This is a genomic window from Frondihabitans australicus, assembly GCF_003634555.1.
Classification (GTDB): Bacteria; Actinomycetota; Actinomycetes; order Actinomycetales; family Microbacteriaceae; genus Frondihabitans; species Frondihabitans australicus.
Map to the genome: position 1 here is coordinate 1,649,492 of NZ_RBKS01000001.1, position 115,343 is coordinate 1,764,834.

The 115,343-nt window shown below is 69.7% G+C and carries 101 protein-coding genes, 1 tRNA gene, 3 rRNA genes and 1 pseudogene (2 of these 106 running past the window's edge); 26 read left to right on the forward strand and 80 right to left on the reverse strand.

Annotated features, from left to right (window positions below):
* Positions 1-2,177: the 3' portion of a glycosyl hydrolase gene (locus C8E83_RS07645; protein ID WP_121369176.1), read on the forward strand. It extends 496 nt beyond the left edge of the window; 2,177 of the gene's 2,673 nt are visible here — the last part of the coding sequence; its start codon lies beyond the left edge, outside the window; the stop codon is at positions 2,175-2,177.
* A gap of 59 nt (positions 2,178-2,236) precedes the next feature.
* Here the strand turns inward: C8E83_RS07645 and C8E83_RS07650 are convergent, their stop codons facing one another.
* A complete protein-coding gene (locus C8E83_RS07650; RefSeq protein ID WP_147430110.1) occupies positions 2,237-4,882 on the reverse strand; it encodes a hypothetical protein in 2,646 nt (881 codons plus the stop codon).
* 221 nt (positions 4,883-5,103) lie between these two features.
* A tRNA-Pro gene (locus tag C8E83_RS07655) sits at positions 5,104-5,180 on the reverse strand.
* Positions 5,181-5,462: 282 nt separating this feature from the next.
* Here C8E83_RS07655 and C8E83_RS07660 point away from each other — a divergent pair.
* Positions 5,463-5,873 carry a hypothetical protein gene (locus tag C8E83_RS07660; RefSeq protein WP_121369178.1) on the forward strand — a complete coding sequence of 137 codons (411 nt, stop codon included), beginning with the start codon at positions 5,463-5,465 and terminating at the stop codon, positions 5,871-5,873.
* A gap of 92 nt (positions 5,874-5,965) precedes the next feature.
* On the opposite strand, the gene C8E83_RS07665 is transcribed toward C8E83_RS07660, so the two are convergent.
* A complete protein-coding gene (locus C8E83_RS07665; protein WP_121369179.1) occupies positions 5,966-7,915 on the reverse strand; it encodes a primary-amine oxidase in 1,950 nt (649 codons plus the stop codon).
* 64 nt (positions 7,916-7,979) lie between these two features.
* Here C8E83_RS07665 and C8E83_RS07670 point away from each other — a divergent pair, with 64 nt between their 5' ends.
* Complete coding sequence (locus tag C8E83_RS07670; protein WP_121369180.1) at positions 7,980-8,741, forward strand: dienelactone hydrolase family protein; 762 nt, start codon at positions 7,980-7,982, stop codon at positions 8,739-8,741.
* Between the two features lie 91 nt (positions 8,742-8,832).
* Here the strand turns inward: C8E83_RS07670 and C8E83_RS07675 are convergent, their stop codons facing one another.
* On the reverse strand, positions 8,833-10,071 hold the full coding sequence (locus C8E83_RS07675) for an MFS transporter (RefSeq protein ID WP_121369181.1): 1,239 nt from the start codon (positions 10,069-10,071) through the stop codon (positions 8,833-8,835).
* A 54-nt stretch (positions 10,072-10,125) separates the two neighbouring features.
* Between C8E83_RS07675 and C8E83_RS07680 the strand changes: the two genes are divergently transcribed.
* Positions 10,126-10,602, forward strand: coding sequence for a winged helix-turn-helix transcriptional regulator (locus C8E83_RS07680; protein WP_121369182.1), 477 nt, complete (start codon positions 10,126-10,128; stop codon positions 10,600-10,602).
* 30 nt (positions 10,603-10,632) lie between these two features.
* Here C8E83_RS07680 and C8E83_RS07685 read toward each other — a convergent pair whose 3' ends face one another.
* From C8E83_RS07685 to C8E83_RS07735, 11 genes and pseudogenes are all read right to left on the reverse strand, one after another.
* Entirely contained in the window at positions 10,633-11,154 is a 522-nt protein-coding gene (locus C8E83_RS07685) for a hypothetical protein (RefSeq protein WP_121369183.1), read from the reverse strand.
* Between the two features lie 30 nt (positions 11,155-11,184).
* Positions 11,185-12,654 carry a ribosome biogenesis GTPase Der gene (der, locus tag C8E83_RS07690; protein WP_425454776.1) on the reverse strand — a complete coding sequence of 490 codons (1,470 nt, stop codon included), beginning with the start codon at positions 12,652-12,654 and terminating at the stop codon, positions 11,185-11,187.
* A gap of 91 nt (positions 12,655-12,745) precedes the next feature.
* Positions 12,746-13,555, reverse strand: coding sequence for a (d)CMP kinase (gene cmk / locus C8E83_RS07695; RefSeq protein ID WP_121369185.1), 810 nt, complete (start codon positions 13,553-13,555; stop codon positions 12,746-12,748).
* Between the two features lie 42 nt (positions 13,556-13,597).
* Positions 13,598-14,686: a prephenate dehydrogenase gene (locus C8E83_RS07700; protein ID WP_121369186.1), complete on the reverse strand. Its 1,089-nt coding sequence runs from the start codon at positions 14,684-14,686 to the stop codon at positions 13,598-13,600.
* A 422-nt stretch (positions 14,687-15,108) separates the two neighbouring features.
* Positions 15,109-15,888, reverse strand: a pseudogene (locus C8E83_RS19845) (pseudouridine synthase); the annotation flags it as partial.
* Positions 15,875-16,492: an SMC-Scp complex subunit ScpB gene (gene scpB, locus C8E83_RS07710; protein ID WP_121369188.1), complete on the reverse strand. Its 618-nt coding sequence runs from the start codon at positions 16,490-16,492 to the stop codon at positions 15,875-15,877. The pseudogene C8E83_RS19845 and the gene scpB, both read right to left, overlap by 14 nt.
* Positions 16,482-17,336, reverse strand: a complete 855-nt coding sequence (locus C8E83_RS07715; RefSeq protein WP_425454757.1) for a segregation and condensation protein A — start codon at positions 17,334-17,336, stop codon at positions 16,482-16,484. Before C8E83_RS07715 ends, scpB begins: the two co-directional genes overlap by 11 nt.
* Positions 17,320-18,207, reverse strand: a complete 888-nt coding sequence (locus C8E83_RS07720; protein ID WP_121369189.1) for a ParA family protein — start codon at positions 18,205-18,207, stop codon at positions 17,320-17,322. Before C8E83_RS07720 ends, C8E83_RS07715 begins: the two co-directional genes overlap by 17 nt.
* A 1-nt stretch (position 18,208) precedes the next feature.
* On the reverse strand, positions 18,209-19,201 hold the full coding sequence (xerD, locus tag C8E83_RS07725; protein ID WP_121369190.1) for a site-specific tyrosine recombinase XerD: 993 nt from the start codon (positions 19,199-19,201) through the stop codon (positions 18,209-18,211).
* Between the two features lie 42 nt (positions 19,202-19,243).
* Positions 19,244-19,834, reverse strand: a complete 591-nt coding sequence (locus C8E83_RS07730) for an NUDIX domain-containing protein (RefSeq protein ID WP_245981486.1) — start codon at positions 19,832-19,834, stop codon at positions 19,244-19,246.
* 4 nt (positions 19,835-19,838) lie between these two features.
* Complete coding sequence (locus C8E83_RS07735; RefSeq protein ID WP_121369191.1) at positions 19,839-21,503, reverse strand: CTP synthase; 1,665 nt, start codon at positions 21,501-21,503, stop codon at positions 19,839-19,841.
* 214 nt (positions 21,504-21,717) lie between these two features.
* On the opposite strand from C8E83_RS07735, the gene C8E83_RS07740 reads away from it, so the two are divergent.
* From C8E83_RS07740 to C8E83_RS07760, 5 genes are all read left to right on the forward strand, one after another.
* On the forward strand, positions 21,718-22,767 hold the full coding sequence (locus C8E83_RS07740) for a LacI family DNA-binding transcriptional regulator (protein ID WP_170159871.1): 1,050 nt from the start codon (positions 21,718-21,720) through the stop codon (positions 22,765-22,767).
* Positions 22,768-22,888: 121 nt separating this feature from the next.
* Entirely contained in the window at positions 22,889-25,006 is a 2,118-nt protein-coding gene (locus tag C8E83_RS07745; RefSeq protein WP_121369193.1) for a beta-galactosidase, read from the forward strand.
* A gap of 42 nt (positions 25,007-25,048) precedes the next feature.
* Positions 25,049-26,404 (forward strand): extracellular solute-binding protein, encoded by a 1,356-nt coding sequence (locus C8E83_RS07750; protein WP_245981488.1) that lies wholly within the window; start codon positions 25,049-25,051, stop codon positions 26,402-26,404.
* Between the two features lie 74 nt (positions 26,405-26,478).
* A complete protein-coding gene (locus C8E83_RS07755; protein ID WP_121369195.1) occupies positions 26,479-27,438 on the forward strand; it encodes a carbohydrate ABC transporter permease in 960 nt (319 codons plus the stop codon).
* Positions 27,435-28,376 carry a carbohydrate ABC transporter permease gene (locus C8E83_RS07760; protein WP_121369196.1) on the forward strand — a complete coding sequence of 314 codons (942 nt, stop codon included), beginning with the start codon at positions 27,435-27,437 and terminating at the stop codon, positions 28,374-28,376. The genes C8E83_RS07755 and C8E83_RS07760 overlap by 4 nt, the downstream gene beginning before the upstream one ends.
* Positions 28,377-28,394: 18 nt before the next feature.
* On the opposite strand, the gene recN is transcribed toward C8E83_RS07760, so the two are convergent.
* From recN to infC, 25 genes are all read right to left on the reverse strand, one after another.
* Positions 28,395-30,095, reverse strand: a complete 1,701-nt coding sequence (recN, locus tag C8E83_RS07765) for a DNA repair protein RecN (protein ID WP_121369197.1) — start codon at positions 30,093-30,095, stop codon at positions 28,395-28,397.
* Positions 30,092-30,991, reverse strand: coding sequence for an NAD kinase (locus C8E83_RS07770; RefSeq protein ID WP_245981491.1), 900 nt, complete (start codon positions 30,989-30,991; stop codon positions 30,092-30,094). Before C8E83_RS07770 ends, recN begins: the two co-directional genes overlap by 4 nt.
* 36 nt (positions 30,992-31,027) lie before the next feature.
* Complete coding sequence (locus tag C8E83_RS07775; protein WP_342768911.1) at positions 31,028-31,807, reverse strand: TlyA family RNA methyltransferase; 780 nt, start codon at positions 31,805-31,807, stop codon at positions 31,028-31,030.
* Between the two features lie 26 nt (positions 31,808-31,833).
* Positions 31,834-32,004, reverse strand: coding sequence for a hypothetical protein (locus tag C8E83_RS19425; protein WP_170159872.1), 171 nt, complete (start codon positions 32,002-32,004; stop codon positions 31,834-31,836).
* A gap of 62 nt (positions 32,005-32,066) precedes the next feature.
* Positions 32,067-33,110 carry an HAD-IIA family hydrolase gene (locus tag C8E83_RS07780; protein WP_121369200.1) on the reverse strand — a complete coding sequence of 348 codons (1,044 nt, stop codon included), beginning with the start codon at positions 33,108-33,110 and terminating at the stop codon, positions 32,067-32,069.
* Positions 33,064-33,888 (reverse strand): hypothetical protein, encoded by an 825-nt coding sequence (locus C8E83_RS19850; RefSeq protein ID WP_245981493.1) that lies wholly within the window; start codon positions 33,886-33,888, stop codon positions 33,064-33,066. Before C8E83_RS19850 ends, C8E83_RS07780 begins: the two co-directional genes overlap by 47 nt.
* An 11-nt stretch (positions 33,889-33,899) precedes the next feature.
* Positions 33,900-34,466, reverse strand: coding sequence for a hypothetical protein (locus tag C8E83_RS19855; protein WP_245981494.1), 567 nt, complete (start codon positions 34,464-34,466; stop codon positions 33,900-33,902).
* A 455-nt stretch (positions 34,467-34,921) separates the two neighbouring features.
* Positions 34,922-35,038 (reverse strand): 5S ribosomal RNA (rrf, locus tag C8E83_RS07790).
* A 202-nt stretch (positions 35,039-35,240) separates the two neighbouring features.
* Positions 35,241-38,369: ribosomal RNA gene (locus tag C8E83_RS07795) — 23S ribosomal RNA — on the reverse strand.
* Between the two features lie 482 nt (positions 38,370-38,851).
* Positions 38,852-40,372: ribosomal RNA gene (locus tag C8E83_RS07800) — 16S ribosomal RNA — on the reverse strand.
* Together the 16S, 23S and 5S rRNA genes form the textbook arrangement of a ribosomal RNA operon.
* A 583-nt stretch (positions 40,373-40,955) precedes the next feature.
* Entirely contained in the window at positions 40,956-42,269 is a 1,314-nt protein-coding gene (tyrS, locus tag C8E83_RS07805) for a tyrosine--tRNA ligase (protein WP_245981496.1), read from the reverse strand.
* Positions 42,270-42,279: 10 nt separating this feature from the next.
* Positions 42,280-42,888, reverse strand: a complete 609-nt coding sequence (locus C8E83_RS07810) for a DNA-3-methyladenine glycosylase (RefSeq protein ID WP_121369202.1) — start codon at positions 42,886-42,888, stop codon at positions 42,280-42,282.
* A gap of 22 nt (positions 42,889-42,910) precedes the next feature.
* Positions 42,911-43,051: a hypothetical protein gene (locus C8E83_RS19430; RefSeq protein ID WP_170159873.1), complete on the reverse strand. Its 141-nt coding sequence runs from the start codon at positions 43,049-43,051 to the stop codon at positions 42,911-42,913.
* Between the two features lie 2 nt (positions 43,052-43,053).
* Positions 43,054-44,520 (reverse strand): argininosuccinate lyase, encoded by a 1,467-nt coding sequence (argH, locus tag C8E83_RS07815; protein ID WP_121371800.1) that lies wholly within the window; start codon positions 44,518-44,520, stop codon positions 43,054-43,056.
* A 2-nt stretch (positions 44,521-44,522) separates the two neighbouring features.
* The gene (gene argF / locus C8E83_RS07820; RefSeq protein WP_121369203.1) at positions 44,523-45,449 is read right to left on the reverse strand and encodes an ornithine carbamoyltransferase; all 927 of its coding nucleotides are present in this window, start codon (positions 45,447-45,449) and stop codon (positions 44,523-44,525) included.
* On the reverse strand, positions 45,446-46,651 hold the full coding sequence (locus C8E83_RS07825) for an acetylornithine transaminase (RefSeq protein WP_121369204.1): 1,206 nt from the start codon (positions 46,649-46,651) through the stop codon (positions 45,446-45,448). Before C8E83_RS07825 ends, argF begins: the two co-directional genes overlap by 4 nt.
* Positions 46,648-47,595 (reverse strand): acetylglutamate kinase, encoded by a 948-nt coding sequence (argB, locus tag C8E83_RS07830; RefSeq protein WP_121369205.1) that lies wholly within the window; start codon positions 47,593-47,595, stop codon positions 46,648-46,650. Before argB ends, C8E83_RS07825 begins: the two co-directional genes overlap by 4 nt.
* Positions 47,596-47,602: 7 nt before the next feature.
* A complete protein-coding gene (gene argJ, locus C8E83_RS07835) occupies positions 47,603-48,760 on the reverse strand; it encodes a bifunctional glutamate N-acetyltransferase/amino-acid acetyltransferase ArgJ (protein WP_121369206.1) in 1,158 nt (385 codons plus the stop codon).
* On the reverse strand, positions 48,757-49,803 hold the full coding sequence (gene argC, locus C8E83_RS07840; RefSeq protein WP_121369207.1) for an N-acetyl-gamma-glutamyl-phosphate reductase: 1,047 nt from the start codon (positions 49,801-49,803) through the stop codon (positions 48,757-48,759). The genes argJ and argC overlap by 4 nt, the downstream gene beginning before the upstream one ends.
* A 64-nt stretch (positions 49,804-49,867) precedes the next feature.
* Positions 49,868-52,384: a phenylalanine--tRNA ligase subunit beta gene (gene pheT / locus C8E83_RS07845; protein ID WP_121369208.1), complete on the reverse strand. Its 2,517-nt coding sequence runs from the start codon at positions 52,382-52,384 to the stop codon at positions 49,868-49,870.
* Positions 52,384-53,424 carry a phenylalanine--tRNA ligase subunit alpha gene (gene pheS, locus C8E83_RS07850; RefSeq protein ID WP_121369209.1) on the reverse strand — a complete coding sequence of 347 codons (1,041 nt, stop codon included), beginning with the start codon at positions 53,422-53,424 and terminating at the stop codon, positions 52,384-52,386. Before pheS ends, pheT begins: the two co-directional genes overlap by 1 nt.
* A 91-nt stretch (positions 53,425-53,515) precedes the next feature.
* Entirely contained in the window at positions 53,516-54,322 is an 807-nt protein-coding gene (locus tag C8E83_RS07855) for a TrmH family RNA methyltransferase (protein ID WP_121371801.1), read from the reverse strand.
* An 80-nt stretch (positions 54,323-54,402) separates the two neighbouring features.
* Positions 54,403-54,792, reverse strand: a complete 390-nt coding sequence (gene rplT, locus C8E83_RS07860; protein ID WP_121369210.1) for a 50S ribosomal protein L20 — start codon at positions 54,790-54,792, stop codon at positions 54,403-54,405.
* A 33-nt stretch (positions 54,793-54,825) separates the two neighbouring features.
* Positions 54,826-55,020, reverse strand: a complete 195-nt coding sequence (rpmI, locus tag C8E83_RS07865) for a 50S ribosomal protein L35 (RefSeq protein WP_121369211.1) — start codon at positions 55,018-55,020, stop codon at positions 54,826-54,828.
* 63 nt (positions 55,021-55,083) lie between these two features.
* Positions 55,084-55,725, reverse strand: coding sequence for a translation initiation factor IF-3 (infC, locus tag C8E83_RS07870; RefSeq protein ID WP_121369212.1), 642 nt, complete (start codon positions 55,723-55,725; stop codon positions 55,084-55,086).
* 241 nt (positions 55,726-55,966) lie between these two features.
* Between infC and C8E83_RS07875 the strand changes: the two genes are divergently transcribed.
* Entirely contained in the window at positions 55,967-56,362 is a 396-nt protein-coding gene (locus C8E83_RS07875; RefSeq protein WP_245981498.1) for a DUF1844 domain-containing protein, read from the forward strand.
* A gap of 64 nt (positions 56,363-56,426) precedes the next feature.
* Here C8E83_RS07875 and C8E83_RS07880 read toward each other — a convergent pair whose 3' ends face one another.
* From C8E83_RS07880 to C8E83_RS07905, 6 genes are all read right to left on the reverse strand, one after another.
* Entirely contained in the window at positions 56,427-57,236 is an 810-nt protein-coding gene (locus C8E83_RS07880; protein WP_121369213.1) for an SseB family protein, read from the reverse strand.
* Positions 57,236-57,976 carry a bifunctional 1-(5-phosphoribosyl)-5-((5-phosphoribosylamino)methylideneamino)imidazole-4-carboxamide isomerase/phosphoribosylanthranilate isomerase PriA gene (priA, locus tag C8E83_RS07885; RefSeq protein WP_121369214.1) on the reverse strand — a complete coding sequence of 247 codons (741 nt, stop codon included), beginning with the start codon at positions 57,974-57,976 and terminating at the stop codon, positions 57,236-57,238. Before priA ends, C8E83_RS07880 begins: the two co-directional genes overlap by 1 nt.
* A 151-nt stretch (positions 57,977-58,127) precedes the next feature.
* Positions 58,128-58,769, reverse strand: a complete 642-nt coding sequence (hisH, locus tag C8E83_RS07890; RefSeq protein WP_121369215.1) for an imidazole glycerol phosphate synthase subunit HisH — start codon at positions 58,767-58,769, stop codon at positions 58,128-58,130.
* A complete protein-coding gene (gene hisB / locus C8E83_RS07895; protein WP_121369216.1) occupies positions 58,766-59,419 on the reverse strand; it encodes an imidazoleglycerol-phosphate dehydratase HisB in 654 nt (217 codons plus the stop codon). The genes hisH and hisB overlap by 4 nt, the downstream gene beginning before the upstream one ends.
* Positions 59,416-60,501 (reverse strand): histidinol-phosphate transaminase, encoded by a 1,086-nt coding sequence (locus tag C8E83_RS07900; RefSeq protein WP_121369217.1) that lies wholly within the window; start codon positions 60,499-60,501, stop codon positions 59,416-59,418. Before C8E83_RS07900 ends, hisB begins: the two co-directional genes overlap by 4 nt.
* 414 nt (positions 60,502-60,915) lie before the next feature.
* Complete coding sequence (locus C8E83_RS07905; protein WP_121369218.1) at positions 60,916-61,362, reverse strand: LysM peptidoglycan-binding domain-containing protein; 447 nt, start codon at positions 61,360-61,362, stop codon at positions 60,916-60,918.
* A gap of 245 nt (positions 61,363-61,607) precedes the next feature.
* Between C8E83_RS07905 and lexA the strand changes: the two genes are divergently transcribed.
* The gene (gene lexA, locus C8E83_RS07910) at positions 61,608-62,279 is read left to right on the forward strand and encodes a transcriptional repressor LexA (RefSeq protein ID WP_121369219.1); all 672 of its coding nucleotides are present in this window, start codon (positions 61,608-61,610) and stop codon (positions 62,277-62,279) included.
* A 293-nt stretch (positions 62,280-62,572) separates the two neighbouring features.
* Here lexA and C8E83_RS07915 read toward each other — a convergent pair whose 3' ends face one another.
* Both C8E83_RS07915 and hflX read right to left on the reverse strand, forming a co-directional pair.
* Entirely contained in the window at positions 62,573-64,366 is a 1,794-nt protein-coding gene (locus C8E83_RS07915; protein WP_121369220.1) for a TIGR03767 family metallophosphoesterase, read from the reverse strand.
* Positions 64,320-65,864, reverse strand: coding sequence for a GTPase HflX (hflX, locus tag C8E83_RS07920; protein ID WP_121369221.1), 1,545 nt, complete (start codon positions 65,862-65,864; stop codon positions 64,320-64,322). The genes C8E83_RS07915 and hflX overlap by 47 nt, the downstream gene beginning before the upstream one ends.
* Positions 65,865-65,905: 41 nt before the next feature.
* Here hflX and C8E83_RS07925 point away from each other — a divergent pair, with 41 nt between their 5' ends.
* Positions 65,906-66,514, forward strand: a complete 609-nt coding sequence (locus C8E83_RS07925; protein ID WP_121369222.1) for a class I SAM-dependent methyltransferase — start codon at positions 65,906-65,908, stop codon at positions 66,512-66,514.
* A gap of 57 nt (positions 66,515-66,571) precedes the next feature.
* Here the strand turns inward: C8E83_RS07925 and dapF are convergent, their stop codons facing one another.
* The 12 genes from dapF to dapA form a co-directional block, all read right to left on the reverse strand.
* Positions 66,572-67,480 (reverse strand): diaminopimelate epimerase, encoded by a 909-nt coding sequence (gene dapF / locus C8E83_RS07930; protein WP_121369223.1) that lies wholly within the window; start codon positions 67,478-67,480, stop codon positions 66,572-66,574.
* Positions 67,477-68,379: a tRNA (adenosine(37)-N6)-dimethylallyltransferase MiaA gene (gene miaA, locus C8E83_RS07935; protein ID WP_245981499.1), complete on the reverse strand. Its 903-nt coding sequence runs from the start codon at positions 68,377-68,379 to the stop codon at positions 67,477-67,479. The genes dapF and miaA overlap by 4 nt, the downstream gene beginning before the upstream one ends.
* A gap of 17 nt (positions 68,380-68,396) precedes the next feature.
* The gene (miaB, locus tag C8E83_RS07940; protein ID WP_121369224.1) at positions 68,397-69,968 is read right to left on the reverse strand and encodes a tRNA (N6-isopentenyl adenosine(37)-C2)-methylthiotransferase MiaB; all 1,572 of its coding nucleotides are present in this window, start codon (positions 69,966-69,968) and stop codon (positions 68,397-68,399) included.
* Between the two features lie 76 nt (positions 69,969-70,044).
* Positions 70,045-70,815 carry a regulatory protein RecX gene (locus tag C8E83_RS07945; protein WP_121369225.1) on the reverse strand — a complete coding sequence of 257 codons (771 nt, stop codon included), beginning with the start codon at positions 70,813-70,815 and terminating at the stop codon, positions 70,045-70,047.
* On the reverse strand, positions 70,812-71,897 hold the full coding sequence (gene recA / locus C8E83_RS07950) for a recombinase RecA (protein ID WP_121369226.1): 1,086 nt from the start codon (positions 71,895-71,897) through the stop codon (positions 70,812-70,814). Before recA ends, C8E83_RS07945 begins: the two co-directional genes overlap by 4 nt.
* Before the next feature lie 341 nt (positions 71,898-72,238).
* Positions 72,239-72,463 (reverse strand): DUF3046 domain-containing protein, encoded by a 225-nt coding sequence (locus tag C8E83_RS07955; protein WP_121369227.1) that lies wholly within the window; start codon positions 72,461-72,463, stop codon positions 72,239-72,241.
* A 129-nt stretch (positions 72,464-72,592) separates the two neighbouring features.
* Positions 72,593-72,901 carry a helix-turn-helix domain-containing protein gene (locus C8E83_RS07960; protein ID WP_121369228.1) on the reverse strand — a complete coding sequence of 103 codons (309 nt, stop codon included), beginning with the start codon at positions 72,899-72,901 and terminating at the stop codon, positions 72,593-72,595.
* 146 nt (positions 72,902-73,047) lie between these two features.
* Positions 73,048-73,590: a CinA family protein gene (locus C8E83_RS07965; protein WP_121369229.1), complete on the reverse strand. Its 543-nt coding sequence runs from the start codon at positions 73,588-73,590 to the stop codon at positions 73,048-73,050.
* Positions 73,587-74,243 (reverse strand): CDP-diacylglycerol--glycerol-3-phosphate 3-phosphatidyltransferase, encoded by a 657-nt coding sequence (gene pgsA, locus C8E83_RS07970; protein ID WP_121369230.1) that lies wholly within the window; start codon positions 74,241-74,243, stop codon positions 73,587-73,589. Before pgsA ends, C8E83_RS07965 begins: the two co-directional genes overlap by 4 nt.
* Positions 74,244-74,247: 4 nt before the next feature.
* Positions 74,248-77,184 carry a DNA translocase FtsK gene (locus C8E83_RS07975; protein WP_121369232.1) on the reverse strand — a complete coding sequence of 979 codons (2,937 nt, stop codon included), beginning with the start codon at positions 77,182-77,184 and terminating at the stop codon, positions 74,248-74,250.
* Positions 77,185-77,287: 103 nt separating this feature from the next.
* Positions 77,288-78,964 carry a ribonuclease J gene (locus C8E83_RS07980; RefSeq protein ID WP_121369233.1) on the reverse strand — a complete coding sequence of 559 codons (1,677 nt, stop codon included), beginning with the start codon at positions 78,962-78,964 and terminating at the stop codon, positions 77,288-77,290.
* Between the two features lie 83 nt (positions 78,965-79,047).
* Positions 79,048-80,025 (reverse strand): 4-hydroxy-tetrahydrodipicolinate synthase, encoded by a 978-nt coding sequence (gene dapA / locus C8E83_RS07985; protein ID WP_121369235.1) that lies wholly within the window; start codon positions 80,023-80,025, stop codon positions 79,048-79,050.
* 118 nt (positions 80,026-80,143) lie between these two features.
* Here dapA and C8E83_RS07990 point away from each other — a divergent pair, with 118 nt between their 5' ends.
* Positions 80,144-81,763, forward strand: a complete 1,620-nt coding sequence (locus C8E83_RS07990; protein WP_121369236.1) for a glycosyltransferase family 39 protein — start codon at positions 80,144-80,146, stop codon at positions 81,761-81,763.
* A gap of 9 nt (positions 81,764-81,772) precedes the next feature.
* Here C8E83_RS07990 and thyX read toward each other — a convergent pair whose 3' ends face one another.
* Positions 81,773-82,549, reverse strand: coding sequence for an FAD-dependent thymidylate synthase (gene thyX / locus C8E83_RS07995; protein WP_245981501.1), 777 nt, complete (start codon positions 82,547-82,549; stop codon positions 81,773-81,775).
* 99 nt (positions 82,550-82,648) lie between these two features.
* On the opposite strand from thyX, the gene C8E83_RS08000 reads away from it, so the two are divergent.
* Positions 82,649-83,542, forward strand: a complete 894-nt coding sequence (locus C8E83_RS08000) for a TIGR01777 family oxidoreductase (protein WP_121369240.1) — start codon at positions 82,649-82,651, stop codon at positions 83,540-83,542.
* Positions 83,543-83,559: 17 nt separating this feature from the next.
* Here C8E83_RS08000 and C8E83_RS08005 read toward each other — a convergent pair whose 3' ends face one another.
* Positions 83,560-84,012, reverse strand: coding sequence for a hypothetical protein (locus C8E83_RS08005; RefSeq protein ID WP_121369242.1), 453 nt, complete (start codon positions 84,010-84,012; stop codon positions 83,560-83,562).
* 13 nt (positions 84,013-84,025) lie between these two features.
* Positions 84,026-84,775 (reverse strand): 4-hydroxy-tetrahydrodipicolinate reductase, encoded by a 750-nt coding sequence (gene dapB / locus C8E83_RS08010; protein ID WP_121369244.1) that lies wholly within the window; start codon positions 84,773-84,775, stop codon positions 84,026-84,028.
* 35 nt (positions 84,776-84,810) lie between these two features.
* On the opposite strand from dapB, the gene C8E83_RS08015 reads away from it, so the two are divergent.
* The gene (locus C8E83_RS08015) at positions 84,811-85,317 is read left to right on the forward strand and encodes a GNAT family N-acetyltransferase (protein WP_121369246.1); all 507 of its coding nucleotides are present in this window, start codon (positions 84,811-84,813) and stop codon (positions 85,315-85,317) included.
* A 25-nt stretch (positions 85,318-85,342) separates the two neighbouring features.
* On the opposite strand, the gene C8E83_RS08020 is transcribed toward C8E83_RS08015, so the two are convergent.
* Both C8E83_RS08020 and C8E83_RS08025 read right to left on the reverse strand, forming a co-directional pair.
* Entirely contained in the window at positions 85,343-85,945 is a 603-nt protein-coding gene (locus C8E83_RS08020; RefSeq protein ID WP_121369248.1) for a histidine phosphatase family protein, read from the reverse strand.
* Between the two features lie 14 nt (positions 85,946-85,959).
* Positions 85,960-87,330: a M16 family metallopeptidase gene (locus C8E83_RS08025; RefSeq protein ID WP_121369249.1), complete on the reverse strand. Its 1,371-nt coding sequence runs from the start codon at positions 87,328-87,330 to the stop codon at positions 85,960-85,962.
* Positions 87,331-87,543: 213 nt separating this feature from the next.
* On the opposite strand from C8E83_RS08025, the gene C8E83_RS08030 reads away from it, so the two are divergent.
* Positions 87,544-88,167, forward strand: a complete 624-nt coding sequence (locus C8E83_RS08030) for a TetR/AcrR family transcriptional regulator (RefSeq protein WP_245981504.1) — start codon at positions 87,544-87,546, stop codon at positions 88,165-88,167.
* A 10-nt stretch (positions 88,168-88,177) separates the two neighbouring features.
* Here C8E83_RS08030 and C8E83_RS08035 read toward each other — a convergent pair whose 3' ends face one another.
* Positions 88,178-89,254 carry an aldo/keto reductase gene (locus tag C8E83_RS08035; protein ID WP_245981505.1) on the reverse strand — a complete coding sequence of 359 codons (1,077 nt, stop codon included), beginning with the start codon at positions 89,252-89,254 and terminating at the stop codon, positions 88,178-88,180.
* Between the two features lie 365 nt (positions 89,255-89,619).
* Positions 89,620-91,893: a polyribonucleotide nucleotidyltransferase gene (locus tag C8E83_RS08040; RefSeq protein WP_121369251.1), complete on the reverse strand. Its 2,274-nt coding sequence runs from the start codon at positions 91,891-91,893 to the stop codon at positions 89,620-89,622.
* 336 nt (positions 91,894-92,229) lie between these two features.
* On the opposite strand from C8E83_RS08040, the gene C8E83_RS08045 reads away from it, so the two are divergent.
* The 3 genes from C8E83_RS08045 to C8E83_RS08055 all read left to right on the forward strand — a co-directional run bounded on the left by C8E83_RS08045 (position 92,230) and on the right by C8E83_RS08055 (position 96,284).
* A complete protein-coding gene (locus tag C8E83_RS08045) occupies positions 92,230-93,498 on the forward strand; it encodes an aggregation-promoting factor C-terminal-like domain-containing protein (RefSeq protein ID WP_245981507.1) in 1,269 nt (422 codons plus the stop codon).
* Positions 93,499-93,564: 66 nt separating this feature from the next.
* Positions 93,565-95,073, forward strand: a complete 1,509-nt coding sequence (locus C8E83_RS08050; protein WP_121369252.1) for an AMP-binding protein — start codon at positions 93,565-93,567, stop codon at positions 95,071-95,073.
* Positions 95,070-96,284, forward strand: coding sequence for an acyltransferase (locus tag C8E83_RS08055; protein WP_170159874.1), 1,215 nt, complete (start codon positions 95,070-95,072; stop codon positions 96,282-96,284). Before C8E83_RS08050 ends, C8E83_RS08055 begins: the two co-directional genes overlap by 4 nt.
* A 2-nt stretch (positions 96,285-96,286) precedes the next feature.
* Here the strand turns inward: C8E83_RS08055 and C8E83_RS08060 are convergent, their stop codons facing one another.
* The 4 genes from C8E83_RS08060 to C8E83_RS08075 all read right to left on the reverse strand — a co-directional run bounded on the left by C8E83_RS08060 (position 96,287) and on the right by C8E83_RS08075 (position 99,446).
* Positions 96,287-97,597 (reverse strand): MFS transporter, encoded by a 1,311-nt coding sequence (locus C8E83_RS08060; RefSeq protein WP_211331676.1) that lies wholly within the window; start codon positions 97,595-97,597, stop codon positions 96,287-96,289.
* 168 nt (positions 97,598-97,765) lie between these two features.
* Positions 97,766-98,035, reverse strand: a complete 270-nt coding sequence (gene rpsO / locus C8E83_RS08065; protein ID WP_121369256.1) for a 30S ribosomal protein S15 — start codon at positions 98,033-98,035, stop codon at positions 97,766-97,768.
* Positions 98,036-98,118: 83 nt separating this feature from the next.
* Positions 98,119-98,571, reverse strand: a complete 453-nt coding sequence (locus tag C8E83_RS08070) for a VanZ family protein (protein WP_170159875.1) — start codon at positions 98,569-98,571, stop codon at positions 98,119-98,121.
* 41 nt (positions 98,572-98,612) lie between these two features.
* Positions 98,613-99,446 carry a nuclease-related domain-containing protein gene (locus C8E83_RS08075; RefSeq protein ID WP_170159876.1) on the reverse strand — a complete coding sequence of 278 codons (834 nt, stop codon included), beginning with the start codon at positions 99,444-99,446 and terminating at the stop codon, positions 98,613-98,615.
* A 140-nt stretch (positions 99,447-99,586) separates the two neighbouring features.
* On the opposite strand from C8E83_RS08075, the gene C8E83_RS08080 reads away from it, so the two are divergent.
* Complete coding sequence (locus C8E83_RS08080; RefSeq protein WP_121369261.1) at positions 99,587-100,312, forward strand: M50 family metallopeptidase; 726 nt, start codon at positions 99,587-99,589, stop codon at positions 100,310-100,312.
* 103 nt (positions 100,313-100,415) lie between these two features.
* On the opposite strand, the gene C8E83_RS08085 is transcribed toward C8E83_RS08080, so the two are convergent.
* Positions 100,416-100,955: an adenine phosphoribosyltransferase gene (locus C8E83_RS08085; RefSeq protein ID WP_121369262.1), complete on the reverse strand. Its 540-nt coding sequence runs from the start codon at positions 100,953-100,955 to the stop codon at positions 100,416-100,418.
* Between the two features lie 136 nt (positions 100,956-101,091).
* On the opposite strand from C8E83_RS08085, the gene C8E83_RS08090 reads away from it, so the two are divergent.
* Positions 101,092-102,132 carry a glycoside hydrolase family 6 protein gene (locus tag C8E83_RS08090; RefSeq protein WP_121369264.1) on the forward strand — a complete coding sequence of 347 codons (1,041 nt, stop codon included), beginning with the start codon at positions 101,092-101,094 and terminating at the stop codon, positions 102,130-102,132.
* A gap of 107 nt (positions 102,133-102,239) precedes the next feature.
* Here the strand turns inward: C8E83_RS08090 and C8E83_RS08095 are convergent, their stop codons facing one another.
* From C8E83_RS08095 to C8E83_RS08110, 4 genes are all read right to left on the reverse strand, one after another.
* Complete coding sequence (locus C8E83_RS08095; RefSeq protein ID WP_121369265.1) at positions 102,240-102,566, reverse strand: nuclear transport factor 2 family protein; 327 nt, start codon at positions 102,564-102,566, stop codon at positions 102,240-102,242.
* 37 nt (positions 102,567-102,603) lie between these two features.
* Positions 102,604-104,862 carry a UvrD-helicase domain-containing protein gene (locus C8E83_RS08100; RefSeq protein WP_425454758.1) on the reverse strand — a complete coding sequence of 753 codons (2,259 nt, stop codon included), beginning with the start codon at positions 104,860-104,862 and terminating at the stop codon, positions 102,604-102,606.
* A gap of 101 nt (positions 104,863-104,963) precedes the next feature.
* Positions 104,964-105,806, reverse strand: coding sequence for an aldo/keto reductase (locus C8E83_RS08105; RefSeq protein ID WP_121369268.1), 843 nt, complete (start codon positions 105,804-105,806; stop codon positions 104,964-104,966).
* A complete protein-coding gene (locus tag C8E83_RS08110; protein ID WP_121369270.1) occupies positions 105,806-106,180 on the reverse strand; it encodes an FKBP-type peptidyl-prolyl cis-trans isomerase in 375 nt (124 codons plus the stop codon). The genes C8E83_RS08105 and C8E83_RS08110 overlap by 1 nt, the downstream gene beginning before the upstream one ends.
* Positions 106,181-106,436: 256 nt before the next feature.
* On the opposite strand from C8E83_RS08110, the gene C8E83_RS08115 reads away from it, so the two are divergent.
* Positions 106,437-107,774 (forward strand): MFS transporter, encoded by a 1,338-nt coding sequence (locus tag C8E83_RS08115; protein ID WP_245981509.1) that lies wholly within the window; start codon positions 106,437-106,439, stop codon positions 107,772-107,774.
* Positions 107,775-107,819: 45 nt separating this feature from the next.
* Here the strand turns inward: C8E83_RS08115 and C8E83_RS08120 are convergent, their stop codons facing one another.
* A complete protein-coding gene (locus C8E83_RS08120) occupies positions 107,820-108,287 on the reverse strand; it encodes a VOC family protein (RefSeq protein WP_121371808.1) in 468 nt (155 codons plus the stop codon).
* 88 nt (positions 108,288-108,375) lie between these two features.
* Here C8E83_RS08120 and C8E83_RS08125 point away from each other — a divergent pair, with 88 nt between their 5' ends.
* A complete protein-coding gene (locus tag C8E83_RS08125; protein WP_170159877.1) occupies positions 108,376-109,602 on the forward strand; it encodes a YihY/virulence factor BrkB family protein in 1,227 nt (408 codons plus the stop codon).
* A 42-nt stretch (positions 109,603-109,644) separates the two neighbouring features.
* Here C8E83_RS08125 and C8E83_RS08130 read toward each other — a convergent pair whose 3' ends face one another.
* Positions 109,645-111,156: an aspartate ammonia-lyase gene (locus C8E83_RS08130; RefSeq protein WP_211331765.1), complete on the reverse strand. Its 1,512-nt coding sequence runs from the start codon at positions 111,154-111,156 to the stop codon at positions 109,645-109,647.
* A 206-nt stretch (positions 111,157-111,362) separates the two neighbouring features.
* Between C8E83_RS08130 and C8E83_RS08135 the strand changes: the two genes are divergently transcribed.
* Both C8E83_RS08135 and C8E83_RS08140 read left to right on the forward strand, forming a co-directional pair.
* Positions 111,363-111,917 (forward strand): GNAT family N-acetyltransferase, encoded by a 555-nt coding sequence (locus C8E83_RS08135; RefSeq protein WP_121369275.1) that lies wholly within the window; start codon positions 111,363-111,365, stop codon positions 111,915-111,917.
* 71 nt (positions 111,918-111,988) lie between these two features.
* Complete coding sequence (locus tag C8E83_RS08140; protein ID WP_121369276.1) at positions 111,989-113,374, forward strand: 3-keto-alpha-glucoside-1,2-lyase-like domain-containing protein; 1,386 nt, start codon at positions 111,989-111,991, stop codon at positions 113,372-113,374.
* A 3-nt stretch (positions 113,375-113,377) separates the two neighbouring features.
* Here the strand turns inward: C8E83_RS08140 and C8E83_RS08145 are convergent, their stop codons facing one another.
* Together C8E83_RS08145 and C8E83_RS20010 are read right to left on the reverse strand one after the other, a co-directional pair.
* Positions 113,378-114,385, reverse strand: a complete 1,008-nt coding sequence (locus C8E83_RS08145; protein WP_211331677.1) for an alcohol dehydrogenase catalytic domain-containing protein — start codon at positions 114,383-114,385, stop codon at positions 113,378-113,380.
* Positions 114,382-114,822 carry a MarR family winged helix-turn-helix transcriptional regulator gene (locus C8E83_RS20010; RefSeq protein WP_281270803.1) on the reverse strand — a complete coding sequence of 147 codons (441 nt, stop codon included), beginning with the start codon at positions 114,820-114,822 and terminating at the stop codon, positions 114,382-114,384. The genes C8E83_RS08145 and C8E83_RS20010 overlap by 4 nt, the downstream gene beginning before the upstream one ends.
* Positions 114,823-115,273: 451 nt before the next feature.
* On the opposite strand from C8E83_RS20010, the gene C8E83_RS08155 reads away from it, so the two are divergent.
* A protein-coding gene (locus tag C8E83_RS08155; RefSeq protein WP_121369278.1) for a glycoside hydrolase family 16 protein crosses the window boundary here: on the forward strand, positions 115,274-115,343 show its 5' end (the start). It continues 1,157 nt past the right edge of the window; the window shows 70 of its 1,227 coding nt (coding positions 1-70); its start codon is at positions 115,274-115,276; its stop codon lies off the right edge, out of view.

A 115,343-nucleotide genomic window follows, 5' to 3' on the forward strand; every position in this document is an offset into this window, starting at 1 on the left:
CCGTGCCCGACGGCCGAGGCCCGCGCGTGGTGCTGCTGGGTGTGACGCGCCCGACCGGCCAGGTGGTGAAGCGAGCGGCCGCAGGAGCCGACGGACCCGTCCTCGACCACTACTCCGCCGCCGCGACCCGCCAGCACGTGGAGCACGTGGGCGGACGAATTCTCGGCGCCGTTCCCGCCGGCCTCATCGAGTCGTTCTTCTGCGACAGCCTCGAGGTCTACGCGGCGAACTGGACCGACGCGCTGCCCGAGGAGTTCGAGCGTCGCCGCGGCTACTCGTTCGACGGGCTTCTGCACCACCTCGCCGAGTCGGGCGGAGACCCCACGCGGGGCGGGGCGGAGCTGGCGGCGGCCGCGGTCGCTGCCGCCGGGTCGCCGGGCGATGCGGGGGACGGCGACGACGACACCGCAGTCGCCCACCGCCTCCGCGCCGACTTCGTCCGCACCCTGAGCGAGCTCTACGAGGAGAACTTCGTCGCCGTCTGCCGCGGCTGGTGCAGCGACCACGGCGTGCCGTTCCGCATCCAGGGCTACGGAGAGCCGCCGGCGCGCGTCGGCAGCTACCGCTTCGCCGACCGCTACGAGGGCGAGGGCTGGGGCTGGAAGACCCTCACCGCCACGCGCTGGGCGAGCTCGGCGGCCCACGTCGACGGCGTGAACACCGTCTCGTGCGAGGCCTGGACCTGGACCCACTCCCCGTCGTTCCGCGCCACCCCGCTCGACCTGCGCGGCGAGGCGCACGAGCACTTCCTCTCGGGCGTCAACGAACTGCTCGGGCACGGCTGGCCGCACTCGCCCGGGTCTGCGACCGACGACGGCGCGGGCGCGAGCGATGCCGGACTCGGCTGGTTCTTCTATGCCGCCGGAGCCCTCGACGACCGCAACCCGTGGTGGCCGGCCATGCCCGCTCTGATGGGGTCGTTGCAGCGCCTGGGCGACGTTCTGCGGGAGGGGCGGCCGCAGCGCGACGTGCTCCTGCTGGTCTCGAACGACGAGACGGCGCAGACCCTTCAGCGGGCCGCCGACGGGTCGCAGCACCTCGATCTCTACAAGGCCACGCGGGCGGCGCTGCCCGACGGCCTCGTCGCGGCGCTCCGTGAGGCCGGTCGCGACTTCGATCTCGTCGACGACACGATGCTCGACCGCGTCACGCCGTCTACCGGGCAGGTGGTCGTGGTCGCAGGATCGGCGACGCTCTCGTCGGCCGAACGCACCTGGCTCTCCCTGGTCTCCGCGGAGGGAGGGCACGTGTTCGCCGTGGAGTCGCCCGGGGCGCCCGGCACGTCCGTCGCGGTGGACGGCCTCGTCGCCGCTGTCGACGCCGTGCTCCCCCGCCGCAGCGGCGCGGCGGTCGCGCCTGACGCTCCCGGCGCCCTCGACCTCGGCGTCGTCCGCCGCGACGGCGACACCACCGACGTCGCGGTCCTGATCAACACCGGCCCGCACACCGTGCCGTTCACGTGGGAGTCCCGCACCGCCCGCTCCCGCACCGAGTTCTGGTCGCCGGACACGGGTGCGCAGGTCCCGGCTGGTGCCCCGGGGGTGCTCGCTCCGTACGAGGCGGTCGTCGTGGTGGAGACCGATGAGCCCGAGGGTGTCACCGATCCTGCGCCCGCGTCTCGTCTCGTCGAGGTCGCCCTCGAGGGCCCGTGGACGGTCGCGTTCGACGACGCCTCGCCTTCGCCCGTGACGCTGCCTCACCGCTGGGAAGACACCCGCCCGTCGTACTCGGGTAGCGCCGTCTACGAGACTTCGGTGGTGCTCGCCGATGATCAGGTCGCAGGAGCCGCCTCCCTCTCGCTCGGGCCGTCAGCCGCCTGGGCCCCTGAGCGCCGCACGGAGGCCGAGACCCTGCGCTCCCAGTCGTATCGCGCCCACGTCGACCCGCCCGTGGGCGAGGTCGCAGTGATGCACGTGAACGGCGTCCTGGCCGGTGTGGCCTGGGCCCCGCCCTACGCCGTCCCGGTCTCGGGGCTGCTGCGCGCGGGGTCGAACGAGGTGCGCATCGAGGTCTTCAACACGCTGGCGAACCGTCTCGCCGGCGACCCGGCGCCCGCGGCGCTCGAGGCCGCGGTCGAGTCGTCGTACGGTCGGCGGTTCCACTTCCAGGACTTGGAGCGCGCCGCCGTCGACCTGCGCTCGGGCCTCTTCGGCCCGGTGACCCTGCGCCTCGGGTGATGCGCGTGGCGCCACTACTCTCGAACCTCCGAGGCCGAACTCTCACCCAGATTCCACGCCTAACCACTGGGTTTTGCGTTCTGCGAAGAGGAGCTCGTTGGCTGCGCGGGCGGGAGAATTCGATTGAATGCCGCCTCAGCTGCCGGCGTGATGGTCGCGGTAGCGATGCCGACGATCAGGGTGAGACTGACGCCGGACGACCAGAGCGTGAGGCGATTTACGTTGTACAGGTCCGCTAGTCGGTCGATTCCGAACCCGGCCGCTCTGAGCGAGGCGTAGTCGAAGTAGACGCCAAGGGCGATGCTGACGGCCAACAGCTGTACGAGGCGTAAGAAGAGCGTGCTCGCCGTGTTTGGCGAGGCGATAAACGGCACGAGGATGTCAATTGACTCCGAGACCGCCAGCATCAGGAACACTCGCCAGGCCTTTTCGATGCCGCCGGCTCCCCTGAGAAGCGGAAAGAGGAGACCGAATGCGAACCCATATAGAGGAAATCGGAATGCGAAGCCCACATCGAATGCGTAGGTGAGGCCGCCCGCGCCAGCGTGGCTGCTCAGAGCCGAGAGGGCCTGAGACAGGGCAGTCAGTGACAGGGGAAGTCCGACTACCGCAGCCACGATCGAGCCAGACCACGCACGAATCCACGGACCCGACGCGCCGCCCCACTGAAGCCCATCCATACGCGACCGCGCGTCCTCTATGGCGTCCGTTGGAATCGCGAAGGTCTCGGCTAGTGACCTACTCGCTGTCAGAGCCTCCTCGCCCGCGATGTCAGCGTTAGCGACCTTTCGTCGAAGGCTGTTAGTGGCCTCTCTGAGAAGGCGCACCGGGCCGATGCGATTCAGCAACGCTCTCGTCGCGAGCACCGTGTCGGCGGCCGGCATGGCCAATCGCCACCCGCCAGGTGACCGCTGCGAAGCCGGCGGGATGACGAGGAGGAACAACGCGATCAGCCCTGCTGCGAGGGGCAGTGGGAGAAGGCCTGTCACTACCTGCAGACGTAGGAAGAATGCCGAGGCCACAATAACGAGGAACAATCGCATCCACTCGGTCGACCACGTCTGCACCGAGGTGTACCCGGCGACCAATGCCAGAACGAGGCTCACGGTCGAGGCGGATTGCAAACCGTATGACGCATTGACGCCGTCAAAGAACGAGACGGTGCCGAGGCGCGCTGTGGGGATTGTGACGGCGGCAGCCGTCAAGCCGATTCCGATCAGAACGAGAGTGCGGGCTCGAGGCGATATCGAAGGGATGACTGCATCCAGGGTTCGGTTACCCAGCACGACGAGAAAGGCGCTGACAACGACGCTCGTCATTATCCGCACCAGCAAGCCGAGGTTGGGATCGTAAGGCATGCCCGCGCTCAGGCAGGTGAGGAGGCCGAATGTGCCAGCGGTTATTCCCCCGGTGAGACTGGCGCGGCCTCCCATCAGGCGAGTGAGCAGAGCGCCCGAGGCGACCACGACGACCGCGGTGACCAGCGGGACCGGTCGTAGACCGAGGTCTCCGAGTTGATCAGCAAACTGGCTGAGGCCACCTGGACTGAACGCGAAGAAGGCGGCGAGTCCGGCGGCCGCGAAACTGACGACGAGGACAAGCTCTCGCGTCTGCCGCGAAGGTGGCGTAGAAAGCGTAGCCCCGGCCCATACCCACGAGGCGATGAGGACGTTCGCCACCGGAATGATCGAACCAGGAGCGCGGAGAAGCGAGATGAGATAGTCGAACGGCGTGGACGCGAAGAGAAAGTCCACTGGTCCAGCATCGAGTTGGTTGAAGAGCTGCGAGGCCCAGTATGTCCCTTCATTGATCCATGAGATGCCGCTCAACCCGATCGTGATGACGAGCGACGAGAGCAATATTCGGGATTTTCTCCAGGCATCAGGCGACTGCCAGGGCGTCGGAGCACTTCGGGATTCGACGCGTCTGATGGTGCGTCGGAGGACCAACCAGGGCGTTAGCGCCAAAGCCGCGAGAAGTGACCAGCGCCAGAATGCCTCAAGCTGACTCCAATTCACGCCGGTGTTGGACGAAGCGACCGCGCTACCGATACTGACAGTCACGGAGCCCGCGGTCCGATCTGCCAATCGCTGGATCGTCCCTGTCTGGGCGGAAGTGTCGCTGAGAGTCCGGGTGGCGCCGTCAGCAAAGACTCCTGAAATCGGAAGATCTACAGTCGTGACGTCGACATGCATTTTTGCGACACCGGTGGCGTCGTAGTCAATCTGGAGGGCCGCATTCTTGCCGAATGTGCTTGTGACAGTGAAGCGTCGAGTGATCGTCGCGTCAGACGATGCCGCCGTGAAATGAACGGTGACAGGCGACCAGGTGATAACGACCGGACCAGCCGCTAAATTGTCCAGCCGCAGCGATCCGAAAATGTCTTGCGCGTACGCCTCCGAGCCATTGACTTGGCCTTCCTGAGCAAATTGGACGAGTGGATCACTCTTCGTAGTTGCCACGTCGATCTGACCGTGAGAGCCGCTGAGGGCGAGATGCACTGAGACGACGCCGATCCGTGAGACATGAGACACGACACCCGCAGGCAATTGCTTCTGCCGCGAGACGAGGTGGAAGGAATTTCCAGGCGCCGAAAGGGCCGACGTCAAGGAGCACGCGACCATGAGCACGATCAGAGTTAGCACCACGGCGACAACTTTGATGGCAGACGACGCTGACCACCAACGAAAAGAGTCAGATGGCATCGGCGCGACCCTCCTCCTAGAAACAGGTATTCGAAGGGTAGTGGCGTCGCGATTTGAGCGTCTACATTCGACGCCAAGATTCTGAGGATACCTCGGCCCGGCAAACCGCCTTAGAGCGAAGCCGTCCGCTGCGTTGAAACGCAGGGTCCGACTGCACAACGGAGTGGATATCGACAAAACCTCCGGACCACGTTGATTCCGCGTAGTTCCGGGTCTTGGAATGGTCGGGCTGACAGGATTTGAACCTGCGACCCCTTGACCCCCAGTCAAGTGCGCTACCAAGCTGCGCCACAGCCCGTCAGCGCCAGCCGAAGCCGAGCACTGAGGTCGTTGCCCCGACCGAGGCAACCATAAGAGCATACCCGACCCGGGAGGCCCGCCGTACCACCTCGGCTCCTGCGCCCCGAAGCCCCGCGCCCAGCCGCACCCGGCCCGCGAGTGGCAAGAGACTGCCGATCGCCAGGCCCAGCATCAGCAGAGTTTTGCCACTCGGCGGGCGGGACCGGGCGGCGGGCAAGACGGGGCGGGGGGCGGGGCGGGGCGGGGCGGGGCGCCGGGCGGTCGTAGGCTGGAGCCAGACATGAGCAGACGAAAGACAGCCACGGCCATCGCCGCCCTCGCCATCGCTGCGCTCGGCGTGACGGGCCTCACCGGCTGCAGCCCGCAGTTCCCGAGCATCACCGGCGTCTGGAAGACCTCCGACGGCACCCCGACGAAAACCATCTCAGACGACGGCAACTGCACGAACCTGCTCTACACGACGGCGAAGGCCGTGTCGAAGACGGGTGCCATCAAGATGTACGTGACCGACAACCCGGGGATGTGCCACATCATCCGCACCTCCCCCGGCGGCAAATACGTGTTCCAGGTGCACCAGGCGCCCTACTGGCGCAACTACGTCGCCACGGTCACGAACGGTGGCGACACCATCGCCTTGAGCTACCACGGCGACCACTTCACGACCCTCACGCGCGAGCCCGGCACCCAGTAGCCCCCTCCCCAACCGCGGCAGGACGAGATCGCACTCGTTGTCGCCTTCAGGAGCGGAAGGCGACGACGAGTGCGATCTCGTGCCCCGCCGACCTACCCGTGGTGCGCGCAGTGATCGCCCATCGGCTCCGGCGGCAGGTCGAGCATCGGGTTGCCGTCGAAGAACCCGACCGGCTTGAGGTGGAACCCGGCGCGAACCACCGGCATCACCGGCCAGTCCTCGGGCCGCACGATGTGGTGCACGCCGACGGTGTACCAGCACACGATGTCGGCGTCCTCGAGCGGCTTGTCGGCGAGCACGTACTGCGAAAGCCCCACGTCGCTGGGCTGCTGCGCGATGTAGTCGCCGGCGGCGTAGCGCTCGCGCGGGTCGAAGCCGGTCACCCAGAGCTGCTGGAAGGCGAACGCACCCCGGGAGTGCTGCTGGGAACCCGGCTGGGCGAAGAACGGAGCTGCCGATCCTGGTTCGATCATGTAGCCGGGTCGGCCGCCCAGTCCGTTCACCGTGTCGGACGACGTCACCAGCCACGAACGACCCGTCGACGGTGAGGCCGCACGAGCGCCGTCGGCCGCAGACGAGCGCAAGCGCGTCCGCGAGACCTTCCAGGCACTCCCCCACGGATTCGCGGGGCCGGCCTCGACGGCGGCCGAGTTCAGCTCGTCGATGGAGTTGCGCTGTCCGTCGACCTGCATGTCGAGGCGCACCGAGAAGAAGTGCTGGTGGTGCGGGCCGTACAGCTCCGGCGCCACGAGCGTGCCGTATCCGGGCTGGTCGCCGGGGGCGACGGAGCCGGGGAGCACCGCACCGGTCGTGATGATGCCGGTGAGCTTGACCTCGAGCTCGATCGAGCCGTCGAGGTGGAGGTTCCAGTAGAAGCCGTAGTCGTAGTTGCCGACGGTGACGAAGAACGAGATGACCAGTCGGCGGTTGCGACGCACCTCGCCGCGGCCGTCGCGGTACTCCGTGTGCTTCCAGCCGATGCCGGCGTCCTCCTCGTGGATGCAGATGCCGTTCGGGATCGTGATCGCGCCGCCCTCCTGGTCGTTGACCACGGCATCGAGGTATAGGATCTCGCCCACGCAGTCGCACCCGAGCTCGAGCGAGTTGGCCAGCACCCCGAGGCCGTACTCGCCCTCGTCGAAGACGTTCTTGTTCCAGTGCGTCGGCGCCGGGTCGCCATAGGGCACGTACATCTCGGCGATCGAGCCGCGGTACAGGATCGGTCGAAGCCGCCCGTGGTCGTCGTACCTCACATCGTGAAGCACCACGCCCTCCCGCGGGGTGTAGCCGACCTGCAGCCGCCACGGCCCCCACGCCAGCGAGTGCCCGTCGAGCTCGACCGACGAACCCTGGGGCTGCGTGATCTCGATCGGCTTCATCGGCTCGCGCTGGGCGTCGATCCGCGGATACGAGTTGTCGGTCGAGTTGAGCGGGAACTCGTAGTTGCCGTCCTTGGGCGGCAGCGGCACCACGCCGTGGTCGGCCACGTCGATGACCGTCCAGGTGTCCATGTCGATCGTGACGATGAGTCCCTCGACGGGGTGCGCGTAGCCGTTGTCGTATTCGCCGCGCCGCACGAACGTCAGCAGGCGGGCCAGCCGCCGCGTGGGCTCGTCGCCGGGGCCGGTGTAGCCCGACGACCACTTGTCGATCATGCACGACTCGAAGTCCTCGACGCCGCGCAGCCGCATCGCGGCCTGCCACTGCGGGTCCTTCCGCACGAGGTCCTCCGAGAGGTCGAACTCCTCGACCGAGATCGGAGGCTGGACGTCTGCGATGTGGTCCCACGAGACGAGGTCGCCCGAGGTCAGCGACACGACCCCCTCGTACGTCTCGTGCGAGGCGGTGTCGCGGACGAGGGCGAACGCTCGGCGATCCCACGTCGCGCCCGGCTCGAACTGCGTGACGACGGGCTTCTCGGGCTCCTGCAGCTCGATGAAGATGAAGCGGGCGGAGGGTCCGCGCCCCGTCTTCTCTCGGACGATCGAGGCGGCGGCGGCGATCTCGGCGGCGGACAGGGGCTCGAGCGGGTGGAGTGCCATACCTGAAGCTATCGGGTTGCCGAGCGACGGGTGTAGTGCCAGAACGGAGTGATTGACTGCCTGTATGTCATCGACGATTCAGCTGGACAACGACGGCCCCTTCGACGTGTATCTCGCCTCCCCGCCCGACGGCGTGCCGGTCAAGGGCGGGCTCGTCGTGATCCACGAGATCTGGGGGCTCGTCGACCAGATCCGGGGCGTCGCCGATCGGTTCGCCGCCGAGGGCTGGGTCGTGGCCGCGCCCGACATCCTGAGCCGCGGTGGCATCACTCCCGAGCTCGGCGAAGAGCTTGCTGCGATCCGCGCCGGCGACGACGAAGAGGCGAAGAACGCCGCTCAGACGCGCATGCGCGAGGCCTCGACGCCGCGCAACTCGCCCGAGTACGGCGTGTGGGCGGTCGCCTCGCTGCAGAAGGTGCTCGACCACCTCGACCAGCAGGCAGGATGCACGGGGCACCTGGCCGTCACGGGCTTCTGCTTCGGCGGCTCGTACTCGTTCGCCCTCGCAGCCGCGGACCCGCGCGTGAAGGCGGCGGTGCCGTTCTACGGCTCGCCGCCCGAGACCTCAGACCTGTCGAAGATCCAGGCGCCGATCCTGGCCTTCTACGGCGACGAAGACACTCGGCTCATCGAGGGCCTGCCCGAGGTCACCGCCGGCATGGCGGCAGCCGGCGTCGACTTCACGCCGACGGTCTACGCGGGCACGGGCCACGCCTTCTTCAACGAGCGGAACCCGCACGCCTACAACGCCGAGTACGCCGCGCAGGCGTGGGACGCCGCGCGCGCGTTCCTCGACGAGCACGCCGCCGCCGCCGGGCAGGCCTAGGCCCCAGCGACGAAAAGCGACACCTGCGACGCCTCGGTGCGTCGCAGGTGTCGCTTTATGTCGCGACGGCGGCCGCGGGCGAACGACCGCGTCAGTCGATCGTCATGACCTCGTGCGTCTCGGTCGTGAGCACCGACTCGATCCGGGGCCGGCGAGGCGCGCGCGGCCGGAGCAGCACCACGCCCGCGACGAGAGCGACGAGCACGAGCGCCACGATCGCAGGAGCACCGAGATCCACCGCGTGCCCGTAGCCACCCGCGGTCGCCTCGCTTCCCAGCCACAGCGCTGCCGCACCCTGTACGAGGTAGGCCACGAGGTAGCCCGCCGACAGCGTGCCCGCACGGTGATGCTCGGGCGTGAACCGGCCGATGATCTGCAGTCCCCCCGCGAACAGGAGGCTGTAGGCGATGCCGGCGAAGATCGTGAAGGCGAGGAAGAACCCGAGCGACTGCAGCGAGGCCGCCAGGATGAGGGACCCGAACGACAGCACGGCCGCGACGAACGCCACGGGCAGCGCCGCGAGCAGCGGAACCTTGCGCGAGGCGAGGGCGACGACGCCGATCACGACCATCGACAGGGCGATGATCGCGCCGATCACGAAGGCGTTGCTCGTGTGCGTCAGCTGCTTGCCGATGGAGGCGCCGAGCGACAGCACCACGGCGCCGATCGCGTAGGAGGCGCTGAGCGAGATCGCGGCAGTCGCAACCGCGCCCCAGAGGTAGCGCGGAACCACGATGCCGTGGGGGCGCCAGCGCCCGGCATCGGCCGGGCGGTCGCGGTCGAGCCGGAACACCAGCACGAGGACGATGACCTCGACGCCGAGCAGCACCCAGTACGTGAGGTGGAGCGGGAACGGGGCGTACTGCACGAGCGCGCCGCCCAGAAGACTCGCGAACACGAGGCCAACGGCGGTGGACGCCGTGGAGATGGCGCCGGTCCGGGCGGCATTCGCTGATCCTGCGACATCGATCATCTTCGCGGTCGCCGGGCTCAGCGAGAGGCCGACGCCCAGGCCCATGAAGGCGCGGCCGACGAGCAGCCAGACGACGTCGGGGGCGAGCGCGAAGAGCAGCACGCCGACGATCGACGACAGGACCCCGAGCAGGATGCTGGCGCGGCGGCCGATCGTGTCGCTCAGGTCGCCGAACACCAGCAGCACGACGACGAGGACGAGCGGGTACACGGCGAAGATCGCCGTGGTGAGGAACGGCGTGAGGTGCCAGTCGCTCGAGTAGAGCGGGTACACCGGCGTCGCGGCCCCGCTGGTCCACAGCGCGAGGGCGAGGACGGCGGCGCAGGTCCAGAACGACAGGCGATTCGAGGTTGGCATGCAGTGACCATAGCAGGCTGGATACGAAAAACCAACTGAGGTACGATGGGGGTCATGAGCAAGCGTTCGTGCCCCGACCCGACCTGCGGGATCGCGCAGAGCCTCTCCGTCCTCGGCGAGAAGTGGGCCCTGCTGATCGTCCGCGACGCCTTCTACGGGCGCACACGGTTCTCCGAGTTCAAGGCGTCGCTCGGGGTGTCGCCCGACGTGCTGACCGCCCGGCTCGGCGCCCTCGTCGATGCCGGTGTCCTCACGCGGCAGTGCTACCGCGAGCCCGGCGAGCGCGAGCGCGAGGAGTACCTGCTGACCGACGCGGGCCGCGAGCTCTCCCCCGTGCTGGCGGCCCTCGGCGCCTGGGGCGTCGACCACCGGCCCGCCGATGTGATCGGCGGCGGCAGCTACACCGAGGCCGAGACGGGCGAGCGCCTGAAGGTCGCGTTCGTCACCGGCGACGGGCGCATCGTGCCGACGGCCGACGTGAGGGTCGGCCGCACGAGTCGCACGGCCGAGCCTGCCGTTGCTCCTGCCTGACCTGCTCTCGGCGCGCCAGCGCTCAGCGCGTCAGCGCGGCGACGTCGCCAGGAGCCGCGGTGACGGGAACACGCTGCGCAGGTGCGGCGTCGACAGCAGCACCGCGATCACGACCATGAGCCCGGAGAAGATCAGCTGCTCGACCACCATCCAGGTCGGGTAGAGGCCGGGGATCAGCGCGACGACCACCGTGACGACGGGGAAGATGCGGCTGAACAGCTTCATCCGCGAGAACGCCCAGTAGTAGCCGAGCTGCGCCCGCCACGCGAACACGTAGAGCGAGAGCGTGATCATCAGCACGACGGTCGCCCGGAACCACACCGCCCACGACACCGCCACGCCATGCGAGGTCAGCGTCACGGCGATCGCGATGGCGGCGACGCCCACGAGCGTCTCGACCAGGAGCAGCAGGCGCAGGATCCGGAACGCCCTCACGGTCGACTCGTGGCGCCGCATGTCCTCCCGCACGACGTACGCGTGCTGACGCCCGCCGGCGAGGCGGTCGATCCGCAGCCGGCGCCACAGTCGGTCCGCGCGTTCGTCGAGGGTCACGACCCTATTCTCCCCGATCCCGGCGAGTGCCTACGACCGCTTGCGGCGCTCGCGCACGCGCATGTTGACGACGATCGGCGTGCCCTCGAACCCGAAGATCTCGCGCAGGCGCCGCGTGATGAAGCGGCGGTACTGCGGGTCGAGGAACCCGGTCGTGAACAGGACGAACGTCGGCGGGCGGTTCGCGGCCTGGGTGCCGAACAGGATCCGGGGCTGCTTGCCGCCGCGCACCGGGTGCGGGTGCTCCTGCGTGAGCTCGGCCAGCAGGGCGTTGAACTTGCCCGTGGGGATCCGGGTGTCCCACGACTCGAGGGCGAGCTCGAGCGCGGGCACGAGCTTCTCGAGGTGGCGGCCGGTCTTCGCCGAGATGTTGACGCGGGGCGCCCAGGAGACGTGGTCGAGGTCCTGCTCGATCTCGCGCTCCAGGTAGCGGCGGCGGTCGTCGTCCAGGAGGTCCCACTTGTTGAAGGCGAGCACGAGCGCGCGCCCGGACTCGAGGACGAGATCGATGATGCGGAGATCCTGCGTCGAGATCGGCTCGGTGACGTCGAGGACGACGACCGCGACCTCGGCCTTCTCGAGAGCGGCGGACGTGCGGAGCGACGCGTAGAAGTCGGCGCCCTGCTGCAGGTGCACGCGCTTGCGGATGCCCGCGGTGTCGACGAACGTCCAGATGCGGCCGCCGAGCTCGACCTGCTCGTCGACGGGGTCGCGCGTCGTGCCGGCGAGCTCGTTGACGACGACTCGCTCCTCGCCCGCGGACTTGTTGAGCAGCGACGACTTGCCGACGTTCGGGCGGCCGAGGATCGCGACGCGGCGCGGTCCGCCGATCTCCTCCTTGGCGACGTTCGACACGGCGGGCAGCGTGGCCATGGCCTTGTCGAGCAGGTCGGCGACGCCGCGACCGTGGAGGGCCGACACCGGGAACGGCTCGCCGAGGCCGAGGCTCCAGAGCTCGGAGGCCTCGAGGGCCTTGCGGTCGTCGTCGGTCTTGTTGGCGACCAGGATCACCGGCTTGTGGGTCGCGCGCAGCATCCGCACGACGTGCTCGTCGGTCGCGGTGGCGCCCACGTTGACGTCGACGACGAACAGGACGGCGTCGGCGAGGTCGACCGCGATCTCGGCCTGCATGGCGACGGACGCGTCGATGCCGAGCGCGTCCGGCTCCCACCCGCCGGTGTCGACGACGGTGAAGCGGCGACCCGACCACTCGGCCTTGTACGAGACGCGGTCGCGGGTGACGCCGGGCTTGTCCTCCACGACGGCCTCGCGGCGGCCCAGGATGCGGTTGACGAGCTGCGACTTGCCCACGTTCGGGCGGCCGACGATCGCCAGCACCGGCAGCGCCGGGGCGTAGGTGATCGCGTTCGGGTCCCAGTCGCCGGCGTCGAGGAGGTCGATGTCCTCGTCGTCGAGCTCGTAGTCGTCGAGGCCCTGGCGGAGGGCGCTGGCGCGCTGCTGGGCCTCGGCCTCGTCGATCGAGGCGAGGCGTTCGACCATCGAGCCGTCGAGGTCGGGGCCGTCGTCGGTGGTGAGGTCGTTGTCGTCGCGTGCCATGGGGCTCCTTGAGTTGATGCCCGCCCGGCGCGGTTCAGCCCTTCTGGCTGGCCGCCTGCCGGACGAGCTCGACCACGGCCGAGACGGTCTGATCGAAGTCGAGATCGGTGGAGTCGAGGGTGGTGACGCCGTCGGCGGCTGTCATGAAGTCGACTACCTTGCTGTCCTGCTGGTCGCGGTGGGCGAGCTGCCTGGCGGTCTCTTCGGCACTCTGCCCCGTGACCTCCGCGGAACGCCTGGCCATTCTAGCCTCTTCGCTGGCCGTGAGGAGGATTCGCGCAGGAGCCTCGGGAGCCACGACCGTCGTGATGTCGCGCCCCTCCGTCACGATGCCCGGCCGACGCGTCGACGCGATCACCTGGCGGAACAGGTCGACGAGGTACGCGCGCACCTCGGGGATCTTCGACACGTTGGCCACCGAGGCGGTCACCCGCGGCGTCCGGATCTCGTCGGTGACGTCGCGCCCGCCGACACGCACGTAGTGGTCGTCGGGGTCGGTGCCGATCTCGTACTCGAACGTGCCGAGGGTGCCGATGACCGCGACCGGGTCGGTCAGGTCGACGCCGGAGTCCGCGGCGTGGAGGGCGAACGCCCGGTAGGCGGCTCCTGTGTCCTGGTACGCGAAGCCCAGGGCTCGGGCGGCGGCGCGGCTGACGCTCGACTTGCCGCTGCCGGCGGGGCCGTCGACCGCGACGACGACCGGCGCGAACGACGTCTCGCCGTAGAGCGACGAGTCGCGGAACCGCGCGTAGAGGTCGTCCTTGAACGCCGCGACGCCCTCGGAGGTGGCGGGAACGTCCGGCAGGGTAGCGCCGTCAGGCAGGTCGGAGTCGGTGGGGGTCATGACTTCTTTCTGTGGTGCGGGGTTCTGTGCTCGGCGGCGGGCTCAACGCCCGGTGACGGTCCAGCCGCGGCGGATCAGGTCGTCCACGAGGCGCTCCTCGTGCTCGGGCACGACGCTCATCTCGGCCAGACCGAACTGCGCCCCGGGCGAGTGCTCGATCCTGAGGTCTTCCATGTTGACGCCGATCTCACCCATCTCGGTGAAGAGCCGGCCCATCTCGCCGGGCCGGTCGTCGACTCGCACGACGACCTGCGCGAACGTCTTCGACTGCCCGTGCTTGCCGGGGAGTCTCGCGACCCCCTGGTTGCCGTCGCCGATCGTCTCGGCGATGACCCTCATGGCTCCAGGATGCGACACGTCGCCTAGGGCCTCGATCACGCGATCGAGGTCGGCCCGGAACTCCCGCAGCACGCCGCCGACCGTCGACGCGTTCGCCCCGAGGATCTGCACCCAGAGGGCAGGATCGGAGGCGGCGATCCTGGTGACGTCGCGCACCCCCTGACCCGCGAGCCCGAGGGACGCGTCGGGGGCGTCGCGCAGCCTCGCCGCCATGAGCGACGCGATCACCTGGGGCGCGTGCGACACGACGGCGACACCGGCGTCGTGGTCGTCGGGCGACATCTCGAGCGGCGTCGCGCCGAGGTCGAGGATCAGGTCTTCGAGGGCCGCCGCCCGGCGGTAGGTGATGCCGTCGTGGCCGGCGATGACCCAGGGGCGCCCGACGAAGAGGTCGGCGCGGGCCGAGATCGGGCCGCCGCGCTCGCGCCCGGCCATCGGGTGCGAGCCGATGTAGCGGGTCACGTCGACGCCGCGGCCGAGGAGTTCGCGCAGCGGAGCCCCCTTGACGCTCGCGACGTCGGTGACGAGGGCGTTCGGGTAGTCGTGCAGCTCGCGCTCGACGATCTGCGCGGTCACGTCGGGCGGCACGCACACGACGATGATCGCCGGGTCGTCGCCCTCGGCGGGAGCCCTGCCCGCGCCGTAGTCGATGGCGAGGGTGCGTGCGGCCGGCGAGACGTCGTCGACGATGACGTCGACGCCCTGCGCCCTCAGGCCCAGGCCGATGCTCGCGCCGAGGAGCCCGGAGCCGACGACGCGCACCTGCCCCTCGAGGCGCCGCGACTCGCTCATCGTGCTCCTCCCGGGCCGCCTCGACGGCCTCCGGTGCCGCCCGGGCGCTCCTGTCCGCGGCGGCGCTCCTGCTCGCGCCGGACCTCGGCGCGGCGGCTCGTCGGGCCGTCGCCCTTCACCGGCCGGCCGCCGGTCACGTCGCCGTTGACCGCGCGGCGGCGGTTGCCGTCGCTGTCGTACTGCTTCTTCGGCTCGCGCCGTGCCGTACCGCCCTGCTGGTCGCCCTGCGAGCCGCGCCCGGCGCCCGCCGGCCGACGGCGGCTCTCGTCGCGGGCGTCGCGCTCGGCCTCGAACTCCTCGTCGTCCTCGTCGTAGTACTCCTTGTCGGTCTCCGCGACGTCGTCCTCGACGTCGGCGACGAGGTGCACGCCGGACTCCTCGTCGGCCTCGGCCACGACCGCGGTGGCGACGGCGCCCAGCCCGGCGTCCTGCGCGATCGTCAGGAGCTCTCCGAGCTCGTCGCGCGTGAGGTCCCGAGCCTGGCCGATCTTCAGCGTTCCGAGGTGGAGCGGGCCGAACTGCCGGCGCACCAGGTCGATCACCGGATGCCCGACGGCGTCGAGCATGCGGCGCACGATGCGGTTCCGCCCGGAGTGCAGCGTGATCTCGACGATGCTCGTGCCCGACGCGCGACCCGTGCCGCGGTCGACGATCCTCGCCGAGTCGGCCGCGATCGGGCCGTCCTCCAGCTCGACACCCGCGAGCAGGGTCTTCACGGTCGCCGGCGTGATCGACCCCTCGACCTTCGCGACGTACGTCTTCATCACGCCGAACGACGGGTGCGCGAGCACGTGGGCGAGCTCGCCGTCATTGGTCAGGATCAGGAGGCCGCTCGTCTCCGCGTCCAACCGGCCGACGTTGAACAGCCGCTCGGGGTAGCGATCGGTGAACTGCGTGAGGTCGGGGCGCCCGCGCTCGTCCCTCAGCGACGACACCACGCCCACCGGCTTGTTGAGCATGAGGTAGCGGCGCGACGTGTCGAGCTGCACGGCCTGCCCGTCGACCACGACGCGGTCGACGACGGGATCGATGCGGCGCCCCGGCTCGGTCACGACCGCGCCGTTCACCGTGACGCGGCCCTGGGCGATGAGGTCTTCGGAGACGCGTCGGCTCGCGATGCCGGCCGCGGCCATGACCTTCTGGAGGCGCTCGCCGGACGGAGGTGCGCCTGCTCCTGCGCCCGCGGTCTCAGACGGAGCCATCGTCGAACCCTGCTGTGCCGTCGGAGAGGAGCGGCGAGATGAGGGGCAGGTCGTCGAGCGAGTTGATGCCCAGGTGGGTGAGGAGGAGGTCGGTGGTCTCGTAGTTGATCGCGCCGGTCTCCGCGTCGGTGAACGACTCGGTGATGAGCCCGCGGCCGAGCAGCGTGCGGACGACGGAGTCGACGTTGACCGCGCGGATCTGCGCGATCGCGCCACGCGTGATCGGCTGCTTGTAGGCGATGACCGCGAGGGTCTCGAGCGCGGCCTGCGACAGGCGCGTCGGGTTCTGCGTGAGGACGAAGTCGCGGACGATGGGGTCGAACTCCTCGCGGACGTAGAAGCGCCAGCCACCGCCGACCTCGCGCAGCTCGAAGCCGCGGCGCACACTCGGGCGGCCGTCGGGCCCCTCGACACCGTCGAAGTCGGCGACGAGCGTCTCGATCGCCTGCCGCACGGCGGCGACGGGCGCGCCGACGGCTGTGGCCAGGGAGACGAGGCTCTGCGGCTCGTCGGCGACCATGAGGATCGCCTCGAGCGTGCGGGCGATCGGCACGCCCGCATTCGGAGCGGCGAGGTCGTCGGGTTCGACGGTGTCAGCCGTCATAGTCGGCCCCCAGGTTCGCGAGATTCTCTTCCGACCAGTGCTCGGCCGTCCAGCGGATGGTGAGCTCGCCCAGCGGCTCGACCTGCTCGAAGCTGAGCGAGGCGTGCCGGTACAGCTCGAGGATCGCGAGGAACCGGGCCACGACGACTCCCTTGACGTCGATGCCGTCGACGAGCTCGCGAAAGCTCATCACGGCACCGCGACGCAGCATGGAGACGACGATCGCCGCCTGCTCGCGGATGCTCACCAGCGGCGCGTGCAGGTGGTCGAGCCCGACCGTGGGCGCTTCGCGCGGCGTCATCGCCATGGCGGCGAGCGCGGCGAAGTCGTCCACCGAGAGAGTCCAGACGAGCTCGGGCGTCGAGACACGGAACTTCTGCTCGAGCCGCACGCTGCGCGCGTGGCGATCGCCCTCGGCCTCGCCGCGGGCGGCGAACCACTCGGCCGCCTGCTTGAACGCGCGGTACTGCAGGAGCCGGGCGAACAGAAGGTCGCGCGCCTCCAGCAGCGCGACGTCCTCCGCGTCGACGAGCTCACCCTGCGGCAGGAGCCCGGCGACCTTGAGATCGAGGAGCGTCGCCGCCACCACGAGGAACTCGCTGGCGCGATCGAGCTCCTCGTCGGAGTCGAGGCCCTTCAGGTACGACAGGAACTCGTCGGTCACCTCCGACAGGGCGACCTCGGTGATGTCCATCTCGCGCTTGGTGATGAGCGACAGGAGCAGGTCGAACGGCCCCGAGAAATTCGCCAGGCTCACCGCGAAGCCGGTGTCGGTCGACGGCTCGACGTCGCGGGAGGCGTCGTCGACGTCGGGCTGCGACGCCAGGTCAGGCTGCGGCGCCACGGCTGATCAGCTCTCTCGCCAGCTGGCGGTACGCCTCGGCCGCCGGGTGCGTCGGCGCGAACTGGTTGATCGGGCTCGCGGCGACGGACGCGTCCGGGAACTTCACCGTGCGCGAGATGACGGTCTCGAGCACGCTGTCGCCGAAGGCGTCGACGACGCGCTCGAGCACCTCGCGGCTGTGCAGGGTGCGCGAGTCGTACATGGTGGCCAGGATGCCGTCCAGCTCGATGTCCTCGTTGAGGCGGTCGCGGACCTTGTCGATGGTCTCGACGAGCAGCGCGACGCCGCGGAGGGCGAAGAACTCGCACTCGAGCGGGATCAGCACGCCGTGGGCTGCGGTGAGCGCGTTGACCGTCAGGATGCCGAGCGAGGGCTGGCAGTCGATGAGGATCACGTCGTAGTCGGCCGACACCTTGCGCAGCACGCGCGCGAGGATCTGCTCGCGGGCGACCTCGTTGACGAGGTGCACCTCGGCCGCCGAGAGGTCGATGTTCGCGGGGATGACGTCGAGACCCTCGACCCGGGTCGACTGGATGGCCTGACGGGGGTCCTTCACCTCACCGATGAGGAGGTCGTAGATGGTCGGGACGTCGTGCGTCCTGGCACCGAGGCCGGCGCTGAGGGCGCCCTGCGGGTCGAAGTCGACGGCGAGCACGCGGCGGCCGTACTCGGCCAGGGACGCACCGAGGTTGATGCTCGTCGTGGTCTTGCCGACGCCGCCCTTCTGGTTGCAGAGCGAGATGATGCGCGCCGGGCCGTGGCTCGACAGCTTCGGCGGCACGGGGAACGTCGTGCGCGGTCGGCCGGTCGGCCCGAGGTCGGCTGCGGCCTGCGCTGTGCTCGTGTTCGGCGTCGTGCTCACCCTGCCCATGCTACCGGGGCTCCGCCGACACTCCGGTCTCCCCCGCCGCGCGGGCGCGCGCGGCGGCCGCCTCGCGAGCCTCGCGCTCGCCGGGGCGCCAGCGGGCCCGCGGGTGGGACTGTCCGTAGGCGTCTCGGAGGGCGTCGGCGGTGACCAGCGTGTAGATCTGGGTGGTCGCGACCGACGAGTGCCCGAGCAGCTCCTGCACGACCCTGACGTCGGCCCCGCCCTCGAGCAGGTGCGTCGCGAAGGAGTGCCGGAGCGTGTGGGGCGACAACGACGCGCTAAGCCCCGCCCGCGACGCCGCGCCCTGGATGATCAGCCAGGCGTTCTGCCGCGACACCCGCGCGCCGCGCACCCCGAGGAACAGCGCAGGCGTCGCCTTCCCCCGCTCGGAGAACAGCGGCCGCGCGCGCACGAGGTAGTCGTCGATCGCCCGTCGCGCGTAGCTGCCGAGCGGCACGATCCGCTGCTTCCCGCCCTTGCCGAACAGCCGCACGACATCGCCCTCGATGACATCGTCGACGTTCAGCGCCACCGCCTCCGACACTCGGGCGCCGGTCGCGTACATCAGCTCGAGCAGCGCCTTGTCGCGCAGGCGCACGGGGTCGTCGCCGTCGGTCGCCGCGAGCAGCGCCTCGATCTGCGCGACGGTGATCGCCTTCGGCAGGCGCTTCGGCAGCTTCGGCGGCCGAGTGGTCGTGGTGACGTCGTCGGGCGCGAGCCCCTCGTCGGCGACGAACCGGTGGAAGCTGCGCACCGACGAGACGATGCGCGCGACCGACGAGGCGGAGAGCGGCTCGTCACGGGTGGCGAGCGCTGCGGGTAGCTCGGCCACGAGTGCGGGGGTGACGAGCGCAGGATCCTGCACCCCTCGCTTCTCGAGGAACCTCGAGTAGAGCGCGAGGTCGCGCCGGTACGCGGCCACCGTGTTGACCGACAGCCCGCGTTCGACCGTGACGTACCGCAGGTAGCGGTCGCGGGCGGTGTCGAACGCGGTCATGCCGACCAGGCTAGGGCCGGAGCGCCGGGGCGCAGGCAAGCGCTACGGCCGGGCGCCCTTCTTCGCGTGCAGTGCGAGGGCCGCGATCGACAGGATCGAGTTGTGCAGGCGCCCGTCGAGGATGCCGTCGACGACCTCCTGCAGCGGCACCCAGCGCACCTCGATGTCGGCTTCCTCGGCCTCACGGTCGAACGTCTGCGGCGCGGCCCCGGGGTTCGAGGCATGGAAGACGTACAGCACCTCGTCGCTGCCGCCGGGCGACGTGTTGAACGTGACGAGGGGCTCCCACGTCGACGCCTCGAGGTCGGCCTCCTCGGCGAGTTCGCGCCTCGCGGCCACCAGCGGCTCTTCGCCCTCGATGTCGAGAAGGCCCGCGGGGAGCTCCCAGTCGCGCGACCGCACGGGGTGGCGGTACTGCTTGATGAGCAGGATCCGGCCCTCGTCGTCCTCGACGAGCACTGCGACCGCCCCGGTGTGCTCCACGTACTCGCGGCGGATCGTCTGCCCGTTGTAGTCGAAAGCGTCGCGACGGATGTTCCACACCGCACCGTGGAACGGCACCTCGGTCGAGGTGACGTTCACCTCGACGGCGTCGTCCTTCAGAGGCTCACTGGGCACGCTGTCGCCGGTCACGCCGTCACTGGGCACTGTCGGCCACCTCGAACAGGCGCGACGAGTTCTGCCGGTCGAGCGACGCCGCGACGAGGCCCTGGAACAGCGGGTGGGCGTGGTTCGGCCGCGACCGCAGCTCGGGGTGCGCCTGCGTTCCGATGTAGAACGGGTGCTCGGCCCGGTCGAGCTCGACGTACTCCACCAGGTGGCCGTCGGGCGAGGTGCCCGAGAAGACCAGGCCGGCGTCGGCGATCTGCTCGCGGTAGTGGTTGTTCACCTCGTAGCGGTGACGGTGACGCTCGGAGGCCTCGTTCGCACCGTAGAGCTCGGCGGCCAGCGACCCGGGCAGGAGCGCGGCCGGGTACAGCCCCAGACGCATGGTGCCGCCGAGATCGCCCGACTCGAGGATGTCGACCTGCTCGGCCATGGTGGCGATCACCGGGTGCTGGGTGTCGGGGTCGAACTCCGACGACGACGCGCCCTCGAGCCCGGCCTTGTGGCGCGCGTACTCGATGACCATGCACTGGAGGCCGAGGCAGAGGCCGAGCGCCGGGATCCCGTTCTCGCGGGCGAAGCGCAGCGCGCCGAGCTTGCCCTCGATGCCGCGGATGCCGAAGCCGCCGGGCACGCAGATCCCGTCGACCTCGGCGAGCGCCTTGGCCGCGCCCTCGGGCGTCTCGCAGTCGTCGGATGGGATCCAGCGCAGCGACACCTTGGTCTGCTGTGCGAAGCCGCCGGCCTTGAGGGCCTCGGTGACGCTGAGGTAGGCGTCCGGAAGGTCGATGTACTTGCCGACGAGGCCGATGGTGACCTCGTGCTTGGGCTCGTGGACGGCCGACAGGATCGGGTTCCAGCCCGACCAGTCGACGGCGCCGGCTTTGTGGTCGAGTCCGAGGTGCTCGATGATGTACGCGTCGAGGCCCTGCTCGTTGAGCATGTGCGGGATCTCGTAGATGCTCGGCACGTCGCGGGCGTTGACGACGGCGTCCTCGTCGACGTCGCACATGAGCGCGATCTTGCGGCGGTTCGACTCGGTGACGGGCCGGTCGGAGCGGAGCACGAGGGCGTCCGGCTGGATGCCGATGGCACGCAGCGCTGCCACCGAGTGCTGCGTCGGCTTCGTCTTCTGCTCGCCCGAGGCGCCCATGAACGGCACGAGCGACACGTGCACGAAGAAGACGTTCGCACGCCCGAGCTCGTGGCGCACCTGGCGCGCCGACTCGAGGAACGGCTGCGACTCGATGTCGCCGACGGTGCCGCCGACCTCGGTGATGATCACGTCGGGCTGCGGCTCGTCGCCGGCCTGGAGGCGCATGCGGCGCTTGATCTCGTCGGTGATGTGCGGGATCACCTGGACGGTGTCGCCGAGGTACTCGCCGCGGCGCTCCTTGGCGATGACGGTCGAGTAGATCTGACCGGTCGTGACGTTCGCGCCCTGGTTCAGGTTGATGTCGAGGAAGCGCTCGTAGTGGCCGATGTCGAGGTCGGTCTCGGCGCCGTCGTCGGTGACGAAGACCTCCCCGTGCTGGAACGGGTTCATCGTGCCCGGATCGACGTTGAGGTACGGATCGAGCTTCTGCATCACGACGCGCAGACCGCGCGCGGTGAGGAGATTGCCAAGGCTGGCGGCCGTGAGGCCCTTGCCGAGCGAGGAGACGACACCGCCCGTGACGAAAATGTGTTTCGTCACCTTGGGCTTGCCGTCAGAAGGAAGAGGACCCGAGTTCGAATTGACCACCACGGGCTTCCATCCTACGTCACCGATCGTTCAGGATTCGAGCGTCCGCGTTACAACCGTGTGTCGCGTCGCTCGCCCGCGCGTGTCGCGAAACGCGCCCGCGCGTGTCGCGACGGCCGCTACTCTCATGGCAGGCCGACGGGCCGCCGAGTCGAGAGGACACGCCATGACCGAGGTGCGAGCGGAGGGCCCCGACTCCGTCCCGCCGCGACAGAAGGCGCCCACCATCTACGACGTCGCCCGTCTCGCGGGCGTCTCGCACCAGACCGTCTCGCGACACATCAAGGGCCACCGCATCTCCGACCAGAGCCGCGAGCGGGTCGAGAAGGCCATCGACGACCTCGACTTCCAGCCCAACAGCGCCGCCCGGTCGCTCGCGACGAGATCCAGCCGCAGGATCGGGGCCCTCGCCTACGAGATGACGCAGCTGGGCCCGATGACCACCCTCAGCGGAGCCGCGTCGCTCGCCCGCGAGGCCGGTTTCGTGCTCGACATCGTGACGATGAACCCCGTCGACCCGACCTCGGCGCGCGCAGCGATCGACCTGGTGAAGCAGAACGATCTCGCCGGCATCCTCGCGTTCACCCCGACCGACGACGTCCGGCTCGAGCTCGAGAGCACCCGCTTCCGCGTCCCGGTCTACGTCGAGCACGAGGTCGACGACGACGCCCACCGCGGCAACCTGAACTACGACGCCGCGGCCGTCGTCGCCGAGCACCTCCTGGGCCTCGGCCACCGCTCGTTCGCCCACGTGGCCGGGCCGGGCAACTGGCCGTCGTCGCGGCTTCGCGCGGCGGGGTTCGCCGACACGCTCCGCGCTGCCGGCGTGACGCCTCCGCAGGCGGAGGAGGGCGACTGGAACCCGGCCTCCGGGTTCGACGCGATGACCCGCATCCTGCGACGCGGCGAGCGCTTCACGGCCGTCTTCGCGGCCAACGACCAGATGGCGATCGGTGCGATCGCCGCCCTCGCCGGAGCGGGTCTGCGGGTGCCCGACGACGTCTCGGTCGCCGGCATCGACGACATCGCCGAGGCGGCGTTCGTCTCGCCGACGCTGACCACGGTGCCCATGAGATTCGCAGGTCAGGGGCGGTTCGCGTTCCGTCGACTGCTGGCCATGATCAACGGCGAGACCCTTCCCGAGCTCGGCGACGAGCTGCGCGGAACCCTCGTGGTCCGGCAGTCGACCGGCGCTCCGGCCGACGCGTCGCGCTGAAAAAAGTTCTTGCGGGTCGGAACGACCGCGTGTAGCTTCGTCCGAAGTTACCGGTAACAGCGCATTCCTCGCGAAGGGTTACCGCTAACAACCCGGACACGACAATGGAGTTTGCACAGCGATGACGCTTTCCCCCACCCCGCCCTCGGCCGACGAGCGGTTCCTCTTCGGAGCCGCCTTCTACCCCGAGTACCGCCCGGAGAACTCTCCCGCCGACGACCTCGATCTCATGAAGGCCGCCGGGTTCACGGTGATCCGCGTGGGCGAGTCGGTCTGGTCGACCTGGGAGCCGCGCGACGGCGAGTTCGACCTCGAGTGGCTGCGGCCGACGCTCGACGCCGCGGCGGAGCGCGACATCTCGGTGATCCTCGGCACGCCGACCTACGCGGTGCCGCCGTGGCTGCAGAAGCTCCACCCCGAGATCGCCGCCGAGCCGGCCACGGGCAAGCCCATGAACTGGGGCGCCCGGCAGGAGATCGACTACGCCTCGCCCGTCTTCCGCGAGTACGCCGAGCGCATCATCCGCAAGGTCGTCTCGACCTACGCCTCCCACCCCGCGGTGATCGGCTACCAGGTCGACAACGAGCCCGGCCTCGTGCTCTTCCACAACGACCACGTCTTCGCGGGCTTCCTCGACCGCCTCCGAGCGAAGTTCGGCACGCCGGAGGCCCTGAACGAGGCGTGGGGGCTGACCTACTGGTCGCACCGCCTCACGAGCTTCGACGACCTCTGGCGACCCGACGGCAATTCGTTCCCGCAGTACGACCTCGAGTGGCGCCGCTACCAGGCCGAGCTCACGGACGACTTCATCCACTGGCAGGCCGGCATCGTGCGCGATTACTCGACTCCGTCGCAGTTCGTCACCACCTGCATCGCCTACCCTCGGCCGGCGCAGGACGACGTGAGCCTCACCGCGGGCCTCGACGTCACGGCCGGAAACCCGTACTACGACCTGCAGGACGGCCTCGATCTCGTCGAGCCGAAGGCCGAGCCCATCGGCTTCGCCGTCTCGGGCGTCGGCCCGTTCTTCCGTCAGGCCGACCGCATGTGGTCGAGCCGGCAGGAGCGCTTCCTCGTCACCGAGACCGACGCCCAGTCGATCGGCGGCCACGCCTACAACCTGCCCGGCTACCCGGGGCAGCTGAAGCAGGCCGCCTACGGCCTCGTCTCCCGCGGCGCGAAGATGATCGAGTACTGGCACTGGCAGACCCTTAACGACGGGTTCGAGACGTACTGGGGCGGCGTGCTCCCGCACAGCGGCAAGCCCGGCCGCGTCTACGACGAGGTCGCCGAGCTGGGCCACTCGCTCGCGACGGTCGGTCCGCAGCTGGCGGGCTTCACGCCCGACAGCGACATCGCCCTGCTCTACTCGAACGCCAGCAAGTGGGCTCTCGAGTTCTTCAGCCCGCTGCCGTCGGCCGACCACGACATGCACGGCGACCCGACCGCGTACCACCGCATCTTCGACGCCTTCCACACCGGCATCGTCGAGTCCGACCGCCAGGCGCTCGTGATCCACGACACGCAGCTGCCCGGGCTCGCGGCGGCCGCGTTCGCCGAGGCCCACCCCGTCCTCGTGGTCCCGGCGCTCTACTCGTCCGACGACGCCACGCTCGCCTGGCTGCACGACTACGTCGACGCCGGCGGCCACCTCGTGCTCGGCATCCGCTCGGCCTACGCCGACGAGAGGGTCCGCGTGCGCAAGCTGGTCGCCCCGCCGACATTCGCCGACGCGGCAGGCGTCCACTACGACGAGTACACCAATCTCCGCGGCCCTCTGGGCCTCACCGGCGACGGGTCGCTCGCTCTCTCCCCCGACGCCCGGGCGACCGAGTGGGCCGACGGCGTCATCGCCGACGACGCCGAGGTGCTCGCGACCTACGACCACCCCGAGATCGGCCGCTTCGCCGCGATCACCACCCGGGTCGCAGGATCCGGCCGCGTCACCTACGTCGGCACGGTCCCGAACCCGGCCCTCGCGAAAGACCTCGCGACGTGGCTCGTCCCCGAGCCGCAGTCCTCCGGCTGGTCCTCGAGCCCGGCGGGCCGTGTCACGACCGTGAGCGGCACCGCTTCCGACTGGCGCATCCGCTTCGTCTTCAACTGGTCGCGCGACGAGGTCACCGTCGACGTGCCCGGCGACGTCATCGACGCCGAGACGGGCGACAGCCTCGAAGGCCCGCGTTCGATCGTGCTGCCGCCGCGCGGCGTCAGGATCCTGCGCCACCCCGCCCGCTGACCTTCCCTCCCCCGCACCATCCCTCACACAAAGGAAAGACACATGCGTCGTAAAACAGCACAGCGCATCATGACGGTCGGCGCCGCTGCCGCCGCCATGTCGCTGCTCGTCGCCGGATGCTCGTCGCCCTCGACGTCGTCGTCGAGCACGAAGCCGGTCAGCGCCTCCGACATCACGAAGGCGATGAACACCCCCACCACCCTGAACTTCTGGACCTGGCTCCCGAACGTGTCGACCGAGGTCGCGATGTTCGAGAAGAAGTACCCGAAGATCAAGGTCAACGTGAACAACGTCGGCCAGGGCGCCGCCCAGTACACCAAGCTGACCAACGCGATCTCGGCCGGCAAGGGCGCGCCCGACGTCGCCCAGGTCGAGTATCAGTACCTGCCGCAGTTCGAGCTCACGAAGAGCCTCCTCGACCTGTCGCCGTACGGCGCCTCGAAGCTCAAGTCGTCGTTCTCCGCCTCGACCTGGAACCAGGTCACGCAGGGCAGCGCCGTCTACGGGATCCCGCAGGACTCCGGCCCGATGGGCGACCTGTACCGCGCCGACATCCTGAAGAAGGCCGGAATCACGGAAGCTCCGAAGACCTGGGACGACTTCGCCACGGCGGCCGCGACCGTCAAGGCGAAGACCGGGAGCTACCTCACCGACCTCCCGCCGAACGACGCCGGCGCCTACATCGGCCTCCTCTGGCAGGCCGGCGTCAAGCCCTTCAAGTACTCCGGCGGCAAGGACGTCACCGTCAACCTCGACACCGCGACGGCCCAGAAGGTCGGCACGTACTGGAACACCCTGCTGCAGAAGAACCTCGTCGCGGTCGACCCGAACTTCACCACCCAGTGGTACCAGGGCCTCGACAAGGGCAAGTACGCCACGTGGCTGACCGCCGCGTGGGGCCCCGTCTTCCTGCAGGGCGAGGCGAAAGACACCGCCGGCCTCTGGAAGGCCGCCCCGCTGCCGCAGTACTCCACGACGGCGAACGTCTCGGCGAACCTCGGCGGCTCGACCGACGCGGTGCTGAAGTCCACGAAGAACCCGATCGCCGCCTACGAGCTCGCGAAGTTCATCAACACCGACCAGCAGTCGATCGAGACGCTCAACACGAAGCAGTCGCTGTATCCGCCGCAGACGAGCCTGCTCAACAGCGCCTCGTTCAAGGCCCAGTCGGCGCCGTTCTACGGCGGCCAGAAGGTCAACGCACTGTTCGCCGACATCACGAACACGGTCGACCCGGACTTCGAGTGGCCGCCGTTCATGGCCTACGTCTACTCGAGCTTCAACAACACGTTGGGCAAGGCGATCGCCGACAAGACCGACCTGAACGCCGGGCTGGCCGCCTGGCAGAAGTCGATCGTGTCGTACGCCAAGGGGCAGGGCTTCACGGTCACGCAGTAGCGCACCGCCGGGGCGGGGAGCCGGCATCCGGCTCCCCGCCTCTCCCCCTCCCGTTCGAAGAGAAAGGCCCTCGCGTGACGACCTCCGCGAACACCCTCGCCTCAGCCCGGCCCGCAGCCGCCGAGCGCCGGCGCCCGCGCACCTCCAGCGACAAGCGCCGGCAGCACATCGCCGCCTACGTGCTCATCGCGCCGTTCTTCCTGGTCTTCCTGGCGATGCTCGTCGTGCCGCTGTTCTACTCGGGCTACCTCAGCCTGTTCCAGACCAAGCTCGTCGGCGGCACCACGTTCGTCGGCATCGCCAACTACATCCGCGCCTTCACCGACAGCCAGTTCCTCTCCGGCCTCGGCCGCATGGGCCTCTTCCTCATCATCCAGGTGCCGGTGATGGTGTGCCTGGCGCTGTTCGTCGCCCTCGCCATCGACTCCGGTCGGGCCAAGGCGAGCACAGGAGCCCGGCTCCTCATCTTCATCCCCTACGCCGTCCCCGGCGTCGTCGCCACCCTGCTGTGGGGCTACATCTACGGCACCGACTTCGGGCCCATCACGCAGATCTTCCAGGCGCTCGGCCTCCACGCACCCAACCTGCTGTCGAACGCGAACGTGCTCGGCTCCCTCATGAACATCGTCACGTGGGAGTTCGTCGGCTACAACATGGTCATCATGTACTCGGCCCTGCGGTCGATCCCCACCGACCTCTACGAGGCGGCCGAGATCGACGGGGCGGGCCAGTTCCGCATCGCCTGGAGCATCAAGATCCCGGCGATCCGTCCGGCGATCCTGCTCACCGTGATCTTCTCGATCATCGGCACGTTCCAGCTCTTCAACGAGCCCGAGCTGCTCCAGTCGATCGCCCCGAACGCCATCTCGTCGTCGTACACGCCGAACCTCTACGCCTACACGCTCGCCTTCGTGAACCACGACGTGAACTACGCCGCCACGATCGCCTTCGCCCTCGGATTCGTCATCATGATCATCTCGTTCGTCGTCCAGATCGCCCAGCAGCGCTCCCAGCGTCAGGGGGCGTCCGCATGAGCGCCGTCACCTCCGAGAAGGTCGGGGCGCCGGGTCGCGGCGCCTCGAGCGCCACCGGCCGTGCGTCGCGCCGCCGAAGCAAAGGCCGCGCCGGATCGCGGAAGAGCCCCCTGCTCACGGTGATCCTCTGGGTGATCGCCGCCTACTTCCTCCTACCGCTCATCTGGCTGGTGATCTCGTCGACGAAGGACAACGGCGACCTCTTCTCGACCTTCGGCTACTGGTTCGGCAAGTTCAACCTCGTCGCCAACGTCGAGTCGCTGTCGACCTACCAGGGCGGCATCTTCTGGCACTGGCTGATCAACACGGTCGTGTACTCCGTCACGAGCGCCGTCCTCGCCGCGTTCTTCGCCACGGCGGCCGGGTACGCGTTCGCCAAGTACGTGTTCCCGGGCTCGAAGGCGCTGTTCTACAGCGTGCTCGGCGCCATCATGATCCCGACCACCGCCCTCGCGATCCCGACCTTCCTTCTGTTCTCGAGCGCGGGGCTCACGGACACACCGTTCGCCGTGGTCCTGCCGTCGCTGGTCAGCCCGTTCGGCGTGTTCCTCATGAGCGTGTACGCCGCCGATGCCGTCGACACGAGCCTCATGGAGGCCGCCAGGATCGACGGCGCCGGCGAGTTCCGGATCTTCTTCCAGGTCGCACTCCGCCTCCTCGGCCCGGGGATCGTCACCGTCCTGCTGTTCGCGCTGGTCGCGACGTGGAACAACTACTTCCTGCCCCTCATCATGCTGAACACGCAGACGCTCTTCCCGCTCACCGTGGGGCTCTCGCAGTGGGAGGCCGCGTCGTCCTCGGGCGGCGGCGGGTCGCAGGCGCTGTTCTCCAGCGTCATCACCGGGTCGCTGATCTCGATCCTGCCGCTGGTGATCGCGTTCCTCTACCTTCAGCGGTTCTGGCAGTCCGGCCTCGCGACCGGCGGCGTCAAGGGCTGACTCCGGCCACTGGCACCGCTACGCGCGCGAGCCGCTCGCAGCCATCGCGAGCAGCTCGCGCGCGTGTTCGAGCCCGGACTCGCTGTCGGGCAGGCCCGAGAGCAGTCGCGCCATCTCGGCGACGCGCTCGTCGCCCGAGAGCTGCTGCACGCTCGACTCGGTGACGGCGCCCGAGGCGTCCTTCACCACCCGCAGGTGATTGGTCGCGAAGGCCGCCACCTGCGCCAGGTGCGTCACCACGATCACCTGGGCCCGCTCGGCGAGCGTGGCGAGGCGGCGGCCGATCTCGATGGCGGCGGATCCGCCGACTCCGGCGTCGACCTCGTCGAAGACGAACGTCGGCACGTCGCTCGAGGCGGCCATGACCACCTCGATCGCGAGCATCACGCGGCTCAGCTCACCGCCCGAGGCGCCGCGGCCGAGCGGTCGCGGCTCGCTGCCCGAGTGGGGGCGCAGGAGCAGCTCGACCCGATCGGCGCCGGAGTGACCCAGCTCGTCGCGGGGTGAGACCTCGACGACGAGCTCGGCTCCGCCCATGGCGAGCGCGGAGAGTTCGGCGCTCACCCGGGCGGCCAGGTCGGCTCCTGCGGCCCGTCGCAGTTCGGTCACCAGTGCCGCCTTCTCGACCGCCGACGCCTCGAAGTCGGCGACGTCGCGGGTGAGCTGCTCGACGCGGTCGTCGTCGCCGTCGAGCTCCATGAGGCGGCGGGAGCCCTGGTCGAGCAGCAGGATCGCATCGTCGAGCGTGGGGCCGTACTTCCGCACCAGCATGCCGAGGTCGGCCCGCCGCGCCTGCACGATCTCGAGCTCGCGGGCGACGTCGGCGTCGAGCGACCCGAGGTAGCTCGACAGCCGCTGCGACGTCTCGCCGACCTGCACGCTGATGTCGGTGAGGAGCTCGGCGATCGATGCGAGTTCGGGGTCGTGCCGGGCGACGTGGTCGACCTGCCGCCTGGCCTCCTCGACCAGGGTGAGCACGTCGGGGGCGCCCTCGACGTTCTCGCTCGACAGAACCTCGTGGGCGAGACCGGCGGCGAGACGGAGGTCTTCGGCGTTCGTGAGCCGCTCGGCCGTGGCGTCGAGCTCGGCGTCCTCGCCGGGCTGCGGCGCGACCGCTTCGATCTCGTCGATCGCGGTGCGCAGCGCGTCGGCCTCGGCGAGTCGAGCGTCGCGGTCGCCCGTGATGGCGGCGAGCTCGGTCTCGGCGGCGCGCCACGACTCGAACGCGGTGCGATAGCTCACCAGGGCGTCGGCGAGCGCGGCGCCGCCGTGCGCGTCGACCGCGTCACGCTGGGCGGTCTGCGACTTCAGCCTGATCTGCTCGGACTGCCCGTGGACGACGACGAGGTGCTCGGCGAGGTCGCCGAGCACACCGACCGGTGCGCCGCGACCGCCGACGACGGCGCGCGAACGCCCCTCGCTCGACACGATGCGCGACACGTACAACTCGCCGTCGTCGACGTCGCCGCCGGCGTCTCGCACTCGCTCGGCCACGGCGCCGTCGTCGGGCACGCTCCATCGTCCGTCGACGACGGCCTGCGACGATCCCGACCGCACCGCGCCACCGTCGGCCCGCTGGCCCAGGAGCAGGCCGAGAGCCGACACGACCATGGTTTTGCCCGCCCCGGTCTCCCCCGTCACCGCCGTGAAGCCCGGGCCGAGAGGGAGCGTGGCCCGGCCGATGACGCCGAGGTCGCGGATCCCGATCTCCTCGATCACGGGGCGTCCGTCCGGGGGCCCTGCGGACCCCGCCACCCGGTGACCGGCAGGCGGAACTTCGCCACCAGACGGTCGGTGAACGGCGCGCGACGCAGTCGCGCGAGCCGGACGGGCTTGGGTGACCGCTTCGTCACGACGCGGGCGCCGGGCTCGAGGGTGTGGGCCCGGCGGCCGTCGCACCAGAGCACGCCCGAGCCGTCGGTGCGGCTGAGCACCTCGACGGCGAACGTCGACTCGGGGCCGACGACCAGCGGCCGCGCGAAGAGGGCATGGGCACTCAGCGGCACGAGGATCATCGCTTCGACCTCGGGCCAGACGACCGGGCCGCCGGCCGAGAAGTTGTAGGCGGTCGAACCGGTCGGCGTCGACATGACGACTCCGTCGCAGCCGAACGACGACAGGGGTCGGCCGTCGACCTCGATGACGACCTCGAGCATCCGCTCGCGCGCCGCCTTCTCGACGGTCGCCTCGTTGAGCGCCCAGGTGCTGAAGACCCGCTCGCCGTCGACCAGCACGGCCACGTCGAGTGCGAATCGCTCCTCGACCTCGTAGTCGAAGACGAGCACCCGCTGCACGGTGTCGTGGAGGTCGTCGCGCTCGCTCTCGGCGAGGAACCCGACGTGGCCGAGGTTGACGCCGACGATCGGTGCGCGGGTGCCGCGCACGAGCTCGGCGGCGCGCAGGATCGTGCCGTCGCCGCCCAGGACGATCACGGCCTCGATGTCCTCGACGTGGACGCCCTCGCTGAGGATCTCGACGCCGGCGAACGACGGCTCGGCCGCCTTGACGTCGTCGTACTCGTCGCGCGGCACGACCGGGACCACGTCGTTCTCGAGGAGGAGGGCGCACACCTCGAGGGCCGCATCGATGCTGTCGCGGCGCCCGGTGTGCGACACGATCAGGATGTGGCGCTTCTTGCTGGCGGTGATGGCTCACCCTCCTGTCATGTCGTCGACCCGTGCGATCCATTCTGTCGGATTCGCGCCGGTGCTGGCCGAGAAGTGCACGCAGTACTCGCGATTGCCCGCCGTGCCGACGATGGGCGACTCGATGAGGCCGGCGGTGCCGAGGCCGAGATCGTGCGCGGCCCAGAGCACCGAGTTCACCGCGTCGGCACGCAGCCCGGCGTCGCGCACGATGCCCTCGCGCACGCCCTGCCGACCGACCTCGAACTGCGGCTTGATGAGCAGCACGAAGTCGGCGCCCGGCCCGACCGAGTCGACCAGGGCGGGCAGGATCAGCGACAGCGAGATGAACGAGACATCTCCCACCACGAGATCGACCGCGGCGGCCCTGTCGTCGAACGACGACAGCTGCTGGCGCGTCAGATAGCGCGCGTTGACGCCCTCCACCGCGACGACTCGCTCGTCGCTGCGGATCGCCGGCGCCAGCTGTGCGTGGCCGACGTCGAGCGCGATCACGAACGCCGCGCGCCGCTCGAGCAGCACCTGCGTGAAGCCGCCCGTGGACGCGCCCACGTCGAGAGCTCCGCGCCCCGCCGGGTCGACGTCGAACGCGTCCAGGGCGCCGACGAGCTTGTGCGCGGCGCGACTGACGTAGTGGTCGAGCCCGGCGACCTCGATCGCCTGAGAGTCGCGCACGGCGAACGACGGCTTGAGCTGCGCCCGACCGTCGACCGTGACGAGGCCCTCGGCGAGGAGCCGGTGCGCGTGAGTGCGCGAGCGGGCCAGGCCACGCGCGGTCAGAGCCACGTCGAGCCGGGATGGTGCCTCGTCGCTCAACGCGGCGTCGACCCCGCCGCGGAAGACGACGAGTCGAGGGCGGCGCGCAGCTCGTCGTGGAGCTGCGCGAACGCCAGCGCACGCTGATCGAGCGGCTGCTGGTCGATGACGCTCAGCCGCGACACGAGGCCGTCGACCGCCTCGCCCGCATTCGTCTCATCACTCATGATCCAGCCACCCTAGCCGAGGCCGCCGACACGGGTCGGCGACTCTCCACAGGCCGCGGACCTCACTCCGTGTACAGCACCGGGTCGACGTCGAGCCCGTAGATCATGAGACCGCTGCCCCACACCGCCGCAGCTCCCGCGCGCAGCAGGTCGACGCGGGTCTCGCCTCGCTCGACGACGATCACGCGGTTGCCGCGCAGGTCGACGCGGGAGGTGCCGACCGTGAACGTGCGGGCTCCCTCGGCTCCTGCGCCCTCGATCGTGGCCGGGTAGGGCTGCAGGAGCCCGCGGAGGTCCGCCAGGAGGAAGTCCGGCCGCGACCCCTCGGGCGCAGCCAGCACCTGCTTCGCCTGGTCGATTCCGGTGAGCACCAGGATCGACGCGATGCCGGCCTTGTTCGCCCCGATGATGTCGGTGTCGAGCCTGTCGCCGATGAAGACGGGCTTCGTCGCGCCGAAGCGCTCGACGGCCGCGTCGAAGATCGCCTTCTCGGGCTTGCCCGCGACGAGCGGCAGCTTGCCGACGGCGGTGTGGACGGCCGACACGAGGGTGCCGTTGCCGGGGGCGATGCCGCGCTCCTGGGGGATGGTCCAGTCCTGGTTCGTCGCGACCCACGGGATGTCCTTCGCGAGGGCGAACGACGCCTCGGCCAGATCCTTCCAGCCCACCTCGGGTGCGAAGCCCTGGATCACGGCCGCAGGATCAGCCTCCGCCGACCGGGTGACCGTGAAACCGGCCCCCTCGACCACCGACGTGAGCCCGTCGCCGCCGACCACGAGGATCGTCGAGCCGGCCGCGACGTTCTCCTGCAGCAGCCGGATCGCCGCCTGAGGGCTCGTCACGACGTCGTCGGCCGTGACCGCGAGGCCGAAGCCCGAAAGCTGCTCGGCGACGGTCGCCGCGGTGCGCGAGGCGTTGTTCGTGATGTAGCCGATCCTGGTCGACTTCGCGGCCTCGTTGAGGCTCTCGACGGCGTGGGGGATCGCGTTGCGGCCCGTGTAGACGACGCCGTCGAGATCGGCGAGGACGACGTCGACGCCCTCGAGCGGCAGGCGCGGCTCAGTCGTCGGCTTCGATGCCGGCTTGCTCGTCTGCGCCGTCGTCATCGGCGTCGTGCTCGTCGCCGAGGGCTGCTGCGTCGGAGCCGGCGAGCTCGTCGTCGAGGGCGACGTCGTCTCCGCCGAATCCTTCGACTTCTTCTTCCACGATCTCGACAGTTTCACGGTCCTCCTCGGGATCCTGGGCGTTGAGCGCGGCACGGGCGCGTCGGGCGAGCGCCTGCCACTCGGCGGCGTCGGTGTCACGGCCGAGCTCTTCGAGCACGGTCGCGTAGGCGTCGAACAGATCGGGGCTGTAGCTGAACGCGCGCGTGCGGTCGAGCTGCGGGATCTCGAGTTCGCGCAGCGCCGCATCGGTCTGCCCGAGGTCGAGTCGGGCGCCCGACATCGCTATCGCGAGCGAGACGCGCACGGGAACGTCGAGCTCCTCGACCGGCACGGAGCGCGCGAGCTCGAGCGCGCGGTCCGGGCGCTCCAGACCCCGCTCGCTGTCGACCATGAGGGGCAGCTGGTCGTTGCGGCCCGAGATGCGTCGGTACGTGCGCAGCTCGCGGAGGGTGAGCGCGTAGTCCTCGAGCGCGTAGGCCGTGATGGCGATGGTCTCGCGGACCACGGCGATGCGGCCGGCTCGACGACCGGCAGACAGCGCGTGCAGGTGGGCGAGCTGAGGATCCTCGTCGATCAGGCGCGCGGCCATCACGAGATGGCGGGCGACGAAGTCGGCGTTCTCCTTGCTCAGGGTCTTCAGCTCGGCGCGCGCGACGCGGTCGAGGTCGCGCGGGTCGACGTCGGCCGAGATGTGAGGCTCCTCGTGGCGCGGGCGCACGGAACGGAGGTTCAGCGGATCGCGGTCCTCGCGGACGGCGTCGCGGTCGTCCCGGCGGGGGCCGCGATCGTCACGACGGGGCCCACGGTCGTCACGACGCGGGCCACGGTCGTCACGGCGAGGCCCACGGTCGTCACGCGAGTGGCCGGTGTCCGGTCGCCCCGCGATGGGGCGGCCCGACCCTCCGCGCGGTGGCCGACGATCGTCACCCCCGCGCTGCGGACGCCCATCGCCCGAGGGACGGAACGGACGGCGATCGTCGCCACCCCGACGCGGACCGCTGCGATCGTCGCGATAGTCGCCCCGAGGCCCGTCGCCGCGAGGAGGCCGCGACGCGTCGCCTCGGTCGGCTCCGCGTCCGTTCGACGGGCGGTCCTGCCACGGGCGCTGTGGCCGGTCGGAGCCGCCGCGAGGTGGCCGAGGGCTCCACGACCGGTCGCCGTCCCGCTGCGGACGACGCTCGTCACCGGAGCGATCGGGCCTCTGGCCCCACGGACGACCGCCTCCCTGAGGGCGATCGTCATCACGGCGAGGCGTCCACGGGCGACCACCGCTCGGCCGGCCACCGGCGTCGCCACGCGAACGCTCCCAGGGCTTGCGAGGGGCGCCGGAGCCGACACCACCGCGGTCAGGACGACCCGCGTTCGAGCGTGGCGGACGCCCTGCGCTCGAACCACGGTCGTCGCCGGAGCGCCCACCGCGGGCTCCACCCTCGCGGCCCCGTCCGCGGTCTGAACTCCCCCGGTCCTCCCCGTCGCGTCGCGGACGCTTGTCTCGGTCGTCGTCGCGATCGCTCATGGGATTCTCCTCGGGGTCGGCGCCGGAGGTCGTCCGGGCGCGAAGTCTTCTGCCGCTGTAGCCGCCGACTGACTCGGCGTGCAGTGACGAGGAGCTCCATGACTGATCGTCGTGGCTCACTCGCCGGGGCCTGCTGTGGTGTTGTGACTCGAGCCTACCAGCCGAGACACGAGCGGCCGATGGCCGTGTTAACGACGAAGAGGCCACCCTTGCGGGTGGCCTCTTCTGAAGTTGAGTCCGGCGGTGTCCTACTCTCCCACAAGGTCCCCCTTGCAGTACCATCGGCGCTGAGAGTCTTAGCTTCCGGGTTCGGAATGTGTCCGGGCGTTTCCCTCTCGCTATGGCCGCCGAAACACTAGGTCAAGCTGTACACACGGTGCCCATCAGTGATGGGGTGTGCCGGCTTGAAGATCATGTTTCAACCAAAGCTGGTTGTTCAATTATGTGTTTCCACGGTCCAGCAGGTGTGCTGGTCGACCGTTTTTTGGGAACCACAGAGTGGACGCGAGCATTCACTGCCACCCTTCATCCACACGATCGTGTGGGGGTGGTGTGTTGTCAAGTTGTCGGCTTATTAGTACCGGTCAGCTCCACGAGTCGTTAGTCCTCGCTTCCACATCCGGCCTATCAACCCAGTAGTCTAGCTGGGAGCCTCTCCCCCCGAAGGGGATGGAAATCTCATCTCGAAGCCGGCTTCCCGCTTAGATGCTTTCAGCGGTTATCCGTTCCGAACGTAGCTAATCAGCGGTGCTCTTGGCAGAACAACTGACACACCAGAGGTTCGTCCATCCCGGTCCTCTCGTACTAGGGATAGATCTTCTCAAATTTCCTACGCGCGCAGCGGATAGGGACCGAACTGTCTCACGACGTTCTAAACCCAGCTCGCGTACCGCTTTAATGGGCGAACAGCCCAACCCTTGGGACCTACTCCAGCCCCAGGATGCGACGAGCCGACATCGAGGTGCCAAACCATGCCGTCGATATGGACTCTTGGGCAAGATCAGCCTGTTATCCCCGAGGTACCTTTTATCCGTTGAGCGACAGCGCTTCCACAAGCCACTGCCGGATCACTAGTCCCGACTTTCGTCCCTGCTCGACTTGTCAGTCTCACAGTCAAGCTCCCTTGTGCACTTACACTCGACACCTGATTGCCAACCAGGTTGAGGGAACCTTTGGGCGCCTCCGTTACTTTTTGGGAGGCAACCGCCCCAGTTAAACTACCCACCAGGCACTGTCCCTGAACCGGATCACGGTTCGAAGTTAGATATCCAGAGTGACCAGAGTGGTATTTCAACAATGACTCCACCCGAACTAGCGTCCGAGCTTCACCGTCTCCCACCTATCCTACACAAGCCACACCGAACACCAATACCAAGCTGTAGTAAAGGTCACGGGGTCTTTCCGTCCTGCTGCGCGTAACGAGCATCTTTACTCGTAGTGCAATTTCGCCGAGTTCGCGGTTGAGACAGCTGGGAAGTCGTTACGCCATTCGTGCAGGTCGGAACTTACCCGACAAGGAATTTCGCTACCTTAGGATGGTTATAGTTACCACCGCCGTTTACTGGGGCTTAAATTCTGAGCTTCGCTTGCGCTAACCCTTCCTCTTAACCTTCCAGCACCGGGCAGGCGTCAGTCCGTATACATCGTCTTGCGACTTGGCACGGACCTGTGTTTTTAGTAAACAGTCGCTTCCCACTGGTCTCTGCGGCCTTTCCCGCTCCCGGAGTAAATCCGTTCACGAGTCCGGCCCCCCTTCTCCCGAAGTTACGGGGGCATTTTGCCGAGTTCCTTAACCACGATTCTCTCGATCTCCTCGGTATTCTCTACCTGACCACCTGAGTCGGTTTGGGGTACGGGCAGCTAGAACCTCGCGTCGATGCTTTTCTCGGCAACATAGGATCACTGAATTCCCCCGATCGGGGTACGCATCGGATCTCAGGCGCGTTGACGACGGATTTGCCTATCGTCAGCCCTACATCCTTACACCAGGTTCACCTTACGGATACCATCGCCTGGCTCAGCTACCTTCCTGCGTCACACCTGTTAATACGCTAGCCGCACCAGCATGGGGTCGAGCGTTAGACCGGCCGGCATCACCCCGAAGGGATCCACTCAGCCGGGTTAGGACTCTTAGCACCACTGGATTGACTGGGGCGGTTCTTCGCCGGTACGGGAATATCAACCCGTTGTCCATCGACTACGCCTGTCGGCCTCGCCTTAGGTCCCGACTTACCCAGGGCGGATTAGCCTGGCCCTGGAACCCTTGGTCTTCCGGAGGACGGGTTTCTCACCCGTCTTTCGCTACTCATGCCTGCATTCTCACTCGTGTGGCATCCACGGCTGGATTCCTCCGCCGCTTCACTCGCCACACGACGCTCTCCTACCAATCCGTACGACTGAACCACGAAGGCTTATCAAAAAGTACGAATTCTACAACTTCGGTGGTGTGCTTGAGCCCCGTTACATTGTCGGCGCGGAATCACTTGACCAGTGAGCTATTACGCACTCTTTCAAGGGTGGCTGCTTCTAAGCCAACCTCCTGGTTGTCTATGCAACTCCACATCCTTTCCCACTTAGCACACGCTTAGGGACCTTAGTTGGTAGTCTGGGTTGTTTCCCTCTCGACGATGAAGCTTATCCCCCACCGTCTCACTGCTGCGCTCTCACTTACCGGCATTCGGAGTTTGGCTGACGTCAGTAAGCTTTTGGGCCCCATCGGCCATCCAGTAGCTCTACCTCCGGCAAGAAACACGCAACGCTGCACCTAAATGCATTTCGGAGAGAACCAGCTATCACGAAGTTTGATTGGCCTTTCACCCCTATCCACAGCTCATCCCCTCCATTTTCAACTGAAGTGGGTTCGGTCCTCCACGACGTCTTACCGTCGCTTCAACCTGGCCATGGATAGATCACTTCGCTTCGGGTCTAGGACATGCGACTTAATCGCCCTATTCAGACTCGCTTTCGCTACGGCTACCCCACACGGGTTAACCTCGCCACATATCGCTAACTCGCAGGCTCATTCTTCAAAAGGCACGCTGTCACCCCTACTAAGGAGGCTCCAACGGTTTGTAAGCAAACGGTTTCAGGTACTATTTCACTCCCCTCCCGGGGTACTTTTCACCTTTCCCTCACGGTACTTGTCCGCTATCGGTCATCTGGGAGTATTTAGGCTTATCAGGTGGTCCTGACAGATTCACACGGGATTTCTCGGGCCCCGTGCTACTTGGGATACCCATCCAGCCAACACACGCATTTCGGCTACGGGGCTCGCACCCACTATGGCCCGGCTTTCAATCCGGTTCGCCTATACGCTGCTGTCACTGTTCCAGTCCGGCAGAACTGAACGATGAGTCCCACAACCCCGACCATGCAACGACCGCCGTCTATCACACATGACCGGTTTAGCCTCATCCGCTTTCGCTCGCCACTACTCACGGAATCACTGTTGTTTTCTCTTCCTGTGGGTACTGAGATGTTTCACTTCCCCACGTTCCCTCTACCCGCCCTATATATTCAGGCGGGAGTCACCAGGTCGGCACGCCGCCTGGCGGGGTTTCCCCATTCGGACACCCTCGGATCACAGCTCGATTATCAGCTCCCCGAGGCTTATCGCAGATTTCTACGTCCTTCTTCGGCTCCAGATGCCAAGGCATCCACCGTTTGCTCTTAGAAACTTGACCACAAAGACACGACCGCAACCCGAAGGCCGCGATCGATAAATCAGTGTTATCTCGTATCAACACCCCAAAGGGTGTCAACTAAGAAATTGCACTAATGCACCTGTTCAGACCTCACGCTAGAGCGCGTGTCGTCAACAAGCACATTAGATGCTCGCGTCCACTATGTAGTTCTCAAAAAACGGGCGAACCCAAGATCCACCAGCACTAAAGCCGGCTTCTCAAGGTCCGTCGAGGAAAAAACCACCACCACTCGCAAACGAGCAGCAACCGGCTTGGTCCCTCAGGACCCAACAACGTGCACACCCCCAACCAGCCACCAGGACCCGTTCCCAACTCCCGAAGAAGCCGTACTGAGACCCCGATCTCGACCAGAGGTACTTGTCAAACGTTCCACCCATGAGCGCCACCCGACCACATTCGGGCCGGCGTGACTTGACCAGTCACTCCCCGTGTAAACAGCGGGGCTGGTGCATGCTCCTTAGAAAGGAGGTGATCCAGCCGCACCTTCCGGTACGGCTACCTTGTTACGACTTAGTCCTAATCACCGATCCCACCTTCGACGGCTCCCTCCACAAGGGTTGGGCCACCGGCTTCGGGTGTTACCGACTTTCATGACTTGACGGGCGGTGTGTACAAGGCCCGGGAACGTATTCACCGCAGCGTTGCTGATCTGCGATTACTAGCGACTCCGACTTCATGAGGTCGAGTTGCAGACCTCAATCCGAACTGAGACCGACTTTTTGGGATTCGCTCCACCTTACGGTATCGCAGCCCTTTGTATCGGCCATTGTAGCATGCGTGAAGCCCAAGACATAAGGGGCATGATGATTTGACGTCATCCCCACCTTCCTCCGAGTTGACCCCGGCAGTCTCCTATGAGTTCCCACCATAACGTGCTGGCAACATAGAACGAGGGTTGCGCTCGTTGCGGGACTTAACCCAACATCTCACGACACGAGCTGACGACAACCATGCACCACCTGTATACCGACCTTGCGGGGCGACCATCTCTGGACGTTTCCGGTATATGTCAAGCCTTGGTAAGGTTCTTCGCGTTGCATCGAATTAATCCGCATGCTCCGCCGCTTGTGCGGGCCCCCGTCAATTCCTTTGAGTTTTAGCCTTGCGGCCGTACTCCCCAGGCGGGGAACTTAATGCGTTAGCTGCGACACAGAAACCGTGGAATGGCCCCTACATCTAGTTCCCAACGTTTACGGCATGGACTACCAGGGTATCTAATCCTGTTCGCTCCCCATGCTTTCGCTCCTCAGCGTCAGTTACGGCCCAGAGATCTGCCTTCGCCATCGGTGTTCCTCCTGATATCTGCGCATTCCACCGCTACACCAGGAATTCCAATCTCCCCTACCGCACTCTAGTCTGCCCGTACCCACTGCAGGCTGGGGGTTGAGCCCCCAGATTTCACAGCAGACGCGACAAACCGCCTACGAGCTCTTTACGCCCAATAATTCCGGACAACGCTTGCACCCTACGTATTACCGCGGCTGCTGGCACGTAGTTAGCCGGTGCTTTTTCTGCAGGTACCGTCACTTTCGCTTCTTCCCTACTAAAAGAGGTTTACAACCCGAAGGCCGTCGTCCCTCACGCGGCGTTGCTGCATCAGGCTTGCGCCCATTGTGCAATATTCCCCACTGCTGCCTCCCGTAGGAGTCTGGGCCGTGTCTCAGTCCCAGTGTGGCCGGTCACCCTCTCAGGCCGGCTACCCGTCGTCGGCTTGGTGAGCCATTACCTCACCAACAACCTGATAGGCCGCGAGTCCATCCTTGACCAAAAAATCTTTCCACCCCCAGACCATGCGGCCAGGAGTCCTATCCGGTATTAGACGTCGTTTCCAACGCTTATCCCAGAGTCAAGGGCAGGTTACTCACGTGTTACTCACCCGTTCGCCACTAATCCCACCAGCAAGCTGGTGTTCATCGTTCGACTTGCATGTGTTAAGCACGCCGCCAGCGTTCGTCCTGAGCCAGGATCAAACTCTCCGTAAAAGAAAAACACAGAACGCATCGGAATAGACACGAACTGCAAGTTTGATGCTGACCAAACGACAACAATCTGACGATTAAGTTGTCCATTCAATCTCAAAGAAACCGTACATCCCAAAGGTCTGACCACCTGCGGTGGCCACCCCTCCGAAACGACGAGTTATTTGGCATTTGACAATGTGCACGCTGTTGAGTTCTCAAGGACCAAACACACCCCAGACCCACGCTCGTTGAAGAGCGTCTTGCTGGGAGTTCATTTGACACCTGCTCATCCCGGCGGGCCCCGCCAGACCCAGCGAAAGCTGTTCCTGACTAGACTTCGAGTCTTCAAGAGACTCGCTCGCAACCATGGTTGCGGGATGAGGACTTACAAACCCTACTCAGATTTCGATCGACTCGCAAGCGAGGATCTGAAGAGCGGGTGTCACCACTTGAGGCCGGTCACCGTGGCTTTCGCTCCGGTGTTTCCCGTTCCTTTGGGCTGACAGGTGAATACATTACGGGGAGGTTTCCCGGGCGGCAAATCGTGTGCATCCCGGGCGTGTCGCGGTGCTCCTGCGCCCCGGAAACCACGGAACGACGCGGCTCAGCCGACGATCGTGACGCCCGCCAGGGTCTTCTTGCCCCGGCGCAGGATCGCGCGGCCGCCGGCGAGCGCCAGCGTCGAGATCGCCACCGACTCGTCGGAGACGCGCTCGTTGTTGACGTACACGCCGCCCTCGGCCGCCGCGCGACGGGCTGCGCCGAGCGATTCGACGAGGCCGGTGGCGACCATCGCCTGCGAGACGGTCGTCGTCGCGTCGACCGTGGCGTTCGGGAGCTCGGCGATCGCCGCGTCGACTACGTCGAGCGGCAGCGCGGTCAGGTCGCCCCGGCCGAAGAGCGCCGACGACGCGTCGATGGCCGCCTGAGTCGCGTCCGTTCCGTGGACGAGCGACGTCACCTCGAGCGCGAGCCGCTTCTGGGCCTCGCGGGCGAACGGGCGCTCCTTCACCTCGACCTCGAGCCCCTCGATCTCGGCGCGGCTGAGGAAGGTGAAGACCTTCAGGCGGTCGATGACGTCGGAGTCGTCCTGGTTGAGCCAGAACTGGTAGAACGCGTACGGCGACGTCATGTCGGGATCGAGCCAGATCGCATTGCCCTCGCTCTTGCCGAACTTCGTGCCGTCGGAGTTCGTGATCAGCGGCGTGCCGATCGCGTGGACCGAGACCCCCTCGGTGCGCCGGATCAGCTCGGTGCCGCTCGTGAGGTTGCCCCACTGGTCGCTGCCACCGGTCTGCAGCACGCAGTCGTAGGTGCGGTAGAGCTCGCGGAAGTCGAGGCCCTGGAGGATCTGGTAGCTGAACTCGGTGTAGCTGATCCCGGCGTCGGAGTTGAGCCGGGCGCTCACCGCGTCCTTCTTGAGCATGGTGTTCACGCGGAAGTTCTTGCCGATGTCGCGCAGGAACTCGATCGCGCTCATCGGCTCGGTCCAGTCGAGGTTGTTGACGACACGCAGGGCGTTCGCCCCGTCGGACGCGATGAACTTCGTGACGTGGACGCGGATGCGCTCGACCCACTCGGCCGTCTGTTCGCGCGTCTTGAGCACCCGCTCTGCCGTGGGCCGCGGGTCGCCGATGAGCCCCGTCGAGCCGCCCACCAGGCCGAGCGGCCTGTGGCCGGCGAGCTGCAGACGACGCAGCAGCAGGAGCTGCACCAGGTTGCCCAGGTGAAGGCTCGGCGCGGTCGGGTCGAAGCCGCAGTAGTACGTGATCGGCTCGCCGCCGAGGAGCTCTCGAAGCGCTTCGGTGTCGGTCGAGACGTGGACGAGCCCGCGATAGACGATTTCGTCCCACACGTTGTCGAAGGTGGGATCGTTGCTCTGCGTGGCCAGGATGTCGGCCGTCGTCTGACTCGTCACACCCGCCAGTTTAGTGGGGGCGCCGCCGCACGACGGCCGGGCGGTAGGCGGAGACCGTGGGATCGTCGAGGAAGAATCGCCAGTCGTAGGCGTCGGTGCCCGCGTGGCCCGAGACGCCCACCCGCGGACCGCGCTGGATCCTGCTCCCCTCGACCGGCGCGTCGGGCAGGGAGAGGGAGAAGCCGGGGTCGCCGAGGCGCCGTCCGCTGTCGGCCAGCTCGACGGCGAGGGCTGAGCCGAGGCGGCCGGGGCCGCGCGCGAGCTCCGCGTCGCTCCGCGCGGACGCACGGCGCGCCCGGGCGACGTCGAGGCCGTCGACGACCTCGCCCGACCGCAGCAGGACTGCGGAGGCACGACCCTCTGGCTCGCAGACGAGGTTGAGGCAGCGGTGGATGCCGTACGAGAGGTAGACGTAGAGGGTCCCGGGAGGGCCCCACATGGGCAGCGTGCGGGGCGTGCGGCCTCGGTGCGCATGGCTTCCGGGATCCTGCCCCTCGCCCGCGTAGGCCTCGACCTCGGTGAGCCGGATGGCCACGTCACCCACGCGAAGCACTGCTCCGAGCAGCCGCGGCGCGGCGTCGAGCGCGGGCAGCGTGAGGACGTCGATCGCGTCGCTCACGTCGCCCGCCGCTCGGCCATCGTCAGAAGAATTCGCCGATCGAGATCGTGTACACGATCGCCACGACGACCACCACTGCGGCAACCGCGATGATGGTCGGCAGGAGCCACGGCCGCGGCTTCGGGGCCCTGTCGCCCCGCTGGCTCTTGTTGCTCCCGGCCATGGTCACACCTCGCCCGGGACGAGCGTCGCGACGAGGTGACGCACGCGCTCGGTCAACTGCGCGAGCTGCTCGGCCACGCGGTCGGGAGCTGTGCCGCCGACGCCGTTCCGGCTCGCGACCGAGCCCTGCACCGTGAGGACGGAGCGGATCTCGGGCGTCAGGTGCGGCGACACGGCGGCGTACTGCTCGTCGGTCGGCTGGTCGAGGTCGAGCCCGTTCTCTTCGCAGAAGCGGACGAGCGAGCCGGAGATCTCGTGCGCGTCGCGGAACGGCACACCCTGCTTGACGAGCCACTCGGCGACGTCGGTCGCGAGCGAGAAGCCCTGCGGCGCGAGCTCGGCCATGCGATCGACGTCGAACCGCAGCGTGGCCACCATGCCGGCGAACGCGGGCAGGAGCACCTCGAGCTGGGTGACCGTGTCGAACACCGGCTCTTTGTCTTCCTGGAGGTCACGGTTGTACGCCAGCGGCAGGCCCTTCAGCGTCGCCAGGAGCCCGGTCAGGTTGCCGATGAGGCGCCCGGACTTTCCGCGCGCGAGCTCGGCGATGTCGGGGTTCTTCTTCTGCGGCATGATCGACGAGCCGGTCGAGAAGCCGTCGTGCAGGGTGACGAAGCCGAACTCGCGGGTGTTCCAGACGATGATCTCTTCGGCCAGACGCGAGACGTCGATGCCGATCATGGCCGTCGCGAACGCGAACTCGGCGACGACGTCGCGTGAGGCGGTCGCGTCGATCGAGTTCTCGGTGGTGCGATCGAAGCCGAGCTCGCGAGCCACGAGCGCAGGATCCAGGCCGAGACTCGACCCGGCGAGAGCCCCGGCGCCGTAGGGAGACGCCGCTGCCCGCACGCCCCAGTCGCGCAGGCGCTCGAGATCGCGGACGAGCGGCCAGGCGTGGGCCAGGAGGTGGTGGGCGAGGAGGACCGGCTGCGCGTGCTGCAGGTGGGTGCGGCCCGGCATGATCTCCGTCGGGTGCGCGTTCGCCTGCGCGACGATCGCGTCGATCACGTCGACGACGAGCCGCGCGATGACGCCGGCGTGGTCGCGGAGGTACAGGCGCACGAGGGTGGCGATCTGGTCGTTCCGGCTGCGGCCCGCGCGGAGCTTGCCGCCGAGCTCGGGGCCGGCGATCGCCATGAGGTGCCGCTCGAGAGCGGAGTGGACGTCCTCGTCGGAGTCGGCAGCGGTGAGGGTGCCGTCGGCGACGCCGCGCTCCAGGGCGTCGAGCGCGTCGAGCATGCCCTTCAGCTCGGCCGCGGTGAGGTAGCCGGCGGCGTTCAGGGCGGCGGCGTGTGCGCGGGATCCTGCGATGTCGTAGGGGGCCAGCTGCCAGTCGAACTGAGTCGACTTCGACAGGGCCTGCAGCTCGGGGCTGGGGCCGGAGGCGAACCGGCCGCCCCACAGGGCGCCAGCCCGCCCCGAATCAGCACTGCGCGCGCCAGCCTCGGTCGCCCGGTTCGAGTCGCTCACCGTCACCCCTCCTGTTCGAGGATCCAGGCGAGCAGCGCCTTCTGGGCGTGGAGGCGGTTCTCCGCTTCGTCCCAGATCACGCTGCGCGGGCCGTCGATGACGTCGGCCTCAACCTCGTACCCGCGGTCGGCGGGGAGGCAGTGGAGGAAGATCGCGTCGGACTTCGACTGGTCCATGAGGGCCTGGTCGACCTTGTACGACCCGAACGTCTCGACGCGGTACGCCTTCTCGCTCTCCTTGCCCATGGACACCCAGGTGTCGGTGACGACGACGTCCGCACCGCGCACCGCCTCGGCTGCGTCGGTGACGACGGTGATCGAGCCGCCGGTCTCGGCGGCGCGGGCCTGTGCGTCGCGGACGACCTCGGCATCGGGAGCGAACTCCGCCGGAGCGCCGATGCGGACGTGCATGCCCGCCGTGGCGCCGGCGAGGAGATACGACTGCGCCATGTTGCAGCGGCCATCGCCGACGAAGGCGACGGTCAGCCCGGCAAGCGTGCCCTTCTTCTCGCGGATCGTGAGGAGGTCGGCGAGGAGCTGGCACGGGTGGAAGTCGTCGCTCAGAGCGTTGATGACGGGCACCATGGCGCCGTGCGCCATCTCCTCCAGGCCCGCCTGGGCGTAGGTGCGCCAGACGATCGCCGCGACCTGCCGTTCGAGGACGCGCGCGGTGTCGCCCGGGGTCTCCTTGCCGCCGAGCTGGCTCGACGCGGTCTCGAGGATCAGCGGCTGGCCGCCGAGGTCGGCGATGCCGACCGCGAACGAGACGCGGGTGCGGGTGGACGACTTGTCGAAGATCACCGCCACCGTCTGGGGCCCGGCGAGGGGGCGCTCGCTCCAGCGGTCGGCCTTGAGCGCCTCGGCGCGGTCGAGGATCGCGGTCTGCTCGGCGGGGCTGAGGTCGTCGTCGCGGAGGAAGTGCCGGGTCATTCGAGACCTTTCAGAACGGAGGTGAGGGTCGACGTGAACTCCGCGATCTCGGCGTCGCCCACGATGAGCGGGGGCGCGATCCTGAGGCTCGAGTCGTTGGGCGCGTTGATGATGAGGCCGGCGTCGAGCGCCTTCGCGGAGATCTCTGCCGCGATGGGCTCGTCGAGGCCGACGCCGATGAGGAGGCCGCGGCCGCGGACCTCGACGATGTGCGACGAGCCCATGCCGGCGAGGGCGGCCCGGATCTCGTCGCCGCGCCGGGCTGCGTTCTCGATGAGGCCCGACGCCTCGATCTCGCCGAGGACCGCGTTGGCCGCCGTCGTGGCGAACGGGTTGCCGCCGAAGGTCGAGCCGTGCTGGCCCGCCTCGAACAGGTCGGACGCGTCGCCGAAGGTCACCAGGGCGCCGAGCGGTACTCCCCCGGCGATGCCCTTCGCCAGCGTGATCGCGTCGGGCTGCACGCCCAGCTGCTGGAAGGCGAACCAGGATCCGAGACGGCCCACGCCGGTCTGGATCTCGTCGAGCACCAGCAGAGCGCCGTGCTTCGTGGCCAGCTCGCGCGCCTTCTCGAGGAAGCCCTCGGGCAGGTCGAGCACGCCCGCCTCACCCTTGATCGGCTCGATGATGATGCCGGCGACGTGGTCGTCGAAGGCGTGCTCGAGGGCCTCGACGGAGGTCTCGATGTGCTCGACGCCGGCGACCATCGGCTCGAACGCCTCGCGCAGCGCGGGCTTGCCGGTCAGGGCGAGCGAACCCATGGTGCGGCCGTGGAACGCGCTCTGCAGGGCGAGGATGCGCGTCTTCTCGCCGTGCGCGCCGCGGTTGAGGCGGAGGAGCTTGAAGGCGGCCTCGTTCGCCTCGGCTCCTGAGTTGCCGTAGTAGACACGGCCCCGTGAACCGGCGCCGGTGATCCGCTTGAGTCGCTCGGCCAGCTCGACCTGCGACGGCGTGGCGAAGTAGTTCGACACGTGGATCAGCGTGGCCGCCTGCGTCGACAGCGCCTCGACGAGCACGGGGTGGGCGTGGCCGAGGGCGTTGACGGCGATGCCGGCGAGGAAGTCGAGGTACTTCTTGCCGTCGACATCCCAGACGTAGCAGCCGTCGCCGCGCTCGAGCATCACCTTGGGCGTCGAGAGGGACTTCATGATGGAGTCGCCGAAACGGCGCTGCCACGTGCCTTCGGTGGTCGGTGTGGTCGTCATGACTGTCCTTTCTTCTGCTCGGGTTGATGCGACGCGGGGGTGCGCCGGCTGTTGGGGATGACCTCGGTGCCCGCACCGCGCTGGGTGAAGATCTCGAGGAGGATCGAGTGCGGGATGCGGCCGTCGATGATGGTCGCCCCGCCGACGCCCGCGACGACGGCGTCGAGGCAGGCGGTCATCTTGGGGATCATGCCGCTCTCGAGGCTCGGCAGCATCTCGGTGAGCTCGTCCACCGAGATGAGCGCGACGAGCGAGTCGCGGTTGGGCCAGTCGGCGTAGAGGCCGGGCACGTCGGTCAGCATGATGAGCTTCGACGCCTGCAGCGCGATCGCGAGCGACGCGGCGGCCGCGTCGGCGTTCACGTTGAGAGCGGAGTCGGGGTCGGTGTCGTCGACGGCGATGGACGAGACCACCGGGATGCGACCTGCCTCGATCTCGGCCAGGACGCGCTCGGGATGCACCTGCGTGATGTCGCCCACATGGCCCAGGTCGAACCACTCGCCGTCGATCTCGACGCCGCGGACGTGCCCTTCGAAGAGCCGCTGGCCGTCGGTGCCGTCGCTGAAGACGCCGCGGGCGAGGTCGCCGTGCTCGTTCATCATGTCGACGATCTCGGCGTTCACCTCGCCGGCGAGCACGTCGCGCACGACCGAGATCGCCTCGGTCGTCGTCACGCGGTAGCCGCCGCGGAACTCGCTCTCGATGCCCGCGGCCTTGAGCGCGGCGGAGATCTGCGGCCCGCCGCCGTGCACGACGACCGGGTGCAGCCCCACCGTGCGGAGGTAGACCATGTCTTCGGCGAAGGCGCGCTTGAGGTCGTCGTTCACCATGGCGTTGCCGCCGAACTTCACGACGACGACGCGGTCGCGGTAGTTCAGCAGCCACGGAAGCGACTCGATGAGGGTGGCGGCCTTGACCGCCGCTATGGCCTGCTCGGTGTCCATGTCGTCCCTAGCTCGAGTACGCGCTGTTCTCGTGCACGTAGTCGTGCGTGAGATCGTTCGTGAGCACCGTGGCCGTCGCCGGGCCGGCGTGCAGGTCGAGCAGGATGTGAAGCGCCCTCGGGGTCATGTCGACCTCGTCGACGGGACGGTCGGGCGCCCCCTTCGCGCACAGCCTCACGCCGTTGAACGAGACGTCGACGTCGTACGGGTCGAACTCGGCGCTCGTCGTTCCGATCGCCGCGAGCACGCGGCCCCAGTTGGGGTCGTTGCCGAAGACGGCCGCCATGAGGAGGTTGCTGCGAGCCAGCGAGCGCCCGACCTCGACGGCCTCGTCTTCGCTCATGGCGTTGACGACCTCGATCGTGATGTCGTGCGAGGCGCCCTCTGCATCTTCCTGGAGCTGCCGGGCGAGGTCCGCGCAGAGAGCGGTGACCGCGGCCTCGAGCTCGTCGGCCGACGGAGAGACGCCCGACTCGCCGCTGGCCATGAGCAGCACCGTGTCGTTCGTCGACATGCAGCCGTCGGAGTCGAGTCGGTCGAAGGTCACGTGGGTAGCAGCTCGCAGGGCGGCGTCGAGCTGCGCAGGAGTCGCGTCGGCGTCGGTCGTGAGGACGACCAGCATCGTCGCGAGCCCCGGCGCGAGCATCCCCGCGCCCTTGGCCATGCCGCCGACCTTCCAGCCGGAACCCTCGACGACGGCCTGCTTGGGATGCGTGTCGGTGGTCATGATGGCCGACGCCGCGTCGAGGCCGCCGTCGGAGCTCAGGACGGTGGCAGACTCGGCCGCCCCGGACAGCACCTTGTCGCGGAAGCTCTGGTCGCCCACGCCGATGAGGCCCGTGGAGCACACGACGACGTCGCCTGCGCCGATGCCGACCTTCTCGGCCACGAGCTCGGCGGTCTGGTGCGTCGTCTGGAACCCGAACGCGCCGGTGAAGCAGTTGGCGCCGCCCGAGTTCAGCACGACCGCCTGGACGACGCCGTCGGCGACGACCTGCTGCGACCAGAGGACGGGGTTCGCCTTGGCGCGGTTGCTGGTGAACACGGCGGCCGCCGCGTGCGAGCGACCGCGGTTGACGACGAGGGCGACGTCTTTCGCGCCGGTCGACTTGAGGCCGGCGGCGACGCCCGCCGCCTCGAATCCTGCTGCAGCTGTGACGCTCACGGAGCGACTCCGTTCACGGTGAGGCCGAGGCCCTCGGCCAGGCCGAGGGCGATGTTGGCCGACTGCACGGCGGCACCCGCGGTGCCCTTGACGAGGTTGTCGAGCGCGCTGATGGCGACGAGACGGCCGGCGGCCCCGTCGACGGCGAGGCCGATGAGGCAGGTGTTGGCGCCGATCGTGTCGGCGACACGCGGGTACTCCCCCGCGGGCAGCACGTGCACGAACGTCTCGTCGCCGTACGCCAGGTCGTAGGCGCTGCGGAGGTCGGCCTCGGTGACGCCGGGCGCGAGCCGAGCGGTGGTCGTGGCGAGGATGCCGCGGGCCATCGGGACGAGGACGGGCGTGAACGAGAGCCGGACGCCGGTCCCGCCCGCGACGCGGAGGTTCTGAGCCGTCTCGGGCACGTGCCGGTGGGAGCCGCCGACGCCGTAGGCCGACGCCGAGCCCATCAGCTCGGAGGCCAGGAGGTGCGGCTTGAGCGACTTGCCGGCCCCGGACGGCCCGACGGAGAGGACCGCGACGATGTCGTCGACCTCCACCAGTCCCGAGGCGACGGCGGGGGCGAGCCCGAGCGTCATCGCCGTGACGTTGCAGCCGGGCACGGCGATCCGCTTCGTGCCCTCGATCTCGACGCGGTGCTTCGTCTTGTCGGCGTGGATCAGCTCGGGCATGCCGTAGGTCCAGGCGCCGTAGAACTCGCCGCCGTAGAACGCGGCCCAGTCGGCCTCGTCGGTCAGACGGTGATCGGCGCCGCAGTCGACGACGAGCGTCTCGGGCGGGAGCTGAGCGGTGATCTCGCCCGACTTGCCGTGCGGCAGGGCGAGGAAGACGACGTCGTGGCCCGCGAGGTTCTCGGGGGTCGTCTCGGCGAGAGTCAGGTGCGCGAGGGAGCGCAGGTGGGGCTGCGCCGCGATCAGCGGCTGCCCGGCGTTGGTGAACGCGGTGACGGTCGTCACCTCGAATTCCGGATGCGCCGACAGGAGCCTCAGGAGCTCACCACCGGCATACCCGCTGGCGCCTGCGACGGCGACGGTGAAAGGCATGCTTCTACCCTAATGTTCGGCTGGACGGGAACGGGGCGGCGGCGCTGCGCGGTCGATCTCTCGATCAGTCGCGGAGCGTCGCCCCGAATCGCTCGCCCGCAAGGCGCACGGCGCCCTGCTTGGCCTCGGACGCCTCGGCGGCCGTCAGGGTGCGGTCGGTGGCGCGGAAGCGCAGAGCGAAGGTCAGAGACTTCGCCCCGTCTTCGAGACCTGCGCCACGGTAGTCGTCCACGAGACGAGCATACTCGAGAAGCTCGCCCGCACCCTCCACCACCGTCTCGAGCACTTCGCCGGCCGGAGCGTCGGCACCGACGACGAGCGACAGGTCTTGCGTGGCGACCGGGTACGACGAGATCGGCGTCGGCTCGGGCTCGTGACGGCCGAGGGCCAGGAGCCGGTCGAGGTCGATCTCGGCGACCGCGACCACCCGAGGCAGGTCGAGCTCGGCGGCGAGGGCGGGCAGCAGCTCACCGGCGTAGCCGATCACCTCGTCGCCCACGAGCACGTCGGCCGTGCGGCCAGGGTGGAGCGACGGATGCGCGCTCTGACGGACGGTGATCTCGGCCGCGACCTCGAGCGCCGCGACGCGCAGGGCGTCGAGGACGTCGGCGAGGCCGACGGCGCGAGCCGGTTCGCCCGGCTGACGGTCGACGGTGAGGCCGAGGGCCAGGATCGCGAGCTTGCGCGGCTGCGCGGGCAGGCTCGCGTCGAGCGACGCCAGCACGTCGGCGATCGGCAGCTGAGCGCCGAGCGGGATTGTCTCAGTGCCGAGCGGCTCGTCGCCGCCGAGGAAGACCGAGCCGGTCTCGAACAGCGCGAGGTCGGTCAGGCCGCGCGAGAGGTTCCGCCGCGCGGTGTCGAGGAGGCCGGGGATCAGCGACATGCGCATCTGCGCCGCCTCGACGGCGAGCGGGTTCGCGAGCGTCACCGGTGTGGCGCCGAGAGGCGCGAACGCGGCGTTGCGCGTCGGCGACACGAACGGGTAGGCGAACACCTCGACGAGGCCCGCCGAGGCGAGGCCGTTCGAGACGGAGCGTCGCAGCACCTGCTCGCGCGTCAGCCCGCGACCGGGAGGCGCGACCGGAAGCACGGACGGGATGCGGTCGTACCCCGTGATCCGCGCGACCTCTTCGACGAGGTCGGCGGCGTCGCGGAGGTCGCTCCGCCACGAGGGCGGCGTCACGTTCCAGCCGCCGTCGACGACCTCGAGGGTCGTGCCGATCGCGAGGAGAGCCTCTTCGACCTCCTCACGGGTGTACTCGACGCCGATGAGCCGCGCGGCGCGGTCGTCGGGGAGGAACACGGGAGCAGGAGCCGAGGCGGCGTCGTACGACGACCCCAGGTCGTCCGCCGTGCCACCGGCGAGCTCGACGAGCAGCTGCACCACCCGCTCGGCCGCGGCGGGCCCGACGCCCGGGTCGACGCCGCGCTCGAATCGGCGCGACGCCTCGCTCGGAAGCTTGTGGCGGCGTGCGGAGCGGGCGATCGAGATCGGATCGAACGTCGCGGCCTCGATCACGACGTCGGTCGTCGCGTCACTGACCTCGGTGCGCGCGTCGCCCATGACTCCGGCGATGCCGATCGGTCCGTCGTCGTCGGTGATCAGGAGGTCTTCGGGGTCGAGGGCGCGGCTCTGGTGGTCGAGCGTCGTGATGCGCTCACCCGCGCGGGCGCGACGCACGGTGATGCCGCCGGCGACGGTCGCGAGGTCGTACGCGTGCGTCGGCTGGCCGGTCTCGAGCATGACGTAGTTGGTGATGTCGACGGGGAGCGAGACCGAGCGCATCCCCGCGAGGCGCAGGCGCGACTGCATGTGCGCAGGAGTCGGTCGGGTCGCGTCGATGCCACGGACGACAGCCGTCGTGAAGGTCGACACGCCGTCGCGCCCGCGGATCGGGGCGTCGTCCGCGATCGTCACCGGGAAGCCGTCGCGAGCGACGGGCGTGACGGACGCTGCCGGGTCGCGGAAGGCCGCGCCCGTCGCGTGCGAGTACTCGCGGGCCACGCCGCGGATGCTGAACGCGTAGCCGCGGTCGGGCGTGACGTTGATCTCGACCGCCGCGTCGTCGAGGCCGAGGAGCGCGACGGCGTCGGAGCCCACGGGGGCGTCGTCGAGGCCGAGTGACTTCAGCAGGAGGATGCCCTCGTGCTCGTCGCCGAGCCCGAGTTCGCGCGTGGAGGCCATCATGCCGTCGGAGACGTGACCGTAGGTCTTCCGGGCAGCGATCGGGAACGGCCCGGGCAGCACAGCGCCGGGCAGCGTCACGACGACCTTGTCGCCGACGGCGAAGTTGTGCGCGCCGCACACGATGCCGCGGACGTCGTCGTCGAGGGTCGGGACCGAGTCGTCGACGGCGGTGGGGCCGACGGCGACCTGACACCAGTTGATCGTCTTGCCGTTCTTCTGCGGCTCCGGCGTGAACGCGAGCACCTGACCGACGACGATCGGACCGGTGACGCCGGACGTGTGGACGTCCTCCTCCTCGAAGCCGACGCTCACGAGCGCCGCATGGACGTGCTCGAGCGTGACGTCGTCGGGGAGGTCGACCCACTCGCCGAGCCAACTGAGAGGAACCCGCATCAGACCACCATTCCGAACTGCTCGCTGAACCGCACGTCGCCCTCGACCATGTCGCGCATGTCGTTGAGGTCGTTGCGGAACTGGAGGGTGCGCTCGACGCCCATGCCGAAGGCGAAGCCCTGGTACTCGTCGGGGTCGATGCCGGCCGACCGAAGCACGTTGGGGTTGACCATGCCGCAGCCGCCCCACTCGACCCACCGCGCGCCGCCCTTGGCGTTCGGCTGCCAGACGTCCATCTCGGCGCTCGGCTCGGTGAAGGGGAAGAAGTTCGGGCGCAGGCGGATCTGCGCCTCGGCGCCGAACATCTGGCGCGCGAGGTGCTCGAGCGTGCCGCGCAGGTGCGCCATCGTCAGGCCTCGGTCGATCGCGATCGCCTCGATCTGCGTGAACACCGGGGTGTGCGTCGCGTCGAGCTCGTCGGTGCGGTACACGCGGCCCGTGGCCACGTTGTAGACCGGCAGGCCCTTCGCCAGCAGCGTGCGGATCTGGATCGGCGACGTGTGCGTGCGGAGCAGGAGGTGACGGTCGACCGGCTCGACGAAGAAGGTGTCCTGCATCGCGCGGGCCGGGTGGTCGGCGTCGAAGTTGAGGGCGTCGAAGTTGAACCACTCGTGCTCGAGCTCGGGGCCCTCGGAGACCTCCCACCCCATGCCGATGAAGATGTCGGCCATCTTCTCCTGCAGGAGGCTGAGCGGGTGCCGGGCGCCGAGGCGACGGCGGGTCGGCAGGGCAGTGACGTCGAGGCGCTCGTCGTCGAGCCGGGCGGCCTCTTCGGCGGCGGCGAGCTCCCCCTCGCGGGCGGCGACGGCCTGGTTGACGCGGCCTCGGCTGGCGCCCATGAGCTTGCCGGCGGACGCCTTCTGGTCGTTCGGCAGATCGCGGAGCCCCGCGTTCATGCGGGCGAGGGTCGAGGCCTCGCCGGTGTGGGCGCTGCGCGCCGCCTTGAGCTCGGCGACGGTCGACGCGGCGGCGACGGCCGAGAGAGCCTCGGCGACGGCGGCCTCGACCGCGTCTTCGGTGATGGCTGGCGTGTCTGACACGGTAGACAAGCCTACCGGGCCGAGGGGTGCCGGCCGGGACGCCTGTGGAGAGGCGGGTGCCTCGGCTCCTGCGCCCTGGAGAGCGCCCTGGCTAGGCGCGCTGCGCGAAGGCGGACTCGTACAGGCAGACCGAGGCGGCCGTCGCGAGGTTCATGCTCTCGGCGTGCCCGTAGATCGGCACGACGACGGCGCGATCGGCGAGGGCGAGGTTCTCGTCGGTGAGACCGCGCGCCTCGTTGCCGAAGAGCCAGGCGGTCGGCGCGCTCAGGATTCCCTCGCGCCTCGCCTCGAGCAGGTCGCCGCCTTTGACGTCGGCGGCGAGCACCTGCACGCCCGCCTCGGAGCAGCGCCGGAGGACGGAGGGCAGGTCGACGCCGACCGCCACGGGGACGTGGAACAGCGAGCCCGTCGTGGCTCGGACGACCTTGGGGTTGTAGAGGTCGACGCTGCGGCCGGTCATGATGACGGCGTCGGCGCCGGCGGAGTCGGCGGCGCGGATGATCGTGCCGGCGTTGCCCGGGTCGCGAACCTCCTCGAGGATCGCGAGGAGTCGCGGCGCGGGGTCGGCGGCGAAGATGTCTTTCACGCTCGTGGGGAACTGGCGGCAGACGGCGACGAGACCCTGCGGGGTGACCGTGTCGGCCATGGCCTGCAGGACGTCCTCCGAGACGAACTCGATGTCGACTCCGGCGTCGACGGAGGCCTGCGCGAGCTCGGTGTAGCGCTCGAGGGCGGTCGGCGTGGCGAAGAGCTCGACGAGCAGCTCGGGGCGGAAGGCCAGCGCCTCGGCGACCGCCTGCGGGCCCTCCAACAGAAAGAGCCCGGTCTGCGACCGGGCGTCTCTCTTGGCCAGCTTGGCCACCGCGCGCACGCGGGGCGAGCGCGGGTTGTCGATCATCTGGTTGCGGGGCACGGCACCACACTACGAGAAGAGGGGGCCGCACCCGCGCAACACAGCGGGTGATCGGGGGTGCGTCGTTACGCGGCGTCGACCTTGGGGGCCGAGGTGTCGGCCGGGAGGGCCGCCTTGGCTGTGGCGACGAGGCCGGCGAACGTGGCGGGCTCGTTGACCGCGAGGTCGGCGAGCAGACGGCGGTCGACCTCGACGCCGGCCAGGGCGAGGCCCTGGATCAGGCGGTTGTAGGTGAGGCCGTTCGCACGCGACGCGGCGTTGATGCGCTGGATCCAGAGGCGACGGAATTCGCCCTTCTTCGCGCGGCGGTCGCGGTACGAGTAGACGAGCGAGTGAGTGACCTGCTCCTTGGCCTTGCGGTACAGGCGCGAACGCTGGCCGCGGTAACCCTCGGCGCGCTCGAGAACGACGCGACGCTTCTTGGCGGCGTTGACCGCCCTCTTGACTCTTGCCATTTTTCTAGTTCCTTACGATTCGTGGCGGTCGGCTCAGCGACCGAGAAGCTTCTTGATGACCTTGGCGTCGGCCGGAGCCAGCACCTGGTCCTGGTTCAGGCGGGCCTTGCGCTTGGCGGCCTTGACCTCGAGGTTGTGGCGCATGCCGGCCTGCTGCTTCATGAGCTTGCCGGAACCGGTGACCTTGAACCGCTTCTTGGAACCGGAGTGGGTCTTCATCTTGGGCATAGTCGTTACTTTCTTCTCGGACCCCGCCGGCGGGCGGAGCCTGGTCGCGCGAGGCGTGGCCGATTACTCGGCGGCGGCCTCGGTGGATGTCGCCTCGGCGGCCGGGGCCTCCGGGGTGGGGGTTTCTGCGGGCTGGGGGTGCCTGGAGGCGCGGTTCGCGGCGCGTCGTGCCTCCTGCTCGGCCTTCGCCTCGGCCTTGTTCTTCAGCGGGCCGATGACCATGACCATGTTGCGGCCGTCGATCGTGGGGTTGTTCTCGACCGTGCCCCACTCGGCGACGTCCTCGGCGAAGCGCTGGAGCAGGCGCACGCCCTGCTCGGGGCGCGACTGCTCGCGGCCGCGGAACAGGATCATCGCCTTGACCTTGTCGCCGGACTGGAGGAAGCCCTCGGCGCGCTTGAGCTTGGTCTCGTAGTCGTGCTTGTCGATCTTCAGACGGAAACGGACCTCCTTGAGGATCGTGTTCGCCTGGTTGCGCCGGGCCTCCTTGGCCTTCTGCGCGGCCTCGTACTTGAACTTGCCGTAGTCCATGATCTTCGCCACGGGCGGCTTCGAGTTCGGTGCCACCTCGACCAGATCCAGGTCTGCCTCCTGCGCGAGACGCAGGGCCATGGCGATGGGGACGACGCCCACCTGCTCGCCGGCAGGGCCGACGAGTCGGACCTCGGGGACTCGGATGCGGTCGTTGGTACGCGGATCGCTGATGCGGAACTCCTCTGATGTGTGTCAACGCTCGGCGGTTGGTCGAGCGGGCTGGAGAGGAGTTTCTCGCACGGGCGCAAGCGCTCGCACACACCCTTGCGGCTACCGGCCTCTCGACGTGAAGACGACGAGGTCGGCGGGGTGGAACGACCCGGTAACCTGAGGTTGCGGGTGGGAGCGAAGCTCCTCTTCGAATGGGCACACGTGCCCATAGCCGTAGAAGACGATAGCAGAAAGCGCGACGATGAGCGAGACCACCCCCACCGGCGACCACGAGACGGTCGGCGACGACTTCGACGCAGCCGACGACTTCGACGCGATCGGCGCCGAGCGCGACATCGCCGAGGTCCCCGCGGTCGAGATCATCAACACGGTCGCCGTTCACCTGCTGAGTGCGAGCGCCGTCAAGGTCGGCCTCGCCGACTCCCCCGAGACTCAGCTCGACCTCGATGAGGCGCGCAAGCTCATCACGGCCCTCGCCGGCCTCGTCACAGCCGCGGCCCCCGAGGTCGGCGACATCCACGCCCGTGCGCTCCGCGACGGGCTCCGCACGGTTCAGCTCGCGTTCCGCGAGGCCTCGCCCATTCCCGACGCCGTCGGCCAGGGCCCGGGCGAGAAGTTCACCGGGCCGGTCAACTAGGCCCTCGTTTCCCCGCCTCGGGGCGATCAGGGCGCAGGATCGAGCCGACGCCCGACCGCCGACGTCACTCGGCCGCGACGACCTTCACCGCGAGAGAGTCGACACGATCGCGGATCACGTCGCTGGCCGCCCAGTTCGCCTGCACCCGCCCCAGGAGCGCAGACAGCGCCTCGCGATCGAGTCCCGGCCGCAGGGCCAGGCGGACGACGACCTCGGGGCCGTCGAGACGCGCGCTCGCGGACGACGCGGCCACGGTGACGGAGGCGACGGCCGCCTCGGCTCCTGCGCCCTCGAGGAACGCCTCGCCGACCTCGTCGTCGGCGTAGGCGGGCACCCAGGGCAGGTCTTGCGCGAGCGCCCAGAGGGCGGGGCGGCGGAGGCCGAACTCGGTGGCGGAGGCGGGGTCCAGCACCATGAGCTGGGTGCCCTCCCCGGCCGCGGCGACCGCCACCCGGCGGGACTCGGCGGGGACGGGGCGCGCCTGAGGGTCCCAGGCGCGGAGGGTGTCGACCGACGTGAAGGCGGGGAGCACGGCGCGGCCGTCGGGGCCCTGGACGGTGACGATCGCGAGCTCCTGCGTCTTGTCGACGGTGACGCCGTGCTCGTTCACGCCCTCGTCGCCCGCATGAGCCAGCAGAGGGATGAGGAGGCGTGCCCCGCGCAGCGCGTCGACGACGGCGGCCTCGCCGACCTCGCCTGCGGAGAACGCGCGCAGAGCGGTGAGGAGCGCGGGGTCGGCCGAGCCGTCGTCGCCGGCGTAGGCGGTGTCGTGCGCCTGGAAGGTGCGGCCGGCCCAGGGTCGGCCGGCGGAGTCGACGGCGGGGTGGCCGTGCGGGTCTGCGTCGTGCAGGTCTGCGCCGTGCTCGTCGGACATCAGCGCCCGGCGACCTCGAGCGCCTGGGCGAGCGTGAACGCGCCCGAGTACAGGGCCTTGCCGACGATCGCGCCCTCGATGCCCTGCGGCACCAGCGCGCGGAGGGCGACCAGGTCGTCGAGGCTCGAGATGCCGCCGGAGGCCACGACCGGCTTGTCGGTCTTCGCCGCCACCCGCGTGAGGAGGTCGACGTTCGGGCCCTGCAGAGTGCCGTCCTTCGTGACGTCGGTGACGACGTAGCGCGAGCAGCCGGCGTCCTCGAGGCGGGCGAGGACCTCCCAGAGGTCGCCACCCTCTTTCGTCCAACCTCGGGCGGCGAGCGTCGTGCCGCGGACATCGAGGCCGACGGCGACCCGGTCGCCGTGCTGCGCGATGGCCGACGCCGCCCACTCGGGGTTCTCGAGAGCTGCGGTGCCGAGGTTGATCCGGCGGACACCCGCGTCAAGCGCTTCGGCCAGGGACGCGTCGTCGCGGATCCCGCCGGAGAGCTCGATGTGCAGGCCGGTGACCTGCTCGATGACGCTGCGGATGATCGCGCGGTTGCTGCCCCGACCGAAGGCGGCGTCGAGGTCGACCAGGTGCAGCCACTCGGCGCCCTGCGACTGCCAGTCGAGCGCCGCCTCGACCGGGTCGCCGTAGTCGGACTCGGTGCCGGCCTCCCCCTGCGTGAGGCGGACGGCCTTGCCGCCCGCGACATCGACGGCGGGCAGCAGGATCAGGGGCGGTGCGATGTCAGGCATGGTGCTCTCGGCGTCTCGGGGTGCGGGTCGGCTGCGGGTCGGCGCCGACGGGTCAGTGTCGGTTTCGATGGGTCAGTGTCGGTTCCGGCGGGTCAGTGTCGGTTCCGGCGGGTCAGTGTCGGTTCCGGCGGGTCAGTGTCGGCTCCGGTGGTCACAGGGTCTGCAGCCAGTTCGACAGCAGGCGGATGCCCGGCTGCCCGGACTTCTCGGGGTGGAACTGCGTCGCCCAGAGCGGACCGTTCTCGACGGCCGCGATGAAGGGGCCACCGTGGTCGGCCCACGTCACCTTCGGCGCCGCACGGCGGCCATCGGGCTCGATCGACCAGGTCTGGGCGGCGTACGAGTGGACGAAGTAGAAGCGCTCGTCGGCGACCCCGGCGAACAGCTGGCTGTCGTCAGGCGCGTCGACCGTGTTCCAGCCCATGTGCGGAAGGACGTCGGCCTTCAGCTCGTCGACGGTGCCGGGCCACTCCCCCAGCCCCTCGACGTCCGAGCCTCGCTCGACCCCGCGGTCGAACATCACCTGCATGCCGACGCAGATGCCGAGCACCGGTCGGCCGCCCGCGAGACGGCGTTCGATCTTCTCGGCGCCGCGCACGGCCTCGAGCTGAGCCATGACCGCGCTGAAGGCACCGACGCCGGGGACGAGGAGGCCGTCTGCCGCGGCGACCTTCTGCGGGTCGGCGGTGAGCTCCACCTCGGCTCCTGCGCTCTCGAGGGCCTTGAGCGCCGAGTGGACGTTGCCGGACCCGTAGTCGAGCACGACGACGTTCGGGCGGGCGCCAGAGGTCACAGGGCGCCCTTGGTCGACGGGATGCCGGTCACGCGCGGGTCGGGCTCGACGGCGGCCCGGAGCGCACGGGCGAACGCCTTGAACTCGGCCTCGGCGATGTGGTGCGGGTCGCGGCCGCCCTGCACCGTCACGTGCACGGTGAGTCCTGCGTGGAACGTGATCGCCTCGAAGACGTGGCGCACCATCGACCCGGTGAAGTGGCCGCCGATCAGGTGGAACTCGAAGCCCTCGGGCTCGCCGGAGTGAACGAGGTACGGACGCCCCGACACGTCGACGACGGCCTGGACCAGCGCCTCGTCGAGCGGCACGAGAGCGTCGCCGTAGCGGCGGATGCCGGCCTTGTCGCCGAGGGCCTGCCTCAGCGCGGTGCCGAACGCGATGCCGATGTCTTCGACGGTGTGGTGGACGTCGATGTGGGTGTCGCCGGACGCCTTGACGGTGAGGTCGATGAGCGAGTGCTTCGACAGCGCCGTGAGGAGGTGGTCGTAGAACGGCACCGACGACTCGATCGACGACGCGCCCGTGCCGTCGAGGTTGATGCTCAGCTCGATCGACGACTCGCTCGTGGTGCGCGAGACGGAGGCGGTGCGGTGGGCGGCGGCGCCGGGCCCGGTGCTCGTCGCGGGCAGGACGGTGCTCTGGTCGCTCATGCTCCGAGCCTAATGTCACGCATGGCGTCGAGGAACGCGGTGGTCTCGGCCTCGGTGCCGGCGCTCACTCGCAGGTGGCCCGGGATCGACAGGTCGCGCACGATGATGCCCCGCTCGAGCAGCTTCTCGAAGACGCCGTGCGGGTCGTCGACACCGCCGAAGAGCACGAAGTTCGACCACGTCTCGTAGGGCTCGTACCCGAGCTCGGTGAGCGTCGTCACGATGCGGTCGCGCTGCGCCTTGATGTCGTCGACCATCGCCAGCATCTCGGGTGCGTGTCGGAGAGCGGCCACAGCGGCCGCCTGCGTCAGCGACGAGAGGTGGTACGGCAAGCGCACGAGGCGGAGAGCATCGACGACGCCCGGGTCGGCGGCGAGGTAACCCACGCGCGCGCCGGCGAAGGCGAACGCCTTGCTCATCGTGCGCGACACCAGGAGCCGCGGGCGGCCCTCGAGCAGCGTCAGCGCCGTCGGCACGTGGCTCGGCATGAACTCGGCGTAGGCCTCGTCGACGAGAACGATGCCGCGCGCGGCGTCGTAGGCCGCCTCGATCGTCTCGATCGGCAGCGGTGTGCCGGTCGGGTTGTTCGGCCCGCAGAGGATCACGATGTCGGGGTCGGTGCGCTCGATCTCGCGGCGGACCGTCTCGGGCGAGATGCGGAAGCCCTCGTCGCGGGTGCCGTCGAGCCAGGTCGTGCCGGTGCCACTGGCGATGATCGTGTGCATCGAGTAGGTCGGCTGGAACCCGAGGATCGTGCGCCCCGGGCCGCCGAAGGCCTGCAGGATCTGCTGGATCACCTCGTTCGACCCGTTCGCCGCCCAGAGATTCGCGGCCGTCAGCCCGTGGTCGAGGTAGCCCGCGAGCGACTCGCGCAGCTCGGTGAACTCGCGGTCGGGGTAGCGATTGACCTGCAGGACCGCTCGGGCCACGGACTCGACGATGTCGTGCGCGACGTCTTCGGGGATCGGATGCGTGTTCTCGTTGACGTTGAGCGCCACGGGCACCTTGGCCTCGGGCGCGCCGTACGGCGAGCGACCGCGGAGGTCGTCGCGCAGGGGCAGGTCGTCGAGAGAAATCGCCACCCGTCCATTTTACGGGGGCGCAGGAGCCGGGTTACGCCCGCTCGGACCTCCGCCCGGCCCCTCCTCCCGTCGCCCGTCCCGCCGCGCCCGACGCAGCCCCGCCCCGCCGCCGCGCGCGGGGTAGCCGCAATTCGCGACCGAATCCGGCCCGACGCCACACCCGTTACCGCAGACATGGGCCACCGCCGGTGAACGTGTCGCGAAATTCGGCACGCACCTGGCGCCAGCGGCAAATGGCGACCGGATTGGGGCCACAGTCACACCCGTGACCGCCGACACGGGCCGCCGCCGGCGAAGTGGTCGCCAAATGCGGCACGGCACGGCAGGACGCCCCGGACGCAGAAGGGCCCGGCCACCGCGAGGTGACCGGGCCCTGTGGGAAGCGCGAGGAGCGCGAGCCTCCGTGTGAAGAGCTCAGTGCGAGGAGTACTGCGTCGGGATCGCGATCGACTGACCGGCCATGACGGACGTGGTCTGGAGGTCGTTCAGCTTGACGATGTCGTTGATGACGTCGCGCGGGTCGGAGTTCGGCGCGACCTGCTCGGCCACCTGCCAGAGCGTCTCGTCGGGCTGGATGGTGACGTGCTGGAAGTGCACGTGCCCGGTCGAGGAGGTCGCGTCGGCACCGCCGCCGTTGAGCATGGCGGCGCCGAGGCCCACGACGATGGCGACGGCCGCGAGGAGGGTGAGGACGACGCGACCACGGCGGGTGAGGTGGAGGCGGGTGCGGACCGGCTTCGTGCCGAAGCCGTTGCGCTCGCGCGTCGCGCGGACGTCCGCCGCGAGAGAGGCACGGCGGAGCTCAGCGGAGCGAGGCGCGGTCGACGTGAAGAAGTCGGGTGCGGTGATCGTGGCGCTCATGAGGGAGTCCTTTCGAGAAGGTGGCCGCTTCGCGACGAGACCCTCGGCCGGGAGAGGCCCGTCGCGAAGACGTGTTCCGAACATATCTTCGAATTACGCCGATTTCAACCCCCGGTGGCCGAAAATCCTTCCAAAAACACGCGACACACTCGAACATGTGTTTGTTGTCGGGATATCAACCGGATACAGTTTCGATCGGTGGCATCAGTAGATCAGCAGCCACCGACATTCCATGGAGGAGCGAGATGAGCCCCAGTTCGACGCCCCGCGAGGTCAAGCCGCTGACCGCGAAGCAGGAGCTGATCCTCGCCGCGATCCGCGAGTCGATCGCCTCTCGCGGCTACCCGCCGAGCATGCGCGAGATCGGCGACGCCGTGGGGCTCGCCTCGCTCTCGAGCGTGACGCATCAGCTGAACCAGCTCGAGCTCGCGGGCGCGATCCGCCGAGACCCCAACCGGCCCCGCGCCCTCGAGGTGCTCCTCGCCGACCCGGCCACGCCGGATCCTGCGCCCTCGATCGTCCGCTATGACGACGACGACAACGTGACGGCGCACGTGCCCCTCGTCGGTCGCATCGCCGCCGGAATCCCCATCACGGCGGAGCAGCAGGTCGAAGACGTCATGCCGCTCCCCCGCACGCTCGTCGGCAAGGGCGAGCTGTTCATGCTCAAGGTCGTGGGCGAGTCGATGATCGACGCCGCCATCTGCGACGGCGACTGGGTCGTCGTGCGGCAGCAGGGCACGGCCGAGAACGGCGAGATCGTCGCGGCCATGCTCGACGAGGAGGCCACGGTCAAGGTCTTCCGGCAGCGCGACGGTCACACCTGGCTGCTGCCGCGCAACTCGAACTTCGAGCCGATCCTCGGCGATCACGCGCAGATCCTGGGCAAGGTCGTGGCGGTGCTGCGCTCGGTCTGACGCCGCTTCCGCGGTATCGGCGGATCGCGGGCCGGTACCGCACTGCGCGACGCGAGGCTGAGCGTCGCGGAAGGACCTGGGGTGTTGCTCGGCATTTTTGCCTCCTCAACTACGGAGTTGAGGAGTCAAAACGCGAGAGCGCTCCCCTGCAGGGCGGGGCAGAGGGCTGCCCGCGCAGGCGAGGCGATACAGTGCGCTCCCCGCGCAGGCCAGCGACGGAGGGCCCGAACCGCGCGATCTGGGCTGGAGAGCGAGGTGGGGCCCGGGCGGCAACGGAGGCCGCCGCCGACGGGCTACAGCTCGACGCCGGCCGGGAACGGCACGATCAGCTCGACGTTCCGGTCCCCCAGCGACCCCCGCAGCCCGTCGACGTCGACGAGCACCGTCGGGTCAGCCGTTCGCGGCGACTCCTGCGGGTCGTTGGCCGCCAGCTCACGAGAGAGCGACGCGAGCGCGAGGGGCGAGTCGAGGGCGCCGTCCCACCGGGTCGCGGCAGCGCTGTCGACGACGGTGCCGAAGATCGACAGGGTGCCGTCACGGTTGTCGACGATCTCGATCGCTCGGACCTGCTGCGGCCAGTCGATCTGCGACGCCGTCGTGACCTCCCAGAATCCGCCGTCGCGCGAGCCGTCGGGCGCCGTGCGCCAGTGCGGCGTGACGACGTTCTCGTGCGTGTGCCCGGTCACCCAGAGCACGACCTGGGGTCGCTCGAGCAGCGCCGACACGACCTCGTGACCGAGAACTCGGCCGCGGAAGCCGTTGCGCAGCAGTCGGCCGGGGCTCTGCAGCCTGTTCTTCAGCGTCGCCGCGGTGTGATGGCTGACGATCATGGTGAGCCGCGAGGGATCCGCGTCGAGCGTCGCCTTCAGCCAGGCGAACTGCTTCCGGTCGAGCGATCCGTCGGCCTCACCGGTGGGGTTGACGGTGTCGAGCACGATCATGCGCACCGGGCGGACGCCCTCGGCCGACGGTACGTCCGTCACGTAGTAGGCGGTGCCCGCTCGCCGGTTCTCGGCCGTGAAGCCGTGCCCGACCGGAAGCCCGGTCGTGTCGAAATGCTCGGCGACGATCTGGCGGCGGCTCAGGAGCCGGCGCTCCGGGTCGGGCGACACCCGCCTTCGCGCCTCCCACGCCCGCACGGGCTGACGCCGCACCCGCCGCACGATCGCGGTCAGGCGGGCGCCGACACCCGGCCCGCCGAGGAGCTTCGACGCCCCGACCGCCTGGCGCCGCCAGTACGGCCACTCGGGGAAGTTGCCGGCGACGAGCGTGTCGTGGTTGCCGTGCGCCGTGAACCACGGCATGCGAAGGCCCGTGGCCTCGAACGGCCGGATGGCAGCGTCGAGCAGCCCCGGGATCACCGGGAAGCCCTTCTTCGCGCGGTACACGTCGTTGCCCCCGATCGCATCGACGGGGGTGCCGTCGGGGTGCCAGTAGTGGGGGTCGTAGTGGTCGGCCGAGGAGTCGGCCACCCCTTCGAACCTCCCGATCCTGCCGCTGTCAGGTGTCACCGTGCCGCCGTCGAAGAGCGTGATCGCCCAGCGGAGCTCGTTGCGCTGGCAGTTGTCGGTGGCGTCGCCGGTGCTCACGGCGAAGGCGAGAGGCTCACCCGTCGCCGGACCGACGCGCAGCGCGTCGATGGAGAGGACGGCCGCCTCGGCGACCTGCGTGGAGAGCATCTCCTGCGTCCGGTAGGCGGCACGGAACGGCGTGTGCGGCAGGACGTCGAGAGCCCGGTCGAGGTACTCGACGCGGGCGGGCGACTGGGTGTCCTGGATGTGGACGTCGGTCAGGTGGACGAACGACGCGAGAACGCGCCGAGTGCCGGCGCGGTCGGGGCCGGCCTCGCCGCCGAGGTACGTGTGGACGACATAGGGCTCGCCCGGGGCCACGTCGTGATACCGGAAACCGTTCGGCCCGACATCGGTGCGCAGCAGCGTCCGTTCGAGAGTCGAGCCCTCGGGGTGCACCGGAGGCACCGGGGCGGGGCGGGCGGCCTCGTCGGGCTGCCCGCCTCCGTCGCGGGGCGCTGACTCGTCGTCAGCCGGCGAACTCGCGGAGCCCACTGGCGTCGTGCGGGTAGACACGCGCCGTCACGCGCGTGCCCTCGGGCAGGTACTCGACGTCGACGACCCGGCCGATCTCGTGGATGCGAGAGACCACGTCGCCGCGGTCGTAGGGCACGAGCAGCTCGAGCTCCAGCTCGGGCCGGGGCAGGAGCTCGGCGATCCTCGCCCGCAGATCGTCGATGCCCGCGCCGGTCCGCGCCGACACGAAGATCGCGTCGGGCACGAGCCCGGCGAGCACGATCCGCTGGCTCTCGTCGATGAGGTCGCTCTTGTTGAACACGACGACCTCGGGGATGTCGCGGCCGTCGACCTCGTTGATCACGTCGCGCACCGTCGCCAGCTGCGCCGCCGGATCGGGGTGCGACCCGTCGACGACGTGGACGATGATGTCGCTGTCTTCGACCTCCTCGAGCGTCGACCGGAACGCCTCCACCAGCTGGTGCGGCAGGTTCCGCACGAAGCCGACGGTGTCGGCGTACGTGAACGGGCGGCCGTCGTCGGTGACGCTCTTGCGGACCGTCGCGTCGAGGGTCGCGAACAGGGCGTTCTCGACCAGGACCCCGGCCCGCGTCAGGCGGTTGAGGAGGCTCGACTTGCCCGCGTTCGTGTACCCGGCGATCGCGACGCTCGGCACGGCGTTCCGCTCGCGGTTCGCGCGCTTGGCGTCGCGGGCCGGCTTCATCTCCTTGATCTGCTTTCGCAGGCGGGCCATGCGCGTGTGGATGCGACGACGGTCGAGTTCGATCTTCGTCTCACCGGGACCGCGCGAGCCCATGCCGGCTCCTGCGCCACCGACCTGGCCACCGGCCTGCCGGGACATCGACTCGCCCCAGCCGCGGAGGCGGGGAAGCAGGTACTCGAGCTGCGCGAGCTCGACCTGCGCCTTGCCCTCGCGGCTCTTGGCGTGCTGGCTGAAGATGTCGAGGATCACGGCCGTGCGGTCGATCACCTTCACCTTCACGACGTCTTCGAGCGCGCGCCGCTGGCTGGGGGCGAGCTCGGTGTCGGCGATCACGGTGTCGGCTCCGAGGCCGGCGACGATGCTCTTGAGCTCTTGCGCCTTGCCGGAGCCGAGGTAGGTCGACGGGTCGGGGTGCGGCCGACGCTGCAGCAGGCCGTCGAGCACCACGGCGCCCGCGGTCTCGGCCAGGGCCGCCAGCTCGCGCAGGGAGTTCTCGGCGTCCTGCAGCGAACCCTGCGAGTAGACGCCGATCAGCACGACGTTCTCGAGGCGCAGCTGGCGGTACTCGACCTCGGTGACGTCCTCGAGCTCGGTCGAGAGGCCGGCGACACGGCGGAGCGCCTGGCGCTCTTCGAGGTCGAACTGGTCGCCGTCGTGGTCGTCGTCGGCATCGCCGCGGCGCGACGGAGCCAGACCCTCGGTCTGGATCGCCTGGGCCGGGGTGAAGACGGAGAGGCCGGCACGCGTCTCGGACCCGCGCAGGATCCGGTCGACCACGTCGTCACGCTCGTCGCGCTGGTCGCGCTCGGCGCTCGTGGTGGTGTGCTCAGTCATTGCAGTCACAGTAGACCTTTCACGTTCGATAATCTGTTCGGATGGCCAGCGAGCACTACTTCTCGTCGAAGCCGCAGAGCGAGCTCAAGCCCCGTGAGATCACGGTCGAGCTCGCCGGGCGGACTCTCTCGCTGGCGACCGCCGCCGGCGTCTTCTCACCGGGGCGGATCGACCCGGGCACCGCAGTGCTCCTGGCCGGGATGCCGACGCCACCGCGCGACGGCACCTTCTTGGATGTGGGTTGTGGATGGGGCCCGATCGCCCTGACGCTCGCGCTGCTCTCCCCCGACGCCACCGTGTGGGCGGTCGACGTGAACGAGCGGGTGCTCGACCTGCTGCGCGAGAACGCTCAGCGGGCCGGCATCGCGAACATCAGGGTCGCGCTGCCCGACGACGTGCCCGACGATGTGGTCTTCGACGGCATCTGGTCGAATCCGCCGATCCGGGTCGGAAAGACGGTGCTCCACGAGATCCTCGAGAAGTGGCTGCCGAGGCTCGGCATCGACATGGAGGCGTACCTCGTGGTCGCGAAGAACCTTGGTGCAGACTCGCTGCAGAAGTGGATCAACGAAGAACTGGCCGGTGTCGTCGAGGTCGAACGAGAGTCGACGTCGAAGGGGTATCGCACGTTACGCGCGACCCGACTGTAGGTTCTCAGATCTTCATAGTGAGACGAGTCTACCGAGAATCCTTCTCGGAGGCCAGGCTCAGATCGCGAGATCGCCCGTGAACACCAGTTCGGCCGGCCCGGAGAGCGAGACGTGCTCGCCGTCTTCCGTGGCGAACATGCGCACGTGCACGGTGCCGCCCGGCACGTCGACCCGCCACTGATCGGGCGCACCCTGGCCGGCCCAGTACCGCGTGGCCAGAGCCGCGGCCGCAGCGCCGGTGCCGCACGACAGGGTCTCGCCGCTGCCGCGCTCGTGCACCCGCATGCGGATGCGGCCGACACCGTCGGCGACGAGGGGCTCTTCGGGCACGACGAACTCGACGTTCGCGCCGTCGACGGGCGCAGGATCGAGAACAGGCGCCGAGCCGAGGTCGATCGCCGCCAGCTCGTCGGCACTCGCGAGTGCCACGACGACGTGAGGGTTGCCGACGCTGAGACTCAGCCCGGGGCGGGAGACGGGCAGCGCCGTAGCCGTGACCTCGGGCCCCGAGCCGTCGCCGACCGTTCCGTCGAAGTCGGGCGCTTCGAGACGCCAGCGGCCCAGGTCGACCTGATAGCCGCCGCGGTTGAGCTGCACGTCGCGGACGCCCGCCCGCGTGCCGATCGCGAGCGTCTCGCCGGGCTCGAGCGTGGTGAGCCCCTGCTCGAGCAGGAACTTCGTGAACACCCGGATGCCGTTGCCGCACATCTCGGCGACGCTGCCGTCGGCGTTGTGGTAGTCCATGAACCACTCGGCGGCGGGGTCTTCGGCGAGGATCGTCTGCCCCTCGGGCAGGTTCGCGCTGCGCGCCGCCCGGATCACCCCGTCGCCGCCCACGCCGAAGCGCCGGTCGGCGAGTGCGCGGATGCGCTCGGGCGTGAGGTCGACGAGAGCGTCGGGGTCGGAGAACAGCACGAAGTCGTTGCCCGTGCCCTGGCCCTTGGTGAAGCGGACGGTTTCGGTCACAGGCCGAGTGTATCGGCGGCGGCCGACACCGCGGCCGGGTCTCCGGCTCGGGTCCACGTGACGCGGGGGTATCGCCGGAACCAGCTCACCTGGCGACGCGCGTACCTGCGTGTGAGGGCCTTCGTCTGCTCCTGCGCCTCGGTCTCGGTCAGGTCGCCGCGCAGCTGCGCGATCGCCTGCGCGTAGCCGATGGCACGACTTGCGGTGACCCCGCGCTCGAGTCCGAGGGGCAGGAGGCGCTCCACCTCGGCGACGAGGCCGTCGCGCCACATGCCGTCGACGCGCTCGTCGAGACGCGCGACGAGCTCACTGCGGTCTTCGGCGAGCCCCACGATGCGCGGTTCACCCCAGGTCGGCGCGTCGTCGGGCAGGCCGACCTGGAACGGCTCGCCGGTGATCTCACCGACCTCGAGGGCACGGACCATGCGCCTGCCGTTGTACGGCCCGATCGCCGCAGCCGCGGCCGGGTCGCGCTCGCGCAGCAGCTCGTGCACGGCCTTCACGCCGCCCTCGTCGAGGAGAGCCTCGTAGCGAGCCCGCACGGCATCGTCGGTGCCCGGGAAGCGGAAATCGAAGATCGCGCCCGACACGTAGAGCCCCGAGCCGCCGACGACGATCGGCACGTGGCCGTCACGCAGGATCCCGGCGGTCACCTCGCGCGCGCGCCGCTGGTACCACTCCACGCTCGCCTCGGCGGTGACGTCGAGCTCGTCCAGCAGATGGTGGGGAACTCCCCCGCGCTCCTCGGGGCGGAGCTTCGCCGTTCCGATGTCCATGCCGCGATACAGCTGCATGGCATCGGCGTTGACCACTTCGGCCGTGCCCCCGCGGCGGTCGATCTCGGCGGCGAGGTCGAGGGCGAACGCGGACTTGCCGGTGCCGGTGGCGCCGACGACCACCGCGTAGGGAGGGGTGCTCAGCGTTCGCCGTCCGCGGTGTCGTAGATCGACGTCGTCGCGACGCGAAGCGTCGGCAGGCCGAGCGACACGCGACCGGGCGCAGCGTCGGCGGCCATCGAGCCGGTGTGGGCGGGGACGGCGCAGGAGGCGGCCTGCGCGCGATCCCAGGCGTCGCCCGCGCTGGTCCGGCGCACCGAGTAGGGCGTCGCCGGCGTCTCGTCGGCGATGAGGTAGAACGGCTTCGCGTCGGTGATCTCGACGGTCACCATGTCGCCCGGGCGCGGAACCTCGGCGCCCGACGGCACGGTGAAGTGCACGAGCCGGCTGTCGTCGGCGCGACCCGAGAGCCGGTGCGTCGCCGTGTCTTTCCGGCCCTCCCCGGTGGCGACGAGGAGCTCGACGACGCGGCCGACCTGCTTCTGGTTCTCTTCGAACGAGATGCGGTCTTGCAGGGCGATGAGTCGGTCGTAGCGTTCCTGCACGACCTCCTTCGGCACCTGGTTCTCCATCTCGCCGGCCGGCGTGCCGGGGCGGATGGAGTACTGGAACGTGAACGCGCTGGCGAACCGGGCCTGCTCGACCACGCGGAGGGTCTCGAGGAAGTCCTCCTCCGTCTCGCCGGGGAAGCCGACGATGATGTCGGTCGAGATCGCGGCGTTCGGGATCTTGGCGCGCACCCGGTCGAGGATGCCGAGAAAACGGTCGCTGCGGTAGCTGCGACGCATCGCGCGCAGGATCCGGTCGGAGCCCGACTGGAGCGGCATGTGCAGCTGCGGCATGACGTTGGGCGTCTCGGCCATGGCGTCGATGACGTCGTCGGTGAACGCGGCGGGGTGCGGGCTGGTGAAGCGGATGCGCTCGAGGCCCTCGATCTCGCCAGCGGCCCGGAGGAGCTTCGCGAAGGCGCCGCGGTCGCCGAACTCGACGCCGTACGAGTTGACGTTCTGGCCCAGCAGGGTCACCTCGAGGGCGCCGTCGCCGACGACAGCCTGGATCTCGCTCAGGATCTCGCCGGGGCGACGGTCTTTCTCCTTGCCGCGGAGGGCGGGCACGATGCAGAAGGTGCAGGTGTTGTTGCACCCGACGGAGATCGACACCCAACCCGAGTAGGTCGAGTCGCGCTTGGTCGGGAGCGTCGACGGGAACACGTCGAGCGACTCGAGGATCTCGAGCTGCGCCTCGTCGTTGTGACGGGCTCGTTCGAGCAGCGTCGGCAGTGCGCCCATGTTGTGCGTGCCGAAGACCACGTCGACCCACGGCGCGCGGTCGAGGATGACCGACTTGTCCTTCTGGGCGAGGCAGCCGCCGACGGCGATCTGCATGCCCTCGTGCGTGCGCTTCGTCGACGCGAGGTGACCGAGGGTGCCGTAGAGCTTGTTGTCGGCGTTCTCGCGGACGGCGCAGGTGTTGATCACGACGATGTCGGCCTCGGCGCCGTTCGCGGGCACGTAGCCGGCGGCCTCGAGCGAGCCCGACAGGCGCTCGGAGTCGTGCACGTTCATCTGGCAGCCGAAGGTGCGGACCTCGTAGGTGCGCGGGCTGCCGCTCTCGCCGCGCTCGGCGGTCGTGTTCTCGAGGACGGTCGACATGATGCTCCAGTGTAAATCGTCGCGGCTGCGCTCTCGCGCCGACCGTCGAGGCCGGGGCGCAGGAGCCGCGCGACAGCTACTCGAACCGAACCCCGCCCCGCGACGACCCGCCCCTCGGCAGCGCCTTCGCGATGGCTCGCCGCGCGACCTCGGAACGGTAGCCCCGCCTCATGAGGTAGCCCGAGAGCCGCCGCTCGGCGGTCTCGTGGTCGAGGCCGCGGAGCTGGCCGGCGCGCTTCCGTGCCCACTCGTCGGCTCGCGCCTGCTCGTCGTCGTCGTCGATCTCGGCGATGGCCTGCTCGATGGCCTCGTTCGCCAGGCCACGCTGCTTGAGCTCGGCCGAGATCGCGCTCTTGCCGAGGCCTTTTCGCTCCTGCTTGGAGCGGACGAGGGTCTCGGCCAGTTCCGAGTCGTTCAGGAGCCCGACGCGCTCGAGGCGCTCGACCTCGGCCGCCACGACCTCGTCGGGGAGGTCGCGGCTGCGGAGCGTGCGCTCCATCTCGCGGGAGGAGACGCCGCGCCGAGTGAGAGCGTGCATGCTGATGTTCTCGGCGCGGTGCCGGGCGGCCTCGAGGGTCTCTTCAGGCTCGGCAGGAGCCTCGGGCTCGGCAGGCGCCTCGACCTCATCGTCATCTTTGCCGCCCCAGAACGTGGCGAACGTCGGCACCGCGACCGCGGCAGCCTCAGGCTCGGCAGGCGCCGCGACCGCGCCAGCCTCGGGGTCGCCTGCCGCCTCGACCTCATCGGGCCCCGCGGCGGCCGAGTCGGCCCAGCCGTCGGCGGCGGGCGTGCGCCCGCCGCCGAACAGCGGTGTCACGGGGGCGAGGTGTTCGCCCTCGGTGCTCATGCGCCCTTGCGCGCGGCGAGCTTCGCCTGGAGCGGCTCGACGGGCGCTGCCGGAGCGGCGGCGGCATCGTCGGCACCGGCGGTGCTGCCGCCGACCCCCAGCTTGGCGAGGATCTTCTGCTCGATCTCGTCGGCCACGTTCTTATTGGCGATGAGGAAGTTGCGAGAGTTCTCCTTGCCCTGGCCGAGCTGGTCGCCCTCGTAGGTGTACCAGGCGCCCGACTTGCGGACGATGCCGTGCTCGACGCCGAAGTCGAGGAGGCTGCCCTCGCGCGAGATGCCGACGCCGTACAGGATGTCGAACTCGGCCTGCTTGAAGGGCGGGGCCATCTTGTTCTTGACGACCTTGACGCGGGTGCGGTTGCCGACCGCGTCGGTGCCGTCCTTCAGGGTCTCGATGCGGCGGATGTCGAGGCGCACGGAAGCGTAGAACTTGAGCGCCTTGCCGCCGGCGGTGGTCTCGGGGCTGCCGAAGAACACGCCGATCTTCTCGCGCAGCTGGTTGATGAAGATCATCGTGGTGCCGGTCTGGTTCAGGCCGCCGGTGAGCTTGCGGAGCGCCTGCGACATGAGGCGGGCCTGAAGGCCGACGTGCGAGTCGCCCATCTCGCCCTCGATCTCGGCGCGCGGCACGAGCGCCGCCACGGAGTCGATGACGACGAGGTCGATCGAGCCGGAGCGCACGAGCATGTCGGCGATCTCGAGGGCCTGCTCGCCCGTGTCGGGCTGCGACACGAGCAGAGCGTCGATGTCGACGCCGAGCTTCTTCGCGTACTCGGGGTCGAGCGCGTGCTCGGCGTCGATGAACGCCGCGATGCCACCGGCGCGCTGGGCGTTCGCGATCGCGTGGAGCGTGAGGGTCGTCTTACCCGACGACTCGGGGCCGTAGATCTCGACGATGCGGCCGCGGGGCAGTCCGCCCACGCCGAGGGCGACGTCGAGAGCGATGGAGCCCGTGGGGATGACGGCGACGGGAGCGCGCTCGTCGCTGCCGAGGCGCATCACCGCACCCTTGCCGAACTGCCGGTCGATCTGGGCGAGGGCGGTCTCGAGGGCCTTCTCGCGGTCTGCAACTGAGGGCATGTGCTTCTCCTTGGTTCGTCGCCGGGCCGACCGGTGGTCGAGCCGCAGCAGGTGCGGTGCGCCTGTAGGCTGTCGCGCCCTCTGGCCGCCGATGAAGCCGGGCGGCCAGCCTTGCGACAAGGCTGAGGGAATCGCTGTTGACCGGAACGCTACGGGCGCCCACCGACACTCGGAGCGTCGTGAGGGAATCTGTGGAGAACCGGAGCCGAGAGGCTCCCTGTGGTGGAGAGGCTAGCACCGAACCGAACATGTGTTCGAGTCCACCGCGCGGCGTGTCGGGGATGGCGAGCCGATGCTCCTGCGCCCTGAGCCGACGTCGCCCGCGTCAGTCGCGGCGACGCCTACCGCCTGGGCTTGGGGAGCCCCACGCCGTGCCGACGTGACAGCGGGACGTTCTCAACCTCGCACAGCGCGAGCCAGACGTCGCGCGGCGGGACGCCGTGAGCGATCGCCTCGTCGGCGGTCTGGTTGCCCAGCTTCGCCAGGACGACGTCGTGCGTGACGACGCGGCCGTAGCCTTCGCCGAACTCGTCGACGACGGCTCGATCGAATTCGCTCTTCCGCACCCGTCGAGGATAGCCGCGACCACCGACGCCGGCGCCCGCGCACTGACGCCGGCGCACACGCGCGACCCCGGACGCACGAACGCCCCGCCACGAGGGCGGGGCGTTCGAGTCGCGTGTCGGCGACTGCGCCTAGCGGACGGCCAGGTCGGCGTCGAACTCGGCGACGAGGTCGTCGGGAAGCGTGTCGGGGACTGGGCTCAGCCCCTCGAGAACGGCCATGCGGTCGCCGACCTCGCGCATGATGGTCGAGATCGGGGTCTCGAGCGCTTCGGCCACGGACGCGAGGATCTCGCTCGAGGCCTCTTTCTGGCCTCGCTCGACCTCGCTCAGATACCCGAGCGCCACGCTGGCCTTGGATGCGACCTGGCGGAGCGTGCGGCCCTTCTGCAGGCGGAAGTCACGAAGGACGTCACCGATTTCTTGACGTACGAGAACCATAGGACCCTCCTCCTGAGGACGACCCACCGTGATCGAAGTACCGCGGTGGATGAGTAACACTAAGAGCAACCGCTGCTTTCACTGTAACCAGCGGCCTGGGAATGCACCTTGTGAACCTGCGAGATGTAACGAGAACGAAACCCGCTCTATTCCCGAGGCCCGTCGAGCATGAACCCGACCGCTGAGAGTGATTCGACGACCGTAGCCCATCGGATTGCGGATCGGTCACCCTCCAGTGCGAGGGGCAGGACTTCCACGTCGTCTCCCCAGGCGATTCCCACGTAGACGGTGCCGACGGGCTGGCCGTCCTGCGGGTCGGGCCCGGCGACACCTGTCGTCGCGAGGCCGATGTCGGCGTTCACGCCGTCGAGAGTGAGACGCTCGCGCACGCCCATCGCCATCGACGCCGCGACGTCGGGGTGCACGGCTCCGTGCTCGGCCAGGAGCGTCTCAGACACCCCGAGGAGGGACGCCTTGAGCTCGGTCTGGTAGGCGACCACGCCGCCGCAGACGACCTTCGAGGCACCCGGCACGTCGACGAGCGACGCCACCACGAGTCCGCCCGTCAGCGACTCGGCGACCGCGATCGTGAGGCCGCGCTCACGCAGCCGGCCGACGAGGTCGTGGGCGAGCGACGACGCGCGCGCGGCGGCGTGCGACCCGGGCGACGACGAAGACGCCGGCGTCACGGCCGGGTGCCGTCGTGCGGCCGCTGCAGCGCCACGCGCATGTAGTCGAGGCCCGACAGCACCGTCGCCACGAAGGCCGCCGACATCACGACGATGTCGACCCAGCTGAACCACCCGCCCAGCCAGGTCGTGAACGGGAACAGCGCGAGGGTCAGAGCCACGCCCTGCAGCAGCGTCTTGATCTTGCCGCCGCGCGACGCCGCGATCACGCGGTCTTTGAGCGCCACGAACCGGTACACGGTGATGCCGACCTCGCGGACCAGGATCACGATCGTCACCCACCAGGGCAGCTCGCCCAGCACGCTCAGCACGATGAACGCACCGCCCGTGAGCACCTTGTCGGCCAGCGGGTCGACGATCTTCCCGAAGTCGGAGACGAGGTTCTGACGCCTGGCGAGGAACCCGTCGAGGCTGTCGGTGAGGATCGCCACGACGAAGATGACCGCGGCCCAGACCCGCAGTGCGCCCATGTGCCCGTCGTCGACCACGAGCATCACGAAGAACAGCGGCGCCATGAGGATGCGCACGACCGTGATGATGTTGGCGATGTTGGCCGTGGAGGCGGGGCCCTCGCCGCGGCTCACGATCCTGCCCGTGAACGGGAAGGTCTTGCCGGCCGGCGCGTGCGAGCCGGCGCCTGTGGGGGTGGTCATGTCTCTAGTCTCGACCCGTGAGGCCCCAGGCGTCCTCCGAGTCGTCTTCGGACTCGTACTCGTCGTAGCCGCGGGTCATCTCCGCCACGGGGTCGTTCGCGTACCGGTCCTCCCCGGCCGACTTCGAGGGCGCAGGAGCAGACGACGGCGCGACGTCGTGAGCGTACCGGCCGTCGTCGACCGTCGGCCGGGCCGGAGCCGCCCCCGTGGGCGCCTCCTGCCCGCGGATCTTCGCGAGCACGCCGGGGAGCTGCTCGACGGTCACGAGGACGTCGCGCGCCTTCGACCCCTCGGACGGCCCGACGATGTCGCGGGACTCCATGAGGTCCATCAGGCGGCCTGCCTTGGCGAAGCCGACCCGCAGCTTGCGCTGCAGCATCGACGTCGAGCCGAACTGCGACGAGACCACGAGCTCGGCGGCCGCGAGCAGCAGCTCGAGGTCGTCGCCGATGTCGCCGTCGATCTCCTTCTTCTCGGCGACCGCCGCGACGTCGCTGCGGTACTCGGGCCGTGCCTGCTGCGTGACGTGCTTGACGACGGCCTCGATCTCGCTCTCCTGGACCCAGGCGCCCTGCACGCGCATGGCCTTCGAGGCGCCCATGGGCAGGAAGAGCCCGTCGCCGTGGCCGATGAGCTTGTCGGCGCCGGGCTGGTCGAGGATGACCCGGGAGTCCGTGACGCTGGTGACGGCGAACGCGAGGCGCGACGGGACGTTCGCCTTGATGAGACCGGTGACGACGTCGACCGAGGGGCGCTGCGTGGCCAGCACCAGGTGGATGCCGGAGGCGCGGGCCAGCTGGGTGATGCGCACCACCGAGTCTTCGACGTCGCGAGGGGCGACCATCATGAGGTCGGCGAGCTCGTCGACGACGACCAGGAGGTAGGGGTACGGCTTGAGCGTGCGCTCGGAGCCCTGCGGCAGCACGATCTCGTCGTTGATGACGGCCTTGTTGAAGTCGTCGATGTGGCGGAATCCGAACGACGCGAGGTCGTCGTACCGCATGTCCATCTCCTTCACGACCCACTGCAGCGCCTCGGCCGCCTTCTTGGGGTTGGTGATGATGGGCGTGATGAGGTGCGGCACGCCGGCGTAGATCGACAGCTCGACGCGCTTCGGGTCGACGAGGACCATGCGCACCTCGCTCGGCTTCGCCCGCATGAGCAGCGAGGTGATCATCGAGTTGACGAAGGTCGACTTGCCGGAGCCGGTGGACCCGGCGACGAGGAGGTGCGGCATCTTCGCGAGGTTGGCCACGACGTAGCCGCCCTCGACGTCTTTGCCGACGCCGATGGTCATCGGGTGGCTGGACTTCGTGGCCGCGTTCGAGCGCAGGACGTCGCCGAGCGACACGATCTCGCGGTCGGTGTTCGGGATCTCGACGCCGATGGCGCTCTTGCCCGGGATCGGCGAGAGGATGCGCACCTCGTTCGACGCGACGGCGTAGCTGAGGTTCTTCGAGAGCGCGGTGACCTTCTCGACCTTGACGCCCGGGCCGAGCTCGATCTCGTACCGCGTCACCGTCGGACCGCGCGAGAAGCCGATCACGCGCGCGTCGACGTTGAACTGCGTGAGGACGTCGGTGATCGCCGCGACGATCGCGTCGTTCGCCTCGCTGCGGGTCTTCGCCGGGTCGCCGGCGCTCAGCGTCGAGACGGCGGGCAGCCGGTAGGGGGCCTCGGGCGAGTCGCCGTGAGCGTCGAAGCTCGGCATGGCCTCCGCCTCGTCGGGCTCGAAGAAGTCGGCCGCGGCGTCGGAGGGGCCGAGGTTCGCCTCGGGGACGACCGGAACGACGGCTCCGGGAGCGACTGCGCCGGCGGCGGACGGGATGATCGTCGTCGGTGCGACCACGTTCTGGTGCGCCAACGCCTCCTCGGCGAACCCCAGGTCGCGAAGCACCTCGGTGTTCATGTCGTCGGGCGAGGCGGCGGTGCCGACCTCTGCCGCCGCGTCACCGCTGATGACGTCGGTGAACGACGGGTCGGCGCCCTTGCGACCGCGCTTCTTCGAGAGCGCCTCGGTCGGCCCCGTGCCGGTCAGCACCGGGGTGTCGTAGGCGGGGTCCTCCTCGCGGCCGCTCTTGTTGCGGCGCCACCAGGGCAGGTTGTCGTCGGGGGCGTCGAGCATCTCGCCGTCGTCGTCGGCCGAGTCCGACTTCTTGGAGCGCGATGCGCGCGCGGGCCGGTCGTCGTCGGAGTCGCCGTCGCCTTCGGCGGAGCGGGGCCCCTGCGCACCGAAGAGGTAGGCGTACAGCTCGTGCACGCGACGCGGGATGTGGTTCGGCGGGGTCTTCGTGACGATCAGGATCGACAGCGCGAGCACGATGCAGATGATGGGCACGGCCACGTACGCCGTGAGCAGGTTCACCATCCACGACGCCACCACCCAGCCGAGGATGCCGCCGGCACCGGCGAGACCGACGATGCCGTCGGACGCGACGGGCCGCCCACCGAAGATGTGGCACAGCCCGGAGATGGAGATGACCCCGAGGCCGACGCCGATCCCGATGCGCGTGTTGTCGTGGACGGACGCCGGGTGCCGGAAGAGCCAGCCCGCGAAGACGACCATGATGACCGGCAGCGCGTACGCCACGCGACCGAACAGGCCGCCGAACGTGTAGTGGTCGAGCGCCTGAGCGATCGGGTCGCCGGGGTTCAGCCACTCGACGATCGCGCCGGCGATGGCGAGGAGCACCAGGAAGAACGGAACGCCGTCGCGACGCTCGGACGCGTCGAGCGCCTCGCGCCCGAAGACGCGGAAGGCGCCGCCGACGAGGTGGGCGAGACCGAGCCACGCACGCGTGCCGAGGTCTGGTCCGTGGTCGACGGTCACGGTCTGCTTGGGCAGGCGCTTCGTCGGCGCGGCGCCGCCTCGCGGGGCGCGGCCACCGGACTTCGGGGCGTGAGCGCGGGCGCGCGACGACGGCTTGGTGCTCGTGGGCATGCGGCAAAAGTACCGCCTGCCCCTGTCGTTTCCGCTGATCCTGCGCGCGTGTTCGTCACTTGAGTCACACGCGTCACACAGCGGAAACGCAGGGTGGAGCAGGCTACGCCGAGATCACGACCGGGACGATCATCGGGCGGCGGCGGTGCTGCGTGTTCACCCAGCGGCCCACCGTGCGGCGGACGACCTGGCTGAACGCGTGCGTGTCGCGGGTGCCGTTCTCGGCCGCCTCGGTGAGCGCGGCGATGATCTTCGGCCGGACGGTGTCGAAGACCGACTCGTCTTCGGCGAACCCGCGCGACTGGATCTCCGGCCCGACCACCACGCGACCCGTTGCCGGGTCGATCGCGACGAAGACGGAGATGAACCCCTCTTCCGCGAGCACACGGCGGTCCTTCAGGTCGGCGTCGGTGATCTCGCCGACGGTCGAGCCGTCGACGTAGACGAAGCCCAGGTCGAGCTGGCCCACGACCTCGGCGACGCCGTCGCGAAGGTCGACGACGATGCCGTCCTGGCCGGTGATGATGTTCTTCCGCGGCACTCCGGTCCGCTCGGCGAGGGCGGCGCTGGCGAAGAGGTGACGGTGCTCGCCGTGGACGGGCATGACGTTCTTCGGCCGGAGGATGTTGTAGCAGTAGAGCAGCTCGCCGGCGGCGGCGTGACCGGACACGTGGACCTTCGCGTTGCCCTTGTGCACGACGTGCGCGCCCAGCTTCGTGAGGCCGTCGATGACGCGGTACACGGAGTTCTCGTTGCCGGGGATCAGGCTCGACGCGAGGATCACGGTGTCGCCCTCGCCGATCTCGATCTGGTGCTCGAGGTTCGCCATGCGCGCGAGGACCGCCATCGGCTCGCCCTGGGACCCCGTCGACATGTAGACGATGCGGTCGTCGGGGAGGTCCTTCGCCTTCTTCGCGTCGATGAGGACGCCCTCGGGCACCCTGAGGTAGCCCAGGTCGGCGGCGATCGTCATGTTGCGGATCATGGAGCGCCCGAGGAAGGCGACGCGGCGTCCGTTCACGTGAGCGGCGTCGAGCACCTGCTGCACCCGGTGGACGTGGCTGGAGAAGCTGGCGACGACCACGCGGCGGGGCGCTCGGGCGATCACGTCGTCGAGCACCGGGCCGATGTCGCGCTCGAGGGCGGTGAAGCCGGGAACGTCGGCGTTGGTCGAGTCGGGCAGGAACAGGTCGACGCCCTCCTCCCCCAGCCGGGCGAAGGCGCGGAGGTCGGTGATGCGGTCGTCCAGCGGCAGCTGGTCCATCTTGAAGTCGCCCGTGTGGAGCACGAGGCCCGCACTGGTGCGGATCGCGACGGCGAGGGCGTCGGGGATCGAATGGTTGACCGCGATGAACTCGAGCTCGAACGGCCCCAGCTTCTCGATCTGACCCTCTTTGACGGCCATCGTGTAGGGGGCGATGCGGTGCTCTTTGAGCTTCGCCTCGACGAGGGCGAGCGTCAGCGTCGAGCCGAGCAGCGGGATGTCTTTCCGCAGCCTGAGGAGGTAGGGCACCGCGCCGATGTGGTCCTCGTGGCCGTGCGTGAGGACGACGCCGAGCACGTCGTCGAGACGGTCGGTGATCGGAGAGAAGTCGGGCAGGATCAGGTCGACGCCGGGCTGGTGCTCTTCGGGGAAGAGCACGCCCGCGTCGACGACGAGGAGCTTGCCGTCGATCTCGTAGACGGTCATGTTGCGGCCGATCTCGCCGAGGCCGCCGGTCGGGATCACCCGCAGCGTGCCCTTCTCGAGAGCGCGCGGAGTCTGAATGGTTGTGGGCATCTGTTCCTTGGGTGTGATGATGTGAGGCCTCTCGCCTCCGGTGTGAGTCAGGGGGCCGCGGCAGGAGCCGACGCGGCCGGGTGTCAGCGCGTGGTGCCGTGCACCTTGGGCAGGGCGCCGCCGGCGGCCGCGTTGCGGTCGGGGCGGAACCTCGAGAAGTCGACGCCGGGGATCTCCCCGACGAGAGACAGCTCGTCTTCGATGAGGGCGGCCTCGGAGTCTTCGGGGCCGACGAGCGGGAGCCGCACGCGGGGGCTCGAGATGCGGCCGAGGCCGTGGAGGATGTACTTCGCCGCGACGGTGCCGGGCACGTGGGTCATGACCGCGCGCACGAGCGGCTCGAGCTGCTGGTGCGCGGCGGTGGCGGTCTTCAGGTCGCCGGCGTTCACCGCGTCGACGATCGTGCGGTAGGGCGCCGCGGCGATGTTCGCCGTGACGCCGATGAGGCCGGTGGCGCCGATCGCGAGGTGCGGGAGCACGTTCGAGTCGTCGCCCGAGAAGTACATGAGGTCGGTCTGGTTGAGCACGCGGCTGACCTCGGAGAAGTCGCCCTTGGCGTCCTTCACGGCGACGATGTTCGGGTGCTTGGCGGCACGCAGGATCGTCTCGTACTTGATCGGGATGCCGGTGCGGCCCGGGATGTCGTACAGGATGACCGGCAGGTCGGTCGCGTCGGCGATCATGCGGAAGTGCGTGAGCACGCCGGCCTGGGTGGGCTTGTTGTAGTACGGCGTGACGATCATGACGCCGTCGGCGCCGGCCTTCTCGCTCGCCTTGTAGAGCTGGATAGCGTGCGCGGTCTCGTTCGAGCCGCCGCCCGTGATGATCTTGGCTCGGCCGTCGGCCACCGACTTGCCCACCTCGACCAGGCGGAGCTTCTCGGGGTCGGTGAGAGTGGAGGTCTCACCCGTCGTGCCGGTGACGACGATGCCGTCGGCCCCCTGCCGGATGCAGTCGTCGATGTGCTTCTCGACGCCGGGCCAGTCGACTTCGCCGTCGGCGGTGAACGGGGTGACGAGAGCGACGAGGACCTGCCCGAAAGGGTTCTGGATGTTCGACACGCCTCCAGGATATCGGCACCGGCGCCGCCCCCGACGACGAGGGCGAAACTGCCCCTTGTGCGCCCCGGGGGTCGCACCTACGGTGTCCCTACCCGAGCAACACTTCCAAGGATGTCTCGTGACGCTTGCAGCGCCCCCGATCGATGCGGTCCCGAAGCCCGCGATCCGGACGCCGACCCTCGTCGGCGTCCTCCCCGTCGTGCCCGCCGTCGTCGGGGCCGTCGTCGCGGCGCCGTACCTGCCGGCCTCCCTCTGGCGGGACGAGGCGGCGACGGTCAGTGCCGCCCACCGGACCCTGCCGCAGCTGGTGCACCTGCTGGGGCACGATGATCCTGCGCTCGCCCTGTACTACCTGGTGATGCACGTGTGGGTCGCCATCGCGGGCACCGGCGAGATCGCCCTGCGCCTGCCGTCGTTCGCGGCCGCGATCGCCGCCGTGCTCGTGATCGGCGCGCTCGCTCGGCGCATCGCCGGGCCCTGGGCGGGCGTGGCCGCGAGCGTGCTTCTGACCGTGTCGCCCGGATTCTTCACGCTCTACGCGGTCGACGCCCGGCCGTACGCCCTCGTGGTCCTGTGCGTGACGGCCAGCGCGTACGTCGCGCATCGACTGGGGGCCGCAGGAGCCGAGATGCCACCCCGGTCGCGAACCCTCCTGCTGGCCGCGTGGTCGGTCCTCGCCGCCGCCACCATCGGCCTCGAGGTGCTCGCCGCGCCCGCGGTGCTGCCACAGGTCGTCTGGCTGTTCGGCGTGGGGCGACGTCGCACGGGGTCGAGAGTCTCTCGGACGAGCGTGACGGTCGCCCTGATCCTGCCAGTCCTCACGGGCCTGGCGGGGCTGTACATGGCCCAGCGCGGCAGCGAGCTGCAGAGCTGGGTGCTGCCGGTGTCGAAGCGGCAGGTGCTGTCGAGCCTGGTCGGGCTGGCGACGCCCATGGGCCTGGCTCTGGTCGTGCTGGCGATTCCCGGGCTCCTGCTGGCACGTCGTCTCGTCGAGGACGACGCTCGACGGCGCGGCGTCGTCGCCGCGATCGTGGCTCTCGCCTGGGCGCTTCTGCCGCCGCTCGCTCTGCTCGTGTACTCGAAGGTGTTCGCGCCGTCGTACGTGCCGCGCTATTACCTGAGCGCTGTGCCGGGGGCCGTGCTGCTGGTCGCTCTCGTCTTCGCGGGGTCGCTCCGAGGCGTGCTCGAGGCGAGGCTCGTCGGGCTCTCCGCAGGCCTGCGACGCGCGGGTGCCGCGCTGCTCGCGATCGCCGCCGTCGTCGCGGTCGTCTACCCGGTCACGCACTCGGCTTACGCGGCGAACCCCGACGCCGAGGACCTCCGGGGCACGGCGGCCTGGATCGAGAGCCATGCGAGCGCCGACGACGGGATCGTCTACTCGCCCACCTACGCCGAGGCCGGCGTCCGCTGGTACCTCGGGGACTCGGCGCCGAAGGGGCCGCCGAACCTGCAGGCGCAGCCCGCGACGTCGGCCATCGCGGCCGGGTCGCTGTGGACGCCGACGACGTCGACGACCGACGCCGCCACGGTTCTCCGCGGGGTGCAGCGCGTGTTCGTCGTCGGCTACGCCGGGAAGCAGCGCTGGGTTCCGGTGCCGGACGTCGGCACGCCCGTCGCCGCCGAGATCGAGCAGTGCTGGACGCGCGTGGCCGGCCGGACGTCGGGGCCCGACGCGAGCGGCATCCGCGCGACGCTCTGGGAGCGCCCCGCCTCGAGGAAGCCGGGCTGCTCGATCTGACGCGCGGCGCTACGGCGCGACGCGGCCGTTCTTCTCGAAGGCGGCGTAGGTGAGGGGCATGAGGCCCTTCCAGAGGTCTTCCATCTTCTCGGCGCACATCTCGATCTCGCGCTGCGGGAACGACGGGAAGTGCGTGCCCTCGCGCTTCGTGCGGAGGCTGAGGAAGTTCATCAGCGAGCGGGCGTTCACGGTGACGTACATCGACGAGTAGATGTTGAGCGGCAGCACGATGCGCGCGACCTCCCGGGCCACACCGGCCTCGAGCATCTTGACGTAGGCCTCGTACGCGAGAGTGGTCGACGCCTTGGTGGCCTCGACGACCAGCTCGTACTGCTCGGGCGTGCCGGGCACGAAGTCGTACGCGCCGGGCTTGCCCTGCTGGACGAGGTTGCGCGACTCGGCAGGCACGTAGAACACGGGGTTGAGCTCGCGGTAGCGGCCGGACTCTTCGTTGTAGGAGGCCATGCGGTGCCGCATGAACTCGCGGAACACGAAGATCGGCGCCTGCACGTAGAAGGTCATCGAGTTGTGCTCGAACGGCGAGCCGTGGCGGTCGCGCATGAGGTAGTTGATGAGCCCCGCGCCCTTGGTCGCCTGCTGGCCGTCGGCGTCGGCCTGGGCGCCCTCCAGGGTCTGCTCGCCCATGGTCGACACGCGCGCCGCGAAGAGCACGTCGGAGTCGTGGGCGCTGGAGCGCACGAGCTCGACCGTCACGTCGGAGCGGTACTCGATGCGGTCGGCGGGAGCTGTGGGGGCGGCTGCGGTCTCGGTCACGTCTTCAGGCACAGCAGAACTCTATCCACCGGCGCCGACATTCCCGCCCGGACTCACCCGGTCGACCCGAGGCTGCGACGCCTACTCTGAGAGGCCGACGAAAGGCAGCACATGGCAGGGCAGACCGTACTGATCGCAGGAGCCTCCGGGCTGATCGGCACGGAGGTGACCGCCCAGTTGAGGCGGGCGGGCCACGAGGTCCTCACCCTCGTGCGTCGGCCGACCACGAACCGCAGCGAGTTCACCTGGTCGCCCTCGGCCGGGATCGTCGACTACAACCTCCTCGATCGCGCCGACGCCGTCATCAACCTCTCCGGCGCGTCGCTCTCGAAGCTCCCGTGGACCAAGAGCTACCGAGGTGAGATCCGCGACTCGCGGGTCGACGCCACACGCACGCTCGCGCAGGCCATGCACCACGCCGTGAACCCGCCGGCGACCTTCCTGAGCGGCTCGGCCGTCGGCTTCTACGGCGACCGGCCGCTCGACGTCCTCACCGAGGAGTCGTCGCGAGGCACCGGATTCCTCTCCGACGTCGTCGTCGACTGGGAGGCCGAGGCGCACCGGGCGCCGGAGTCGACGCGCGTCGCGACCTTCCGCACGGGCGTGGTCATCGGGCCCGGGGGTGCGATGAAGCCGCTGCTCGCCCTGACCCGCGCCTTCCTCGGCTCGCGGCTCGGATCGGGCGCCCAGATCTGGCCCTGGATCTCGCTCCACGACGAGGCCGCCGCGATCGTCCACCTGCTCACCAGCGAGCTGTCCGGGCCGGTCAACCTCGCGGGCCCGGTGCCGGCCACGAGCGACCGGCTCACCGCGCTCACCGCCAAGGCGCTGCATCGCCCGTACCGCCTCGCCGTCCCCGAGTTCGCGATCCGGGCCCTCCTCGGCGACGCCGGCCAGGAGATGCTCCTGTCGAGCCAGAAGGTCGTGCCCGAGAAGCTTCTCGCCGACGGCTTCGAGTTCCGAGACCAGACGGTCGAGAAGGCGCTGGAGGCGCTGCTCGACTAGCTGGAGGCGCCGCTCGACTAGGCGGCGACGCGACTGACGCGACGCAGCCGCATCGAGCGCCGGATCGCGCCGCGCGCCCGGCGGCGGTCGCCGCAGGCGTCGTACGCGAGACCCAGGCGGAACCAGGCCCGCCAGTCGTCGGGCGCCGCGCGGACGGCGTCTGCGTAGCCGGGGAAGGCCGCGTCGGCGGCCTCGCGCTCGTAGCGGCCGCTGGGGCGCTTCGGCACGTCGTCGACGGGCAGCTCCCCCTCCGCCGCGAGCTGCTTCACCATCTTCTCGGTCAGGATCCCGAACCGGATCTCGACGAGGAGCGCGTAGACGCCGATGATCGGCAGCACGATGAGCGCGATGCCGAGCACGACGGCGATCGGCTCGCCCGCGCGGACGAACAGCACCGCGCGCTGACCCACGAGCACGAGATACAGCGCCAGCACGACGCACATGACGATGGCGGCGACGCGCCCCTTCATCGGCCGGCCCCGCTCACGCGCGCTCGGACGACGGCCCGAGGGGCAGGACCCGGTCGAGGCCGACGACTACGCCCGTCACGGTGGGTGCCGCGGCCAGAGCGACGCGGATGCCCTGCTCGTACGCCGTCTGCGAGGTCGTGTCGTGGACGAGCGAGAGCGTCTCGCCCGCGCCGCCGAACACGACCTCCTGCCGGGCTTCGATGCCGGGCAGACGGAGGCTGTGGACCGGGACGCTGGCGACCTGCTGCCCGCGAGCCCGCTGGTCGACGTGAGGCGCGCGCACCGGGCCGAGGTCGCGGCGGGCGTCGGCGACGAGCTCGGCCGTGCGGATCGCCGTGCCGGACGGCGAGTCGACCTTGCCGGGGTGGTGCGTCTCGACGATCTCGACCGACTCGTAGAACCGGGCGGCCATCGTGGCGAACATCGTCGCGAGCACCGATCCGACCGAGAAGTTCGGCACCACGAGGACGCCGGGGCCGCCCACCTCGGCGACGACCGTGCCGAGCGCGGCGAGCCGGGGCTCCGACCAGCCGGAGGTGCCGACGAGAACGGGGATTCCGGCGCGCACGGCCCGCTCGACGATGCCCGGGCTCACCGCGGGCACCGTGACGTCGACGACGAGGTCGGCGCCCTCGATGCCTGCGAGGTCGTCGCGGCTGGAGAGCCCCGCGTGCAGCTCGTGGTCGGCGCTCTCGTCGATGAGGCGGACGAAGAGGCGGCCCATCCGGCCGGTGGCACCGACGACGGCGACGCGAACAGTCATGCCCCCAACCTACCGGCTCGCTACGATCGGTCGACGTGCTGCAGTTCCGAGAGACCCCTGTCGACGACCCCGAGGCGCACGCGCTCCTCGAGGCCTACTTCGCCGAGCGCGTGGCGACCTTCCCCGATCCTGCCGGCTACACCACCCGCTACCCCGACCCGGCGGCGTTCGTGCCGCCCGAGGGCGTCTTCCTGCTGATCGACCTGGAGACCGGCGGGGCGCAGGAGCAGCCGGAACCCGTCCGGGGCGTCGCGTGCGGCGGCATCCGGCGCCTGCCGCCCCTGGCCGACGGGCGCGTGCGGTACGAGGTGAAGCACCTGTATGTGGCGCCGGGCGGCAGGGGGCGGGGACTGGGTCGGATCCTGCTGGCCGAGCTGGAGCGCCGCGCGGCGGACCTGGGCGCCGACCTGATCGTGCTCGACACGAACGACAGCCTGCGGGCCGCCGGCGGCCTCTACCGGTCGTCGGGGTATCGCACGACCGAGCCGTACAACGACAACCCGAACGCCACGACCTGGTACGCGAAGGACGTCGTCCGGTAGTCCCGGACCGGCGAAAGGTCGAGGGCTACAGCGGCTGCTCGACCGGGAGCCCGGTGCGCAGCTCGACCGGCAGGTGGCCGAGGTCGTTGTGGGTCACGAGCTCCGGCGGCTTGGCCGACCGCACCCGGATGATCGTCAGGCCGCCGTTGGCCTGGTTGACGCCCATCCAGCGCCAGGCCGGCGCTCGGAAGACCTCGCGCACGAACCAGCCGATGACGAAGTTGTGGGTGATCAGCAGGTCGTGGCGGTCGTCGCGGGACGGGGTCAGCCACTCGGCGACCGCGTCGGCCATCTGCGCCTCGCCGGCCTCGATCTGCTCGTCGGTGATCCCGCCGTAGAACTGCTTGAACGCGCTCGGCATCTCGGGCGTGGGGCCCGAGGGGATGCAGTCGAAGAGGAGCGTCGACGGCTGCGGGTCGAGGGCGGGCATCAGCTCGGTCATGATGCGCGCGGTCTCCGCCGCGCCCTGGAGCGGCGAGTGCCAGGCGCCCGAGAACGGCACGCCGCCGAGGCGCTCGGCGATGAGCCGCGCCTGCCGCTTGCCCCGTTCGGAGAGGGGACCGTCGGGAAGCCCGTACTCCGCATCCTGCTGCTCGCCGTGCCGGACGAGGTAGAGGTAGTGCGACACTCCCGCCTCCTGATTCACTGCATCGCCGATGGCGACGCTGCCACCGGGAGGACGGTCGTGGTGTCGAAATCCTCGGGTGAGACGTCGCCGACGACCACCGTGGACACTACGCCGGACCGGAGCTCGCGAGCGAGGCTCTGTACCCCCTCGGGCGTGACGGTGCCGAGGCGGGACAGCGACTCGTCGAGGTCGACGAACTCGCCGGTCGAGATCTCCGCCCGGCCGAGGCGGTTCATGCGCGTGTCGCTGTCCTCAAGCGCCAGCGCCGCGGCGCCGCCGAGCATGCCGAGGGAGCGCGCGAGCTCGCGCTCGGTGATGCCCGACTCGGCGATCCGGTCGAATTCGGCCAGCAGGAGCCGGGAGACCTCCGGCGCGTTGCGAGGCGCGCACCCCGCGTACAGCCCGAACAGCCCCGCGTCGGAGTAGCTCGGGGTGAACGAGTACACGGAGTAGGCGAGGCCGCGCTTCTCCCGGACCTCCTGGAACAGCCTCGACGACATGCCGCCGCCTAGGACCGCGTTGAGGATGCTGAGGGTCGGGCGCCGGGCGTCGGTGAGGGCGAGACCCGGTACCGCGTGCATGACCGTCGCCTGCTCCAGCGGCCTGGACAGGATCGTGACGCCTGCGCGCGAGGCGAGCTCGGCCGGCGCCGTCGACCGTCGCTGCACAGGCGCCGCGTTCGTGTCGGGCCAGCCGGCCCGCAGGAGGGCGGCCTCGATGCGGCCCACGAGGAGGTCGTGGTCGACGGCCCCCGCGACGGTGACGACCAGGTCTTGCGGGCGGTAGTTCGCCCGGTAGTGGCTCAGCACGTCGTCGCGGCGGGCCTCGCGGATGCTCTCCGGCGAGCCGCCGATGGGGCGGCCGAGGGGGTGGTCGCCGAGCACCGACTCGAACAGGCGCTCGGAGCCGATGTCGCCGGCGTCGTCGGCCGCCTCGGCGAGCTCGTCGAGGATCACCCCGCGCTCGACCTCGAACTCGTCGGCGTCGAGCACCGAGGAGGTCACCATGTCGGCGAGGACGTCGACGGCCATGTCGACGTCGACGTCGCGGACCTTGGCGTAGTAGCAGGTGTACTCCTTCGCGGTCGCGGCGTTGTGCTCGCCGCCGACCGACTCGAAGCTCACCGAGATGTCGAACGCCGACCGGGTCGGGGTGCCTTTGAACAGCAGGTGCTCGAGGAAGTGCGTCGAGCCTCGCTCGGTGTCGCCTTCGTCGCGGGAGCCGACGGCCACCCAGAAGCCGACCGTCGCGCTCCGGGCGCCGCCCATCCGCTCCGAGAGGATCCGCACGCCCGTGGGGAGGATGCTCCGCCGCACGCGTTCGTCCGCCGAGACGTCGAACGCCAGCTCGACCTGGTCGAGGGGCAGGGGAACCGGTCCATTCATCGTCATCGAGCCTACGGGATGCATGACACCCGAACTGGGGTACGCCGAAAGAGGACAGACACACCTGTCTGTTTGTCCTCTTTCTGCTAGTGTCATGTCACCGATCGGCGCCTCCCCTAGCAGGCCCGGTCGGCGGCTCACAGACGTTCGTTGTCTGGCCGCTGTTTCCCCTGACGGCGGTCCCCGGCCGAATGATCCCCAAGGAGCCACGCTGTGACGGTCGAATTCCCCCCATCGGCCGTCCAGCGTTCCCTGGGGGAAGCCTCCCCCGCGCTCCAGCCGGGCCCCGGCGCGAAGCAGCGCGTCCTCGTGACCGCCGACCGCCTCTTCTACGACGAGGGCATCCGCACCGTCGGCGTCGACCGGCTCATCGCCGAGTCGAGCGTCACGAAGGCGACCTTCTACAAGCACTTCGGCGCGAAGGACAACCTCGTGCTCGACTACATGCGCCGTCGACGCGACGACGCCATGGCCACGGTCGACGAGATCCGCGCCGACGCCGGATCGCCGCTCGACGCCCTGCGCGAGCTCCTGGCGTCGATCTCCGACGAGATCCAGGCCCCAGGATTCCGCGGCTGCCCGTTCGTGAACGCGGCCGCCGAGTTCGCCGAGCCCGAGCACCCCGTGCGTCAGATCGTCGTGCAGCACCGCGAGTGGTACACCGATGCCCTCGTGACCCTGTTCCGCGAGGCCGGGCATCCGATGTCGGGCGACGCGGCCGACGAGTTCTACCTGGCCCGCGACGGCGCGATGGTGGCCGGCTACGCCGGCGACGCGATCGCCGCGACCTCGGCCATGGCGCGCGTGACCGAGCGACTCTTCGCCGACTGCGCCTGAGCCGCTCGAGCTACGCGCTGACGCGATCGAGCTCGGCGACCTCGTGTCGCGTGAGCTGGACTCGCGCGGCCTCGGCCAGCTCGGTCACCTGGTGCGGCGAGGTGGCGCTGACGACAGGCGCCACGACGTTCGGCTTCGTGAGAAGCCAGGCGAGGGCGACCGCGGCCACCGGGCTCGCGTGCAGCGAGGCGATGCGGTCGAGCTCGGCCAGGATCCGCAGGTTCTTCTTGCTGAGGAGCCTCGCCACCTCGCTCCCCCGCCGGTAGCCCCGGATGTCGGAGCGGGTGCGGTAGCGGCCGGAGAGGAACCCGCTCGCCAGGGCGAAGCGGGGCATCACCGCGAGACGCTGCTGCTGCGCGACCTTGGCCAGCCCCTCCTCGTACTCGCGGCGGTGGACCAGGCTGTACTCGTTCTGGAGCGCCACCATCGGCGCGACGCCCAGCATGCCCGCGGCGATGCGCGCCTCGTAGAGGCGGTTGCCCGAGTGGTCGGACCCGCCGAAGTAGCGCACCTTGCCGGCACGGATGAGGCGGTCGACCCCGAGAAGAGTGCGCTCGAACGCGACCTCGGTGTCGTCGACGTGCAGGTACAGGAGGTCGATGCGATCGGTGCCGAGTCGACGCAGGGACGCGTCGACCGCCCGCTCGATGGAGCGCGGGGTGAGACCGGGGTTCTCTTCGCTCTTGCCGACCTTCGTCGCGAGCACGATGTCGTCGCGGGTGATGCGCGACTTCATCCACGCGCCGATCAGCGACTCGCTGAGACCGTTGGCGTAGGAGTCGGCGGTGTCGACGAAGTTGCCTCCCTGGGCGAAGTAGGTGTCGAGGACGTCGAAGGTCTGCTGCTCGTCGGCGGTCCAGCCGAACACCTTGCCGCTGAGCGCCACGGGGAACACTCGCAGGTCGGCGACGCCGAGTCGGCGACGCGGCTGGATCACGCCGAGGTCGACGGGCACCGTGGTGATCGGCGACGTCGGGATCGAGTGGCGGCCGGTGGTGCGCGCGAGGGGCGCTTCGTCGTCGGGCATGATCAGGGAGTTCGGAGCGGCCGACCGTGACGATTCGACGTGGCGGGTCGCATCGGTCACTGTCGCCTCCTGATCCTGTTCACCTGTGAGGCTACGTGGACCGGCCGACATCGACCGGTCGGCGGCGGGCGAGTTTTCCAAATCGTTACATGGCCGGGCCCACAGACAGTCCATAGGGAGCGCTCAGCCGATCCTGTGCCCCATCGAGTGCGCGGCACAGGCCTCGTCCGTAGTGTTTCTGGTGTGCGGTTCCTGGGAGGGTTCCGAAGCAACGTTCTCTGTGGTGGGGAGCGATGCAGTCACTATGTGCGCCGGTGAGATCCCGGCACAGAAGGCCCGAGCGGTGGGGATCGCTCGGGCCTTCGCCAAGTTAACGGACGGCGCCCGCCCTGCCGAGGCAGAGCGGGCGCGGAACGGGTGTCTGACTACGCGTCGACGGAGGCGTCCTGCGACTCCTCGGTGGCGCCGGACGAGTCCGTGTCGGCCTCGTCGGCGATCACCGGGGCGAGCGAGAGCTTTCCGCGGTCGTCGATCTTCGTGATCTCGACGAGGATCTTCTGCCCCACGCCGAGGACGTCCTCGACGTTCTCCACGCGCTTCCCGCCGGCGAGCTTGCGCACCTCGGAGATGTGCAGCAGGCCGTCCTTGCCGGGGAGGAGCGAGACGAACGCGCCGAAGGTCGCGATCTTGACGACCGTGCCCAGGAACTGCTCGCCGACCTCGGGGTTGGTCGGGTTGGCGATGGCGTTGACCTGCGCACGCGCGGCCTCGGCCGAGGGGCCGTCGACGGCGCCGATGTACACGGTGCCGTCCTCCTCGATGGAGATGTCGGCGCCGGTCTCGTCCTGGATCGCGTTGATCGTCTTGCCCTTCGGGCCGATCAGCTCGCCGATCTTGTCGACGGGGATCTGCACCGAGATCACGCGCGGGGCGGTCGGAGCCATCTCGTCGGGCTCGTCGATCGCGCTGGTGAGCACGTTCAGGATGGCCGTGCGGGCCTCCTTCGCCTGCTTGAGCGCGGCGTCGAGGACCGCCGAGGGGATGCCGTCGAGCTTCGTGTCGAGCTGGATCGCCGTGACGAACTCCGACGTGCCGGCGACCTTGAAGTCCATGTCGCCGAGAGCGTCTTCGGCGCCCAGGATGTCGGTCAGCGCCGCGTAGCGGGTCTGGCCGTCGACCTCGTCGGAGACGAGGCCCATCGCGATGCCGGCGACCGGCGCCTTGAGCGGCACACCGGCGTTGAGCAGCGACAGCGTCGAGGCGCAGACGGAGCCCATCGAGGTCGAGCCGTTGGAGCCGAGGGCCTCGGAGACCTGGCGGATCGCGTAGGGGAACTCCTCGCGGCTCGGGAGGACGGGGACGAGGGCGCGCTCGGCGAGGAAGCCGTGGCCGATCTCGCGACGCTTCGGCGACCCGACGCGACCGGTCTCACCGGTCGAGTAGGGCGGGAAGTTGTAGTGGTGCAGGTAGCGCTTCTTGGTGACCGGGCTCAGCGAGTCGATCTGCTGCTCCATCTTGAGCATGTTCAGCGTGGTGACGCCCAGGATCTGGGTCTCGCCGCGCTGGAAGATGGCGGAGCCGTGGACACGCGGGATGACCTGCACCTCGGCGTCGAGCGGACGGATGTCGGCGAGGCCGCGGCCGTCCATGCGGACCTGCTCGGAGAGGATGCGCCCGCGGACGACCTTCTTCGTGACCGACTTGTACGCGGCCGACACCTGCGACAGGGCGGAGTCGGGCAGCTCGCCCGCCTCGACCTTGGCGGCGATGGCCTGCTTGACGCGGCCCTTCAGCTCGTCGTCGGCGTCCTGGCGCTCGATCTTGCCGGCGATGCGGTAGACGGAGCCGAGCTCGGTCTCCGCCTCGGCCGCGACGGCGGCGTAGACCTCGTCGGAGTACGGCGGGAAGACCGGGTAGTCCTGGATCTCCTTGGCCGACTGCGCGGCGAGCTTCGCCTGCGCCTCGACGAGCACCTTGAGGAACGGCTTGGCCGCCTCGAGGCCCTGCGCGACGATGCCCTCGTCGGGCTTCGTGTCGCCGCCCTGGATGAGGCCCCACGAGTGCTCGGTGGCCTCGGCCTCGACCATCATGATGGCGACGTCCTCGTTGCCCGCGGCGTCGGTGACGACGCGGCCGGCCACGGTCAGGTCGAAGACGGCGTCCTCGAGCTGCGACGCCTTCGGGAAGGCGACCCACTGGCCCTTGATGAGCGCGAGGCGCACACCGGCGATGGGGCCGGAGAACGGCAGACCCGAGATCTGCGTCGAGGCGCTGGCGGCGTTGATCGCCAGCGCGTCGTAGAACTCGTCCGGAGCGATCGAGAGCACCGTGATGACGATCTGGACCTCGTTGCGGAGGCCGTCGACGAACGACGGGCGCAGCGGGCGGTCGATCAGGCGGCAGACGAGGATCGCCTCGGTCGACGGGCGACCCTCGCGGCGGAAGAACGAGCCGGGGATCTTGCCGGCGGCGTACGAGCGCTCCTCGACGTCGACGGTGAGCGGGAAGAAGTCGAAGTTGTCCTTCGGGTTCTTCGACGCGGAGGTGGCGGAGAGAAGCATCGTCTCTTCGTCGAGGTAGGCGGCGACGGCTCCCTGAGCCTGCTGCGCCAGACGGCCGGTCTCGAACCGGACCGTGCGGGTGCCGAACTTGCCGTTGTCGATGACGGCTTCGGCGAATTTGATCTCTGGACCCTCCATGCGGGGGTTTTCTCCTCTTTGTTTTAAATCGTCCGTCCCGTGTGGAGGGCGATGTCATTCATCAGGAGCAGATCGGCTTCAGGCACAACGATGCGCGTACGGTCCGGCCCGGCCTTCGTGGCACGGTGACGGTGGCGTATGCCTGGTCAACAGTAGAAACGGTCGGGATCGGACTCGCCCCGCACATCACCACCGGTGACCAGCTGCTGCCAGCCGGCTCCTTCGCGCAAGGGTAGCACCCGGCGTGTCGCGGGCCCCGGAAGCCGCCCCCAGAACGAGCGACACGGGGCACATGTGACTGGTGTTACTCGTGTGAATCGGGTTACAGTCGAGGCCATGGCTTCTGCAGAGCGACGATTCCGCGCGCCCGACGCTGCGCGCGCGACACGCCGACGCCGCACTCGCGCCCTCGCGATCGCGGGCGGCGCCGCCACCCTCGCCGTCGTCGGCGCGCTGCTCGTCGCCCCGCTCTCGGCCTCCGCCTACCCGTCATGGAGCGACGTCGAGGCCGCCAAGGGCAATGCCGCGGCGACGAAGAAGCAGGTCGATGCCATCACCGCCGACCTCACCAGCCTCCGCACCGTCGCGAACGAGAAGAGCAACGCCGCGATCAAGGCCAACGCGGCGAACTCCGAGGCGCAGAGCCAGCTCGCGTCCGCCACGAGCACGGCGACGGCCCTCGAGGCGCAGCTCGCCGCCGAGCAGAAGAAGGCCGACGAGGCCCACACGCAGGCCGGCCAGCTCGCCGCGCGCCTCTACCGCCTGGGCGGCTCGAGCCAGCTCGACGGCCAGCTGTTCTCCGGGTCCCAGGCGTCTTCGACCCTCTACAAGCTCGGCGCTCTCGCCCAGCTCACGAAGCAGTGGCAGACCGTTCTCGACGAGGCGACCGTCGCCTCCAAGTCGGTGTCGTCGCTCAGCGACCAGGCCACCGTCGCCGAGAAGGAGCGCGACCGCCTCGCAGGCGCCGCGAAGACCGCCCTGGCCGCGGCGCAGAGCGCGCAGGCCGCGGCCGACTCCGCCGTGTCGAACGCGCAGTCGCACCAGTCGACGCTCGAGGCGCAGCTCGTCTCGCTCGACTCGAAGGCCGCGACGATCGAGGTCGGCTACAAGAACGGCGTCATGGCGCGAGCCGCGGCGCTCGCGCAGCAGCGGGCCGCGGCGGCCGCAGCCGCCAAGCTCGCCTACGAGAAGGCGCACCAGAACTCCGGGTCGTCCACGAGCAACGGCGCGTCGAGCGGCGGCTCCGGCTCGACGGCCTCGACCGGCTCCAGCTCGAACCTCGGCGCGGGCGTCGTCGACGACCCCGCCGGCGCCCAGGCCTACGCCTCGGGCCAGCTCGGCAGCCACGGCTGGGCGTCGTCGCAGATGTCGTGCCTCATCTCGCTCTGGAACCAGGAGTCGGGATGGCGCACCGACGCCCTGAACGTCTCCAGCGGTGCCTACGGCATCCCGCAGTCGCTACCGGCCGACAAGATGGCCACGTACGGCGTCGACTGGCAGACGAACTACCGCACGCAGATCAACTGGGGACTCGCCTACATCGCCGCGGCCTACGGGTCGCCGTGCGGCGCGTGGGCTCACGAGGTCGCTCACAACTGGTACTGAGCCCGGCCGCTGGCTCCTGCGCCAGCGCCATAGGCGGCTCATAGAGTCGGCGGATATCCTGCACGAATGGACACACTGGCAGGCCTGATCGCCACCCGTTCGACCGAGGCGCCGTCTGCGCACTACCTCGAAGACGCCCGCTCCGAGCGCGTCATCACGTTCGCCGCCCTGGCGTCGCGCACCGCCGAGTGGGCCGACGTCTTCGACGACCGCGGGCTCTCCGCCGGCGCGACGGTCGTGCTCGACGTGCGCGACCCGCTGTCGTTCGCCGTGGCTCACCTCGCCGTCGTCGCGTCCGGCCGCCGCAGCGTGCCGGTCAACCCGCAGGGCACGTGGTCCGAGACGCTGAAGTCCGTGGACCTCGGGTCGTCCGAGGCCGTGATCACCGATCGCGACGAGCCGGGCGAGACCGACGTCGTGGTGCTCCGGCCCGAGGCCTCGACCGGTTCTCCCGCTGAGGCGACCGGGGCGCAGGATCGCGAGAGCCGCACGCCCGACACCTCCTCGAAGACCGAGACCGCGCCCTCCGGCTCCGTGATCCTCTTCACCTCCGGATCCACCGGCCAGCCGAAGGGCGTCGAGCTCACCGAAGCGCAGCTGCTCTTCGTCGCCCGGGCGATCGCCGAGCACAACGCGCTCACGAGTGCCGACCGAGGCTTCAACTCGCTGCCGCTCTTCCACGTGAACGCCGAGGTCGTCGGCCTCCTGTCGACCCTCGTCGCGGGCGCCACTCTCGTGCTCGACGACCGGTTCCACCGCACCGGCTTCTGGGAGCTCCTCGCGGAGCGGCGCATCACGTGGCTGAACGCCGTGCCTGCGATCCTCGCCGTGCTGGCGAAGTCCGGCCCCGCGCAGGCGCCCGAGGGGCTGCGCTTCGTCCGCAGCGCCTCGTCGGCCCTGCCCGAGGCCGTCCGCACCGCCTTCGCCCACGTGCCCATGATCATCAGCTACGGCATGACCGAGGGCGCCAGCCAGATCACTGCGACCCCGCTCGGCGTCGAGCCTCGGCCCGGCTCCGTCGGCCTGCCCGTCGGCGGCGAGGTCGAGCCCCGCGACGCCGAGGGCCGCGCGCTGCCCGTGGGCGAGATCGGCGAGCTCTGGATCCGCGGGCCGGGCGTCGTGAAGGGCTACTTCCAGGGCCGCGCCGCCGAGCGCTTCGACGCCGACGGCTGGCTCCGCACCGGCGACCTCGGCCACCTCGACGCCGACGGCTGGGTGTACCTCGCCGGCCGCACCGACGACGTCATCAACCGCGGTGGCGAGAAGGTCTACCCGGCCGAGGTCGAGGACGTCCTGCTGGAGGACGCCCGGGTCCGAGAGGCCGTCGTCGTGGCGAGACCCGACGACGTCCTCGGCTTCGTCCCGGTCGCGTATGTCATCCCCGCCGACCTGTCGCTGCCGGACGACGTCCGGGCCTCCCTCTCCACCGACCTCGGTAAGCGCTGCGAGGCGGAGCTCCCCCGCTTCAAACGCCCGATGGAGATCACCGTCGTCGACGACCTGCCACGCACTCCGACGGGCAAGGTGCAGCGCAACAAGACCAGGCAGATGCTCGCCGAGGCAGCGGGGGCGTGAGCGAGGGCACGTCGCAGCGGGCGGCCGAGTCCGCCGACGCCGACGATCTGGTGAGCGGGGCCGCGGCCGCCTCGGCTCCCGAGCCCGCCGACACTCCCGCGCAGGCGAAGGCCAGGCGCCGCCACCTCTACGAGGTCGACATCCTGCGGATCCTGACGTTCGTCTGCGTCATCTCCGTGCACGTGGTGAGCCACGCCGACAGCGCGAGCGACCTGGGGCAGAACGGCTTCCTGATCCTGGTCCATTTCACCCGCGAGGTGTTCTTCGCCCTGACCGCGTTCGTGCTCGTGCTGTCGTTCCTCGCGAAGCCGAGGCCGCTGCGCGAGTTCTGGCCGAAGCGGTTCCTGCTCGTCGCGCTCCCCTACGTCACCTGGTCGGCCGTCTACGACTTCGCCTCGTGGGTGCACAGCCCCTCGGGCACGCTCGGCGACTGGCTCGCGAACTTCTGGCACGACCTCTACACCGGAAACGCCTGGTACCACCTGTACTTCCTGCTCGTGACCATGCAGGTGTACCTCTTGATGCCCGTGATCGTGTGGCTCGTGAAGAAGACGCGCGGCCACCACGGACTCGTCATCGGCCTGTCGTTCGCCGTCGAGATGTTCTTCACGGTCTGCTACCAGTACTACCCGAGCGTGATCCCGCACGCGATCAGCCAGTACAGCCGCATCGAGTTCTGGAGCTACGAGTTCATGATCGTGCTGGGCGCTGTGGCCGCCGACCACGTCGACCCGCTCATGGCCTGGGTGCGCAGGAGCAGGCTCACGATCCTCGGGCTGGTCGTCGCCGGCGCCCTGCTCTCGATCGCCGTCTACGCGATCAACCTCGGCCTCGGTCAGAGCCCGGTGAAGGCCTCGACGGCGCTGCAGCCGGTCGTGCTGGTGTGGTCGGTGCCCGTGATCCTCGGCTTCCTCGCGCTCGGCACGAAGTGGGCCGACCAGCGCGTCGCAGGCTCCCGCTTCGCGCGCCTCGTCGACACGGCCTCCGACCGCTCCTTCGGCATCTTCCTCGCCCACCCGTTCTTCATCTGGCTGCTGCTGCTCGCCGGCGGCGGCTGGATCACGCACACGATCCCGGACGGCCCGCGCGCCGTGGTGCTCTACGTGCTGGTCGTCCTCTGCACCGTCGCGTTCATCGAGATCCTGCGCCGCACCCCGCTCAGCCTTCCGCTGACGGGGCGACCGTTCCGCTCCGGGCGCAAGAAGGCCTGACTCTAGGCCAGCTTCTGGTTCGACACGAGCCCGTCGCGTGACGTGATGCGCTTCGGGTTCATGCGCCAGGCCACGACCGCGGAGACGACGAGCAGGACGATCGAGGCGAAGAACGGCCACTGCCATCCGGTCGCGGAGACCAACGCGGCGAAGACGATCGGCGAGAAGATGCCGGCGATGCCGAAGCCGGTGTTCATCATGCCGCTCGCGGTGCCCGCCCACTCGGGCGCGGTGTCCATCGGGATCGCCCAGAGGGTCGCGTTGCAGAGCTCGAGGAAGAAGAACGAGAGCGTCAGCGAGACGATCGCGACGGCGAGGTTGTGGATCGCGAACACCGGGATCAGCCAGAGGGCCGAGCCGATGAGGCCGATCATGAGCGTGTTGCGCCGCGCCTTGCGCATGTCGCCCGTCCGCCGGAACCAGGCGTCGCTGACCACCCCGCCGACGGTGTCGCCGAAGACGCCGCCGATGAGGACGACCGAGGTGAACCCGGCGTAGCTCAGGAGCTTGAGTCCGTAGCTGTCGCCGAGGAACGACGGCAGCCAGGTGAGGAACACCCAGAGGGTCCAGCCGTAGCCGAAGTCGACGAAGGCGACGGGCGCGATGGAGCGCATCATGCGGCGCCACGGCACCGGCGGGCGCTTCTCGGACTTCGGACGGTCGGGCATCTCGGCGAGCTCGATCTCGGTGACCCTCTTGTGCTCGTCCGGCCGGTTGCGGAAGTAGACGAACCAGATGACGCCCCAGATCACGCTGACGACGCCGAGCACGATGAACGACTCGCGCCAGCCCGCCCAGACGATCAGCCAGGCGACGATCAGGGGCGCCGCGGCGTTCCCGAGGCGGGAAGCCGAGTGCACGACCCCCTGCACGAAGCCGTTGCGGTCGGCCGGCACCCAGCGCGTCATGGCGCTCGTCGCCGTCGGGAACGCGGCCGCCTCGGTCAGGCCGAGCAGGACGCGCGCTCCGAAGAGGGTCCAGAAGCCGATCGAGAGTCCGGTGGCGAGGGTGGCCACACCCCAGAGCAGGGCGATCCAGAACAGCGCCTTGCGCGCTCCGAACCGCTCGCCGAGGTTGCCGCCGAAGACCTGCAGCAGCGCGTACGGGATCGAGAACGCCGAGACGATGAGACCGGTCTGGTCGGTCGTCAGGTGCAGGTTCGCCTGGATGGTGGGCAGGGCGGTGGAGATGTTCGTGCGGTCGATGTACGAGATCGCGTACATGACGCAGAGGATGATCACCACGTTGCCGCGCACGCGGTGCCGCATGGGTGTCGCGGCGACTCTGCTGGGTTTCTCGTCGAGGAGGCTCATGGGTTGATGCGCTTTCGGGGGTCGGGAACTGTGTCTTTTCTACACGTTTGCATCGACTCTGCTCTCGCCCGCTATGCGGAGCCTATGAGCGGCCAAAGCAAACGGCCCCGTCTCCGTGAGGAGACGGGGCCGTCGGCCAGACCTGAAGTGCTGCTATCGCCGCAGCTTTTAGCGGCGCAGACCCAGGCGCTCGATCAGCGAGCGGTAGCGGTTGATGTCGACGTCGGCGAGGTAGCCGAGCAGACGACGACGCTGACCCACGAGCAGAAGCAGGCCACGACGCGAGTGGTGGTCGTGCTTGTGCTCCTTGAGGTGCTCGGTCAGATCCTTGATGCGCTGGGTGAGAACGGCCACCTGGACCTCGGGGGATCCCGTGTCGCCCGGGTGGGTCGCGTACTCTTCGATGATCGCAGTCTTCACTTCGGGTGCAAGTGCCATAACTGGGACCCCTTTCTCTCGTTGCGCGGTGCGTCACGCCGGTTGCGTGCGCTCTCTTTCTCCGCGGCCGTTCGACGGCAACCTCACGATCCTAGCAGAGCCCTCGGCCTGCTCCTGCGCCTGGGTGCGAAGGTGACCCGCATCAGGAGCGCGAGGAACGCGCCGGCCGCTCCCCCGAGGCCGTTGTGGAGCACGTCGTTCATGTCCTCCACGCGGGTCGAGGCGAGGAACGTGCCCTGGTACGTCTCGATGCCGTAGGAGGCGAGGACGCACAGGGCGGCCGCGACGATCCAGAGCGGACGCGGGAAGAACAGCGCCAGGAAGAAGCCGAGCGGCACGAACATCGCGACGTTCGCCAGGCTCTCGACCGTGTCGAAGGTCAGCCAGCTCGTCGAGCGGTGCTCGGCGAAGATCGCGAGCGCCCGGTAGAGCAGCGTGGCGGTGCGGCCGTCGTAGACGGACGTGCGGAGCGTCATCCAGGCGATGAACCCGCAGTAGAGCGCGGTCACGACGAGGAGCCAGGGGCGGAACTTCATCCGACGATGGTGCCTCATGCGCCCGGGGCGAACCCTTGACGTCAGCTGGACAGCTGCTGGACGACCATCGGCGCGATGACGGCGGCGGCGGCCACGGTGCCCGAGAGACCCGTGACCCAGGCGAGCCGCACCCGGCGAGCGCGAGCGACCTCGGTGCGCAGGCGGGCGAACCAGAAGCCGAGTTCCGAGGCGGTGGGATGGGCGTGGGATCCTGCGCCCGGAGCCGACGAGGAGAAGACCGCGGTCTCCCCCGGCGCACGCCAGGTGCGCGGCTTGAGGGCGACCCGGGTGATCTCGCGGACCTCCTCGACCGACTGGACCGGCACGAGGGAGCGGAGGTGGCGCACGAGCCGGTCGAGGCCGACGACGTCGACGCCCGGGATCTCGGCGGGGCGGCGTCCGGGCTCGACCACGACGGTGATCGCGCGGACCACCGCGGGGCGACCGAGCGCGTTGGAGAGAAGGGTCGAGGCGAGGCGGGCCTCGACGAGCGGTTCGCGCACGTGCGTCTCCGAGCCGGACTCGTCGCGGGTGGCCGTGCTCAGGGCGAAGACTCCGGCGGGGCCGATGACGAGGTGGTCGATCGCGGGGGCGCCGGCGACCACGGGGATCGCGTGGAGCACGCGCCACGGCTCGCCCGAGGTGCTCAGGGTGCGCAGCAGCTCGGCGGTGCGGGCCTCGCCGAGCGCGGGCGCGAACCAGGCGCGGGCCGAGTCACCCAGGGGGCTGCGGCCCAGGATCCGAGACGCTCGCGTCCGCGGTGCGACCGGCGCCTGACGGTCCCACAGCGCCTCCACGGCGGAGATCGCAGCGGCGCCCGAACCGGGGTGCGTGAGCACCTGCGCTGCGTCGTCGTCGGGGGCGGAGATCGTCACGGGAAGGCCTTTCGGAGTGCTGTCCTCGAACGGTACCGATCGGCGCCAGCACGCGGAATCTCCCGTTGGGGGGTGAAATCCCGAACAGGGGGTGGCCCCTCGCGTCGGGGGCTGTCGGCTCGGCTCTCTACTCTGGTCACATGCATGTCCTCGAGTCGCTCTGGTCACGAGCGACACAGACCTCCGAGCCGCTCGGCGTCGCGCTGCTGTTCGGCTCGCTCGCGGTCGGCCTCGTGCTGGTGCTCCTGCCTGGCACGTGGCACACCGTGCGGCACGCGGTGACCGTCGTGCACGAGGGCGGGCACGGTCTCGCGGCGGTCCTGACCGGGCGCCGCCTCACCGGGATCCGGCTGCACTCCGACACCTCGGGGCTGACCGTGTCGAAGGGGCCGCGGACCGGCTTCGGCATGGTCATCACCCTGCTGGCCGGGTACACGGCGCCGGCCCTGGCGGGGCTCGGGGCGGCGTGGATGCTGCACCGCGGCTACGCCTCGGGTCTCCTCTGGGCGCTCCTCGTCGTGCTCGCGCTGATGCTCGTGCAGATCCGCAACTGGTTCGGCCTGTGGGTGATCCTCGTGGGCGCGGCCGTGGTCTTCGCGGTCACGTGGTTCGCGGCTCCCGAGTGGCAACTGGTCTTCGGGCACGTGCTCACCGCCGTGCTCGCCCTCGGGGCCCTTCGAGCGAGCCTCGAGCTGCAGTCCAGCCGGCGACGAACCCGCTCGGCGCAGTCCGACGCGGATCAGCTGGCGCGGCTGACCCGGGTTCCGGGGCTGGCGTGGGTGTTCGTCTTCGTGCTCGTCGCGCTGGCGTGCGCGGTCGCGGACCTGTGGATGCTGGTGCCGCAGGGCCTGCTCACGATGCCGTAGCGCCGCTCCTGCGCCCCGGCCCTTCGCTGCCCCTGCGACAAAACGCGACACCTGCGACGCATCCGGGTGTCGCAGGTGTCGCGTTTTGTCGCAGACGGAAGGGTCAGGCGGGGGCGGAGCCGAGCGCGTGCACGGGCACCCGCGACGCCAGGCGGTCACGACCGCCGAGGCCGTCGAGCTCGAGCAGCACGGCGATGCCGACGACCTCGTAGCCGGCGCGCTCGAGCAGAGTGATCGAGGCCTCGGCGGTGCCGCCGGTGGCCAGGACGTCGTCGGCGACGAGCACGCGCGACCCCTTCGGCAGCTGGCCGGGGCGCAGCTCGATCGAGGCCTCGCCGTACTCGAGCGAGTAGCTCTCCTTCAGCACCTCGCCGGGGAGCTTGCCCGCCTTGCGCACCGTCAGCACCCCCGTGCCGGTCTGGGCGGCGATGCCGCCCGCGAGCGCGAAGCCGCGCGCCTCGATGCCGGCGACCGCCGTGAAGCCGCCCTCGAACGGCTCGGCGAGCCCGGCGCAGACCGTCGAGAAGGCCTCGGCGTCGGCGAAGACCGGGGTGACGTCGCGGAACAGGATGCCCGGGGTCGGGAAGTCGGGGACGACCGCGGTCAGGCGGTCGACGAGGGCGGCGGCGTCGGAGGCGGTCATGGGCTCCACGCTACCGGCCTCGGCTCCTGCCCCCTGCACTGGGTGCTACTGCTGCGAGCACCGGCCTGCTGGACTCGTAGCGGTCGACGACGGGTGCAGGGGTGCCCCGAGGCCGCAGACCAGGGGTTGCCGCGCCATGCCACGACACCGCTCCACCGCTCTCGCCCGTGCCGCCGCGCTGATCGCCGTCGCGGTGTCCGTCGCCGCCGGGCTCGCCGCCGGCGGGCCCACGGCCGGCCCGGCCGCTCAGGCCGCGACGCCCGTGGCCGTGCTGACTCCCGCGCAGATCCAGGCCGCATCCACGAGGACGCTCTACAACACGGGGCTCGCCGTCCAGCCCGGCAACCAGGCCTCGCAGGTCGTCAGCCTGCTCCGCACGAAGTACCACGCCACCGCCGAGGCGAACGAGATCGACCAGATCGCGTCGCAGCCCGTCGCGGTGTGGCTCGGCGACTGGTATTCGCGGGCACAGCTCGTCAAGGTCATCACGGCGTCGATCGCGAGCGCCGCGAAGACCGGCCGCACTCCCGTGTTCGTCACCTACGCGATCCCCGACCGGGACTGCGGCGGGTACTCGGCCGGCGGGCTGACCGCCTCGCAGTACCTGGCCTGGAATCAGACGATCGCCACGGCGCTGCGCGGCCACCGGTCGGCGGTGCTCGTCGAGCCCGACTCGCTGGCGATGATCTCGAGCTGCCCGTCCGTCGCCGACACGCGCCTGCCGCTCATCCGCTCGGCGGTCGACCAGCTCACGTCGGACGGCGTCGTCACCTACCTCGACGCGGGCAATTCGAACTGGGTCGCTCCGGCGGCGATGGCGCAGCGGCTGGAGGCGGCCGGAGTCGGCGAGGCGCGCGGGTTCTTCACCAACGTGTCGAACTTCTACCCGACTTCGAACGAGGTGTCGTACGCGAACAGGGTCTCGGCGCTCACCGGCGGCTCGCACTACGTCATCGACACGTCACGCAACGGCGCCGGCTGGAAGGGCACCTGGTGCAACCCGACCGGCGCGGCTCTCGGGGCGAACCCGGCCGTGGCATCTGGTTCGACGAAGCTCGACGCGACGCTCTGGGTGAAGACGCCCGGCGCGAGCGACGGCACGTGCAACGGCGGCCCGGCAGCGGGGACGTGGTGGGAGCGGTACGCTCTCGGGCTGGTCAAGAATCGGGCGAGGTAGGTTCGCCTGCTCCTGCGACTTCGAAGCCCCTCAGCGACAAAACGCGACATCTGCGACACGTGCCGGCGTCGCAGATGTCGCGTTTTGTCGCGGGAAACCCGTGCGGCTCAGGTGATGACGAGCGACTTCACCAGGTCTCCCTCGACGGTGAAGGTCATGGTGCCGAGACCGTTGTAGCCCTCGCCGGTCACGTCGACCGTGACGACGAACTCGCCGGGCTTCGCGCCCTCGGCGACCTCGACGACGTCGAAGCGCGAGTGCTTGCCGATGTTGTCGGTCTGGTTCCAGGAGGCGACGCCCGAGGTGCCGTGGAACACCCGGCCCCAGTCGTCGAGCGTCGCATCGTCGGCGAAGGCGGCGAGGAACCCCTCGGTGTCCTCCTCGTTGGTCGTGTCGATGAAGGTGCGGATGGCTCGGGGCGTCTCGACGGTCATGCCTCATCGAACCACGCACCCCTAGGCGCGAGCCCGGTCAGGCGAGCGAGACGACGGTGAGGCGCTGCGTCGGCCGGGTCTCGGCGACGTAGAGGCTCGCGTTGCCGCGCGACGACCGGGCGACGATGCCGGCAGGGTCGACGACGACGACCGAGTCGAACTCCAGCCCCTTCGACGTGGCCGGGCTGAGCACGCTGATCGGCCGCGTCAGCGACGACGAGCCGTCGGCCACGAGGCCCGGGAACGCCGCCGAGAGCGCCGCCAGCAGCGACGTGACGAGGGGTTCGGGGGCGATGACGGCCAGGGTGCCGCCCGAGTCGACGGCGCAGTCGGCCTCCACGGCCGAGACCACGGTGGGCGCAGGATCCTGCACCCTGCCGGGCACCGAGACCTCTCGTACCGCCCACTCGCTCGCCCGCACCGACCGGCTCGGCGTGATCTCGAGCCCCGTGCTGCGCGCGGTCGCCTCGGCGTACTCGACGATCTGCGACGGCGTCCGGTAGTTCACAGTGAGCTCTTCCAGCCGCCAGGATCCGCCCGCCTGCGCGGCCCCGCGCCTCCTCGGCAGAAGACCCTGCAGCGCGCGGTCCCACGACGTCGCCGACGCGGGCGACGACGCCTGCGCGATGTCGCCGACGACGGTGAACGACCGGAGCGGGCAGCGTCGCGCCAGCAGGCGCCACTGCATGGGCGAGAGCTCTTGCGCCTCGTCGACGACGACGTGGCCGTAGGCCCAGGTGCGGTCGTCGGCGGCGCGCTCGGCCGAGGTCAGCGAGACGGCGCGCTCGGCGAAGTTGCCCGCGATATCGCGGGCGTCGACGAGGCCCTCGACCTGCATGTTCTCGATGGCGCGCTCGGCGTTCTCGATGTCGCGCTTCTGCTGCTGCTTGAGGGCGCGGCGCTCGGCGTCGACCTTCGTGTCGAACTCGCCGAGGAGCTCGGCAGCCTCGTCGAGCAGCGGGACGTCGCTGATCGTGAACGCCTCGCCTCGCGCACGGCGCAGCAGAGCACGATCCTCGGGCGACCAGCGCTGCGTGATCGAGGCCAGCCAGTTCGGCCGCGCGTACAGGTCTTCGAGCAGCTTCTCGGGGCTGAGCGGGATCCACGCCGTGTTGAGCAGGACTCGCACGTCGTACGACTGCCGGACGTCCTCGCGGAGCACCAGCTCGTCGGCGTCGTCGATCGTCGTGCCGCGGCCCCGGAGCTGGTCGACAAGCTGCCGGGTGAGGGCTGCGAGGGCGTAGCGGTTGAAGAGCACGCGGCCCTCGTTGTGCGGCTTCCCTCGCTCCTGCGCCCGCTTGAGCGCCTCGGCGACGAGGCCCGGCTGGACCGTCATCCGCTCGCCGTCGATCTCGACGTCGGACGGCTCGGTCGGCGCGATCTGCCGCGAGCGCACGGCCCGGCGGAGCAGGTCGGCCATCTGCCCCGAGCCCTTCAGGGCGGCGGTCGCGGGGGCGTCGTCGGCCGTGGCCTCGACGCCCGGGTAGAGGCCGCCGAGGCTCGACAGCACCACGCCCGACTCGCCGAGCGACGGCAGGACCTGCTCGATGTAGCGGAGGAACGAGCGGCTGGGGCCGACGACGAGCACGCCCGAGCCACGCAGGCGCTCGCGGTGCGAGTAGAGCAGGAACGCCGCGCGGTGGAGGGCCACGGCGGTCTTGCCGGTGCCCGGGCCGCCCTGCACGACGAGGATCCCGTCGAGCGCCGAGCGGATGATCCGGTCCTGCTCGGCCTGGATCGTGGCCACGATGTCGGTCATGCGCCCGGTGCGCTGAGCGGTGAGGGCCGCCATGAGAGCGCCCTCTCCCTGCAGCTGCACGTCGTCGCGGCCCAGCAGCTCGGGGTCGAACACCTCGTCCTCGATGCGGGTGACCTCGCGGCCCTGCAGTGTGAGGTGGCGGCGGGCCCTCGCGCCCATGGGCGTGGCCGCGGTGGCCTGGTAGAACGCGCTCGCGCCGGGCACGCGCCAGTCGAGCAGGATCGGGTGATGGTCGGTGTCGCGGAGCCCGATCCGCCCGATGTACCGGTATCGGCCCGAGCCCGAGATCGACGGGTCGTCAGGATCGGTGAGCTCGAGCCTCCCGAACGCCAACCGGTCGTCGACCTCGCCCAGCTGCGCGAGGGTGTCCTCGTAGAGACGCGCGTAGGCGTCGCGCTCGCTGCGGCTCTGGTGGTTGCCGCCGACGGTCTCGCGGCGGGTCTCGGCCAGTCTCGCGCGCGCGTCGTCCTTCAGGGTGTCGAGGCGCTCGTAGAGAGCGCCGACGTAGTCGCGTTCGCGGTCGAGTTCAGATGGCACCGGGTGCAGCCCCCTCGGGAAAGTCGGCCTTCAATTCTAATCACCTCGACGAAAGGTGAAACTGACCGACTTCTGTCCGGAGGGGGCCGCCCGGCGTCGCCCTAGAACTCCTCGTGCGTGTCGGGGTCTGCGCCCCAGATCCGGCCGCGCTCGAGACCGGAGATCGCGGAGACCTCGTCGGCGGTCAGCTCGAAGCCGAACACGTCGAGGTTCTCGCGCTGGCGGCCCGGGTCGGCCGACTTCGGCACCGGCACGGCGCCGATCTGCGTGTGCCAGCGGATCACGACCTGCGTCGGCGACTTGCCGTAGCGTGCGGCGATCTCGGCGATGAGCGGCTCGGTGAGGAGCTCGCTCTTCTTGCCGATGGGGCTCCACGACTCGGTCACGATGCCGTGGGCGTCGTGGAACGCACGAAGCTCGCCCTGCGGGAAGTACGGGTGCAGCTCGACCTGGTTGACGGCCGGGGTGACGCCCGTCTCGGCGATCACGCGCTCGAGGTGGGCGATCGTGAAGTTGGAGACGCCGATCGAAGTGACCCGCCCCTCCTGCTGCAGCCTCGCGAAGGCCGTGAACGACTCGACGTACCGATCGATGCGCGGCAGGGGCCAGTGGATCAGGTAGAGGTCGACGTGATCGAGGCCGAGGTTCTCGAGGGTCTCGTCGAATGCGGTGAGCGTCTCGTCGAACCCGTGGAACCGGCCGGGCAGCTTCGACGTGACGATGATCTCGTCGCGGGGCACGTCGGTCTCGCGGACCGCCCGGCCGACGGCGTCTTCGTTGCCGTAGTTGAGGGCGGTGTCGAGAATGCGATAGCCGGTGTCGAGCGCCGACTTCACGGCGACCGTGCCCTCGTCGCCGTTGAGGCCGTAGGTGCCGAGGCCGACGACCGGGAACGCCGTGCCGTCGTTCAGGGGCCGGGTGGGAACCGTGATGGGTTCGGCCATCAGCTCACGCCGAGGAGGTCGATCACGAAGATCAGGGTCTTGCCGCTGAGCGGGTGACCGCCGCCGGCGGGGCCGTAGGCGAGGTGCGGGGGAAGGACGAGCTTGCGGCGGCCGCCGACCTTCATGCCGGGGATCCCCTCCTGCCAGCCGCGGACGAGCGCCGCGAGCGGGAAGTTGATGGCCTCGCCGCGACCCCAGGACGAGTCGAACTCCTCGCCGGAGTCGTACTCGACGCCGACGTAGTGGACGTTGACGGTCGAGCCCGCCTGCGCCTCGGCGCCGTCGCCGACGGTGATGTCGGTGATCTCGAGGCCCTCGGGCGCCGGGCCCTCGGGGGCGTCGATCTCGGGCTTGATGGATGCGTCGTGAGTCATGCACCCAGCCTACGCACGACCGGCGAGCCGCCGCGCGCACGGTGCGGAACACCTGCCGCCGCACATGACGATGGACCGACCGCTCGCCTCCTCCGCCCTCGGAGAAGCCGCTCGGTCGGCCCATCGTCCATCCACACCGAGATCGTGTCATCGATGCGAACGAATGCAGATTACGCCCCGTGACGCATGTTTCGCAAAACGATGTGCGCGCTCACATCGGTCGGTCGTCGACACGGGGCTGGGCCATGATGGAACCTTGACCTCCTCCGACACGTCCCCCGCGCGACCGAAGCGTCGCGGACTCCTCGTCGATCTCTCGCCGATCCGGCAGAGCCCCGCCTTCGCCCGGCTCTGGATCGGCAGCTCGGTCTCGGGCGTCGGCGCTCAGCTCACGCTCGTCGCCGTGGGCCTCGAGATCTACGACATCACGAAGTCGACGTTCGCCGTCGCGCTCGTCGGGGTCATCTCGCTGGTGCCGATCATCGCTGCCGGCCTCTACGGCGGCATGCTCGCCGACGCCTTCGATCGCAGGATCGTGGCGATCGTCGCCGCGGTGGTCGCCTGGGCCACCACCGGGTGCATCGCCCTCCACGCCTACCTCGGGCTCCACGAGGTCGGCCTGCTCTACGCGCTCACCGCGATCGACGCCGTGGCCGCCACGATCATCAACACCTCGCGGTCGGCGATCATCCCCCGCCTCGTCCGGCCCGAGCTGCTGCCCGCGGCAAGTGCGCTCGGCGGCATCGGCACCGGGTTCCAGCTCACCGTGGGGCCGGCTCTCGCCGGGATCCTGGTGGCCTGGATCGGGTTCCCCGGCACGTACACGGTCGACGTCGTGCTCTTCTCGGCCGCCTTTCTCGGCATCTTCTCGCTGCCCGCGATCAGGCCGGAGGGCGAGAGTCAAAGGCCGGGGCTCGCCTCGCTCATGTTCGGCGTGAGGTTCCTGCGCCGGTCGCCGAACATCCGCATGACGTTCGTCATCGACATCATCGCGATGACGTTCGGGCAGCCGCGCGTGCTGTTCCCGGTGGTCGGTGCGCTGCTCATCGGCGGCGGGGCCGTGTCGGTCGGCGTCCTGACGGCGGCGGGCGCCGTCGGCGCGCTCCTGTGCAGCCTGTTCTCGGGTCGACTTGGGCACGTCAGGCGGCAGGGAGCCGCGGTCAACTGGGCGGTGTCGGCCTACGGGCTGTGCATCCTGGCGTTCGGCCTCGTGCTCGTGGTCGCACAGCTGAGCGGCCACAGGGGTGTCGGCTCGCTCACCGAGGGGCTAGGGTCGGCGAACCTGCCGGCGCTCGCCTGCGCCGCCGTCGCCCTGGCCGCCTCCGGGGCCGCCGACAACGTGTCGTCGATCTTCCGCAACACGATCCTGCAGACGGCGGCGCCCGACGCCATGCGCGGCCGGCTCCAGGGCATCTTCATCGTCGTCGTCACCGGCGGCCCGCGCATCGGCGACCTCTTCGTCGGACTCATGGCCTTCGCCGGCACGATCTGGCCGCCGCTGCTCGGCGGCGCCCTCATCATCGCGCTCGTCGGGCTGCTCGCCCGGGTCCAGCCGGCGTTCCGGAGGTACGACGCGCTCAACCCGACGCCGTAGGCGCCGGTCGCCGGGCTGCGACGGCCCGCCGTCGGGCCGTCGCGGTCAGGCGTCGAGCAGCTCCTGGATCACGATCTTCTTCTGCTGCATCATCACCTGGATCTTTGCCGGCGACGTCAGCAGCCCGCCGAGGTCGGCGGGGATGATCTGCCAGGAGACCCCGAACCGGTCGCGGCACCAGCCGCACTGCTCGGCCGCAGGATCAGCCGACAGCCGCTCCCAGTACGAGTCGATCTCGGCCTGGTCCGCACACCCCACCACGAACGAGATCGCGTTCGTGAACGGGAACAGCGGACCGCCGTCGAGGCAGGTGAAGTCGACGCCGTTCAGGGTGAACCGGCCGTTGAGCACACGCCCCGTCATGCCCTCGAAGTGCTCGTCGAGGTTCTCGTCGGGGTACGGCTCGATCGACACGATAGACGAGTTCGGGAACGTGTCGACGTAGTACTGCATCGCCTCGCGCGCCTGGTCGTCGAACCAGAGGCAGGGCTGGATGGCGGCGATCTCGGGCATGGCGACTCCTGTTCGACGTTGGCGCTGTTGCCGGTCAGAGTACCCGTGCCGCCGCGCCGCCGACCCGGGCCGTCGATATCCTGAGGACATGACCCGCGCCCCGTCTCGTTCCGAGGCGGGAGTCGGCCGCCTGGCCGTGCGGGCGCTCGCGCGCCTCACCCTGCCGACCCTGTCGTTCGTCGGGCTCCTCGTCGCCTCGCCCTTCGTGTGGGCCTGGAAGCACTGGCTCGTGGTGGGCAGCGTCGACCCGATCCCCTGGCGCTACGCGCTCCGCCGCACGTACCACGGCTTCTACCGGCACAAGACGATCGACTCCGGAGCCGCGCTGGCGTTCTTCTCGACCCTCGCGGTGTTCCCGGGCGCGCTGGCGATCGTGTCGGCCGTGGCCCTGTTCAGCCAGTCGTCGAGCGACGCCGTCGACGACATCCTCAGCATCGCGACGATCGCCATCGGCCCGAACGCCGCCCAGGCGCTGCGCTCGCCACTCATCTCGCTGCTGAGCCTGTCGAGCCCGGGCATCACGCTCGGCGTGGGCCTCGGCCTGACACTGTGGTCGCTCTCGGGCTACTCGTCGGCGTTCGGGCGAGCCATGAACGTGATCTACGACGTGCAGGAGGGGCGCCGCTTCGTGCGGTTCCGCTCTCAGATGCTGCTGCTCGCCCTCGCGCTCATGGTCGCGTTCGGCGGCATGGCGACGATCCTGCTCATCACGCCGTCGATCGCGCAGGGCATCGGCGACCAGTTCCGGTTCGGCGAGGTCTTCGTGGTGCTCTGGAACGTGCTCAAGTGGCCGCTGCTCGTCGCCTTCGCGGTCGTGGCGGTCGGGCTCCTCTACTACTTCACGCCGACGATCAAGCACCCCGAGGTGCGCTGGGTCTCGTACGGGGCGCTCTTCGCCATGGGCGGCTGGGGCGTCGCCACCGGCGGCTTCGCGGTGTACGTAATCACGTTCTCGCACTACGACCACGTCTACGGCTACCTCGGCGGCGCCGTCGTCGTCCTCGCGTACGCGTTCATCTCGAACTTCGTGCTCGTGCTCGGCGGCGAGCTCGACTCGCAGATCATCCGCGTGCGGTACCTGCAGTCGGGCGTCGAGGCCGAGGGCGTGATCCCGCTGCCGATGCGCTCGACGAAGCGCAACCTCGCGCTCGCGCGGCACCAGTCGCTCGACCTCGTCGACGGCCGGACGATGCGGCTCAAGGCCGTGCGCCTCTACGGCGACCCCACGCTCGACGACACCGGGCGGCCGGTCGTGCGGCCGCGCTTCCAGACGATGTCGGGTCGCGAGAAGAAGAACCCCGCGCCCGAGGAGTGACTCTCTCGGGCGCGGGGTCTTCTGGTGGAGGGGCCGGACGGCCTAGCCGGCGGTCTCGTCCGCGTGCGCCTGGTCGAGCGACGCGAGGTGCTTCGAGATCTGCTCGGCCGTGACCACCGGAATCGACGTCGTGATCGCCTCGAGCCCCGACAGCCGAGCCGGCGACAGCACGTGCTCCACCTGCTCGGCGCTCATGAGGCCCGCCGCGACGACCAGCGTCGCGATCGACGTCTCGGTGGCGAGCGCCGTGTGCGCGATCGACGCGGCGGCGGCGTAGCCGATGTACGGCGTCAGCGCCGTGACGACGCCGATGTTCGTCTCGACCTGCTGAGCGAGGCGGCCGGTGTTCGGCTGGATCCCGTCGATGCAGTTCTCGCGCAGGGTCTCGCACGCGCGCGTGAGCCAGCCCAGCCCCTGCAGGACCGAGTTGGCGATGACCGGCTCGAAGGCGTTCAGCTGGAGCTGACCGGCCTCGGCCGCCATGGTCACGGTGACGTCGGATCCTGCGATCGCGAACGCGACCTGGTTGACGACCTCGGGGATCACGGGGTTGACCTTGCCCGGCATGATCGACGACCCTGCCTGGCGCGGCGGCAGCAGGATCTCGCCGAGGCCCGCCTGAGGCCCGGACGACAGCAGCCGCAGGTCGTTGCAGATCTTCGACAGCTTCATCGCGCTGCGCTTGAGAGCGCCCGACACCGTCATGAACACGCCCGCGTCGCTCGTGGCCTCGATGAGGTCGGGCGCCGTGACCATCTCGATGCCGGTCAGGTCGCTGAGATGACGTCGCACCGCTTCGGCGTAGCGTGCGTCGGCCGTGATGCCGGTGCCGATCGCCGTGGCGCCGAGGTTGATCTCGGCGAGGAGGGGCAGCGTGTCGCGGAGTCGTTGCTGGTCTTCGAGGATCGTGTGGGCGAAGCCGGTGAACTCCTGGCCGAGGGTCATCGGCACGGCGTCCTGCAGCTGGGTGCGCCCGACCTTGAGGATGTCGCGGAACTCGCGGCCCTTCGCGGCGAACGACGCGGCGACGCGGCCGAGCTCATCGACGAGGGTCGCGAGCGCGAACGACATCGCGAGCTTCACGGCCGTCGGGTACGTGTCGTTCGTCGACTGGCTCCGGTTGACGTCGTCGATCGGGTGCAGGTGCTCGTAGTCGCCCTTGGCGTAGCCGAGAAGCTCGAGCGCGCGGTTGGCGATGACCTCGTTGCTATTCATGTTCGTCGACGTGCCGGCGCCGCCCTGGATCACGCCGACGCGGAACTCGTCATGAAGGGCGCCCCCGCGGATCTCCTCGCACGCCGCCTCGATGGCGTGAGCCTTGCGCGGGTCGAGCACGCCGATCTCGACGTTCGCCCGGGCCGCGGCCTGCTTCACGATCGCGAGGGCGTTCACGAGGTCCGGGTAGACCGAGATCGCACGGTTCGCGACCGGGAAGTTCTCCACTGCGCGGAGCGTGTGGATGCCCCAGTACGCGTCGACGGGCACGTCGCGGGACCCGAGGGAGTCGGTCTCCCGCCTCGTGGGCGACGAGTCCGGCGAAGCCGCCGGGTCGATGATCTGGGGATCTGTCGCGGTGCCGTCCTGCGCCTTCTGGGCGAGGTCGTCAGCCGTCACGTCGTGTGCCACGCGGGCCTCCTTGCTCTCGGTGCCCCGAGCCTATCCGGGGCCCGCGTGGAGGCGTTCGACGAAGCGGCACGGGCGTGGCGGGTCGCAGGACGAAGCGTCCGCCGGTCGACTCCGGCCGCCACTAAGGTCATGGGATGCCCTTCCCGCTGGAGACCGATCGGCTCACGATCGCCCCGCTCGCGCACACTCACGCCGAGGCGTTCGTCGCCTACCGTCGCGATCCGGAGGTCGCCCGCTACCAGTCCTGGGGCACCGACTACTCCCTCGACGACGCCACGCGCCTGATCGACGGCCAGCACGACGGGCGCCTGCCGATGCCGGGCCACTGGCTGCAGCTGGCGGTGCAGGATCGCCGATCCGCCGAGCTCCTGGGCGATCTCGCCCTGCACCGCTCCCCCGACCAGCCCGACACCTTCGAGATCGGCATGACGCTCGCGCCCGCCGCCCAGCATCGCGGCATCGCCTTCGAGGCCGTCGAGGCCCTGCTCGAGTTCGTCTTCGAGCAGGAGCACGCGCACCGCGTCACGGCCTTCTGCGACTCGCGGAACGCCCCCGTCGCCCGGCTCCTGACGAGACTCGGGTTCCGCCACGAGTCGACGGCAGTGGAGGCCGACTGGTTCAAGGACGAGTGGACGACCCTCGAGGGGTACGCACTCCTGGCGCGCGAGAGGGAGGCCGCCGCGCTCTGACCGGCACGGCCGTCCGACCGGTACAGTGAGCCTCGACCTGGTTGGATTCACCAACCGTCCAGGAGAGCGCGATGGCGGATCAGGAGTCCGCGCACGACACGGGCGCGGCATCGGCACCTCGGGGCGTCGGGCGTGCCCGCCGGCTCCTGCGCCTCACGCGCGGTCGCCGGGGTGCCGTGTGGGCGACCGGGCTCCTCCTGCTCGCGGCGATCGTGGTGACCGTCGAGCTGACGCCGGGGACGTCGTCGGGCTTCAGCGCCGTCATCAACAACTCGCAGAACACCGTCGGCACGGCGCCGAACTTCAGCGCGTCGGGCGGGGTGCTGCCCTACAGCGACGGCTGGGCGGGCGGCGACACCGGCTGGATCGACTACGGCGGCACCTGGACGACCGCGTCGACGGCCTCGGGGGCGACGTACACCGAGTCGGCGGGCGGCGGCGCGGGCAACAAGGCGATCAGCGGTCAGACCAGCTGGACGGACTACACGCTGCAGGGCGACGTGAAGATCCTGTCGGGCACGCAAGCCGGCCTCGTGTTCCGCGTGACGAACCCCGGCGTGGGGGCCGACACCCTCAACGGGTACTACCTCGGGCTGTACACCTCGGGCACGATGACGCTCGGTCGAGAGAACAACAGCTACGCGTCCCTCAAGTCGTCGACGTACGCGGTCTCGACGAACACCTGGTACCACCTCGCCGTGCAGGTCGTCGGCTGCGTCATCACGGCCTCGGTGGTCCAGGTCGGCGCCACGCCGCCGGTGACGCCGACCTACCTCAGCTACACCGACACCGGTTGTCCCACCTCGGGCGCGATCGGAGTGCGCGACTACGCCTCGACGGCGGCGTTCCGCAACATCACGGCCACAGCGGGCGGCACGACCTCGACGACCATCGCGCCGTACTATGCGCCGTTCGCCAACGTGCTCACTCCCCAGTACGGGCAGACGACCTACGGCGGGCTCTGGACGGCGTCGTCGGCGAACGAGACCTACACCGACAACACGGGCGGGCAGGGCGACAAGTCCGTGATGGGTCTCACGACCTGGGGCAACTACTCGCTGACCGGCGACGTGCAGCTGAACTCGTCGGCCACGACGTCGACGAGCTCGGGGTTCATCGTGCGCGTCGTGAACCCGTCCAACGCCGTGAACGGCATGACGGGCTACTACGCCGGCGTCTCGTCGACCTCGCTCGTGCTCGTCGACATCAACAGCGGCACCGCGACGACGATGGCGACCGCTGCCCTGCCCGCGACGCTCGGCACGAACACCTGGTACCACCTCACGGTCGAGGCCGTCGGCTGCACCATCACGGCGACGGCCCAGCTGAAGACCGGGTCGGCGCTGACCGTCGCGTCGGCGACCGACTCCACCTCGTGCCAGACCACCGGCGCGGTCGGCGTACGCACGATCGGGACGTCGGCCACCTGGCGCGACGTGGCCGTCACGCCGCGGTGACGGCTAGGTCGTCACGACGAGTTTGCCGGCGCCGCCGCCCGCGATCATCGCCTCGTGCGCGGCCCCGATCTCGTCGAGCGTGAACACCGCCTGGATCGGCACCACGGCCCGCCCGGCAGCCACCTCGTCGAGGAATTCCTGCAGAACCTCGGCGGGCAGGTCGCCGGCGTCGCCCGCGTAGGCGGCCAGCCGGACGCCGCGCGGCAGCCAGCCGTTCGGGTAGAAGTCGGGCAGCACCCACTGGTTCGAGAGCATGCCGGTGAAGCACACGGCGCCGTGGTAGCCGGTCGCCAGGAGCGTGTCGCGCACGGTCGGCACGCCGACGAGCTCGAGCGCGCTGCCGACGCCCTCGGGCGCGATGGCCCGCACCTGCGCCGCGACGTCCCCGTCGTCGACGAGCGGGTGGTCGACGCCGATCGCCCTCAGCGCGTCGAACTTCGACTCGTCGCGCGTCGTCGCGAACACGGTCATCCCGCGCTGCTTGGCGAGCACGGCCGCCGCCATCCCGACGCTCGACGTGCCGCCGCGGATCAGCACGCTCGACCCCGGCTGGGCGTCCATGCCGACCGTGAGCGAGCCGTACGCGGTCTGCAGCATCTCGGGCACCGCTCCGAGCGTCGACCACGGCAGGTCGCTCGTGAACGGGATCACCTGCGACACCGGCACCGAGGTGTACTCCGCATAGCCGCCGTCGAACGTGCGCCCCATGCCACCCATCATCGCGACGACCTGCTGGCCGGGCTCGAACTCGCCGCCGGGAGCCGCGACGACCTCTCCGGTCGCCTCGATCCCGAGGACGCGCGGGAAGGTCACGCCCTGGGCCATGCCCATGCGGGTGTGGAGCTCGGAGCGGTTGAGGCCGAAGGCCCGCACGCGGATCAGCACACGGCCGGGCTCGGGGAGGGGCACGGGCAGGTAGCGGAGGGCGAGTGCCCCGGGCTCCTGCTCGGTGCCGGGTGCGGCGAGCACGGCGGCCCTCATGGTGGCGGGAAGGGATGTGTCGGGGGTCATTCGGAGTCCTCTCGGGTGGGTTCGGTGCGCAGGAGCCGAAGCGCTCGCGCCAGGTGGTCGAGGGTCGCGCCGTCGAGGCGGTCGCCGAGCCTGCGCGCGAGAGCCGCCTCGTACACCGGCGCCGCCCGGTCGAGCGTCGCCCGGCCCTCGCGGGTGAGCGCGACGAGCGAGGAGCGGCGGTCGACGGGGTTGGCCCGGCGCTCGACGAGGCCGGCCCGCTCGAGGCGGTCGGCGATCTTGCTCGCGCCGCCGACGGTGATGCGGAGGTCGTCGGCGATGTCGTTGACGCGGCAGACGTCGCGCGCCGCGATGACACGGAGCGATTCGATGCTCGCGAGCGACGTGTCAGCCGCCTCGCGGAGATCGGCGTCGACGCCGTTCCAGAGGTCGATCTGGAATCGGACGAGGTCGGTGAACACCTGGTCGAGATCGGTCATGCGGCGCCCTTCGCGTGTGCTTTCCATCGATTTAACTTCCATGGAAACTAAATGTCAAGCACTCGAAGGTGGTTCTCGGTGGCGTACCCCGGCGTGTCCTCCAAAGTGACCACAGGGTACGACCGTGTACCCCGATTCGGGTCCCCCCTTGTGCCGACACCCCCCTTGGGGACTGTGCGGTGTCCCCCGTCGATGGTTCCCTAGGTACCGAGGGAAGCCAGCAGCGAAGCGTCCAGGGGTATTCGGGTTACCCCGGACGCTTCGCTGCCATCACGGGAAGAAGCAGTCACAGGAACCACCGATTCGGACGCCTTCGGGCGGCGGTGGAGTCACGGCAGACGTCGATGCGACGTCAGGGCGTTGCCCATGCCGTTTTTCGGCGACGGCGATTTCTCGGGCGTCCCTCGTGACGATCCGCCTCTCGGGGAGGCGGACGTGAGAGGGAACGCACGTGAACAGCAGCATTCGGACCACCCTGACGGCCGCGGCCGTCATCGCAGGGCTCGCGCTCGCCGGCCAGG

Bases quoted from the DNA above. Each gene is read 5' to 3' on its own strand.
- C8E83_RS07880 (WP_121369213.1), bottom strand. From the start codon at position 57,236: ATGTCCGACGAGCACGGCGCAGACCTGCACGACGCAGACCCGCACGGC.
- C8E83_RS08110 (WP_121369270.1), bottom strand. From the start codon at position 106,180: ATGACTCACGACGCATCCATCAAGCCCGAGATCGACGCCCCCGAGGGC.
- C8E83_RS07740 (WP_170159871.1), top strand. From the start codon at position 21,718: ATGACCGAGGTGCGAGCGGAGGGCCCCGACTCCGTCCCGCCGCGACAG.
- argB (WP_121369205.1), bottom strand. From the start codon at position 47,595: ATGGACACCGAGCAGGCCATAGCGGCGGTCAAGGCCGCCACCCTCATC.
- C8E83_RS08125 (WP_170159877.1), top strand. From the start codon at position 108,376: ATGACCCGCGCCCCGTCTCGTTCCGAGGCGGGAGTCGGCCGCCTGGCC.
- C8E83_RS08050 (WP_121369252.1), top strand. From the start codon at position 93,565: ATGGACACACTGGCAGGCCTGATCGCCACCCGTTCGACCGAGGCGCCG.
- C8E83_RS08095 (WP_121369265.1), bottom strand. From the start codon at position 102,566: ATGACCGTCGAGACGCCCCGAGCCATCCGCACCTTCATCGACACGACC.
- rpmI (WP_121369211.1), bottom strand. From the start codon at position 55,020: ATGCCCAAGATGAAGACCCACTCCGGTTCCAAGAAGCGGTTCAAGGTC.
- C8E83_RS07975 (WP_121369232.1), bottom strand. From the start codon at position 77,184: ATGCCCACGAGCACCAAGCCGTCGTCGCGCGCCCGCGCTCACGCCCCG.
- pheT (WP_121369208.1), bottom strand. From the start codon at position 52,384: ATGCGGGTTCCTCTCAGTTGGCTCGGCGAGTGGGTCGACCTCCCCGAC.
- C8E83_RS08145 (WP_211331677.1), bottom strand. From the start codon at position 114,385: ATGACCCCCGACACATCCCTTCCCGCCACCATGAGGGCCGCCGTGCTC.
- C8E83_RS07745 (WP_121369193.1), top strand. From the start codon at position 22,889: ATGACGCTTTCCCCCACCCCGCCCTCGGCCGACGAGCGGTTCCTCTTC.
- C8E83_RS20010 (WP_281270803.1), bottom strand. From the start codon at position 114,822: ATGACCGATCTCGACCAGGTGTTCACCGACCTCGTCCGATTCCAGATC.
- C8E83_RS07680 (WP_121369182.1), top strand. From the start codon at position 10,126: ATGAGCAAGCGTTCGTGCCCCGACCCGACCTGCGGGATCGCGCAGAGC.
- C8E83_RS08005 (WP_121369242.1), bottom strand. From the start codon at position 84,012: ATGAAGGGGCGCGTCGCCGCCATCGTCATGTGCGTCGTGCTGGCGCTG.
- C8E83_RS07855 (WP_121371801.1), bottom strand. From the start codon at position 54,322: ATGATCGACAACCCGCGCTCGCCCCGCGTGCGCGCGGTGGCCAAGCTG.
- priA (WP_121369214.1), bottom strand. From the start codon at position 57,976: ATGCCTGACATCGCACCGCCCCTGATCCTGCTGCCCGCCGTCGATGTC.
- C8E83_RS08085 (WP_121369262.1), bottom strand. From the start codon at position 100,955: ATGACCGCCTCCGACGCCGCCGCCCTCGTCGACCGCCTGACCGCGGTC.
- C8E83_RS08070 (WP_170159875.1), bottom strand. From the start codon at position 98,571: ATGAAGTTCCGCCCCTGGCTCCTCGTCGTGACCGCGCTCTACTGCGGG.
- argC (WP_121369207.1), bottom strand. From the start codon at position 49,803: ATGCCTTTCACCGTCGCCGTCGCAGGCGCCAGCGGGTATGCCGGTGGT.
- C8E83_RS07650 (WP_147430110.1), bottom strand. From the start codon at position 4,882: ATGCCATCTGACTCTTTTCGTTGGTGGTCAGCGTCGTCTGCCATCAAA.
- C8E83_RS07905 (WP_121369218.1), bottom strand. From the start codon at position 61,362: ATGAGCGCCACGATCACCGCACCCGACTTCTTCACGTCGACCGCGCCT.
- C8E83_RS08090 (WP_121369264.1), top strand. From the start codon at position 101,092: ATGCCACGACACCGCTCCACCGCTCTCGCCCGTGCCGCCGCGCTGATC.
- hisB (WP_121369216.1), bottom strand. From the start codon at position 59,419: ATGAGCGACCAGAGCACCGTCCTGCCCGCGACGAGCACCGGGCCCGGC.
- C8E83_RS07700 (WP_121369186.1), bottom strand. From the start codon at position 14,686: ATGAGCGAGTCGCGGCGCCTCGAGGGGCAGGTGCGCGTCGTCGGCTCC.
- C8E83_RS07780 (WP_121369200.1), bottom strand. From the start codon at position 33,110: ATGACGACGGCGCAGACGAGCAAGCCGGCATCGAAGCCGACGACTGAG.
- C8E83_RS07665 (WP_121369179.1), bottom strand. From the start codon at position 7,915: ATGGCACTCCACCCGCTCGAGCCCCTGTCCGCCGCCGAGATCGCCGCC.
- der (WP_425454776.1), bottom strand. From the start codon at position 12,654: ATGGTCGAACGCCTCGCCTCGATCGACGAGGCCGAGGCCCAGCAGCGC.
- scpB (WP_121369188.1), bottom strand. From the start codon at position 16,492: ATGACGGCTGACACCGTCGAACCCGACGACCTCGCCGCTCCGAATGCG.
- C8E83_RS07760 (WP_121369196.1), top strand. From the start codon at position 27,435: ATGAGCGCCGTCACCTCCGAGAAGGTCGGGGCGCCGGGTCGCGGCGCC.
- lexA (WP_121369219.1), top strand. From the start codon at position 61,608: ATGAGCCCCAGTTCGACGCCCCGCGAGGTCAAGCCGCTGACCGCGAAG.
- C8E83_RS08080 (WP_121369261.1), top strand. From the start codon at position 99,587: ATGCATGTCCTCGAGTCGCTCTGGTCACGAGCGACACAGACCTCCGAG.
- cmk (WP_121369185.1), bottom strand. From the start codon at position 13,555: ATGACCCCCACCGACTCCGACCTGCCTGACGGCGCTACCCTGCCGGAC.
- C8E83_RS07670 (WP_121369180.1), top strand. From the start codon at position 7,980: ATGTCATCGACGATTCAGCTGGACAACGACGGCCCCTTCGACGTGTAT.
- C8E83_RS07945 (WP_121369225.1), bottom strand. From the start codon at position 70,815: ATGAGCACCGAGGGCGAACACCTCGCCCCCGTGACACCGCTGTTCGGC.
- C8E83_RS07720 (WP_121369189.1), bottom strand. From the start codon at position 18,207: ATGGGCAGGGTGAGCACGACGCCGAACACGAGCACAGCGCAGGCCGCA.
- recA (WP_121369226.1), bottom strand. From the start codon at position 71,897: ATGCCCTCAGTTGCAGACCGCGAGAAGGCCCTCGAGACCGCCCTCGCC.
- C8E83_RS08045 (WP_245981507.1), top strand. From the start codon at position 92,230: ATGGCTTCTGCAGAGCGACGATTCCGCGCGCCCGACGCTGCGCGCGCG.
- argF (WP_121369203.1), bottom strand. From the start codon at position 45,449: ATGACCCGGCACTTCCTCCGCGACGACGACCTCAGCCCCGCCGAGCAG.
- C8E83_RS08000 (WP_121369240.1), top strand. From the start codon at position 82,649: ATGGCAGGGCAGACCGTACTGATCGCAGGAGCCTCCGGGCTGATCGGC.
- C8E83_RS08025 (WP_121369249.1), bottom strand. From the start codon at position 87,330: ATGAATGGACCGGTTCCCCTGCCCCTCGACCAGGTCGAGCTGGCGTTC.
- C8E83_RS07875 (WP_245981498.1), top strand. From the start codon at position 55,967: ATGAGCGAGACCACCCCCACCGGCGACCACGAGACGGTCGGCGACGAC.
- C8E83_RS08040 (WP_121369251.1), bottom strand. From the start codon at position 91,893: ATGGAGGGTCCAGAGATCAAATTCGCCGAAGCCGTCATCGACAACGGC.
- rpsO (WP_121369256.1), bottom strand. From the start codon at position 98,035: ATGGCACTTGCACCCGAAGTGAAGACTGCGATCATCGAAGAGTACGCG.
- hflX (WP_121369221.1), bottom strand. From the start codon at position 65,864: ATGACTGAGCACACCACCACGAGCGCCGAGCGCGACCAGCGCGACGAG.
- C8E83_RS07660 (WP_121369178.1), top strand. From the start codon at position 5,463: ATGAGCAGACGAAAGACAGCCACGGCCATCGCCGCCCTCGCCATCGCT.
- C8E83_RS07980 (WP_121369233.1), bottom strand. From the start codon at position 78,964: ATGCCCACAACCATTCAGACTCCGCGCGCTCTCGAGAAGGGCACGCTG.
- xerD (WP_121369190.1), bottom strand. From the start codon at position 19,201: ATGACCGCGTTCGACACCGCCCGCGACCGCTACCTGCGGTACGTCACG.
- C8E83_RS08105 (WP_121369268.1), bottom strand. From the start codon at position 105,806: ATGGCCGAACCCATCACGGTTCCCACCCGGCCCCTGAACGACGGCACG.
- C8E83_RS19430 (WP_170159873.1), bottom strand. From the start codon at position 43,051: ATGGCCGGGAGCAACAAGAGCCAGCGGGGCGACAGGGCCCCGAAGCCG.
- C8E83_RS07925 (WP_121369222.1), top strand. From the start codon at position 65,906: ATGGCCAGCGAGCACTACTTCTCGTCGAAGCCGCAGAGCGAGCTCAAG.
- miaB (WP_121369224.1), bottom strand. From the start codon at position 69,968: ATGTCGACCGTCCTCGAGAACACGACCGCCGAGCGCGGCGAGAGCGGC.
- rplT (WP_121369210.1), bottom strand. From the start codon at position 54,792: ATGGCAAGAGTCAAGAGGGCGGTCAACGCCGCCAAGAAGCGTCGCGTC.
- pgsA (WP_121369230.1), bottom strand. From the start codon at position 74,243: ATGACCACCCCCACAGGCGCCGGCTCGCACGCGCCGGCCGGCAAGACC.
- C8E83_RS07675 (WP_121369181.1), bottom strand. From the start codon at position 10,071: ATGCCAACCTCGAATCGCCTGTCGTTCTGGACCTGCGCCGCCGTCCTC.
- C8E83_RS08120 (WP_121371808.1), bottom strand. From the start codon at position 108,287: ATGCCCGAGATCGCCGCCATCCAGCCCTGCCTCTGGTTCGACGACCAG.
- C8E83_RS08135 (WP_121369275.1), top strand. From the start codon at position 111,363: ATGCCCTTCCCGCTGGAGACCGATCGGCTCACGATCGCCCCGCTCGCG.
- dapB (WP_121369244.1), bottom strand. From the start codon at position 84,775: ATGACTGTTCGCGTCGCCGTCGTCGGTGCCACCGGCCGGATGGGCCGC.
- C8E83_RS19425 (WP_170159872.1), bottom strand. From the start codon at position 32,004: ATGAGTGATGAGACGAATGCGGGCGAGGCGGTCGACGGCCTCGTGTCG.
- C8E83_RS07960 (WP_121369228.1), bottom strand. From the start codon at position 72,901: ATGGTTCTCGTACGTCAAGAAATCGGTGACGTCCTTCGTGACTTCCGC.
- C8E83_RS07750 (WP_245981488.1), top strand. From the start codon at position 25,049: ATGCGTCGTAAAACAGCACAGCGCATCATGACGGTCGGCGCCGCTGCC.
- C8E83_RS08140 (WP_121369276.1), top strand. From the start codon at position 111,989: ATGGCGGATCAGGAGTCCGCGCACGACACGGGCGCGGCATCGGCACCT.
- C8E83_RS08060 (WP_211331676.1), bottom strand. From the start codon at position 97,597: ATGAGCCTCCTCGACGAGAAACCCAGCAGAGTCGCCGCGACACCCATG.
- C8E83_RS07825 (WP_121369204.1), bottom strand. From the start codon at position 46,651: ATGACGACCACACCGACCACCGAAGGCACGTGGCAGCGCCGTTTCGGC.